We start from the raw sequence: 110,673 nt of genomic DNA, 5'->3' as shown, positions 1-110,673 counted from the left end.
TAACCCGCAATGAGGGCCGAGTTCATGATCGGCATATCCCACGCTCCGTCCCTGATTAATTTGCTTACCCCCCTTGTGGGACCAAGCTCGCTCCCACAAGGGTCGGGCAAGACAGGAACAGATTGGTAAAGGGGAGTTCTGACATGCACAGGACCACCACCATCGCTGGCGGCGCGGTGATTCTCGGGATGGCCTTGATCGGGTTCGGGGTATGGCGGACCGCGCCCCCGACTTTGCTCAGCGACATCACCTTGCCCGACACCTGGAGCGGCCGGACGCCGGAACGTGACGGGATGTCGGTGGCCCTCGATGTAAAGCCCCTGGCCAGGGACGGTGTACTGCGTGAGGCCGGCATTGCCGACGTGCAATTTCCAGTGATGGACAAAGCCTCCGGTCAACCCTTGTCTGGCGTCGCGCCGGGTGTTCGGGCCATTCACGGCGATACCCACTGAGAGGAAGCTGACATGAACCGATTCGCGCATTGCAGCCTGCTGACGTTCGGCCTGTTGGCCTTCGGTATCGGCCAGGCGCTGGCTCACTCGGCAAGCGAGGACACCGGGCACGACATGGCGGCCAAAACGGCAAGCCCGCAGACCGCCCGGATCAAGTTCGCCGACGTGACCCTTCTGGACCAGAACGGCAAGGTCGTCAGCCTGGAAAAAGACCTGGTGAGTAACAAGATCGTGGTCATGGGCTTTATCTACACCAGCTGCACTTCGGTCTGCCCGGTGGTGTCCTCGATCATGGGCAAGGTGCAGAAACAGTTGGGCGCGCGGGTCGGCACCGAAGTACAACTGGTGTCGATCAGCATCGACCCGCAGCGTGATGATCCCCAACGCCTGAACGACTACGCCCGCACTTTCCAGCAGGGGCCGGGCTGGAGCTGGCTGACCGGCCCGCCGCAGTCGGTCACTGCCACCCTCATGGGCCTGGGCGCCTACAGCGATGACATCGAGAACCACTCGCCGCTGATTCTGGTGGGGGACGGCAACAACCGCTTCTGGACCCGCTACTACGGTTTCACCGACCCGACGGAGCTGGCCCGGGCCGTCGAGAAGCTCAGCGGTGAACGCAACACCCACGCCAAGCACACCGCCATCGCCATGGAGCATCAGCCATGAGAGGCATCACCTTGATTTCCCTTGCCAGTGATCCGCTGCGGGACACCCCGGCGGTACTCAAGGCTTACACCTTGAAACAGGGCGTCGATGAGCCCCACTGGTTTTTTCATGCCGGCGACAAGGCGCAAATAGACCTTGTCTTGGGTCGCATCGGCCAGATCGTGCCGCCCCCCGAGCAACACTCCACCCCGTCGATCGTCGGTGACGTGGCGAACGAGCGCTGGAGCAAAATCCGTCTCGATGCTCCGACAGCCGCCATTGCCCGGCGCTTGCAGTGGCTGACAATGTCCGTGGCCGGTCGCTGAGCCACGGCCATGAATACTGCCCTCGTCCTTGGCCTGCTGCTTTTGGGCAGCATCGCGCTCAGTGTCCAGGCGCTGCCGTTGAGTCTCAGCGAAAGTGCCGGCAGGCGGTTGTACCGCGAAGGCGTGTCGGCCAGCGGTGAGCCGGACATGGCCTGGGGCGGCGCATCGAACAGGATGCTGCCGGCCAGGCGCCTGGCCGAAGACCACGATCCGGGCCTGACCCCTGACAGTCTGTACCTGGGCACGTTGTTGCCGGCCACCGGGCCATTGAGCGAGGAGGGCGCCACGGTGGCGGCGGTGCTCAACGGCTGCGTGGCGCGTATCAACGCGGCGGGCGGCATTCATGGCCGGCAGTTGCGCCTGACCATCCTCGACCCCGGCGCCGACCGCGTCAGTGCCGAAAAGGCGCTAGACCGGTTGATCGATGAAGAGCAGGTATTTGCCCTGATTGCACCGCTGGCGCCGGCATTGGACGTGGACCTCGCTGTGCGTCTGGAGCGGGCCGGCATCCCCCTGATCGGGCCGCTGTCCTTGCAGGGCACGCCCCATACCAGCCGGCAGATATTCGAACCGCTGCCGGGGCTTCGCGAGCAATTGATCGCCCTGGCCGAGTACGCCGGTGCCAGTCTGCGGGTGCTAGAGGGGCCGACGCTGATCGCCTATCCGGACGACTCCGGCCAACGGCTGGCGGCGCAGGAACTCAGCCAGTACTTGCAGGGGCACGCCTGGCAAAAGGTGCGTCTGCAAGCCTACGACCCGACCAGGGATGATTTGCCCTTGGGGTCGCGCTCGGTATTTTACCTGGGCAGCGGCAGCGACTTCAGTCGTCTGGCCGAGCGCCTGCAAACGGCAGGGCAGGTGCCTTACCTGTTCGCCGCTTCGAACCAGGTGGCGGGCAATCTGATGCAGGTGCCCGACGGATTTTCCCGGCGGGTGTTCCTGGCCTATCCGTTCGTGCCCAGCGACTGGACCCTGGCCGGGCGCCAGGCGCTGACCCGATTGCGCGAGCACCAGGGCCTGGGCGGCCAGCACGCGGTGCTGCAAGTGGGCGCGTTCAGCTCGATGATGCTGCTCAGCGAAGGCATGAAGCAGGCCGGGCGGGATGCCAGCCGCGAGAAACTGGTCAGTGCCCTGGAAGGCCTGCGTGACTTCGATACCGGGCTGACGCCACTGATCAGCTTTGGTCCCGGCCGGCGCCAGGGCTTGAGCGGTGCCCATATCGTCACGGTGGATTTGCCGGGCCAGCGTTTCTATCTGGTCGCCCCCTATAAACCCATTGCTGCAACGCCCTGACCGGAGGCCGATCATGAAACCCGACACTTTGCAGGTCTCTCTGGCGCAGTGGGTGCCCAGTGCAGACGCTTTCACTGTCGCCGCTGCGCGACTACGCTTAACCGGGACAAATTCATTGGCGCCATTGCGCTTGCGCAATCGGATCGAGCGAGTTGACGATGAATAGGGGGGGTCCCCAATATTGGGGGAAAAACGACAGTACCAATTCGGTCTCTTTCCCCATTTTTGGGGAATGGAATGGCCGTACAAGAGGGCATTGTTTTTAAATTCAAGGACATGAAGACCTGAAAATACCGGTGCCCAGCCTGGCGTGAAGTGTGCATAAGCCTTGTCAAGGCGTGCACTCAGTCAGGTTCAAACCCGGACCTGAAGTTTCAAGGAGTCCACCTTGTTAAACAAAGTACTGGTTGTTGATGACGAACAGTTGTTGGCGGAAAACCTCCAGGGTTACCTGCAGGCGCAAGCGCTGGAAGTCCGGATTGCCCACGACGGGGCGCAAGGAATCGCTGAAGCCGACGATTTCGCACCGGATGTGATGGTGTTCGATTACCGCTTACCCGATATGGAAGGCTTTCAGGTGCTCGATGCCATCCGCCAGAACAGGATTTGTCATTTTGTGCTGATCACAGGGCATCCCACCGCAGAGGTCTGCGAGCGGGCCCGGTTAATGGGAGTCAGCCATATCCTGTTCAAACCCTTTCCATTGGCGGAATTGGCCCGTGCAGTGCTTGATCTTCTGGGCATGCGGCGCGACCCCAAAGCGGGTGTGAGCACTTGCGAAGGATTCGTCGAACGACGCCAGAGCAGGACCGAAAGTTTCCCGCTGCAGTTGTACGACGGTAGTTGGGTGCTTGCAGATCGCCGAAAAAGTGCATCGGCCTCCATGGCACCAGACGACGAACAATTGCTCACCGGGGAGTAGTGGCGCGACAGGACGTTCCGGCCCCCGCCGAAATGGCTCGCCGCGCCGACAGGGCTCAAAGCCCCGGGCGTTGGAGAGCAAGCCATGGACCGTCTATCCCTTGCCGTAGAACCGGCACAACCGGAATGCGTACCGACTCGCTTCACCCGTGAACAACTGGCCCAGGCCCGGGCCCTGGCGACCAGTTCCGGCGAGCGGATGCTCGATGCCCTCGCAGCGTTGAGTGAACTGGCTCCCATGCCCTTCATCCATTGCCTGGGCGTCACCTTGCATTACCCGGTGCTCGACACCGACAGCCTGTTCAAGTCCACGCCGGTGTTCGACCGGGTGACCCTGGCCCAGTGCCTCAAACGCGAATTCATCCTGCTGCGTCACGACGATGCGGTCATCGGTGTGTTCGCCGACCCCTTCGACAGTGCGCGCCTGGCCTGGATCGATGAATGCCTGCAAGGCGCGCCGCTGTACCTGGTGCATGCCGATGACCTGAAGGCCTATCTGGCGCGTCACGAAGAAAGCTTCCATGCGGTGGAGTCGCTCAACGCCCAGAGCGACGCCGGTGTCGAGATCGACAACCTGCAAAGCCTGTCCCTGACCAGCATCAGCGAAGACTCCAGCGTGGTGGTCAAACTGGTCAACTCGACCCTGTACGACGCGCTGAAAATGCACGCCAGCGACATCCACCTCGGCACCACCGGCAGCGGCCTGGTCATCAAATACCGGATCGACGGCGTGCTCAACAACATCAGCAAGATCCAGGGCAGCGAGTTCGCCGAGCAGGTGATTTCCCGGGTCAAGGTCATGGCCGAACTGGACATCGGCGAAAAACGCGTGCCCCAGGATGGTCGCTTCAAGATCGGCATCAGTGGCCGGCAGATTGACTTCCGGGTGTCGATCATGCCGAGCATTTTCGGCGAAGACGCAGTGCTGCGGGTGCTCGACAAACAGGACCTCGCCGACAAGGTCTGCGGCGTACAATTGCAGGCCCTGGGCTTTGAAGAAGAAACCCTGCGCCAGCTGCGCCGGCTGGCCGCTGAACCCTACGGCATGGTGCTGGTGACCGGACCTACCGGTAGCGGCAAGACCACCACCCTGTACGCGATGATCACCGAGATCAACCACGGCGTGGACAAGATCATCACCATCGAAGACCCGGTGGAGTATCAACTGCCGGGCGTGCTGCAAATCCCCGTCAACGAGAAGAAAGGCCTGACATTCGCCCGGGGCCTGCGCTCGATCCTGCGCCATGACCCGGACAAGATCATGGTCGGTGAAATCCGCGACCCTGACACCGCACAGATTGCTGTGCAATCGGCGCTCACCGGTCACCTGGTGTTCACCACCATCCACGCCAACAACGTGTTCGACGTGATCGGCCGTTTCACCCAGATGGAAATCGATCCCTACAGCCTGGTCTCGGCACTCAATGCCGTGCTGGCTCAGCGGCTGATCCGCCTGGTCTGCACCAGTTGCAGCAGTCCTTACAGCCCGACAGAAGAAGAGCTGGAGGTCTCGGGGCTTGATCGACAAAAAGTCGCTCATTACCAGTTCGTCCACGGCAAAGGCTGCGGGCATTGCCGGGGCACCGGTTATCGCGGGCGTAGCGCAATTGCCGAACTGCTGCACCTGGACGACGAACTGCGGCAGATGATCGTCGAGCGCCAACCCATTTCGAAAATCAAGGCCCATGCCTGCAAACGTGGCTTGCGCCTGTTGCGCGAGTCGGCGCTGGAGATGGTGGAACAAGGCCGGACCACTCTCGAGGAGATCAATCGTGTCACTTTTGTCTCGTGAGCGATTCGTCGCCGTGCTCGGCGCCAGCGGTGTTGGCCTGGGGCAACGGCAAGGCAATGCAATCCGTTGGCTGGGCAGCGTCGGTTACATCGACGAAGGCTTCCAGGCCTGGACGGTGGCTCTGGACACCCTCGACCATTTGCTGGCCGATCACACCGTTGCCAGGGCCGAACTGACCGTGGTGATCTCCGGGCACTTCAGCCGCTATTGCCTGGTGCCCTGGAGCGAGCAGATCAGCAGCCCGGCCGAATTGCTCGGCTTCGCCCAACTGTGTTTCGAAGACCTCTACGGTGCCCTGACGCAACCCTGGAGCCTGGTGCTCTCGCCTGAGCCCGCCGGTTACGACCGCATCGCCACCGCGCTGCCCCAGGACTTGCTCGAGCGCCTGCGCACCCTGGTCAGCGCGCGCGGATTGCGTCTGCGTTCGGTGCAGCCGTACCTGATGGCGGCGTTCAACCATTTCGATAAAAGCTTTGAGGCCGGGGACTTCCTGTTCGTGGTCGCCGAGCCGGTACGCAGCGTGTTGCTGCTGGCCCGGGAAGGGCGCTGGACCTCGGTGCGTTCGGTGGGCAGCAGCGACAGCGATGCCGCGCTCACTGCGCTGATCGGCCGTGAAAACCAGTTGCAGGCTTGCTCGAGCGAACGACCGTTGAATGTCTACCTGCATGCACCGGCACGCATCGATTCGCCTCCCGACGTGCCCGGTGTGCATCTGCGCAACCTCGAAGAAGACCGGACAGCCGTACGCGATTGCCTGTACGTCATGTCTCGGGCGGTGGCCTGACATGCGCCCCCTGATGCTCGACTTTCAGCCGCGGCGCCGTTCAAGCCCCTTGGGCTGGAGCCTGCTGGCCGGTGGCGTGGCGCTGACCCTGACGTGCGTTCTGGTGCAACAGCATCTGAGCAATGAGGCCGAACAACAGCAAGGCCACCTGCAAACCACCCAGCGGGTGCTCACCGGTGATACCGGCGGCAAGCTCAGCCTGACCCCGGCGCAAATCCGCGAGCAGGCGCAGAACCTGGCGGAAATGCGCAAGGTCTCCCAACAGTTGCGCCGCCCTTGGGAGCGCCTGTTCGCGACCCTCGAAGCCATGCCGCGGGACAATATTGCCCTGCTGACCCTGACCCCGGACGCCCGCAAAGGCCAGGTGCGGATCAGCGCCGAGGCGCTGGACCTGGACGCCATGCTCGATTTTCACCGCCGTCTCGAAGCCAGCGACGAGTTGTCCGACGTGTCGCTGCTGAGCCACGAAATTGTCGCCAACGTGCCGGAACACCCGGTGCAGTTCAACCTGTTGGCTACCTGGGAGATCGGCGATGCAAATCCATAAATTGATCGTCCACGAATACCTGCAAGGCCTGGGCGCTCCTGGGCTGGCAGGGATGGCCATGCTGGTGCTGGCGCTGAGCTATGGCCTGGTCGGGTTGCTGCCGGACTGGGAGTCGTTGCAAAGCCTCAGCCAGCAGACTCGCGAGGCTACCGAGTATCTGGCCAAGGTCGAAGACGGCACCGTGGCTGCGCCAGTGGTGCCGCAGCGTCAGCTCGACGATTTCCGCAGCAAGTTGCCGTCCCAGCCTCAGGCCACGGTGGCCATCGACAAGATCTACGCCCTGGCTGCCCAGGAACGCATCACCTTGTCCCGGGGTGAATACTCCCTGGGCGTGGACCCCAAGACACACCTGGCCCGTTATCAGATTCTGCTGCCGGTACGTGGCAGCTATCCGCAACTGCGGCGCTTCCTGCACGCCTTGCTCGGCCAGTTGCCGGCGGTGGTACTGGAGGATGTGGAGTTTCAGCGCAAGAAAATCGCCGATACCGAACTGACCGGGCGGATCCGCATGACCCTTTACCTGTCGAGGTCATGATGAATACCAAACGAGTGGTGGGTTGGGTGGCGTTCTTCGCTGTAGCGGCAGCGCTGGCCTGGTTCCCCGAATACTTCAAACAGGCTGACGACAGTGACCCTGTGGTGGCCACCGTGGCCACGCCAGCCAAGGGCAAGGCCCCTGGCGCATCGACGACTGCATCGAGCGCTGCGGCGCAAGTGCCGATCAAGGACCTGAGCCCGGCAGGCGATTTGTTCGCCGCCCGCAGCTGGAAAGCGGAGCCGGCCCCCGGCACCGTCACTGAACAACCGGTCGTCGCGGCGCCGGTGGTGCAAGTCCCCACTGCACCGCCGTTGCCCTTCCAGTTTGTCGGCAGGCTCGATGACCGCTCCGATCTGCAGGTGTTCTTGCAGAACGGCGAAAAAATCTACGTCGTGCGCAAAGGGGATGTGATCGACGAAACCTGGCGGATCGAGCGGATTTCCGATGTGGAACTGAGCCTGGTTTACCTGCCTCTGCATGTATCGCAGACCTTGTCTGTGGGGAGTACGGAATGAACAAATCCCGTTTGCTGATGAGCCTGTGTCTCTGTGCCGGGCTGGCCGCGTGCAGTTCGGCGCAGGTCGCCAGGGACGAAGCTTCTGCCCTGATGGAATCGGGCCAATATGAAGCCGGTCTGGCTCGCATCGAACAGGGGTTGCGTGAAAACCCTCGCGATACCGATCTGCACATGGCTCTTAACAGCGGTCGGGCCCGCGCCGTGACGGCGCTGCTGACCCAGGCAGACATGGACCGGGCCCAGCGTAATTTCGCCGGAGCCCGCATGACTTACAGCCGGGTCTTGAACATTGAACCGAACAACCGCCGAGCCCAGGATTCCCTGCGTCAGCTCGATTACCTGCGCAGCATGGACGAGAAACTCGAACTGGCCCGTGGCGACCTGCGTCGCGGTGACATCTACGGTGCCGACCGCCAGGTCAAACAGATTCTCGAACTGGACCCGAAGAACGACGGCGCCCTGGAACTGCAAGACAACATCCGCCTGGTGCAGAGCCGCAACGTGGTGCAATACCCGCAGCTGCGCACGCGTCTGGACCGGCCGGTGACCCTGGAATTTCGCGACGCCAACCTCAAAACCATTTTCGAAGTGCTGTCACAGGTCGCCGGCCTGAACTTCATCTTCGACAAGGACCTGCGCCCGGACATGAAAGCCACCATCTTCGTGCGTGAGGTACGTATCGAAGACGCCGTGGAGCTGTTGCTGCAACAGAACCAGCTGCATCAGAAAGTGGTGAATGAAAACACCTTGCTGATCTACCCGGACTCGCCACAGAAGATCAAGGATTATCAGGAGCTGGTGATGCGCACCTTCTACCTGACCAGCATCGATGCCAATACGGCGCTGAACATGATCAAGACCATGCTCAAGACCCGCGACGTGTTCGTTGACGAGCGCCTCAATACCCTGACCATGCGCGATACCGGTGACGCGGTGCGCATGGCGGAAAAGCTCCTGCAATCGCAGGACCAGTCCAACCCGGAAGTGGTGCTGGAAGTGGAAGTGATGGAAGTCGCCCGCCAACGCATTCTCGACCTTGGCCTGCAATGGCCCAACACCTTCGGTGTGATCAACACCGACGGCTCGCCAGTGACCATTCTCGATCAACTCAAAGGCATCAACTCCGGCCGGATTACCATCTCGCCATCGCCGCAGGCCCAGATCAACGCCCAGGACAAAGACGTCAACACACTCGCCAGCCCGGTGATCCGGGTGAGTAACCGCGAGCAGGCGCGTATCCACATCGGTCAGCGCGTGCCAATCATCAGCGCCACCTCGGTGCCTTCGACCCAGGGTCCGGTGATCACCGAAAGCGTGACCTACCTCGACGTCGGTCTCAAGCTCGAAGTGCAACCCATCGTGCACCTGAACAACGAAGTGGCGATCAAGATCGCGCTGGAAGTCAGTAACGCCACGCCGCTGACGCCAACCGCTCAGGGCACCATTCCGGTCCAGGTCGATACCCGCAACGCCCAGACCACCTTGCGTCTGCATGACGGCGAAACCCAGATCCTCGCAGGGCTCGTGCGCAACGACCACGGCGCCACCGGCAACAAGATCCCCGGCCTTGGCGACATTCCCGGCCTGGGTCGCCTGTTCGGCAGCAACAAGGACGACGTCAGCAAGTCCGAACTGGTGCTGTCGATCACCCCGCGGATCGTGCGCAACCTGCCGTACCAGAGCCCGTCGGACATGGAGTTCCCGACCGGTACCGAAACCAGCATGCACATCCAGGCACCGGACCGCTCGATGAGCACGGCGGTTCAGGCCGGCCCGATGAGCGCACCGATCGCCACCACCGTTACTGTTGGGAAGCCTTGATCATGAACGTCTCACATCGCGGTTTCAGCCTGATCGAAGTCGTGGTGACACTCGCCCTGGTCGGCCTGCTGGCCGGCATGGCCGCACCACTGACCGAGACGGTGGTGCGCCGGGGCAAAGAGCAGGAATTGCGGACTGCGCTGTATCAGATCCGCGATGGCATCGATGCCTACAAACGCGCCTTCGACGCCGGCTACATCGAGAAGTCGCTCGACAGCAACGGCTACCCGCCGAACCTGAAAGTGCTGGTCGATGGTGTGCGTGACGTGCGCAGCGCCAAGGGTGCCAAGTTCTACTTCCTGCGGCGTATCCCCCGTGACCCGCTGGCAGCCGTCAAGCGTGACGACGAGGGTGGCTGGGGCCTGCGTTCCTATGACAGTTCCGCTGAGAATCCGCAGGAGGGCCAGGACGTCTTTGACGTTTACTCCAAGGCTCGGGGCAAGGGTCTCAACGGTATCGCCTACCGAGAGTGGTGAGCCGATGCGCCGGCAAAAGGGTTTTACCCTCATTGAACTGATGGTGGTCATGGCAATCATCGCGACCCTGATGACGATCGCCCTGCCACGCTACTTCAGCAGCCTGGAGGCCTCCAAAGAGACCACCTTGCACCAGAGCCTGTCGACCATGCGCGAGGCGCTGGATCACTACTATGGAGACACCGGGCATTATCCCGATTCCATCGAACAGCTGGTCGAACTGCGCTACCTGCGAAACCAGCCGGTGGACCCGATTTCCGAGCGCAAGGACACCTGGGTCATCGTCGCGCCACCGGATGGTGTGGCGGGCGGGGTTGCCGATGTCAAGAGTGGGGCCAGCGGGAGGGCGCGAGATGGCAGCCTTTATTCCGAGTGGTAAGCCATCGGGTCAGGATGGTTTTACCTACCTGGGTGTGCTGTTTCTGATTGTCGTGATGGGCCTGGGCCTGGCCAGTGCCGGCGAGTTGTGGGCCACCGCGGCGCGGCGCGATCGCGAAAACCAGCTGCTCTGGGCCGGTACGCAATATGCCCAGGCGCTGCGCAGCTATTACCGCAGTTCGCCCGGTATGGCCCAGTACCCGAAAGAACTGGCGGACCTGTTGCAGGACGAGCGTTTCCCGTCGGCCAGGCACCATATCCGCCGGTTGTATCCGGAGCCGATGACAGGTGGCGAATGGGAGCTGATACGCGGTATCGACGGACGGATCAGCGGTGTGTATTGCCCGTCCACAGAGAAGCCGCTCAAGCAGGTGAACTTTCCCAGCGAGTGGTCGGACTTCAAGGGCATGGCCAGTTACAAGGACTGGCAGTTCGTGGCCGAGAAAGTCTCCCTCGAAGATGCCGGCGGGCCGCCGAAAGACCCGTCCACCTCGCCTCAGGCATTGCAGCCTTGAATCGGAGGAGCGAGCGTGCTCGCGAAGGCGGCCTGACGGCCTAAGATTTGTTGACTGAGTACATATCCATTCCTGTGGTAACGGCCACTTATGGTTCCGCTTTTACAGCGGGTCACTTTTGGCAAACGCCCCAAAAGTAACCAAAAGGTCTCGCCCCTTACGTACGGCCCCTCGCTAAGGCTCGGCGTTCCTTCGCTCCGGCATTCATCCGGGGGCATTGCCCTCCGGTCGGCTTCGCTTCGACCTACATGCAATGAGTTCGACTGCGTCGAACGGCGCTGCGCGCCCATCCCCGGATGAACGCCTCCACTCAGCCTGCCGAGGGGGCGGGTGGATCAAGATCAAAAGCTGCAGGCGAGCTAACGCTCGACCTGATGATTGGTGAGAAGCAACGCGGTGGTGTGTGCTGCTGTGCTTTTGCTTTTCTGTGGGAGCGAGCCTGCTCGCGATGGCGGCCTGACAGCCAACGAATAGTCCTCTGGCTCACACCACCAATGTGGCGAGGGAGCTTGCTCCCGCTCGGCTGCGCAGCAGTCGCAAATCCATTCAACGAGGTCTGTCTGACAAACCGCATTGTCTGATTTTTGGGCCGCTTCGCAGCCCAGCGGGAGCAAGCTCCCTCGCCACAGGAATTTGTGGATGTCAGAGACGGCTGTAGGACCAGGAGTGAAGCTACACCGTCTTGCGTCGTTGCCTACAACTACGCCAGAATCCGCCGGCTTGTGGGCCTTGGACCCTGACTCTATCGTTGCCGGGTCGCTGCAAATTCAGCGACCGGGTTTCGCAGCCCAGGTTAATCAAGGCGCTCAGCGCCACCGTTTCCTTGCAGTTGGCGCTTTTTGTTCGCCCACTGCTTTGTGTTATGGCGGCTGTGCGCGGGAGGCTTTCGGGTCTGCCGGGTTCCTTGATTCCCGGTCTGCGAACCTGCGTATGGCTGCCACCTTCTTCGTTTCGCAGCGAATCGTGGCGGCTCCATCAATCAAGGAGTTTCGTCATGGTCAAACCCACACCCAATCCCCCCGAATCAGAAACCGATACCACTCAACGTGCATCCGGTCTGCACCTCAAACCCGCCATCCTCAAAACCAGCGCACCGCACAATCCCAGCACGATGTTCGTCATCGCACCCGATATCGACACCGAAAGTTTGTTGGCCCACGCCTGCGAATCGCTGGCTTCAGCAAGCGTGATGGCCAGCGATTTCGCGACGTTCCTGGACGGCCCGCAACGCAGCATGTTGTTGGGCATCCAGCAGGTGATCATGTTGGCCGACCTGGCAGTCAACCGCGCACTGGATAACGTCGCCCCACTGGATTAACCGCTGAGCTTTTGTGGCGAGCGGGCAAGTCCCCCTCACCACAGTGTGTGGACCGGTGTGGCTACGCCACCACCCGATAACACGGCACATACGCCGCCCCACCCGGCAGTTTCATGCGGTGCTGGGCGACGAAGGCTTTGAGCAGCAGGTCCAGCGGCTGCATGATCGTGGCGTCGCCGCGGATCTGGTACGGCCCGTGCTCTTCGATCAGGCGGATGCCCTTGTCCTTGACGTTGCCGGCGACGATTCCGGAGAACGCGCGGCGCAGGTTGGCCGCCAGTTCGTGGGGCGGCAGGTCGAGGCTCAGCTTCAGGTTGGCCATGTTTTCGTGGGTCGGGTCGAACGGGCGCTGGAAGCCTTCGTCGATTTTCAACAGCCAGTTGAAGTGAAACGCATCGTTGCGCTCGCGACGGAACTGCTTGACCGCCTTGAGGCCCAGGGTCATCTGGCGTGCCACTTCGGCCGGGTCATCGATGATGATCTGGTAGAGCCGCTTGGCGGCGTCGCCCAAGGTGGCGCCGACGAACGCGTCCAGTTGCTCCAGGTACGGTGCAGCGTGTTTCGGCCCGGTGAGGATGACCGGGAAGGGCAGGCCTTCATTGCCCGGGTGCATCAGGATGCCGAGCAGGTACAGGAACTCTTCGGCCGTACCGGCGCCGCCCGGGAAGATGATGATGCCGTGGCCGACGCGGACGAAGGCTTCCAGGCGTTTTTCGATGTCCGGCAGGATGACCAGTTCGTTGACGATCGGGTTTGGCGCTTCGGCGGCGATGATCCCGGGTTCGGTCAGGCCCAGGTAGCGGCCGCCGTGGATGCGTTGCTTGGCGTGGGCGATGGTCGCGCCTTTCATCGGGCCTTTCATTACGCCGGGGCCGCAACCGGTGCAGATGTCCAGGCTGCGCAGGCCCAGTTCATGGCCGACTTTCTTGGTGTATTTGTATTCTTCGGTGTTGATCGAGTGCCCGCCCCAGCACACCACGATCTTCGGCTCGACGCCGGGACGCAGGGTGCGGGCGTTGCGCAGCAGGTGGAAGACGTAGTCGCTGATGCCCTGGGAGTTGCTCAGGTCGATGCGTTGGCTGTCGAGTTCGTTTTCGGTGTAGACGATGTCACGCAGGGCGCTGAACAGCATTTCCCGGGTGCTGGCGATCATTTCGCCATCAACGAAGGCGTCGGCCGGGGCGTTCAGCAGTTCCAGGCGTACGCCGCGGTCCTGCTGGTGAATGCGGATTTCAAAATCTTTATAGGCTTCAAGTATGGTCTTGGCGTTGTCGACATGGGCGCCAGTGTTGAGGATGGCCAGGGCGCACTGGCGGAAGAGGGTGTAGGTGCTGCCGGAACCGGCTTCGCTCAATTGCTGGACTTCCCGTTGCGAGAGCGTTTCCAGGCTGCCTTTGGGGCTGACGGAGGCGTCGATAACTTGGCGTTGGGTCATTCAATGATCCTTAAAACGATGTCATTCACACAGCAACCACGAATGGCATCCGAATAATGTGTATTCATGAAAGAAGATGGCACGAACTGCATGGTCTCGCCACGTCCCCCCCGCTTGACGATGAAAAGATGAAAAGGAGCCACAGCATAGCTAAATCCCGCGCAGAGGCGATAATGGCCCGCTGACTTTTTGCCTCAGCCCCCTTTTTACCATTGAAGCTCAGGAAACCCGACGCAATGTTCGAAATCCAGCCGATGAACGCCGACACCTACCGGCAACAGACGCGGCGCAGCACGGTCATCCTTGCCCTGACCTTTCTGGCGCTGGCGATGATTCTGTCCACGGCGGCGGTGGCTCTGTTCGGCACGCCGGCGGGCGAAAATCTGCGCTTCAACGTCGGTGGCGTGTTTGTGGCCGTGCTGACGATGGCGGCGCTGATGCGCAAAGTGTTCTGGCGCCAGGCATGGATGGCGCCGGCGGTCTACAGTTGGCAGCTCAAGCGCAGCCTGATGAGCATCACCAATGTCATGCATCATGTTACGGCGGCCGTGGAGCGGGGTGATCCGGCTGCCATGAAGCTGTTGCGTTTCTACCATCTGGGGTTGAACCAGATGCATCAGCTCGATGGCAACTCAAGCGACCATGACCAGTTGATCCGCGAAATGGACCAACATGCGGCGCGGATGCAAGCGCTGGGCATCGATACCGGGCAGACGCGGCTTGATCCGGCGTGGCTGGAGGCGGTAAAACAGGCGACGCGCTAACATCATTGCAAGCCTGTAGCAGGCAGAGTGAGCAAAAGCGGCGATCAGGAAGACTCGCCCTGTCACGGACAATCAGGGAGCACCATGCGATATCCGTCGATCAACGATCATATTGAAATGCCCCGGCCAGCCGTGACCCGACTCAAAGTCCGTTCGGCGGTGATCCTGCTGGCGGCGGTGTGCTTGTCGATGATGGCTATCGTGATCTGGGAGGTCTGGAGTTCACGCCAGTACCTGCTGCATGACAAGGAAGTGGCGATGTCCAACCTTGCGCAGACCCTGGCCTCGCAAGCGCAGGCAACGATCAAGCAGGCCGACACGCTGCTGTTCACCCTGGTCGATCGTCTGGAGCACGACGGTGTGGATCAAGCCCGGCTGCCACAATTGCTCAACGTCCAGCGCCGTGAGTTGAGCCAGCTCCACGGCCTGTTCGTTTACGACGAAAAAGGGCAGTGGATCGCCAACTCCAATGGCGCCGGCCAGACCGGTGTCAACAATTCCGACCGCGAATACTTCATCTTCCATCGCGATAATCCCAGCCGTGGGCCGCACATCGGGCCGTCGATCAGGAGTCGTTCGAGTGGTGAGTGGATCATGACGGTTTCGCGCCGGGTCAATCATCCCGATGGCAGCTTTGCCGGGGTGGCGCTGGCGACGATTTACCTCAGCCATTTCCTGCAGCTCTACGACAGCATCGACATGGGCAGTAACGGCGTGATCAACCTGATCGCCGACAATGCCAGCATTGTCGTCCGCAGACCCTTCAAGGAGACGGATATCGGCACCAGCCTCGCCAAGAGCCCGTTGTTCAGCCAGCTGTTACCCAAGGGCGACGGAGGCACGGCCACGATCAGGTCGGTCGTCGACGGTATCGAACGGGTGGCGGGGTATCGCCGGGTCGAGGGTTATCCGTTGATCGTTTTTACCGCGCTGAACAAGGATGAAGTGCTTGCCAGTTGGCGCCGGGAAACCCTTCTCAGCGTCTGCATCGTCACGCTGTTGCTGAGTTTTCTCGGGGTACTGGGGTTGCGGCTTATCAAACTGATGAAGCAGCAGAATCTGGTACAGGTCGAGTTGCTGGACACCCAGGACAAGCTCCTGGAGGTCAATCGCAACCTCGAGGGCCTGGCCCTCAAGGACGCGCTGACGGGGCTGGCCAATCGGCGTCAGCTCGACGCTTTCATCGATGCCGAAATGGGGCGCGCCCGACGCAGCCAGGCCGAGTTGGCGCTGCTGATGATCGACGTCGATCATTTCAAAGCGTTCAATGACCGCTACGGCCACCTGGCCGGTGATGAGTGTTTGCGCAAGGTCAGCGCGATCATCACGGACAACATCAAGCGCCCCGGTGACCTGGCCGCCCGTTATGGTGGCGAAGAGTTCGCGGTGGTGTTACCTGGCTCTGATTATGTGGGGGCATTTCTGGTGGCGGAGAAAATCCGCCGCGCGGTACTACAGGCCGACATTGCCCACAGTGACAGCCCGCAAGGTACCGTGACCGTCAGCGTCGGCGTGTGCGCCAGCAATGCCGACTCCCAGCTCCGCCCCGAAGACCTGATCGGTGCGGCAGACAAGGCGCTGTACGTGGCCAAGGCCAGTGGGCGGAACATGAGCGTGATTGCCAACTGAGGGTCGGGCGTCAGGCAAACGGTCCGTTCCCTGAACCAGCCACCAGTCCAGGGCGCGACCGTCTGGCTGGTTGAAGATTCAGGCGGCCCGTTGCCGGATCACTCGGAAATAAACCAGTACGTTGAGTACCAGTACCACAGCGCCCAATCCCACCTGAATGCCGGGTGTCAGGCCTGCCGGGTAGATCACCGGCCAAATGTAATGCTCGATGAATCCACCGCCATAACCGCTTTGCCCGGCCCCATGGCGCATGTGGTTTTCCCAGTCGGTCAGCGGGCAGGGCAAGTGGAGGAATTCCACCGCCATACCCCACAGCGCAGCAGGCAGGTGCCACCAGATCAGGTGGCGCCATTTGAGTACCAGCAACCCGCCGAACAACACGAACATAATGAACAGCAAGTGCAACAGCATCAGCCCGTCGGCGGCGATTCGATACAGCATGTCGGTGCCCCTGAAGGCTGAACGAATCGCTGCATGGTACTCGGGCCGGTGGCGGGCGCTCTATCGATTGTCGCGGCCCAATGCGCTGAGCACACCTTTCAAACGCTCGGTCATCGAGTCACTGCTGCGCTGCATCGGTGCGCGCAGTTCGTCACCGATCAAGCCTTGCAGGGCCAGCGCGGTTTTCACCGGGGCCGGGTTGGGCTCCAGGAACAGGCTGTTGATCAGTGGCAGCAACCGGAAAAACGTGGCGCGGCCTTCAGCCAATTGGTTGTCGCGGATCTGCCGGTGCAACTGCACGAACAGTTCGGGATGGATATGCGCCGACGCGGCAATCGCGCCTTTGGCGCCCAGGCACAGGGCGTTGAAGATCTGGTTGTCTTCGCCGCACAGCACGTCGACATGGCCGCTGTTGAGCAAGGCGAGGGTGTTCGAAAAATTACCGCCACAATCCTTGATGGCGACGATGCGCTCGTGGGCGACGATGTTGAGCAGGGTCGCCTGTTCGAAGGCCACGCCGGTCCGGTAAGGGATATCGTAGAGAATCAGCGCAACGCTGGAGGCATCGGCGACCGTGCGGAAAAACGCTTCGAGGCCGGCCTGGGACGGGCGGATGTAATACGGCGCCGGCACCAGCAGGCCAGCCACCGGGCGCTTGAGGATCTCGCTCTGGAACTGCAACAACTCGGTCAGGTTGTTACCGGCCAGGCCCATGACCACCTGTTGCGCCGGCACCAGCTCCAGCACCGCATCGAGCACCGCCAGTTGCTCATGTTTGCCCATTGCCGCCGGTTCGCCTGTGGTGCCGCAAACGATGAGGCCGTCGACACCTTTTTCCAGCAGATGGCTGACCAGCCGGCGCAAGCCGACGAAATCGATGGCGCCGTTGTGGAACGGTGTAACCAGTGGAACCCAGATACCTTGAAACGCAGACATGCATTTTCTCCTGATGGTTGACCGATTTCGTCACCGTCAGGGGCATGGAAGGAGAGTAAGCAAGGGGAGGGTGGTCCGTCGCGCTCAATGTCCTGTCAGCTCATCTGACGGGACAGCGCGCCCCGGTCACATGAGCGACTGTTTCTTCGATTTGAGGGCGCGCGCAACGCAACCTTGCGCCTTGGCAATCAAGCCAATGACGGAAGTGTTGAGGTTGAAGGTTGCGGACATACTTGCTTACACCCTGAGTGAGGCGCCCAGTTTTAAAAGCCGGCGCGCCGTTTGTCAATCACGAAAATCAGCGAACTCGGCGCGCATCCGGCCATTGTGCTTGGCCTTGTAGAGCAACTGATCGACTTGGTCGACGAACTCCAGCGCCGTTGCATGCACTGAAACGCCGGTGGTGCCGACACCAAGGCTGACGCTCAGCAGGTTCGATACCCCGGAAAACTCATGGGCAATCTGCTGCTGGCGAATCAGGTGCAGGCACTTGTGCGCCACCAGCCTGGCGGATTCGGCATCGGTTTCCGGGAGTAGCCAGACGAATTCTTCACCACCGATCCTCGCGATGAAATCCCGTGGCCGATTGGCCGCCAGTGACAGGGTTTGCGCGACACGGCGCAGGCATTCGTCGCCCTTGATGTGGCCGTAATGGTCGTTGTACTGCTTGAAGTAATCGATATCCAGCACGATCACCGACAATGGCAAACCGGTGCGCTGGGCGTGGTTCCACTCGCGCTCCAGCACGGTGTCGAACATGCGCCGGTTGGCGATGCCGGTCAGGCCGTCCTGGAAGGAATACTCTTCGAGCTGCTTTTGCAGGCGGATCAGGTGTTCTTCGGTTTTCTTGCGCTCGCTGATGTCGAACATGAAACCCACCAGCGCCTCGACTTCACCGTTCTTGCGCACCACGTGCACCACATCGCGGATCCACACGTACCCGCCGCTTTCGGTGAGTGCGCGGTAGTCGGCTTCGTGATCGATACCGGCGCGCGATTGCGAGACGCAAAAGTCCATCACGTAGTCGCGATCATCCGGGTGCATGCGCTCGACCCAGTCGTTGACCGAAAGCCAGCTGTCCTGTTTCCAGCCGAGCAATTGCTCTATCTGTGGCCCGATGTAGCTGAAGGTCATGGTTTTCCAGTCGATGCGCCAGGGAATCGCCTGGGTCGACTCAAGCAGGGTTTTATAAACGTCGCTGTCGGTTTCGACTGAACTCATGAAGGGCCTGCCTCGGTGAAAATGCAGCGCCATCATGTTGTTACCACTTTGCTGAATCAAGCGGGCAGCCGATGAATGGCACACCGTCGTATCAGTGAGCAAGATTGTTCAAGCCATCGGCCGCGACTGCTGGCACAGTCCGGGGTCTTTCCCTGTCTGTAGAATGTCATGTCCAACTCACTCATGCCCCGCAGTGCCTTTCTGCGCGGCGCCGCAGCGATCATGCCGCTGTCTCTGGCCACCGCGCCCTGGGGCTTGCTGGCCGGCTCCATGGCCATCGAAGCCAACCTCACGCCCCTGCAAGGCCAGGGCCTGTCGGGCATTGTGTTTGCCGGCGCCGCACAACTGGTGGCCATTGGCATGCTCAAGGGGGGAGCCGGGATTTTTTCGATCTTGCTCACCACGTTGCTGCTGACCTCCCAGCATCTGCTTTACGGGATGAGCATGCGCTCGGTGATTTCGCCATTGCCGGGGCGCTGGCGCGCAGGGCTGGGGTTCTTGCTCACCGATGAGTTGTTCGCCTTGACCAGCCAGCACGACAAACAGCAGTTCAACCGCTGGTACGCCCTGGGCGTGGGCCTGACGTTCTACCTCGCCTGGAACCTGTTCACCCTGGCGGGGATTGTGCTCGGCAGCAGCATTCCGGGCCTGGAACACCTGGGCCTGGACTTCTCCATCGCGGCCACCTTCATTGCCCTGATCACCCCGGTGGTGCGCAATGTGCCGACCGTGGTGTGCGTGGCGGTGTCGCTGTTCTGCTCGGTGCTGTTCAGTTACTGGCAATGGGGCTCGGCGCTGGTGCTGTCAGGGCTGGCGGGCATGACCGCCGGGTTTGTCTGCAATAAATTCTACGGTGGACGCACATGATGGTCTGGGCAGTGATTGTCGCAATGGGCGTGTTGGTGTTCCTCAACCGCTACGTCTTTCTGGAACCGCGACTGCCGGTGCGCTTGAGCAGCAATGCCCGGCAATTCCTCGGGTTTGCCGTGCCGGGCATGTTGACCGCGATCTGTGGGCCGATTGTGTTCATGCCGGAAAAACAGCTGAATCTGCACTGGGACAATCCCTATCTGATCAGCTCTCTGGTGGCGGTCGCTCTGGTGCTTTACACACGCAATACGTTGCTCAGCATGCTGTTGAGCATGGGCTTCTTCTTTTTGTTGCGCTGGTGGCTTTGAGCGGGGCAGGGGAACTGATCTAAACTTGAAATGGATGACCGATCCCTTCAGGAAGCGAGGTGAACATGGCCAACGAACCCAAGCAACCGGACCTGGAAGAAGACGAGGACGAACCCACGGACGAAGAGATTGAACAGCAGAAGCGTTCGGTACCGGACTGGAAGCATCCTGACGACGGTACGGAACTGTCAGAGCCTGACCGCAAGTTCTGACTGGCACGCCAATACGACAAATCCCCACTCAGAAGGCGTAATGCTGATCACTGTAGGAGCGAGCTTGCTCCGGGCGGCGTTCCGACGATGGACTCAAGAGCGCCGCGTTTAGCCAGTAAACACGCGTTATCGTTAACGACCATCGCGAGCAAGCTCGCTCCTACAAAAAAGAATCAGCATTGCGCCTTCTGAGTGGGGCTTTGTCGTGATTGACAGGTTCATGGAATTTCTTTAATCAGCGCGGCGCCCTGGTTCCTGACGTTGCCAACGGCCTTGTCGACTTTGTACCACTCAAATACGTTACTGGCCTCGCCCTGGGATAACGCCATTTCCTCGGCTCGTTCCTTGGGTGTGGCCGGGTCCAGCCATTCCCGCGCCAGTTCGGGGGAGAACACCACCGGTCGCCGGTCATGCACATCGAGCAGGCCGCCTGCGCTGTCGGCCGTCAGGATCACGAAACCGTCGTGCTCCCTGTGCGGGGCTCCGCCGATGGGGTACTGGCCGATCGCCGCACAGAAAACCGGCGCCCGGTTCCGTCGTCGGATCAACCACGGTTGTTTGTTGCCGTCATCGGCCTCGACCCATTCGAACCAGTTATCAATCGGGCAGATCGCCCGATGGGGCCAGATCGCCCGGAAGTACGGGCCATGGGCGACTTTCTCGACCCGGGCATTGACCGGCTCCGTGCGATCCGTCGCCCAGTGCGGTCGCCAACCCCAGCGCACCAGGTCGGCGTGCAGCCGCTCGTTCTCCAGATGCAGCAGGGCGAGTGGCGTGGCAGGCGCGGCGTTGTAGTGCGCCAGGGGTTCGTTACCGACGCGGTTGATCAGCGGGTCGGGGATGCTCAGCACCGCCACGAAGTCGTGGATTCCGCGGTATTGCGACAGTCGTCCGCACATGGCCTGACACTCTGTGTTGAGCATTTTTTTCAGTTTAGTTGGTGGCGACGAAACGGGCCTGGCAAGCACTGGAACCAAACTCTGTGTACCTTATCCAACCTCGGCCCGCCGTCTTGATGCGGGCCAACGACGGATGAACGGGCGAAGGATTGCTGCCAGTTGAAGTATTCACCGTGATGGTCTGGCCCAAGGCAAAAGATGAAACAGTTGTTCAAGTGTTTAACGGTGTGCGCCTTGGCAGTCGGTCTGCTGGGGTGCATTGCGGCGCCCATCGAAATGACCCCGCAGACCGAACAGCGTCTGAGTGCACAACCCCCCATTCGCTTTCTGCTGACCTTCGATGACGGTCCCAGTGCATCGAGCTGGTGGAATCCGACCGTGACGGTGCTCGAGAGCCTGGCGCAAAACCCGCTGCAACCGGGCATCAAAGCCGTGTTCTTCGTGCAAACCCGCGCACCGCGGGCTGGCGGCAGCGAGCTGGGCCGGGACATCATGCGCCGCGAACACGCCGAAGGTCATATCCTGGGCTTCCACACCGCCACGCCCCGGCACACCAATCATCGCTCGCTGGAGCCCCAGGAGCTGGAGCAGTCCCTGACCGATGGCAGCGCCGACATCGCGGCGATCACCGGCGCACCCCCAACCTTGTTGCGCCCGCCATTCTGGAACTACGACAAACGCACCTTCGCTGCTTATCAGCGGCATGGCCTGCATGTGCTGTTGACGGACTTGAGCGCCAATGACGGCAAGATCTGGGGCTTCAACGCCAGCCCCCGGCGCCGGTCGCATATGCTGCGTTCGATGTCCGAAGTCCGCGAACGCATTGCCCGCGGCGAATTGCCGGTGGTCGATGGGGTGATTCCGGTGGTGGTGACCTTCCACGACCTTAACCGTTATACCGCCCGGCATACCCGCGAATACCTGCAGATTCTGCTCGACAGCGCCCGGCAGACCGGGGTGAAAACCGCGGACAAGCCGTTTTACGAGGATCAGGCCGCGTTGCTGCGGGCTGCCATGGCGCGAACCGTGCGTGACGATTCGCAGCCGGTCGAGTTGCCGGGGTTCTGGAACTGGATCTGGAACAGCAATTCCCGGTAGGAGCTGCCGCAGCCTGCGGCCCCTCCTACAGGTAATCAGCGTTTAATCTTGTGGCAATAGCTCATCAATCATCCGCAGACAATGGTTCAACCCCGGCGACACATCGCCCACCCGTCGGCTGAGAATGATTGGCGAGGTGGCGTTGTCTTCCAGCAGCGGGGTGAAGCCGATGTCGTCGCGGTGCAGCAACTGCACCGAGGCCGGCACCAGCGTGACCCCGATGCCTGCCCCCACCAGGCCGATCGCCGTTTGCAGCTCGTTGGTCCATTGCGCGACGTGGATGCGCACGCCATAGGACTCAAACAGGGCAATCACATGGTCGGCGTAACTCGGCCGTGGGTTGCCGGGGTACAGCACAAAGGGTTCCTTTGCCAGCTCCCGCAGGCTGATGGGGCCGGCGAGCAACGGATGCCCGGCGGGCAGGGCGGCGACCAGGCGGTCTTCGGTGAGCACAGTCTGGACGATGGCCGGGTCGTCGATGCGGATCCTGCCGAAACCGATGTCGATGCGCCCGGCCTTGAGCGCCTGCACCTGTTGCAACGTGGTCATTTCCGACAGCCCCAGTTCCAGCTCCAGCGGCTCGCCACTGCGTAACCGCCGGATCAGTTCCGGCAGCACGCCGTACAGCGTCGACGGCGCAAAACCGATGCCCAGCCAGGTCTTCTCACCCAGGCTGATACGCCGCGTGTTGTCGCAGACCTTGTTCAGTTGTTCGAGCAGGGCGGTGGAGTGTTCATGGAAAAACCGTCCGGCGTCGGTCAACTTCAGCGGTCGGCCGCGCTCCAGAAGCATCACCCCCAGTTCGTCTTCCAGTTGCTGGATCTGCCGGCTCAGGGGCGGTTGGGCGATGTGCAACAGCTCTGCGGCGCGGGTGAAGTTGAGGGTTTGAGCCAATACCTGGAAATAACGCAGGTGACGCAGTTCCATGGAGCCTCCAGACGCGAATCGGTTGTATACCTTTAAGGTATCAAGTCAGACCAATTCTATATTGGCATCGCGAAAAAAGCCGTACGAGAATCGATTCCAGAACTCCAAGAACCTGACGGGTATTGAAATGCTAGCAACCGCCATTGAGTCGATCGAGACGATCATCGTCGATCTGCCGACCATCCGCCCGCACAAGCTGGCGATGCACACCATGCAGAACCAGACCCTGGTGATCATTCGTGTGCGTTGCGCCGACGGCATCGAAGGCATCGGCGAATCCACCACCATCGGTGGCCTGGCCTACGGCAATGAAAGCCCGGACAGCATCAAGACCAACATCGACACGCATTTCGCACCGTTGTTGATCGGCCAGGACAGCGGCAACGTGAATGCCGCCATGTTGCGCCTGGAGCGCAGCATCCGTGGCAACACCTTCGCCAAATCCGGTATCGAAACCGCACTGCTCGATGCCCAGGGCAAACGCCTCGGCCTACCGGTCAGCGAACTGCTTGGCGGCCGGGTTCGCGATGCGCTGCCGGTGGCCTGGACCCTGGCCAGCGGCGACACTGCAAAAGACATCGCCGAAGCGGAAAAAATGCTCGACCTGCGCCGCCACCGCATTTTCAAACTGAAGATCGGTGCCGGCGAGGTCAATCGCGACCTGGCCCACGTCATCGCCATCAAAAAAGCCCTGGGTGACCGCGCCAGTGTGCGGGTCGACGTCAACCAGGCGTGGGATGAAGCCGTGGCAATACGAGCCTGCCGAATCCTCGGTACCAACGGCATCGACCTGATCGAACAGCCGATCTCGCGCAACAACCGCGCCGGCATGGCCCGCCTGAATGCCATGAGCCCGGCGCCGATCATGGCCGACGAGTCCATCGAATGCGTGGAAGATGCGTTCAACCTGGCCCGCGAAGGCGCGGCCTCGGTGTTTGCCCTGAAAATCGCCAAGAACGGTGGTCCACGTGCCGTATTGCGTACCGCCGCCATCGCCGAAGCGGCCGGTATCGCCCTGTACGGCGGCACCATGCTTGAAGGTGGCTTGGGCACCATGGCCTCGGCCCATGCCTTCGTCACCCTGAACAAACTGGCGTGGGACACCGAGCTGTTCGGCCCGTTGCTGCTGACTGAAGACATTCTCAGCGAACCGCTGGTGTATCGCGATTTTGAACTGCACGTACCGAATACACCGGGTCTGGGCCTGAGCCTGGATGAAGAGCGCCTGGCGTTCTTCCGCCGCGACAAGACATCGACTGCCATTCATCAAGCCTGAGGAGAGCATTATGCTGTTCCACGTAAAAATGACCGTGAACCTGCCGGTCGACATGAACCCGGAGGCGGCCGCCAAACTCAAGGCTGACGAAAAAGCCCTGGCCCAGCGCCTGCAGGAGCAGGGCAAGTGGCGCCACCTGTGGCGCATCGCCGGGCACTACGCCAATTACAGCGTGTTTGATGTCGACAGCGTTCAGGAGCTGCATGACCTGCTGATGCAGTTGCCACTGTTTCCGTACATGGCCATCGAAATCGACGCGATGTGCCGTCATCCTTCTTCCATCCGTGACGATGACCGCTGAGCCCAGCCTGTTCAGCGCACTACGCTAATAATTACAAGATGAGGAACCCTTCCAAATGAACGTCAAGATTTCCCACACTGCCGAAGTCCAGAAATTTCTCGAAGAAGCCAGCGGCCTGTTCAACGACGCCGGTAACCCACGGACCAAGGCGCTGGTGTACCGCATCCTGCGTGATTCGGTGAACATCATCGAAGACCTGGCCGTGACCCCGGAAGAATTCTGGAAAGCCGTCAACTACCTCAACGTGCTGGGTGCGCGCCAGGAAGCCGGGCTGCTGGTGGCCGGTATCGGTCTGGAGCATTACCTCGACCTGTTGATGGACGCCGAAGACGAACAGGCCGGCAAGTCCGGCGGCACGCCGCGCACCATCGAAGGCCCGTTGTACGTGGCCGGTGCGCCACTGTCGCAAGGCGAAGCGCGACTGGACGACGGCGTCGATCCGGGCGTGACCCTGTTCATGCAAGGCCGCGTGTTCAACACCGCTGGCGAACCTTTGGCCGGCGCCGTGGTGGATGTCTGGCACGCCAATACCGGCGGCACCTACTCGTACTTCGATACCACGCAGTCGGAATTCAACCTGCGTCGGCGCATCGTGACCGACGCCGAAGGTCGCTATCGTTTGCGTAGCATCGTGCCCTCGGGCTACGGCTGCCCACCGGACGGTCCGACCCAGCAACTGCTCGATCAACTGGGTCGTCATGGCCAGCGCCCGGCGCACATTCACTTCTTCATTTCCGCACCGGATCATCGCCACCTGACCACCCAGATCAACCTTGATGGCGATCAGTACCTGCATGACGATTTCGCTTACGCCACCCGCGACGAACTGATCGCCAAAATCACCTTCAGTGACGATCAGCAGCGCGCGGCGGCCCATGGTGTGAGCGGTCGCTTTGCCGAAATCGAGTTCGACTTCACCTTGCAGTCGTCTGCACAGCCTGAAGAGCAGCAGCGCCACGAACGGGTTCGCGCACTCGAGGACTGATCGCAAAATCCTGTGGGATCACACACCCTGTGGGAGCGAGCTTGCTCGCGATAGCGGTTTTACATTCAACATCCATGTTGACTGGCATTCCGTCATCGCGAGCAAGCTCGCTCCCACAAGGTCTTGCGATAACACATCGATGCGAGCACTGTTCTGGAATGATCCGACGCAACCTATAACAACAATCAGAGTGACCCGATGATGCAAGCTCAACTGTTGAGTCAGCGCAGCAGAGTATTCGACCATGCCGACCCTTATGCGGTGTCGGGCTACGTCAATCAGCACGTCGGTAACCACTGCATTCTCATGCCCCGCGCCGGCAGTCCGCTGGCCAGTCTCGATCATCGCAAGTTCGCCAGCCTCGACCTGTGCCGCATCAGCTACGGTGCCAGTGTGCGCGTGACGTCCGGTGCACTGGACAGCATTTATCATCTGCAAGTGCTGCTGCGCGGCAATTGCCTGTGGCGTGGCCACGGCCAGGAACATTACTTCGCCCCCGGCGAACTGCTGTTGATCAATCCCGACGATCCGGTGGACCTGACGTATTCCGCCGATTGCGAAAAATTCATCCTCAAAGTCCCGACCCGCTTGTTTGAATCGGTCTGTGATGAGCAGCGCTGGCGCTATCCGGGGCAGGGCGTGCGGTTTCTGGAAAACCGTTATCAGCTCAATGAACTGGAAGGTTTCGTCAACCTGTTGGCGATGATCTGCCAGGAAGCCGAATCCACCGAGCAGATCCCCAGGGTGCAGGAGCATTACACGCAGATCATCGTCAGCAAGATGCTCAGCCTGATGAAAACCAATGTCTGCCGCCTCGAACTCGGCTCCCAGACCGCCACGTTCGAGGCGATTGCCGATTACATCGCCAATAACCTCAAACAGGACGTCGACAGCGAAGCACTGGCGCGCCAGGCGCACATGAGCCTGCGTTCGTTGTACGGACTGTTCGAGCGCAATGCCGGCGTCACGCCAAAAAACTACCAGCGCCAGAAACGCCTGGAGCGCATCAACGCCTGTTTGCGCGACCCGACCTGCAACGTGCGCAACGTCACCGAAGTGGCCATGGACTACGGCTTCCTGCACCTGGGCCGGTTTTCCGACAGCTACCGCAAGCAATTCGGCGAATTGCCGTCCGATACCCTCAAGCGCCGCCACTGACCGAATAGCCCCCGTAGGAGCGGGCTTGCCAGCGAAGTGGGAGTGTCAGTCGCCATTTATCTTGCTGACCCACCGCTTTCGCTGCGATGCGGCGACCCGACAAGCCAGCTCCTACAAGGGATCGGTGTCCATCCCAGACCCTGCACAAAACGGATAGAGGTCTGCACCCCGCGGATATTCCAGCCTGCCCCCCCGTCCTAGCATGACCCCTGCCTGAACAATAACAATGGAGGCGGTGGCCATGACCCTGCGACCTGAATATTTGCATTCCCTGCTTGAAGACGATCCCGATCAGGGCCTCTATCGCTGCAAGCGTGAGATGTTCACCGATCCCCGGTTGTTCGACCTTGAGATGCAGCACATCTTCGAAGGCAACTGGCTCTACCTGGCACACGAAAGCCAGATCCCCAATATCAACGATTTCTACACCACCACCATGGGGCGCCAGTCGGTCTTCATCGCGCGCAACAAGGACGGTGTACTCAACGCCTTCATCAATGCCTGCAGCCACCGCGGCGCGACCCTGTGCCGGCACAAGTCCGGCAACAAGAGCTCCTACACCTGCCCGTTCCACGGCTGGACCTTCAACAACTCCGGCAAGCTGCTCAAGGTCAAGGATCCGGCCAACGCCGGCTACCCGGCGAGCTTCAACTGCGAAGGCTCCCACGACCTGACCCGCGTCGCGCGTTTCGAGTCCTATCGCGGCTTCCTGTTCGGCAGCCTCAAGGCCGATGTGTTGCCACTGGTCGAGCACCTGGGCGAGTCGGCGAAGATCATCGACATGATCGTCGACCAGTCCGCCGATGGCCTGGAAGTGCTGCGCGGCTCCTCCAGCTACATCTACGAAGGCAACTGGAAACTCACCGCCGAAAACGGCGCCGACGGCTACCACGTCAGCTCCGTGCACTGGAACTACGCGGCCACCCAGAACCAGCGCAAGCAGCGCGAAGCCGGCGATAGCAATCCGACCATGAGCGCCGGCAACTGGGCCAAGCAAGGCGGTGGTTTCTATTCCTTCGACAAGGGCCACATGCTGCTCTGGACCCGTTGGGCCAACCCCGAGGACCGTCCGCTGTACGAGCGCCGCGATGAGCTGGCACAAGACTTCGGCCAGGCCCGCGCCGACTGGATGATCGAGAATTCGCGCAACCTGTGCCTGTACCCCAACGTGTACCTGATGGACCAGTTCAGCTCGCAGATCCGCATTGCCCGGCCGATCTCGGTCAACCGCACGGAAATCACCATCTACTGCATCGCCCCCAAGGGCGAGAGCGACCACGCCCGCTCCAGCCGGATTCGTCAGTACGAAGACTTTTTCAACGTCAGCGGCATGGCCACGCCGGACGACCTGGAGGAATTTCGCTCCTGCCAGACCAGCTACCAGGGCAGCGTCACCACCTGGAACGACATGTCCCGGGGCGCCGAGCACTGGATCGAAGGTGCAGACGAAGCCGCCAAAGAGATCGATCTGCACCCGCTGCTCAGCGGCATACGCACCGAAGACGAAGGCCTGTTTGTGCTGCAGCACAAGTATTGGCAGCAGACCATGCTCAAGGCCCTGGCCGATGAGCAGTCGAAACTGATCGCCGTGGAGGACGTGTTATGACCATCACCTACGACAGCGTGCGCGATTTCCTTTACCGCGAAGCGCGCTACCTCGACGACCGGCAGTGGGACGAATGGCTGGAACTGTACGCCCCGGACGCGACGTACTGGATGCCGTCCTGGGACGACAATGACGAATTGACCGAGGACCCGCAGCGGGAAATCTCGCTGATCTGGTACGGCAACCGCACCGGCCTGGAAGACCGCATCTTCCGCATCAAGACCGAGCGCTCCAGCGCCAGCGTGCCGGACACCCGCACTTCCCACAACATCAGCAACATCGAGCTGCTCGAACAGGCCGACGGACTGTGCATGGTGCGCTTTAACTGGCACACCCTGAGTTTTCGCTACAAGACCGTCGACAGCTATTTCGGCAGCAGTTTCTACACCCTCGACGTGCGCGGTGAAAACCCGCTCATCAAGGCCAAGAAAGTGATCCTGAAGAACGACTACGTTCGCCAGGTCATCGATGTTTACCACCTGTGAGACTGCCGTCATGACCCATTCCATTGCGTTCAATTTCGAAGACGGCGTCACCCGGTTCATCGACGCCAACGTCGGCGAGACCGTGGCCGATGCCGCGTACCGCCAGGGCATCAATATTCCGCTGGACTGCCGCGACGGCGCCTGCGGCACCTGCAAGTGTTTTGCTGAAGCCGGCACCTACGATTTGGGTGAGGAGTACATCGAAGACGCCCTCAGTCCTGAAGAGGCCGCGCAGGGTTTTGTCCTGACCTGCCAGATGCGCGCCCAAAGCGATTGCGTGGTACGGGTGCCGACCTCCTCCGAGGTCTGCCGCACCCGTCAGGCCAGCTTTGAGGCCACCATCAGCGCCGTGCGCCAGTTGTCCGACAGCACCATCGCGCTGTCGATCAAGGGCGAGGCCTTGAGCAAGCTGGCGTTCCTGCCGGGGCAGTACGTGAACCTGGGGATCCCCGGCAGCGAGCAGACCCGCGCCTATTCCTTCAGTTCGTTGCAACGCGATGGCGAGGTCAGTTTCCTGATCCGCAACGTGCCCGGCGGCCTGATGAGCAGTTTCCTGACCGGCATGGCCAAGGCCGGCGACTGCATGAGCCTGGCAGGTCCCTTGGGCAGTTTCTATTTGCGTGACATCCGTCGGCCGTTGTTGCTGCTGGCCGGTGGCACCGGGCTGGCGCCGTTCACCGCGATGCTGGAGAAGATCGCCGAGCAGGGCAGCGATCATCCGCTGCATCTGATCTACGGCGTGACCCACGATTTCGACCTGGTGGAAATCGACCGCCTCGAAGCCTTCGCCGCGCGCATCCCCAACTTCACCTTCAGCGCCTGCGTCGCCAGCCCCGAGAGCCGACACCCGCTCAAGGGCTACGTGACCCAGCACATCGAGCCAAAGCATTTGAACGATGGCGACGTCGACGTCTACCTGTGCGGCCCGCCGCCGATGGTCGAGGCCGTCAGCCAGTTCATTCGCGAACAGGGCATCGCGCCGGCGAATTTCTACTACGAAAAATTTGCCGCCAGCGCGGCGTAAATCGCCCCTGAATACCACGCACGACACAGACCCCATGTGGGAGCGAGCTTGCTCGCGATGAGGCCGGAACATTCAACATTGATGTCGCCTGTGAGGCAGCTATCGCGAGCAAGCTCGCTCCCACAGGGGTTGTTGGCATCCTTCGAGGTACACATGAACAGATTTCACGAAAAAGTCGCGCTGATCACCGGCGCTGCCCAAGGCATCGGGCGGCGAGTGGCCGAGCGCATGGCCGCCGAAGGGGCGAAGCTGATCCTGGTGGACCGCTCCGACCTGGTGTTCGAAGTCCAGCAACAACTGGCTTCGACCTGTCAGGTGTTGGCCCTGACCGCCGATCTTGAACAATACGAGGAATGCTGTCGGGTGATGCAAACCGCCGTCGAGCGCTTCGATCGCCTCGACGTGCTGGTCAATAACGTCGGCGGGACAATCTGGGCCAAGCCGTTCGAGCACTATGAAGCGTCGCAGATCGAGGCCGAGGTTCGCCGTTCGCTGTTCCCGACCTTGTGGTGTTGCCATGCGGCGCTGCCGTTCATGCTGGAGCAGGGCAGCGGGGCGATCGTCAACGTATCCTCCATCGCCACCCGCAGCCTCAACCGCGTGCCCTACGGAGCGGCAAAGGGTGGGGTCAATGCCTTGACCGCCTGTCTGGCATTCGAAACCGCCGGTCGTGGCGTGCGGGTCAACGCCACTGCACCTGGCGGCACCGAAGCACCGCCGCGACGCATACCCCGCAACGGTGCCGAGCAGAGTGAGCAGGAAAAGCTCTGGTACCAGCAGATCGTCGACCAGACCCTCGACAGCAGTTTGATGAAACGCTACGGCACCCTGGATGAGCAGGCGGGGGCTATTCTGTTTCTGGCCAGCGACGAAGCGTCCTATATCACCGGCATGGTCATGCCCGTGGGCGGCGGCGATCAGGGCTGAGGCGAGCGACAGACAACCCCATCGGCAAACAACGGAGTCATGGTGATGAGTGACAAACCCACGATCGTGCTGGTCCATGGTTTCTGGGGCGGCGCTGCCCACTGGAACAAGGTCATCGTCAAATTGCTCGGCCGGGGTGACACGAACATTCGTGCCGTTGAATTACCGCTGACTTCGCTGGCTGATGATGCCGAGCGTACGCGCAAGATGGTCGCCCAGGTGCCGGGGCCGGTGTTGCTGGTGGGACATTCCTATGGCGGTGCGGTGATCACTGAAGCGGGTGATTTGCCGAATGTGGTTGGCCTGGTGTATATCGCCGCGTTCGCGCCGGACGCCGGTGAAAGCCCCGCTGGCATCACGCAACGGCATCTGCCCGCGGCGGCGGCCAACCTGGCGCCCGATAGCGACGGTTACCTGTGGGTCAAGCCAGAGCTCTATCACGAAAGCTTCTGCCAGGACCTGCCGGCGACCGAAGGGTTGGTGATGGGCCTCACCCAGAAAGCGCCGCTGGCGAGTACCTTCGCTGACACCGTTGGCACGGTGGCCTGGAAGAAAAAACCATCGTGGTATCAGATTTCGACCGGGGACCGGATGATCGCTCCACAAAACCAGCAATGGATGGCCGAGCGGCTGAACCCCCGGGAGATTCTGACCTTGACTGCCAGCCATGCGTCCCTGGCGTCGATGCCCGCCGAAGTTGCGGCATTGATCGACAGGGCGGCGACGGCGTTGGCCAAGGGTTAGGATCCAGGTTCAACCGGATTCGGGAATCTTCATGGCGATATCTGGTCGGTATTTTGGAGAAGGGCGGGTGTAAGGTAAGCAAGCCAACCTGATATCACTGCCCAGGAGGAGGTGACTATGAGCGTTCCGATTCTGAATAAAATGCACATGAACGGCTATGACGTACTCAGAGTGAGCAATGGGCCCTGGCGGGTATGTACCCAGGGTGACCGACTGGGTTCATTTGACACTCGGGAAGAAGCACTGGCATTTGCCGCGTCGCTGCCCGGCTACAAGGCTCGTGCCGGCAGGCCTGCGAAAAGCCATCAAGCAAAGTGAAGTCCGGCCCGAAGCCACGGTGCTCCGGTAATCTCCTGTAGGAGCGAGCTCGCTCGCGATGGACTCAAGCGCGCCGAGTTTAGCCAGGAAACACGCGTTATCGTTAGCGACCATCGTCGGAACGCCGCGCGGAGCAAGCTCGCTCCTACAAAGTCCGTATAAGGGCGCTAATAGCCACCGCCTCCGCTGGGGCGGGAGGGTTCTCGGGCCTTTTGTTGCACGTGGCTCCATTCCGCGCACGTCATAAAGCTTTTGTGATCGACCTTGCCCCGGCCGTCAAAGCTGATGTTGTAAGCTTGTTGATGGCCGGACTGAGTCAGTTTGTAGTCAAAGCACGTACCGGGTTCGACGGTACGATCAGTGACCGACAAGGGCTGGCCACCGATTTGCCGGACTTGCTCCTGGCTCATGCCGGTGTCGACTTTCGCAACCAGCGGCTGGTCCTGGTAGATCGAGTTGGTGCTGCAGCCTGCCAACGCGGTCAGTGCGACAACCAGCGTGAATAGAGGCCTGTTCATGGCAGCGCTCCCGCTATTGAGTCTTGTTGCGGCTAATGACCTTGGCTTTCACTTCCTCGGCATAGCCGGACAGTTTTTCTTCATCACCCTGAAATAAAGAACACAGTCTTTGGACGGCTTGCGCGTCGGCTTCGCTTCCGAGCAGGCGCAATTGCTCCTCGATGCGCAACAGTTCCACTGCCGACCAGCGCAAATCTGACGCAAGCCCTTGCAGATCACGCCGAAGTTCCTGTTCCGATTCGTTAAGCCACATGATGACCTCCTGAACTCTGCACACCAGAATTTTAGACCTGTTTGCCGGGACGGATGTTGTGTTTGTCTGAATCAGCGGGGTTTCCTTTGGTCGGGAAAACCACAGCGAACGAGAAAATAAGCTGTCTTAATCAAGAGTCGGTTTTTCCTGCGGGGTGAAGTCAAATGACCGCGACTGATGATTTCAGGGCTCGGGCCCAGGAGTTGATCGCTGACCTGGAGGCGGCGACCAATGAGATGATGCAATTGGTATCGGCCCGTCAACTCAGTGGGCCGCAATGGGAGCAAGTCAAACAACGCCAGCATGAAGCCTACGAAAGATGGATCGATTATCTGAATTCAAGGAACTAACCGGGGCAAGCGATATCAATGACAGTCGCTGAATCGTTGGGGATGGCTGTAGGGACGACGGCAAGCTACATTTTCTTATTTAGCATTAAAGGAAGCAGCATGCGGATGTTGATGGGGGGAGTCGCGCTGGCATTGCTGGCCGGGTGTTCATTGCCGGCGTCGCTGGTGCCGGGCGAGCCGAATGTCAGCAAGCACAGCGCGAAGACGCCAAAAGTGTATGCGGCGTGCGTGTTGCCTGCCTGGCAAAAGGAAGTATCGAATACCACCCAGGTTTCGATATCCAATGGATTCAGGATCACCGCGCCCAGTGTGATCACGGCCGACGAAGTGCTGGATATCGTGAAGTACAAGGATGGCAGCCGGATTTCGCTGTATCAGGGGCCACCCTGGGCCAAATCCGGCGACCTGCGCAAAATCGTCCACGACTGTTTGTAAGCGCGGATGAGTGAAAATCGGTCACCGACCGTATTTTCGCCCGAATCGAGAAAAACCGGATGCCTGGTGTGCATCCGGTTTTTTTTGTGTGGATCAGTCTGTAAGGTTAGTGGTCGGGATGATGTGTTCGTCTGCCAGGGGGGCAATTTTGCGTTCCCGACGCTCGTTCATCCAGCTTTCCACTTTGACGCCGAATTCTGGCGGGGCCTTGCGCCCGAGTTTCCTGGCGATGTCGAGGATGGTCTGTTGGGCCAGGGCCTCTTCCATGCGTTTTTGCGCCACCATCATCGCGCCATTGATCGCGCACAGTCCGTCCAATGCCCACTCAGGCGGGGCACCTTCAAACACGGCGCAACGGCCCCGGATCTCCCGGCAATCGAAGATCGACTTGCGGCCGTCGATGGCATTGACGATGTCCAGCAACGTTATTTCATCAGCGGGCCGGGCCAGCTTGAAGCCACCGCGCACGCCTTCGGTGGCGACCACCAGTTTGGCCTTGGCCAGTTTGGTGAAGATTTTCGCCAGATAGTCCAGGGGTACGCCTTGCAATTCGGCAAGGTCGCGCACGCTCGCCTCGCGCGAGTCGCCGCCATTGCCTACGAGAAAAAGCAGGCAGTGGATGCCGTATTCGACACCCGCGCTGTAAAGAGACATGCAAATCTCCGACTGAATTAGTCGCAAATTCTAGCAGCCGAAAGCTAGTCAGGCAATAAATCCCTCCTCGTTCAATCTTTTTTCGTGGCAGCTAACGCATCTTCTGATGCCCTGAATACAAGCTGTTCAGCTCAGGGAACGCGTTTTTCGATGGCGACCCTCGGTAAAAACCTGTTGCAGGCTTTAACTAGGATCAATACAGTCGTAGTTGTTCGGTCGCAGTGGCAGGCGTTTATCCGTGTACAACCCGGCGGCGATCCTTGCACCCCTCAACGATTTTCAACACTTGATCATTCCCCGCAGGAGTCAAAAATGAAGCAGCACATTCTGGTAATCGGCGCAGGTTTCGGTGGCATGTGGACCGCTTTGAGTGCCACCCGCCTGTTCGACATTCACGGCCACAGCGACGTTGAAGTGACTGTGCTGGCTCCCCAGGCCGAGCTGCGTGTGCGTCCGCGCTTCTACGAGCCGAACGCCCATCAACTGGCCGCGCCGATTGGCGACCTGTTCGATGCCGTAGGGGTCAAGTTCATCAAGGGCGCGGCGCAGACCATCGATGCCGGGCAAAAACAGGTCGGCTACATCGATGCCTCAGGTGCCCGACAAATCTGCAGCTACGACAAACTCGTTCTGGCCACCGGCAGCCGCCTGGCTTCGCCGAACACCCCGGGCGTGGCCGAACATGCCTTCGACGTCGATCAGATCGAACACGCCGTGCGTCTGGAAAACCACCTCAAGGCGCTGGCCAATCAGCCTGAAAGCAAGGCGCGCAACACCGTGGTGGTGGCCGGTGGCGGTTTCACCGGGATCGAAACGGCGACTGAAATGCCGACCCGCCTGCGGGCCATCTTCGGCGACCGTGCCGACATCAATGTGATCATCGTTGACCGTGGCGATAAAATTGGCGGCTCGATGGGTGAGCAAATCGCCGAATCGATCGTCGAGGCCAGCGTGGCGACCGGCGTGAAATGGCACTTGAAGGCCTCGGTGGTGTCGGTCGATGCCACTGGCGTGACCCTGTCCGACGGTGTTCGCATCGACGCAAACACCGTGGTCTGGACCACCGGCGTTCGCGCCAGCTCCCTGACCGAGCAGATTCGCGCCGAGCGCGATCACCTGGGCCGTCTGCATGTCGACGCTCACCTGAAAGTCATCGGCCAGGACGACATCTTCGCCACCGGCGACGTTGCCTACGCGGCCAGTGACGAGATCGGCAACTACGCCTTGATGACCTGTCAGCACGCCATTTCGCTGGGCCGCCATGCCGGCAACAACGTCGCCGCGCAGATTCTCGGCGTGGACCCGACGCCGTACAGCCAGCCGAAATACGTGACCTGCCTGGACCTGGGGGCCTGGGGCGCGGTGTACACCGAGGGTTGGGATCGTCAGGTCAAGTTGGTCAAGGAGGAGGCCAAGGCGCTGAAGACTCAGATCAATACCCAGTGGATCTACCCGCCAGCGGCTGATCGCGCCTCGGCGCTGGCGTCGGCGGATCCGATGATTCCTGCGGCCTGATTGATTCGAACATCGCGTCCGAACAAGAAATCCCGCTTGGGTTCTCCTGAGCGGGATTTTTTTACGCCTTGATTGCCTGTATGAAATTTACCGTGTATTTTTTCATGAAATTAAAAATACAAAATTTCACGAGGCCGTATGTTTCAGCAATCCACCCGGCATGTCGCCAGTTACTACGCCCACACCTGCGCTGATCGTCTGCTCGATCGAGCCGCACTGGAAGGTGAGCACGACACCGAAGTGCTGATCATCGGGGCCGGTTTCAGTGGATTGCACACCGCTTTGCGCCTGGCGCTGGCCGGCAAGCGCGTGACCGTGCTCGAAGCCAGCCGGGTGGCCTGGGCCGCGTCCGGGCGCAATGGCGGGCAGGCGATTCTCGGTTGGTCGTGCGACATGCCACCGCTGGAAGCGGCGCTGGGTTACGAACGGGCGCGGCGACTGTGGGACGGCATGCGCTGGGCTGCGCGCGAGCTGCGTGACTTGCCCGGTCGCCATGGGTTCGATTGCGACTACCGCGCTGGCCATCTCTGGACCTCGGTGATGCCGCGTCGGGTAAGCCTGCTGACCGAGTGGCAACACGAGGCCAGCCACAAGTGGGGTCACGACAAACTGCAATTCATTCCACGGCAACAATTGCCGGAATGGGTGGCCAGCGAGCGTTATCAGGCCGGCCTGTTCGACCCCGAGGGCGGGCATTTGAACCCGCTGAAACTGGCTCTCGGCCTTGCGGATGCGATCGAGCGGGCCGGTGGCCGCATCCACGAGCAAAGCAAGGCGCTGAGTTATGGCGAGGAGGGCGACGGGTTTGTGGTGACGACCGAACGCGGGCGTATTCGCACCGATGTGCTGGTGCTGGCGTGCAACGCCTACCTCGACCGGCTCGACCCGCAACTGGCCAGTTGCGTATTGCCGGTCGGGACCTATCAGGTCGCGACTGCGCCGCTCACCAGGGAGCAAGCCATCGCGCTGCTGCCGAGCAACGTGTGCGTAACCGACAACCAGTTCGTGCTCGATTATTTCCGGCGCACCCCGGACAACCGCCTGCTGTTCGGCGGCGGTTGCACTTACCTGGGCGGGATGCCCAAGGACATCGCCGCGGCGACCCGGCCGTTCCTGGAGCGGGTGTTCCCGCAACTCACGGGCGTGGAGCTGGAGTTTGCCTGGGGCGGCCACATCGACCTGACCCTCAAGCGCACGCCGGATATCGGCCGCCGTGGCGATCTGTACTGGATGCAGGGGTATTCCGGGCATGGCGTGCTGCCGACACTGGCCGCGGCACGGGCGGTGTCCGACGCGATACTCGGTCAGCCCGACGAGCTGTCCCTGTATCAAGGCCTGAACAATGGCAGTTTTCCCGGCGGAAAATACCTGGCCGCGCCGCTGGAAGCCATCGGCAAGGCCTGGTATCGACTGCGTGACAGTATTTGAAGCAACACTTTCTGGAAGCCTCTGGATGGACATGCAAGAAGAAATCTCGGCGCTGGCGATCCTGATCCAGGACCTGCGCAAACACAAAAAGTACACCCTCAAGGAACTGGCGGACAAAATCGGTCGCTCCGTCGGCTTTTTGTCTCAGGTCGAGCGCGGCCTGTCGCGCCCGACAGTAGCGGACCTGACCGCCATCAGCGAAACCCTGGGGGTGCCGACTACCTATTTCTACAGCTTGCCCAAACCCATGGCCTTGCCCTGGGTCACCCGTCCGGACGAGCGCCGCACGCTGTACTACGCCGACGGCATCACCGACATCCTCGTTTCGCCAAAAATGCGCGCCTCGTTCTCGATGCTCGAAAGCCTGCTCGAGCCCGGCGCCAGCAGCGGCGACCGGCACATGAAGGACAGCTCGGAGCAGGGCGGTTACGTCCTCGAAGGGGAGCTGACCCTGTGGCTCGACGACAACGAACCGGTGACCTTGCGCCAAGGCGACAGCTTTCAACTGGCCAGCCATGCGCACTGCCGCTACGGCAACCTGTCCGATCAACTGACCCGTGTGCTTTGGGTTTACACCTGATAACAACAAGGAATATATCGATGGATGCTGTGTGCTCTGATCTGCTGGCCGAGGTTCGCAACTTCCGCCACTGCAACCCCGAAGTGCGATACGTCGACCTGATCTCCCTGGACATTCCGGGGCATTTCTACGGCAAGCGCTACCCGATCGAGATGCTGGAAAAAGTCGCTGCCGGCAGCGCACTGAAGCTGCCACAGAACTGCGTACTGCTCGGCACCCAGGGCGGGCTGTTCAAGATCGGCGATTACTGCTTCAGCGATGGTGACCCGGATGCGCTGCGCCGTTTGGTGCCCGGTACCTTGAAGCGGGTGACCTGGGAAAAGCAGCCCTTGGGCCAGATGCTGATCACCTCCGACGGTACGGAAAAACCCATCGAATTCGAACCCCGTGAAGTGCTGGCGCGGGTGCTGGACCGACTCAAGCGCAAGGGCATTTTCCCGGTGGTGGCCTTCGAGCTGGAGTTTTACCTGTTCGACAGCCGCTTGAAGGACGGCTTGCCGCAGTTCCCCCGTGATGAGCTGACCGGCGATGCCGATGATCAACCGAACATGCACATCGAGCGCTTGTCGCGCTTTGCCCCGGTGCTCGATGACATGGTCGAGACCGCGCGAGCCCAGGGCATCGATGCCACGGTGATCACCGCCGAACTCGGCCCGGGCCAGTTCGAAATCAACTTCGGCCATTGCGATGACGGCCTGCGCGCCGCTGACTGGGCCGCACTGTTCTGCCGCAGCACCCGGGGCGTGGCGCTCAAGCACAACTATCGCGCCAGCTTCATGGCCAAACCCTACCTGCAGCACCCCGGTAGCGGCATGCACGTGCATGTCAGCCTGTATGATCAGGCCGGCAATAACCTGCTGGCAGCGAACGGCCAGCGAGCGCTACGTCATGCGGTGGCCGGTTGCCTGGAAGTATTGCCGCACTGCATGCCGATCTTTGCCCCGAACCACAATGCCATGCGCCGCTTGAGCGCCACGGTGAACGTCGCGTCCCGCGCCAGTTGGGGCTTCGAGGATCGCGATGCGTGCTTGCGCATACCGGAGTCGGACATCAAGAACCTGCGCATCGAACATCGCCTGGCGGGCGCCGATGCCAACCCGTATCTGGCGTTGGCAGCGATTCTGGTGGGCCTGGAGCAAGGCCTGGAAGGGGAGCACGAGCCGATTGCACCACTCAACGAAGACCGTAGCAGTGGCATCGATTTTCCGTTGGAAATGCTCGAAGCGGTGCAGTCCATGCAAAGTCATTCACCACTGCGCGAAGGCTTGGGGGCGGAGTTTGTGGACGTCTATTGCGAAAACAAGCGTCAGGATCATCTGGCATTTCTGCATGACATCAGTGCGCGGGAGTATCGCTGGTTTCTCTAGTCGTCCTTAAAAAATATGTGGATATTGAAGGGGTTAGAAGGATTAGTAACTGGATAGTGAATAAAAATATCTTGTTACAGGCGGAAATATTCCGTAATATCCGCGCCGCGTTCACCACCACGGTTTATGCATTTTTAAATCCCGGGCGTCCATCAGCTGCCTGGGATTTTTTTTGCCTGAAATTCCGTAGGCGGGGGCGAAGGCTGTAGGAGCCGGCTTGCTGGCGAACCGGACGACGCGGTGTGTCAGACAAGCCGCTTTCGCTGGCAAGCCAGCTCCTACAGGTGTTTCGGTGTCAGGCGGGCCCTGGTACTGACACGCGGGCGGAGCGACTCATCAGCCAGTAATAACTCAACGCCGGCACCAGCAACCCGACGATCCACGCCAGGTCCACCCCGTCCAGCGCCGTGGCCACCGGGCCGGCATACAGCGTGGTGTTCATGAACGGAATTTCCAGGGCAATCGCCAGCAGGAAGCTGCCGCAGGCAATCCGGTTGATGCGCCCGTAGATCCCGTTCAGGTCGAAGATGTCGTCAATCCGGTACTGGCCTTTGCGCAGGCAGTAGTAGTCCACCAGATTGATCGCCGTCCACGGGATCAGGAAGTAGCTCATGAAGAAGATGAAGTTGAGGAAGAAGTTGATGAAGTCGTCCTGACTGATGGTGCACAGGGCCGTGGCCAGCAGGCTGATCAGCAGCATGAACACTCCGCGTACCTGTGGCGTCACCTTGAGCCGGGCAAAAGGCTCGATCACGGTAATGGTCGACATGAACGCGCCGTACAGATTGAACACGTTGATCGACACCTGGCCGTAGACGATGAAGGCGAACAGCAGCACCGCGCCAGTGCCGAACAGACCGGCGACATGCCCACCGACGTTGCTGGAAAAGTCGCCGATGCCGACGCTCAGGATCGCCCCGAGAATCATCATCCACGCACCGCCGCTGACCGTGCCGGCGTAGCTGTACCAGAACACCTGGGCGCTCGGCGTGTTGCTCGGCAGGTAGCGCGAGTAGTCGGCGACGTAAGGCGCGTAGGACAGTTGCCAGGTCACGGCAATGCTCACCGCCACCAGGAACTTCGACAACGAGAAGCCGGTTGGCAGCCATTGTTCGGCCGGGATCGGCAACTGCAAGGCGAGTACCGTGGCGGCGGCGAACACCAGCAGCGACAGAATCGACAGCAGCTTCTGCAGGCGGTGAATCAACCGATAGCCATAGAGCGCGACGACGAAGCACAACGCGCCGATCAGGTAGATATTGCCGGACGTCGGCAGTGGGCTGACCGACTCCAGCGCCTGGGCCGCGAGCAAGGTGTTGCTGACGAAGAAGCCCAGGTAGATCAGCATCACGAACAGCAGCGGCAACACCGCCCCCAACACACCGAATTGCGCCCGGCTCTGGATCATTTGCGGAATGCCCAGCTTCGGTCCCTGGGCCGAGTGGGAGGCCATGAAAATCGCCCCCAGCAACGAGCCGATGATGATCGCCAGCGCACTCCAGAACAGGTTGAGCCCCATCACCACCGGCAGTACGCCGGAGGCGATGGTGGTGATGTTCATGTTGGCGCCGAACCAGATATGGAACAGCGCACCCGGCTTGCCGTGGCGTTCGGTTTCGGGGATGAAATCGATGCTTCTTTTTTCGACTTGCATGGCGATCACTCCTGAGTCCGGACGAGACGGGATTGCAGACGGGCGATGGTGCTTGGCAGCTCATGGGGCTGGTGGGCAAACAGGTCCGGACGCTCGGGGATCAGGCTGACGTAATCGAGTTGTTGCAGGGCGCGCTGGCACTCGGTCGCGGTGAGGATTTCCAGCGCGTAGACCCAGTTGACCATGATCAGCAGGGCCGAGTAGTGCCCGGCCCAAGTGGTCGTGGTGCAGGCATCGCTGACCAGGCGCACGCGATAACCCAGGGCGAAGGCATCGAAGACACTGGTGAGCACGCAGACGTCGGTCAGCACGCCGCAGACGATCAGCGTGTCGACCTCCATTGCCTTGAGTCGGGCATTGAGGTCGGTGCGGTGAAAGGCACTGTAACGCCCCTTGTCGATGATCAATTCGCCGGGCTGCGGCGCCAGCGATTCGATGATTTCCACTTGCCGGGTGCCGGCGCGGTAGCTGCCGGGGCCTCCGTCGGCGGCCAGGGGTTCGCCGTGGGGCAGGTCACTGCCGTTGGCCTGATTGATGTGGCGGGTATAGATGACAGGTATCCGCTGATGGCGGGCGGTATCGAGCAGGGCGGCGGTATGGGCGACCACCGGGTCGAGGTTTTCCAGGACGAAGCCGTCCTCCTGCTGCATGTCGATGATCAACAGCGCGTTGTTATTGTTCATTGGGCAAACCTGATCAAGGCGAAACACGATGCACCGTACGCGCCATGCCATGGCGGGACGCGAGGTGCGTGATTGGCTGTTCGGGTGGACTCAATGAACTATTTGCCAGAAGCCGTTCTGCTTGGCCGAAACGCTGGCGCGCAGGCGCTTGAAATGCAGGTGCGATGCGGTCCATTCACCGCGCAGGTAAGCCCGCGCGGCGCCGCAGGGAAGGGCGAGTGATGGGAGACGACCAGTCATCATTGGAATCGACCCCTGTAGGAGCGAGCTCGCTCGCGAAAAACTTCGGAACAACGCGGTCATTCAGATGGCGCGCGTTATCGTTGGCGTCCATCGCGAGCAAGCTCGCTCCTACAGTTGATGTCGCAGGGCGGCACAATCAGCGGAACGCTGGCACCACATGCTTGATGAACAGCTCCAGGGATTTTTTCTTTTCCGCGTGGGGCAGGCTGTTATCGCACCAGAAGCTGAACTCGTCGACCCCCAATTCCTGGTAGTACTTGATGCGCGGAATGATTTCTTCCGGGGTGCCGATCATGGCGGTCTTGTGCAGGCTCTCGAGTTCGAACTCGGGGCGACCGGCGAATTTCTCTTCCGGGCTCGGCGCCAGGAAACCGTTGACCGGGGTGGTCTTGTTGCCGAACCAGGCATCGAAGGTGCGGTAGAACTTCGAAATTGCCTTGGCCCCGACTTGCCAGCCCTCTGGATCGTCAGCGGTGTGCACGTGGGTATGTCGCAGCACCATCAGTTGCGGGCGCGGCACGCCAGGGTTGTTGTCCAGCGCGGCCTGGAATTTGTTCTTCAGGTCGAGGACTTCTTCGTCGCCTTTCATCAGCGGCGTGACCATGACGTTGCAGCCGTTGGCCACGGCGAAGTTGTGCGAGTCCGGATCGCGGGCGGCGATCCACATCGGCGGGTTCGGCTGCTGGATCGGCTTGGGCACGCTGGTGGAGGTCGGGAATTTCCAGATGTCGCCGTCATGGGCGTAATCGCCTTGCCACAGGGCACGCACCACCGGAACCATCTCCCGTAGCGCCTGACCGCCGGAGGACGCCGGCATGCCGCCGGCCATGCGATCGAATTCGATCTGGTAGGCACCACGGGCCAGACCGACTTCCATGCGCCCGTTGCTGATCACGTCGAGCAACGCGCATTCACCGGCCACCCGCAGCGGATGCCAGAACGGCGCAATGATGGTGCCGGCACCGAGGTGAATGGTGGTGGTCTTGCCCGCCAGGTAAGCCAGCAGCGGCATCGGGCTTGGCGAGATGGTGTATTCCATGGAGTGGTGTTCGCCGATCCATACGGTGCTGAAACCACCGGCTTCGGCCATCAGGGTCAGTTCGGTCAGGTCTTCGAACAACTGGCGGTGGCTGACGCTTTCGTCCCAACGTTCCATGTGTACGAACAGGGAAAACTTCATGACGCTTACCTCGGATCTATTGTTGTCGGCCGGTCGATCGCGGGCCTGTTGATTGTTGGTATACCATAATACGTGATGAGGGGCAAAAGATCAGGCCAGAACGGGCAGGGCGCCCATCTTGCCGTGGCAATACACCAGCGGCCCGCTGCTCTGCCGGGGCACGATCAGGTTTTTCACGGCGCCGACCATGATCGCGTGGTCACCGCCTTCATATTCGCGCCACAGCTCACATTCGATGACCGCCGTGGCGTTGGCCAGAATCGGGTTGCCCAGCTGACTCAGCGTCCACTCGATCCCCTGGGCCTTGTCCTTGCCTTTGCGCGCGAAAGCATAGGCTTCGTTCTGCTGGCCGCCGGACAGCACGTGGATGGCAAAACGTTTGTTCTTGATCAGTACCGGGTAGGAATCGGAACTGTAGTTGGGGCAGAACAGCACCAGGGCCGGGTCCATCGACAGCGAGCTGAAGGCGCTGGCGGTCAGGCCGACGATTTGCCCGTCGTCGTCCAGGGTGGTGATCACGGTCACTCCGGACGGGAACGAACCCATGACTTGTTTGTAGATGGCGGCATCGATCATTGGACGGTCCTCGGATGGTGTGACGCGTTTTTATGTGTTTATAGGTCTGATGGTATACCGTAATACATCGATTGCAAGGTCTTTTTGGGTGAACCGATAAACGTAAGGCTTTCGTCGGAAACCCAATGATTACTGGGCTTTCAGCTAGCCAGTGCTGGTGTGAATCGGACAGGATGGCGGCTCAGATGCTTGTTCAAAGACCGGATCAGTCTTGTTTAAAGTTTGGAATACCATAATATGGTTCGCATCTGAGGGGCGGCCAGAGAGTCCCCCCGGTTTGGCTTCATACAAAGATAAGAACAGACAAACTCGAGTTCATGCACATGTCCCAGATGTCCCGGCAAGATCCGTTGATCGAGAACCACACGGTCGACTATGTTCCACTCGCAGAGCGCCACGGGAAGGCCCGCGATCTTTTCACCCTGTGGTTCAGCACCAACATTGCGCCACTGCCCATCGTCACCGGCGCCATGGTGGTCCAGGTGTTTCACCTCAACCTGTTCTGGGGCTTGCTGGCGATTGCCCTCGGGCACATGGTCGGTGGCGTGGTGATTGCGCTGGCGTCGGCCCAGGGGCCGTGCATGGGCATTCCGCAGATGGTGCAGAGCCGTGGTCAGTTCGGCCGCTATGGCGCGCTGCTGATCGTGTTCTTCGCGGCGCTGATCTACATCGGCTTCTTCATTTCCAACATCGTGCTGGCAGGCAAATCGATAGTCGGCATTGCGCCATCGGTTCCGGTGTCGGCCAGCATTCTCATCGGTGCCCTCAGTGCCACGGCCATCGGGGTGATCGGTTATCGCTTCATCCATACCCTCAACCGCATCGGCACCTGGGTGATGGGCAGCGCGTTGCTCGCCGGCTTCCTCTACATCTTTGCCCATGACTTGCCGGCGGACTTCTTCACCCGCGGCGGCTTCAACCTGTCCGGCTGGCTGGCCACGGTCTCACTGGGCATCATCTGGCAAATCAGCTTCTCGCCGTACGTGTCGGACTACTCGCGTTACCTGCCGGCGGACATCGGCATCGCCCGGCCGTTCTTCGCCACCTACCTGGGGGCGACGCTGGGCACGATCCTGTCGTTCACCTTCGGCGCCGTGGCGGTACTGGCAACCCCGGAAGGCACCGAGGCGATGGCGGCGGTCAAGCAGTCCACCGGTTGGCTGGGGCCAATCCTGATGGTGTTGTTCCTGCTCAACATCATCAGCCACAACGCCTTGAATCTGTATGGCGCGGTGCTGTCGATCATCACTTCGATCCAGACCTTCGCCAGCCAGTGGACGCCCAGCATCAAGGTGCGCGTGGTGTTGTCGGGCATCGTGCTGGCGGGTTGCTGCGTGGTGGCGCTGGGCGCTTCGGCGAACTTCATTTCGCAGTTCATCGGCCTGATTCTCGCGCTGTTGCTGGTGCTGGTGCCGTGGGCCTCGATCAACCTGATCGACTTCTACCTGATCAAGCGTCGTCGCTATGACATCGCTTCGATCTTCCGCGCTGACGGCGGCGTCTACGGTCGATTCAACCTGCACGCGATCATCGCTTACTTCATCGGCATCATCGTGCAGCTGCCATTTGCCAACACGTCGTTGTATGTCGGACCTTACGCCAATCTGGTCGACGGCGCGGACCTGTCGTGGCTGGTAGGGCTGGTGGTGACGTGTCCGTTGTATTACTGCCTCGCTACGCGAAGCCAGGCGCAGGAAAGCGGTTCGGTGAAATTCGGTTACACCGACTGAGGCAAAATCGTTTGGTGTTCGTCCGAAAAATGCCCGGCACGTCGCCGGGCATTTTTGTTTTCGCTGACCGCTCAGGTTTGCTTGAACGCATTCAGGCCGCGTTGTACCGCCGGCCTGGCTTCGACGGTATCGAACCAGCGTGCAAGTTGCGCCAGCTCTTTCCATTCCAGTCGATCACGGAACGCTGTGGCGATGGTGAATGCCGAAATGTCGGCCATGGAGAACTGCGCTCCGGCCATGAATTCGTCCGTCAAAAAACTTTCCGCGTAGGTCAGTTGCTCGATCACCCGCAGATCGATCATCGCCGCCGCTTTGTCCTGCCCCGCCTGGTGCAGAAAAAACGCGGCATGGCTGGGGGCGATGACATCGGTCACGAAAAAGAAATAGCGGTCAATCACCCGGATACGCTCAGGTCCGGGCTGCGCCGGTGCCAGCCGTCCCGGTGCCTTGGCATCGGCGTACTGGATGATGGCGTTGGACTGATTGATGACCAGCGCCGGCGTGGTCCCGTGGTCGATCAGGGTCGGGACTTTCCCGGCCGGGTTCAGCGCCAGGAAGGCCGGGCCATGGTGTTCCTTCGCATACAGGTCGAGCCTGCGTGCGGTGTAGGCGATGCCGGATTCTTCCAGGGCAATCGCGGCCCGCAGACTGTTGCCGGTGTTCGCGCCGTACAGATCGATTTGATCGTTCATGGGTCATTGCTCTTGTCGGGACACAGGCAGCCACCGAACACTGCCAACGATGTCAATCTGATGAAAATCCGCCGCACCGATATGCAAAAACAGTGATCGTCCATACCCCCAGCGCGACAAGCCTTATCCCCCCCACGAAAACTACTTTCACTGCGTTTGATAATAGCCTGTCGAAATGCTTCAAGCGTTTCACAAGCCATTCATCGAAGCCTCGCGATCTTGTTATTGGTGTAATGCGTAATAGGCAGTAAACAGGCTGCGCAGGCATCGGCAGTCTGGACTTACCGGGGACTGATTGCCTCACTGCACCGATCAAAGTGGACACGTATTTTGGCCGCATCGATCTCCTTTTGGCCTGCCTCACGCTGTGAACCGGTCACGTCGTCAGCAAGAATCAGACGCGGGTTGCCGAGTCGGCAGCCCAAGGTCAAATCACAACCATAAGCTTCACTTCCTTGCCCTTGGCTATTTTCAAGGCCGCTGCCGTGTTCAGAACATAAAAACCATCGAACTCACGCCACACTTGGGGAAATGATCCATGGACTCAATGAAACGCCTACTGGGCGCCACCGTTTGCGGACTGTCGCTGCTGGCCAGCGCGGTGCACGCCGAACAGCAGGAATTGCGGGTGTACAACTGGGCGGACTACATCCTGCCGTCCGTGCCCAAGGACTTTGCCAGGGACACCGGGATCAAGGTGACCTGGGACACCTTCGACACCAACGAGTCCCTGGAAGCCAAGCTGCTGACCGGCAACTCGGGCTACGACCTGGTGGTGCCATCGAACCAGTTCATCGAAACCCAGATCAAGGCGGGCGTGTTCCAGAAACTCGACAAGTCCAGGCTGCCGAACTGGTCGCACCAGGATCCGGCACTGCTCAAGCTGCTGGACAAAAACGACCCCGGCAACCAGTACGGCGTGCCCTACATGTACGGCACCGTGCTGATCGGCTTCAACCCGGCCAAGGTCAAGGCGGCGCTGGGCGAAAATGCGCCGGTGGACAGCTGGGACCTGGTGTTCAAGCCCGAGAACATGGAAAAGCTCAAGGCCTGTGGCGTCGCCATGCTCGACTCGCCGTCGGAGATTCTGCCGCTGGCCCTGCATTACCTGGGGCTGGACCCGAACAGCCAGAATCCGGATGACTACGAAAAAGCCAAGGCGCTGATGCTCAAGGTCCGCCCTTACGTCACCTACTTCAACTCCGCCAAGTACATGACCGACATCGCCAACGGCGATATCTGCGTGGCCATCGGTTACTCCGGCAGCTTCTATCAATTCGGCAATCGCGCCAAAGAGGCGGGCAACGGCGTGGTCGTCGACTGGCGCCTGCCGAAAGAAGGCGCGCCGATCTGGTTCGACACCTTCGCCATCCCGAAAAGCGCGAAGAACGTCGCCGAGGCTCACGAATTCCTCAACAACCTGCTGGACCCGAAAGTCATCGCGCCGATCAGCGACTTCCTCGGTTACCCGAATGCGAACAAGGACTCGCTGGCGCTGATCAATAAAGACATCACCGGCAACCCGAACCTGACACCGACCAGCGAGGCATTGAAGACGCTGTACGTCGTGCAGCCGTTGCCGCAGAAGCTCGAGCGGGTGCGTACGCGGGTGTGGACCAGCATCAAGTCCGATCAGTAACCCCGGGATGTTTTTGTGAGATCCCTGTAGGAGCGAGCTTGCTCGCGAATGCGAAGTGTCAGTCGGTACAGGTGTCGACTGATCCACCGCCATCGCGAGCAAGCTCGCTCCCACAGGGGGATGGGTGTACACAAAACCTGTGCTCGACACAAAAAACTGTGGGAGCGAGCTTGCTCGCGATGGCGGGCTGACAGGCAACAGAGATGTACGGTGCAAGTCTCAGCGAAAAAATTCCCCCGGTGTTTCGCCGAACTGCTGGCGGAAGGCCGCGATAAACGCCGACGTCGAGTCGTAGCCGCAGGCCAGCGCGACGTCGGTCACTCGTTCGCCCTGTTCCAGTGGCGTCAGGGCGCCGAGCAGGCGCAAGCGCTGACGCCAGGCGCGAAACGTCAGGCCCGTGTCGCGCAGGAACAGGCGACTGAGGGTTTTTTCGGTAACGCCGAATTTGTCGCTCCAGTGACTGAGCGTGGTCTGTTGCTCCGGGTGCGACTCCAGGCTTTGAGCGATCTGCCGCAATCGGCTGTCCTGGGGCAGGGGCAGCATCAAATCGATCTGTGGCGCCTCAGCCAATTGATCCAGAATCACCTGGGCCAACCGTCCATGCGGGCCGTTCTGATCGTATTCCACAGGAATCTGGCTGAAGGCACGGATCAACTCACGCAACAAGTCACTGACCCCCAACACATGACAGCCCGGCGGCGCCCATGCCGAGACGCTGCAATCGATGTACAGGCTGCGCATTTCCGTGCGCGGCGAGCTGAACACCCGGTGCGGCATGCCCGCCGGAATCCACACCGCTCGCTCCGGCGGGGCCACGAAGCGCCCGACGCCGGTCTGTATTTCGAGCACGCCCGCGATCGCATAGGACAGCTGCACCCACGGGTGGCTGTGGCGCCGGGTCAGGGCGCGATCGGGCAGCGATTCGGTACGGCCGTAGAGCGGTCGTGGCAGGCTGGACAGCCCGGGAATACTGCGCCGGATACTTTTGTCATGTCCTTTAGGCGGCATCTGCTGGCTCATCGGCGTTAGTCGGTAATACCCAGTCACGTTAGAGTCGCTTCCACGTACTGGCAACCCCTGGATGATCAATCCCCATGACTCGCCCCCGTCTGTTACCCGACAACTTCACCCTGACCCTGATCGGCGTAGTGACGCTCGCCAGCCTGCTGCCCGCCAGCGGCCAGGTCGCGATCGGTTTTGGCTGGTTGACCAATATCGCCATCGCGCTGCTGTTTTTCCTGCATGGCGCCAAGCTGTCTCGTGAATCGATCCTTGCCGGTGCCGGGCACTGGCGCCTGCATTTGCTGGTGTTCAGCCTGACCTTCGTGCTGTTCCCGTTGCTCGGCCTGGCGCTCAAGCCGCTGTTGTCGCCACTGATCGGCAACGACCTGTACATGGGCATGCTTTACCTGTGTGCGCTGCCCGCCACGGTGCAATCGGCGATTGCCTTTACTTCGCTGGCACGGGGCAATATCCCGGCGGCGATTTGCAGCGCGGCAGCGTCCAGCCTGTTCGGGATTTTCCTCACGCCATTGCTGGTGACCCTGCTGCTCAATGTGCACGGCGAAGGCTCCTCGACCCTGGACGCCATCCTCAAGATCAGCGTGCAGTTGCTGCTGCCGTTCATTGCCGGGCAAATCGCGCGGCGCTGGATCGGCAACTGGGTGGCGCGCAACAAGAGTTGGTTGAAGTTCGTCGATCAGGGCTCGATCCTGCTGGTGGTCTACGGCGCGTTCAGCGAGGCGGTGATCGAGGGGCTCTGGCAGCAGATTCCAATGCTGGATCTGGTCGGGCTGGCGGTGGTCTGCTGCATCGTTCTGGGGCTGGTGTTGCTGGCATCGACGGTGCTCGGCAAAGCCTTCGGTTTCAACCGGGAAGACCGCATCACCATTCTGTTTTGCGGCTCGAAGAAAAGCCTGGCGACCGGCGTGCCGATGGCCCAGGTGTTGTTTGCCGGCAGCACCATTGGCGTGCTGATCCTGCCGTTGATGTTGTTCCACCAGATTCAACTGATGGTCTGTGCGGTGCTGGCGCAGCGTTATGCCAAGCGGCCGGAATCGATTCCGGAACTGATGGCCCAGGTAGATCCCTGATTGACCAGCCGTGGCGGCTCGAGTGAGCCGCCACGGTTTTACGGGTCAGCGCTTTTCAGCCGCCAATGGCGGGGTGCGCGGCGGGATCATGCGTTTGTTCCCGGTCGATTCGAACGCCGATGCCAGGTGCAGCAGCGACGAGTCGTCATACGCGCGCCCGGCAAACGTCAGGCCGACCGGCATGCCGATGTCCGGCATCACGCCCATCGGCACGGTGACCGTCGGCACGCCGAGGTGGCGGATGGCGAGGTTGCCGTTGGCGACCCATACGCCGTTGCTCCAGGCGATGTCCGCCGATTGCGGATCGACATCGGCATTCGCCGGGCCCACGTCGGCGACGGTCGGGAATAGCACCGCATCCAGGCCCAGGCGATCCATCCAGTCTTCCAGATCGATCTTGCGGGTCTTTTCCAGCCCGCGCAGGCCGTCCGGTACCGTGCTGATCTGGTCCCACGGGGTGATGCCGCGTTCGGCCATGCGCACGTATTCGTCCATGCCGGCGGCCAGGTCGCCCTCGCGGTTGGGCAAGGTGCCCGGATCGTGAGGGAAGATCTGCGGACCGTCGACATCGACCAGGCGGTTGAGTTTCGGGTCGCCGTTGGCCTGCAGGAAATCATCGAACGCCCAGGCGGTCAGGTCCCACAGTTCATGGTGTAAAAATTCCTTGGAGACGATGCCGCGATTGAACACGGTCGGCGCACCAGGACGATCGCCCTCGCAATTGGAAACCAGCGGGAAATCCACGTCGATCACTTCGGCACCCGCGTCTTCGAGGGCCTTGCGTGCCTGTTCCCAGAGGCCGATCACCGAAGGACGGGTGTGGATGCGTTGGCCGGTCGGGCCACCGATGCCCGGCGCTTCGCTGGTGCCCGCTTCAGGGTCGGCGTTGATGTACATGCGTGGGATGCCGAACTTCTTGCCTTTGAGCGCCTCGCTGTTGGCGGCCAGCGCCGCGTAGGATGTGGGGCGCACCAGGGACGAACTCGGGATCGGCACCCAGGGTTGCAGGCGCCACAGATCGCCACGGGTGTCCGGGTCGTCGGCCACCACCACGTCGAGCACTTCGAGCAGGTCGGCCATGGTCCGGGCAAACGGCACGACCACGTCCATGGTCGGGGTCAACGGCCAGTTGCCGCGCACCGAGATCACCCCGCGCGAAGGGGTGTAGGCGCACAAGCCATTGTTCGAGGCCGGTCCACGGCCGCTCGACCAGGTTTCTTCCGCCAGGCCGAAGGCCGCGAAACTCGCGGCAGTGGCGGTACCCGCGCCGTTCGATGAGCCGGAGGCGAATGGGGCGGTGAGGTAGTCAGCGTTGTACGGGCTCTCGGCACGGCCGTAGACGCCGCGCTGCATCCCGCCGTTGGCCATCGGCGGCATGTTGGTCTTGCCCAGGCAGATCGCTCCGCCAGCGCGCAGGCGCTCGATGGTGAACGCGTCGCGATAGGCAACCAGGTCCTTGAAGGCCGGGCTGCCGGATGCGGCGGTGAGGCCCTTGACCAGATAGCTGTCCTTGGCGGTGTAAGGGATGCCGTCCAGCGGGCCCAGCGTCTGGCCCTTGGCGCGACGGGCGTCGGACGCCCGGGCTTCGGCGAGCGCTTCGGGGTTGCGCACCACGACCGCATTCAGCGCCGTTGGCGTTTCGGGGCCGTCATAGGCGTCGATCCGCGCGTGATAGGCCTGGACCAGCTCAACCGAGGTGGTCTGGCCGGATTCGAGCGCGGCGCGCAGCTCGGCAATGGAAACTTCGGTGACCTCGATCATGCTGCCACCGCCAATTGCAGGTGGAGGGTCCCAAACACTTCAGTTTTCTCGAAATGGACTTTCATATCGTTATTCTCGTTGCACTGTGTGGCACGACAGGGTCGGGTGTTAAAAATACTGAGCACTATTTAGCATTAAACCGGGATTATAGGAATCCGTTGTCCAATTTATCTTACAGGCGACAGAAAAAAGGCCACCACAACCCGACGTTGTGGTGGCCCGAGGGTGACTCATTATAGTGGCCTGCGCGCGCAGGCCAATGGATCAGTGAGCGCCGGCGGCCTTGTTCAGGTCGCTTTCGGCCCATTCGGTGTAGACGCAGGCGTCGGCAGTGGCCCAGCGCACCCGCACCGGGTCGCCGGCCTTGAGCGGCATGCCGGCGGCGGACAGTGCCTTGACCGTCATCGAGGTGCCGCCCGCGGTGACCACGCTGCAAGTCTGGCTTTCGCCGAGAAACAGCACTTCCACAACCTTGGCCGAGACTTCGTTCCAGCCGGCGGCCAGCGGTTCGGCAAGGGCTTGTTCAGTGCTCAGGGCCAGGGCTTTTTCCGGACGCACCATCAGCAGCACGTCCTGATCGGTTTGCAGGCCGGCGGTGAGGCGGATCGACAGCGCCTGGTCTTCGAAGGTCGCCACCGCATTGCCCTGGGCCTTGAGCTTGAGGAAGTTCGAGTTGCCGAGGAACGAGGCGACAAAGGCGTTCGGCGGATTCTGGTACAGGTCATAACCGCTGCCCAGGCCAACGATCTTGCCGTGGCTAAAGATCGCGATGCGCTGGGACAGGCGCATGGCTTCTTCCTGGTCGTGGGTCACGTAGACGATGGTGATGCCCAGGCGCCGATGCAGCTGGCGCAGTTCATCCTGCAAGTCTTCACGCAGTTTCTTGTCCAGCGCACCGAGGGGTTCGTCCATCAGCAGGATGCGTGGCTCATAGACCAGCGCCCGGGCGATGGCGACGCGTTGCTGCTGGCCACCGGAGAGTTGCGAAGGGCGGCGATGGGCAAATTGCTCAAGCTGCACCAGCTTGAGCATCGCATCGACCCGGCGCTCGCGTTCGGCGGCAGCCAGTTTGCGAATGGCCAACGGGAACGCAATGTTGTCGCGCACGGACAGGTGCGGGAACAGCGAATAACGCTGGAACACCATGCCGATGTCGCGTTTGTGCGGCGGCACGTTGACCAGCGACTGGCCGTTGACCAGGATCTCGCCGCTGCTCGGGGTTTCGAAGCCGGCGAGCATCGACAGCGTGGTGCTTTTGCCCGAGCCGCTGGAGCCGAGGAAGGTGAGGAATTCACCGTCCTTGATGTCCAGCGAGATGTTGTCCACGGCGGCGAAGTCGCCGTAGTGCTTGTTCAGGTTACGCAGGCTGACCAGAGGCTTGTCATTTTGCTGCGCGGAATCTTTGATCACTGCACTCATGTCGTACTCCTGGCGCTCAAGCGCTGATTTCGTTGCGCCGACGCAGGGCAGCGGCGATGACCATGACCAACACCGAGAGACCGATCAGCAGCGTCGAGGCGACGGCGATCACGGGCGTCAGGTCCTGGCGCAGGGTGGTCCACATTTTCACGGGAAGGGTTTGCAGGGTCGGGCTGGCCATCATCACGCTCAGCACCACTTCATCCCACGAGACGAGAAAGGCGAAGAGGGCGCCGGCCACCATGCCCGGACGGATTGCCGGGAAGGTCACCTTGAACACCGCTTGCAGGCGCGAGGCACCGCAGATCACCGCCGCATCCTCGATCGACTGATCGAACAGCTTCAGTGAGTTGATGATCGAGATGATGGTGAACGGCAATGCGACGATGACGTGGCTGACCACGAACGCGAACATGGTCCCGGTGTAACCCAGTTTCAGGAACAGCGCGTAGACCGCCACGGCGATGATCACCAGCGGCACGATCATCGGCAGGGTGAACAGGCCATAGAGCATTTCCCGGCCGGGGAAGCGGCCACGCACCAGGGCGAACGCGGTGGGCAGACCCAGGGCGACGGCGAAGAAGGTGGTCAGCACCGCGACTTTCAGGCTGGCCATGGCGGCGTTCATCCAGTCGGCGTTAGAGAAGAACTGGCCGTACCATTTCAACGTCCAGCCCGGTGGCGGAAACACCAGCCATTGCGACGAGCCGAACGACAGCAGCACGATGAACACGATCGGCAGCAGCAGGAACAGCCCGATCAGCCCGGTGGTGGCATACAGGCCGAAGCGCATGCGCCGGCTCATGGCATTGGGGGTCAGGAGCATGACGGCTTACCTCGCGTTGCTGGCGCCAACCGGGGATTCCGGCTGGAGCTTCAGGTAGAAGTAGAACAGCACCAGCGTGATCACGATCAACAACGCGGCGCCGGCACTGGCCAGACCCCAGTTGAGGAACGACTGCACCTGCTGAATGATGAACTCGGGCAGCATCATGTTCTGCGCACCACCCAGCAGCGCCGGGGTCACGTAGTAACCCAGGGACATCACGAACACCATCAAACCACCGGAGAACAGCCCCGGCCGGCACAGCGGCAGGAACACCCGGAAGAAGTTGGTCCAGGGGCTGGCGCCGCAGATGGAACCTGCCTGCAGGATCATCGGGTCGATGGCCTGCATGGTCGCCTGCAACGGCAGCACGATGAACGGGATCATGATGTAGCTCATGCCGATCACCACGCCGGTGAGGTTGTGTACCATCTCCAGCGGTTGATCGATGATGCCCATGGCCATCAACGCTTTGTTGATCACCCCGGAGGCTTGCAGCAACACCAGCCAGGAATAAGTGCGGGCGAGCAGGCTGGTCCACATCGACAACAGCACGATGTTGAGGATCCAGCGGCCCCAGCCACGGGGCACCAGGGTGATCGCCCAGGCCAGCGGGAAACCCAACAACAGGCTGAACAGCGTCACCAGACCGGCCACCGAGAAGGTGTTGAGCAACACCCGGGCATAGGCCGAGTTGGCGAACAGTTGCTCGTAGTTGCCCAGGCCCGGCACCGGTTCCAGCACGCCGCGCAACAGCAGGCCAATCAACGGCGCGAGGAAGAACAGGCCGAGGAACAGCAGGGCGGGGATCAGGTTGCCCGATCCACGCCAGCGCTGGGCCAGGCTCGGCGATTGCGTCATTGCAACCGCCTTGCCGGCAGCGCCAGGGGCGCTCCCGACTGGCGTGGATGGACGGGATGCGGTTGCCGTCATTTTCATTTGACCAGCCATTCGTTCCACCGTGTCGCGATGGCCGGACCGTTCTTGGCCCAGTACGCGAAATCAAGAGTGATCTGATCCTTGGCGTAAGCGGTCGGCAGATTCGGGGCCAGCACCGAGTCCAGGCGCTGCACGCTGTCGACGTTGACCGGGGCGTAGGCGGTCAGGTTGGAGAAATCCGCCTGGCCTTTGGCACTGCTGGCGTTGGCCAGGAACTTCATCGCCGCGTCCTTGTTTTTCGAACCCTTGGGAATGACCAGAATGTCGGCCATGACCAGGTTCTGCTTCCAGCTTACGCCAACCGGAGCGCCGTCTTCCTGCAGGGCGTGAATCCGGCCGTTCCAGAACTGGCCCATGCTCGCTTCACCGGAGGCCAGCAGCTGCTGCGACTGCGCACCGCCGCCCCACCAGACGATGTCTTTCTTGATGGTGTCGAGCTTTTTGAACGCGCGGTCCAGGTCCAGCGGGTAGAGCTTGTCGGCAGGCACGCCGTCGGCCAGCAGCGCCAGTTCGAGCACGCCAGGGCTTGGCCATTTGTAGAGGGCGCGTTTGCCGGGGTAGGTCTTGGTGTCGAACAGCGCGGACCAGTCCTGGGGTTTGCTGGCGCCGAGCTTGCCTTCGTTGTAGCCGAGAACGAAGGAGAAGAAGAACGAACCGACGCCGTGATCCGAGACAAACCGCGGGTCGATCTTGTCGCGCTGAATGACTTTGAAGTCGAGGGGTTCGAGCAAGCCTTCGGAGGCAGCGCGCAGGGCGAAGTCGGCTTCGACGTCGACCACATCCCACTGCACGTTGCCGCTTTCGACCATGGCCTTGAGTTTGCCGTAGTCGGTCGGGCCATCCTGCACCACGGTGATGCCGCTGGCCTTGCTGAACGGGTCGGCCCAGGCCTGCTTCTGCGCATCCTGGGTGCTGCCGCCCCAACTCACGAAGTTGACGCTTTCAGCCGCCAGCAATGCCTGGCTGGTCACGCTCAGCAGTCCCGCAAAAAGAACCGCGGTCGCACGTTTGTTCAACACCATTTTCACGCCCTCATTGTTGTGTTTATGAGCGGGGCTTTCGAGTGCCCGCCTATCGGGAGCATCAGTCCGTCGAGTCAGTGCTGACTGTCCGGTCTATGGAATATCATATTATGGTATTCCAAACTTTGTGCAAGCATTTTGCCGTACCGGCTATCAGCCGAAAGTGGAATTTCATGCTCTTTGTAGGAGCTGGCTTGCCAGCGAAAGCGGCCGTTCAGCCAATGTTGAAGTCGACTGACACACCGCTTTCGCTGGCAAGCCAGCTCCTACAGGTTTCTCTGTGGGTCAGCCGGTGAATGGAATACTTTCCACCACCTCCAGGTCATACCCGGTCAACCCCGCATATTTCAGCGGCGGCCCAAGGTGGCGCAGCTTGCCGACACCGAGGTTCTGCAGGATCTGCGCTCCAGTGCCCACTTCAGAATAGATCCGCGACTGCGAACGGCTGAACTGTCGGGGTGGCTGGGTCAGTTGCGGTACGCGTTCGAGCAGTGCTTGCGAGGATTCGTGATTGGCCAGCACCACCACCACGCCGTGGCCTTCGGCGGCGACACGCTGCAAGGCGGCCCACAACGTCCAGTTGGTCGGCCCGCTGTATTCGGCACCGACCAGGTCGCGCAACGGATCGATCACATGCACGCGCACCAGCGTCGGCTCATCGCGACGCAAATCGCCCATGACCATGGCCATGTGGACACCGCCTTCGATGCGATCCTCAAAGGTGATCAGACGAAAGGTGCCGTGCACGGTCGGCAGGTCACGTTCACCGATGCGCACGATGGTGTGTTCGGTGCTCAGGCGATAGTGGATCAGGTCGGCGATGGTGCCGATCCTGATCCCGTGCTTGCGCGCGAACACTTCCAGGTCCGGACGGCGAGCCATGGTGCCGTCGTCGTTCATCACTTCGACGATCACCGAGGCGGGCGCATGGCCCGCCAGGCGGGCCAGGTCGCAGCCGGCTTCGGTATGGCCGGCACGGGTCAGCACGCCGCCTTCCCGGGCGCGCAACGGGAAGATATGGCCGGGTTGCACGATGTCGGCGGGGCCGGCATGGGCAGCGACGGCAGCGGCCACGGTGCAGGCACGATCGGCAGCGGAGATGCCGGTGGTCACCCCGACGGCGGCCTCGATGGACACGGTGAAGGCGGTGCTGAATACGCTGCCGTTGCTCGGCACCATCTGCTCCAGGCCCAGGCGTTTGCAGTGCTCGTCGGTCAGGGTCAGGCAGATCAGGCCCCGGGCTTCACGGGCCATGAAGCTGATCGCCTCGGGTGTGCAGCAATCGGCGGCCAGCAACAGGTCGCCTTCGTTTTCCCGGTCTTCATCGTCCACCAGCAGGACCATTTTGCCGAGGCGGTAATCTTCGATGATTTCTTCGATGCTGTTGAAGGCCATGCTGGAGTCTCGGTATTTGTTGGGTTGGTAATGTGGTATACCATAATACAAAATAAACCGAGAGGTCACTATGAAGGCGTACTGGATTGCTCACGTGGATGTCACCGACCCCGATCAATACAGCCAATACACCCAGCGGGCGCCGCAGGCGTTTGCCCTGTATGGCGGTCGGATTCTGGCGCGGGGTGGGCGTAGCGAGGCGATGGAAGGCCGCTCTACGCCGCAACGCAGTGTGGTGATCGAGTTTGATTCCTATGAGCAGGCGGTGGCTTGCTATCACTCGGCGTTGTATCAGGAGGCCAGGGTGCACCGTGAAGGGGTGGCCGTGGCAGAGGTCATCATCGTCGAAGGCGTGGCACCGGCATAACGAACACCACATCACCCTGTAGGAGCTGGCTTGCCAGCGAAGGTCTGTCAGTCGACGCGACTTTTGCAGGTGTACATATCCATTCCTGCAGAAGCGGATATGTACTCAATCAACAAAAGACAGGCCGGCTGTCAGGCCGTCTTCGCTGGCAAGCCAGCTCCTACAGGAGAGCGCGTCCGGCCGTGAAAGCGAAATCGCAAGCGGCCGTGACCGCAGAAATGGATATGCACACCTGGAAAACAGGTCAGCGAATAAAGTGAATCTTCCCGCTGTCGTCATTGCCCATGTAAATGCCATACACCCCAGCCTGACGCTCCTCGATATAGCGCTCAAGGATCTGCCGGATCGCCGGGTAGTAGATGCTGTCCCAGGGAATGTCCTCAGGCGCGAAGAACTTGTAGTCGAGGGTTTCCGGGCCGTACTGCCCGGTAATCTCCAGCGCGATGGCGCGGAAGATGATGTACACCTCGCTGATCCTGGGCACGCTGAAGATCGAATAGGGCGAGACGATTTCCGCACGCACGCCGCTTTCTTCCCAGACTTCCCGCAGCGCGGCCTGCTCGGTGGTCTCGCCGCTTTCCATGAAGCCCGCCGGCAGGGTCCAGGTGCCGGGGCGCGGAGGAATCGCGCGCTGACACAACAGGTACTTGCCATCCTGCTCGATGATGCAACCGGCAATGATCTTCGGATTGACGTAATGGATGTAGCCGCAGCCGCGGCACATCAGGCGCTCGTGCGTATCGCCCGGCGGCAACTGTGAGCCAAGGTCTGCGCTGCCGCACTTGGGGCAAAAGCTCGGGCTGAACATTTCAGCGACCTATGCGCGGTTCTTTCAGCGCGATGGGCAGGGTGATCTGCGGCGTGGCGCCGGTTTCTTCCTGTTTGCGCTTGAGGTAGTCCAGGGCCACGGCAGCGGCCGCACGCACGTGGTCGACGCACGCCTGGTGGGCGGCCAGCGGGTCACCGCTCTTGATCGCTTCGACCATGCGTTCCATTTCCTGGTTACTGGCGCTGCGACGGTTTTCCTGGGACACCGAGGTCGCGCGCAGGTAGCTGATGCGTGCCTGTAACTGGCGCAGTTGAGTGGCCGCGACATGGTTGCCCGAACCTTCGAGCAACACATCGTAGAAACCCTGGACCGAGTCGATGACCTGTTGCAGTTCGCCGTCCCTCAGTGCCTTGCGGTTTTCTTCCAGGGCTTTTTCCAGGGCCTTGATGTCCTTGGCCTTGGCGCGCAGGGTGAACAGTTGCACGATCAGCCCTTCGAGTACGCAGCGCAGCTCGTAGATGTCGACGGCATCGGCCAGGGTAATGATCGCGACCCGCGGGCCCTTGGCGTCGGCGAATTCCACCAGGCCTTCGGATTCCAGGTGACGCAAGGCTTCGCGCACGGAAGTACGGCTGACGCCCAGGCGATCGCACAGATCGCGTTCGACCAGACGGTCTCCCGGCAGGAGCTGGAAGTTCATGATGGCGCTTCGCAGTTTATCCAGCACGATTTCGCGCAGGGTAACGGGGTTGCGATTGACCTTGAAGCTGTCGTCGAGTGGCAGGCGTTTCATGGGGTCCGCTCTGATTGTGGCTGTCCATGCAAAAAGGAGCACTTCGATTACGGGAATCCATGTGCTCGCTCGGATCAAACAGCCAAGGGTTAACTGGAGGCCTCGGCATCGGCTTCGGCGAAGGCTTCACGGGCGAGCCGGAAACTGTCTACGGCAGCGGGGACGCCGCAATAAATGCCGACCTGAAGCAATATTTCGCGTATTTGCTCACGACTCAGGCCGTTACGCAAGGCGCCGCGCACATGCAGCTTGAGTTCGTGGGGCCGGTTGAGGGCCGAGATCATCGCCAGGTTGATCATGCTGCGCTCCTTGAGCGACAAACCCTCACGACCCCAGACATGCCCCCAACAATACTCGGTGACCATTTCCTGCAATGGCCGGGTGAAGTCGTCGGCATTTTCGATGGAGCGGTTGACGTAGGCTTCGCCCAGCACCTGGGTGCGGATCTTCAGGCCTTTTTCATATTTTTCGTTGTTCATTTGCGTAGCTCCCGTGGGCTCAGAGGCCGCCCATCAAGGTGTATTTGAGTTCCAGGTAATCCTCGATGCCGTACTTCGACCCTTCACGGCCCAGCCCCGAGGACTTGATGCCGCCAAACGGCGCGACTTCGGTGGAAATCAGCCCTTCGTTGATCCCGACCATGCCGTACTCCAATGCTTCGCTCATGCGCCAGGCGCGGCCCAGGTCGCGGGTGTAGCAGTAGGCAGCCAGGCCGAATTCGGTGTCGTTGGCCATCTCGACGGCCTGGGCCTCGGTGTCGAAACGGAACACCGCTGCCAGTGGGCCGAAGGTTTCATCCCGGGCGACTTTCATCTGCGTGGTGACGCCGATCAGTACGGTCGGCTGGAAGAAGCCGTTGCCCAATGCATGGCGCTCACCGCCGCACATTAGTTGTGCGCCGTGGGCCAGCGCGTCTTGCACATGGTCTTCGACCTTGGTCACGGCGCGCTCGTTGATCAGCGGGCCTTGGGTGACGCCATCATCGAAACCGCTGCCGACCTTGAGTTGCGAAACCCGCTCGGCCAGGCGCGCCACAAAGGCGTCATGGATGCCGTCCTGCACCAGGAAACGGTTGACGCAGACGCAGGTCTGCCCGGCGTTGCGGAATTTGGCGATCAGCGCACCGTCGACGGCGCGCTCCAGATCGGCGTCGTCGAAGACAATGAACGGCGCGTTGCCGCCCAGTTCCAGCGAGACTTTTTTCAGGGTCGGCGCGCACTGGGCCATCAGCAATTTGCCGATGGCAGTGGAACCGGTGAACGACAGTTTGCGCACGAGTGGGCTTGAGGTCAGCTCACCACCGATGGCAATGGCGTCGCCCGTGATGACGTTGAAAATGCCTGGGGGAATCCCGGCCTGTTCCGCCAGCGCCGCCATGGCCAGCGCCGAGAATGGCGTTTCCGGGGCCGGTTTGACAATGCACGGGCATCCGGCCGCCAGTGCCGGGCCGGCCTTGCGGGTGATCATCGCCGCCGGGAAGTTCCACGGCGTGATGGCCGCGACCACGCCAATCGGCTCTTTGCTGACCACGATGCGCGCATCGCCCTTGTGGCTGGGAATGGTGTCGCCATAGATCCGTTTGGCTTCCTCGGCGAACCACTCGATGAAGCTTGCGGCGTAGAGGATTTCACCCTTGGCCTCAGTCAGTGGCTTGCCCTGTTCGAGGGTGAGGATGTGTGCCAGGGCGTCGGCGTTTTCCAGCATCAGCGCATGCCAGCGCTTGAGGGTATTGCTGCGCTCCCTGGCGGTCAGCGCGCGCCAGGCCGGCCAGGCTTTGTTGGCGGCATCGATGGCCAGGCGCGCGTGTTCGGCGCCAAGGTTCGGCACCTTGCCGATGAGTTCACCGGTGGCCGGGTTGAAAATGTCCTGACAGGCGCCATCCGGCGCGTCCAGCCATTGGCCATTGATGTAGGCTTGCTGACGGAACAAAAACGAGGTTGCTGGGTTCATGCCGGCTCCTGAGAAAAGTGGGCGGTCTCTGTAGGAGCGAGCTTGCTCGCGAAAAACCCGAGAACGCCAAGGGCTGTCAGGCAGCACGCGTTATCGTTCACGACCATCGCGGGCAAGCCCGCTCCTACAGGGGATTGTGTAGATCTATCAGGCCAGGGTGGGCAACGGCCCCAGCTTGCCTTTGTGGTAGATCATCGGTGTCACCGGTTGCGTGGGCAGGATCAGGTTCTTCACCGCGCCAACGATGATCGCGTGATCGCCGCCGTCGTATTCGCGCCACAGCTCGCACTCGATGATCGCCGTCGCCTTGGCAAGGATCGGGTTGCCCAGTTCGCTCAAGTGCCACTCGATGCCTTTGGCCTTGTCTTTGCCTTTACCGGCGAAGGCATAGGCTTCGGCGGTCTGGTCGGCGGACAGCAGGTGAATCGCGAACTGCTTGCTGTCGCGCAGCACCGGGTAGGTGTCGGAGCCGTAGTTGGGGCAGAACAGCACCAGTGCCGGGTCGATCGACAGCGCACTGAAGGCGCTGGCGGTGATGCCGACGATGCCGCCGTCCGGGTCCAGGGTGGTGACCACCGTGACCCCGGACGGGAACGAGCTCATCACTTCTTTGTAAATGCCGGGTTCGATCATTTTCCAGGACTCCTAGCGCATCACGAAGGGATCAGGCATCGGTGCCTGGGACAGGTTGATCCACACCGTTTTCAGCTCGGTATAGGCCAGCACCGAATCGATGCCGCTTTCGCGTCCATAGCCGCTGTTCTTGAAGCCGCCGATCGGCGCCATGGCCGAGACCGCGCGGTAGGTGTTGACCCAGATGATCCCCGAACGCACGTCCCGGGCCAGGCGATGGGCACGACCCAGGTCGCGGGTCCAGATGCCGGCGGCGAGGCCGAACTGCGAGTCGTTGGCAATCGCCAGGGCTTCGGCTTCGTCCTTGAAGCGGATGACCGAAGCCACCGGACCAAAGACTTCTTCCTGCATGATCTTCATCGAATTGCGGTCGCACTCGAACAGCGTCGGCTCGTAGAACCAGCCGTCGGCCAGATTGGCCGGACGCTTGCCGCCCAGACGCAAACGCGCGCCTTCGGCAATCGCATCGGCCACCAGGCCTTCGACCACGGCCAGTTGCTGCGCGGTGGCCATCGGGCCCATTTCGCTGCTGTCGTCCTGCGGGTTACCGATGCGGATGCGCTGGGCGCGTTCCACCAGACGACCGACGAATTCGTCGTAGATCTCGTCCTGCACCAGCAAGCGCGAACCGGAGACGCAGCTCTGCCCGGAGGCGGCATAGATCCCGGCGATGGCGCCGTTGATCGCGCTGTCGAGGTCGGCGTCGGCGAAGATGATGTTCGGCGATTTGCCGCCCAGTTCCAGCGACAGCTTGGCGAAGTTCTCGGCGCTGCTGCGCACCACATGCCGGGCCGTGGCCGCGCCGCCGGTGAAGGCGATCTTGCGCACCAGCGGATGGCGGGTGAGGGCGGCGCCGGTGCTCGGGCCGTAACCGGTGACCACGTTGACCACCCCCGGCGGAATCCCGGCTTCCAGCGCCAGGCGCGCCAGTTCGAGGATGGTCGCCGAGGCGTGTTCCGACGGCTTGATCACGATGGTGTTGCCGGCGGCGAGGGCCGGCGCCAGTTTGATCGCTGTCAGGTACAGCGGGCTGTTCCACGGAATGATCGCCGCAACCACACCCATGGCTTCGTGCACGGTGTAGGCAAACAGGTCCGGCTTGTCCAGCGGCAGGGTGCCGCCTTCGAGCTTGTCCGCCAGGCCTGCGGTGTAGTGGAAGAACTCCGGCAGATAGCCGACCTGGCCACGGGTTTCGCGGATCAGCTTGCCGTTGTCGCGGCTTTCCAGCTGCGCCAGTTGTTCCTTGTTCTCGGCGATCAGATCGCCCAGGCGGCGCAGCAATTTGCCGCGAGCGGTGGCGGTCAAGCCGCGCCATGCCGGGCTGTCGAAAGCCGCCTGCGCTGCCTGCACGGCGCGCTCGACGTCGGCTTCGTCGGCATCGGGCAGTTCGGCCCACGGCTCGGCCAGCGCCGGGTTGAGGCTTTCGAAGGTCTTGCCGGACAGGGCATCGACCCATTCACCGCCGATGCACATCTGGAAGCGTGCGAGTGTCATGCAACGATCCCCTTGATCTGGTTTTGTTGGGAGTGCGCGGTCTGCAGAAACTCCAGCAACAGCTGGTTGACCAGGCGCGGCGACTCTACGGGCATCATATGCCGTTGCTCGGCGAGCACGGCAACGGTCGCACCGGGAATGCGTTCGGCCAGTTGCCGGGCCATTTCCGGGGTCGAACCGGGGTCCAGCTCGCCGGTGGCGATCAGCGTCGGCACCTGGATGCTGGCCAGGTCGTCGGCGCGGTACATGTCCTGGGTGGCGAACAGTTCATAAGTGGTCAGGTAACCCTGCGGGTCATTGCCGGCCAGGGTCTGGCGAATCGCGGCGATCTGCGCCGGGTTCGCGGCCTGGTATTCGCGGCTGAACCAGCGCGACAGCGCCGCTTCGGCATTCGCGTCCGGCCCGTGTTCGGCGGCCTGACTGGTGCGGGCGATGACCCCGGCGCGCTGTTCGGCACTGCGGTTGAACACGCTGTTGAGCACCACCAGGCCTTCCAGGCGTTGCGGGTAGTGCAAGGCAAACGCCCGTGCCACCAGCCCGCCCATGGAAAAACCGATCACCGTTGCCTTGGGCAATTGCAGGTGGTCGAGCAGCTCCAGTAACTGGTCGGCATAGCCGAGCAGCGGCGTGCCGCTCGCAGGGCGCGGGCTGGCGCCATGGCCGAGCATGTCGTAAGCGATGACGCGGTACTGCGTGGCCAGGCCAACGATCTGGCCACCCCACATTTCTTTGTTCAGGCCCACGCCGTGGATCAAGACCACGGGCTGGCCTTGGCCGGTCGCCAGGTAACTGGTGCCAGCCGGGGTGAGTTCAGCGGTGAGCCGAATCATGGAGCGCTCCTGCAATGCCTTCTTGTTGTGGTTCTGCGGCCGGTTACTGGGCTTTTTCGGCGGCCAGTTCTTCCAGGTCGATGTAGCGGTTGCCGATGCGCGGGTGCAGGCGGCCGCCATCGGCGCAACCCAGGACCACAACGATTTCGTCGGCACGCGGTGCATCTTCGATCTGCATTTCCAGGGTGATGTAGTGCGAACGCAGGCCTTCGTCGTCCTTGTGCATCATCGGGATCTGGATTGAAGTGCCCGGACCGCCGCGCTTGTTGGTGAAGCTCAGGTAGCTTTTGGCTTTCACTGCTTCGCGATAATGGTTGCCGAAGCGCAGGGTGTGGATCACCGCCGAAGCGTGTTCGATTTCGCCGTCGGCGCCGACCACCGCCGCCTTGCCATACGCCTCGATTTTCTCGGCACCGCCAATGATGCCCACCAGGCGCTCGACCATCAGCGCACCGAGGTCGGAGCAGTTGGCGCGGATCTGTGGTTTGAGGTCTTCGACGAAACCGTTGCCCACCCAGGGGTTCTTCATCACCACGGCCAGACCGACCATGGTCACGGGCTTATCGGTGGCTTTGCCGCCTTCGATAAAGGTTTCTTCGACATAGCTGACGATCTTGCGGATTTCGAAACTCATGAGCTGCTCCGTAGAGGTTTGGGTGTCTGTGCGTCTGATGGTATACCATAATACCGATGACGCAAGTCCCTTGAGTGAGTTTCTCGTCGGGTGGTGGAAGGTAAGTAAGAAACTTCAGACACAACGAATCTGTAGGAGCGGGCTTGCTCGCGATGGTCGTTAACGAAAACGCGTGCCTGCTGGATAAACGCGGTGTTCCGGAGTCCATCGCGAGCAAGCTCGCTCCTACGGGGAGCCGTGGTGTCTGGAGGGGTTAGCGGGAAATGAGTCCGTGATCCAGGGCGTATTTGACCAGTGCCGCCGGCTTGTCGATGTTGAGCTTGCGCCGAATGCTCAGTCGGTGGGTTTCCACCGTGCGCACGCTGATGTCCAGTTCCCGGGCCATTTCCTTGTTGTTCAACCCTTGCGCCATCTTCGACAGCACCTGGCTTTCCCTCGGGGTCAGTTCGTTGTCGGTGTTCCTGTCGGCGATCAGCCGCTGGGCGATTTCGGCGCTGTAGAAGGTGCCGCCGCTGCTGATGGCCTCGATGGCGGCGATGATTTCCCGTGACGGGGCATTCTTCAGCACGTAGCCGCTGGCGCCGGAGCGCACCGATTCACTGACATATTCGTAATTGTCGTACATGCTCAGCACCAGCACCTTGAGCGACGGGTATTGGCTGCGCAGCACGCGGGTCAGTTCCAGGCCGTTCATGTCCGGCAGGCTGATGTCGACCAGCAGCAGGTCCGGCTGGCAACGTCCGACCATCTCGATGGCGTCGGCGCCGTTTTCCGCTTCGCCGACCATTTCCAGGGGCGACATCACGGCCAGCAGCGCCTTGATGCCGTCGCGGACCAGGGAGTGATCGTCGACCAGGGCGACGCGGATCGGGGAGGGCAGGTTCATCGAAGTATTCACTCTTGTAGTTTTGCGCCGGCTCAGTGTTTGGCGGCAGGTTTCATCGGCAGCCGCACATCCAGCTCGCTTCTGCCTGGCATCGAGATCAAATCGAAGCGTCCGCCAAAATGCTCGACACGTTCGCGGATGTTACGCAAACCAATGCCGGCGTGACGACGTTCGACCTGGGCGACGTTGAAACCGATGCCGTCATCGACCACCGTCAGCCGCACCGATTGTTCACAACCGCGCAGACTGATGGACACGTTCTTCGCCTGCGCATGGCGTTCAATATTGGTCAGGCCTTCCTGGACGATGCGAAACAGTGCAACAGCGGCGCCGTCGACCAGTTGGCAGTCGAATTCATTTTCGTCATAGGTCACGCAGAGCCCGCTGCGCTGCTCGAATTCGGCGGCCAATTGGCCGATGGCCGCCGGCAGGCCAAGGGTGTCGAGCAAGGATGAACGCAGGTCATGGGAGAGACTGCGGACTTCGCCGATGGCATCGCCCAGGCGCTCGGTGGCTTCTTTCAGTGTGTTCAAGCCCTTGTCGTGGGTTTGTCCGCGTTCCAGCAGATGGCTGGCCAGTTCGAACTGAAACTTGATCGAAACCAGCACCTGGCTGATGCCGTCGTGCAGTTCACGGGATACCCGGGATCGTTCCTCCTCCTGCAGGCTGACAATGCGCTGGGTCAGGCGTTGCAGTTTCTTGTCCGCCAGCCGATGTTCGCTGACGTTGAGGGTCATGCCGGTGGCGAACACGAACAGCACCGCGACCAGGGCGACCACGGCGATGGCCATCATGGTCTTGCGGATACCCATGGCCACTTCGGCACGGGCCTGCTGGGTGGCGCGCTCGACGTCTTCGAGGTAGATGCCGGTGCCGAGCATCCAGCCCCAGCGATCGAGCATCACCACATAGGCGAGCTTGTCGGTCACCTGGCCGGAGGAGGGTTTGTTCCAGGCGTAGCGTTGAAAGCCTTCGCCTGATTGCGCGCTTTTGAGCAGCGCCTGGATCACCGGCAGGCCGTGGGGGTCTCTCATGTCCCATAGGTATTGGCCCACCAGCTCCGACTGGCGTGCGTGCATGAGGCTGCGGCCTTCATGGTCGTAGACGAAGAAGTAGCCGTTGATGCCGAAGCTGAGCTTGCGCAGTTCTTCCAGCACTTGTTGCTGAGCGTGGGCGTCGCCGTGGCCGTCGTCGTACAGCGGCTCGATCAGGCTTTTCGCCATTTCCACGTAGTTTTTCAGCTCCGCGCGCTTGCTCGCCAGAATGCTGTCTTCGATCAGTTGCGCCTGTTGGTCGCCCAATTGGCGGTTGAGGGATATCACCAGCGCGCAGATGACGGCAATGGCCAGCACCAGCGGCAGAATCCCGAGGGCGACGATCTTGTGTTTGAGCTGCATGTTGACTCCTGCCCGCGCGAAGGCTCGGGATCATATGCCAAAGCGGCACTCGGCCTGTAGCGTTGCTGGACGGAATGACTGACGGCCATGATGCCCTTAGTTGAAATGCAGAACCTGTGGGAGCGAGCTTGCTCGCGATGAGGGCGGCACATTCAGGAGTGATGTGACAGACAGTCCGCTTTCGCGAGCAAGCTCGCTCCCACAGTTGATATGTGTCGGATGTGAAGTCTGTGTACACCCTCGCTCCCACAGGAGATCGGCGTGTTCTACGTAGAACTACGTAGGCGGCACGTACGTAGTAACGCGGATTTATTTGTGGACGGCATGCGCAGATATTGGGCCAGCTCCGCACCGCGGACACAATTATAAAAATTACCGCCGCAGTCACTGGCTGTCGGCAGGAGACACGCTATGCCCCGTCTGGCTAAACACCTCGCCTGGTTTGCCGTGGCTGTCCTGGGAGCGATTGCGCTGAGTGTCGTGGCCCTGCGCCGCGGCGAAGCGATCAACGCCCTGTGGATCGTAGTCGCAGCCGTCGCCATCTACCTTGTTGCCTACCGCTACTACAGCCTGTTCATCGCCAATAAAGTGATGCAACTCGACCCCAATCGGGCCACTCCGGCTGTGCTCAACAACGATGGTCTGGACTACGTGCCGACCAACAAACACGTGCTGTTCGGTCACCACTTCGCAGCCATCGCCGGCGCCGGTCCGCTGGTCGGTCCGGTATTGGCGGCGCAGATGGGCTACCTGCCCGGCACGCTGTGGCTGATCGCCGGCGTGGTGCTGGCCGGTGCCGTTCAGGACTTCATGGTCCTGTTCATGTCCACCCGCCGCAACGGCCGCTCCCTGGGCGACATGGTCCGCGAAGAAATGGGCCGTATCCCCGGCACCATCGCGTTGTTCGGCTGCTTCCTGATCATGATCATCATCCTCGCGGTGCTGGCGCTGATCGTGGTCAAAGCCCTGGCCGAAAGCCCGTGGGGTATTTTCACGGTGATGGCGACCATCCCGATCGCGATGTTCATGGGCATCTACATGCGCTACATCCGCCCCGGTCGCATCGGTGAGATCTCGGTGATCGGCGTGCTGTTGCTGCTCGGTTCGATCTGGCTCGGCGGGCAGATTGCCGCGGATCCGGTGTGGGCCAAGGCCTTTACCTTTACCGGTCTGCAGATCACCTGGATGCTGATCGGCTACGGTTTTGTCGCGGCGGTGTTGCCAGTGTGGCTGATCCTGGCGCCCCGTGACTACCTGTCGACCTTCCTGAAAATCGGCACCATCGTGGCCCTGGCCATCGGCATCCTGGTGACCATGCCCGAGCTGAAAATGCCGGCCCTGACCCAGTTCATCGACGGCACCGGCCCGGTGTGGAAGGGCGGGTTGTTCCCGTTCCTGTTCATCACCATCGCCTGTGGCGCGGTCTCCGGTTTCCACGCGCTGATCGCCTCCGGCACCACGCCGAAGCTGCTTGCCAGTGAGGGGCATGCCCGTTACATCGGTTACGGCGGCATGCTGATGGAATCGTTCGTGGCCATCATGGCCATGGTCGCGGCGTCGGTGATCGATCCTGGCGTGTATTTCGCCATGAACAGCCCGGCGGCCGTGGTTGGCGCCGATGCGGTTGCCGTTGCGCAAACCGTCAGCAGCTGGGGTTTTGCCATCACCCCGGAAGCCCTGCAAGCCGTGGCCCATGACATTGGTGAAACCACCATTCTGGCCCGTGCCGGCGGCGCGCCGACCCTGGCGGTCGGTATCGCGCAGATCCTGCACCACGTGTTGCCGGGCGAGAACACCATGTCGTTCTGGTACCACTTCGCGATTCTGTTCGAAGCGCTGTTCATCCTGACCGCGGTCGACGCCGGCACCCGTGCCGGGCGTTTCATGCTCCAGGACTTGCTCGGTTCGTTCGTGCCGGCCCTGCGCCGCACCGAATCCTGGACCGCCAACCTGATCGCCACCGCCGGTTGCGTGGCCATGTGGGGTTACCTGCTGTACCAGGGCGTGATCGACCCGTTGGGCGGCATCAACACCTTGTGGCCGCTGTTCGGCATCTCCAACCAGATGCTGGCCGGTATTGCGCTGATGCTCGGCACCGTGGTGCTGATCAAGATGAAGCGCCAGCGTTATGTCTGGGTCACCTTGCTGCCGGCAGTCTGGTTGCTGATCTGCACCACCACCGCAGGCTTCATCAAGCTGTTCGATGCCAACCCGGCGATCGGCTTCCTCGCCTTGGCGAAGAAGTACAGCGATGCCCTGGCCAACGGTCAGGTGCTGGCCCCGGCCAAGAGCATCGACCAGATGCAGCACGTGATCTTCAACGCCTACACCAACGCAACGTTGACCGCGCTGTTCCTGTTCGTGGTGTTCAGCATCCTGTTCTTCGCGCTCAAGGTCGGTATTGCCGCCTGGGGCACCAAGGAGCGTACGGATAAAGAAGCGCCATTCCACGCGCTGCCGGATGCCTGATCATGTTCAATGACCTGAGTCGTCTCGGCAAATACCTCGGCCAGGCCGCGCGCCTGATGGTCGGCATGCCCGACTACGACAACTACGTCGAGCATATGCAGACCAAGCACCCGGACAAACCGGTGATGGACTACGAGGCGTTCTTCCGCGAACGCCAGGAGGCCCGTTACGGCAGTAAAGCCGGACCGAAGTGCTGTTGAGTGACCTGAAAAAACCGGCTGAACAGCCGGTTTTTTATTGAGTGCAGGAACGCCCTGAATGGCTCAGGCCGGGTGGCCATCCGAATCGTCGCCGCCATTTTTGTCCCGGGTCATGCAAGCATCGTCAACGTTTCGTTCATGAGTCTCATGATCCGGTGTGTCGATCTTGAGCGCTCGGTCGGCGACCTTGGCGTTATGCATCAGGCGACAGAACACGGCGGCGACGATGATCGACAGCAATGACCAGATCACAATGGCTTTGAGGAGCATGGCGAAACCTCTCGCGGCAAACAATTCTTACGATCGCCCGCATCCTTGCAGTAAAGGCTACCTATCCATTGTGGCAGGTGTTCATGATCTTGCATTTGCTTGCAGATTTGAACTGTTTATCAGCTATCTCCCCAGATGAAGCGACAGTTTCCCGGACCGGTACTTTAATGGATGTTCTGGAGCGACTGATCACTGGGCCGTCATAGCCTTAAGGCTATGGATCCCATACCGAAAAGCTATTTCTTCAATCGGTGATCCGGATCCACGCTTAATGATGGTTAGCTGAAAACAAAATCAAGAGGAGATGCCATGTCAACTGAATCGAAATGCCCGTTCAATCACGCCGCTGCTGGCGGTGGCACGACGAACCGCGACTGGTGGCCGAACCAACTGAACCTGAAGATCTTGAGTCAACACTCGCCCAAATCTGACCCAATGGGTGGCGACTTCAACTACGCCGAAGCCTTCAAGAGCCTGGACTTCCAGGCGTTGAAAAAAGACCTGACTGCGCTGATGACCGATTCCCAGGACTGGTGGCCGGCGGACTTCGGTCACTATGGGCCTTTCTTTATCCGCATGTCCTGGCACGCTGCAGGCACCTATCGCACCGGTGACGGCCGGGGCGGCGCCGGCTCCGGCCAGCAGCGCTTTGCACCGCTCAACAGCTGGCCGGACAACGTGAGCCTCGACAAGGCCCGTCGGCTGCTCTGGCCAATCAAGCAAAAGTACGGCAACAAAATCTCCTGGGCCGACCTGATCGTCCTCGCCGGCAACGTTGCACTGGAGGACATGGGCTTCAAGACCTTTGGTTTTTCCGGTGGCCGCCCGGATGTCTGGGAGCCGGACGAAGACGTCTACTGGGGCTCGGAAAAAACGTGGCTGGGTGGCGACGTGCGGTATGGCAAAGATGCCGGGCAAAATCCCGCAGAACGCAATCTGGAAGCCCCCCTCGCAGCCGTGCAGATGGGCCTGATTTACGTAAACCCCGAAGGCCCGGAAGGCAACTCTGATCCGGTCGCCGCTGGGCAGGATATCCGCGAGACCTTTGCGCGCATGGCCATGAACGACGAGGAAACCGTCGCGCTGATCGCCGGCGGTCACGCCTTCGGCAAAACCCACGGCGCAGGTCCCGTCGAGCATGTCGGGCCGGAGCCCGAAGCCGCCGGCCTAGAAATGCAGGGCCTGGGCTGGAAGAGCACGTTCGGTTCCGGTAAAGGTGGCGACACCATCTCCAGCGGCCTGGAAGTGACCTGGACGACCACGCCAACCCGGTGGAGCAACAATTACCTGGAGAACCTGTTCGGTTACGAATGGGAACTGACCAAGAGCCCGGCGGGGGCAAACCAGTGGAAGCCGAAAAACGGCGCTGGCGCCGGCACCATTCCGGATGCCCATGACCCGTCCAGACGGCGTGATCCGACCATGCTGACCACGGACCTGTCGCTACGCTTCGACCCGATCTATGAGCCGATTTCGCGGCGCTTCCTGGCCAATCCAGACCAGTTGGCCGACGCCTTCGCCCGTGCCTGGTACAAGCTGATTCACCGTGACATGGGGCCGCTTTCACGCTACCTCGGCCCGGAAATGCCGAACGAAGAGCTGCTGTGGCAAGACCCGATCCCTGCCGTCGACCATCCGCTGGTCAATGACAGCGATGTGGCGGGCCTGAAAAGCAAGGTGCTGGCTTGCGGCCTGTCGGTCTCGCAACTGGTATCGACGGCGTGGGCGGCGGCTTCCTGCTTCCGTGGCTCCGATAAACGCGGCGGTGCCAACGGTGGGCGTTTGCGTCTGGAGCCGCAAAAGTCCTGGCAGGCGAACCAGCCAGAACAACTGGCCAGCGTGCTGGCAAAACTCGAAAGCATTCAGAAGGAGTTCAATAGCGCACAATCGGGCGGCAAGAAAATCTCCCTGGCTGACCTGATCGTGCTCGCCGGTGGCGCGGGTGTCGAACAGGCGGCGAAAAACGCCGGCCACAGTGTGACAGTGCCGTTCAGCCCAGGACGTATGGACGCCAGCCAGGAACAGACCGATGTCGAATCCTTCGGTTACCTTGAGCCGATTGCCGACGGTTTCCGTAATTACCTGAAGCAACAGTACCGTGTACCGGCCGAAAAATTGCTGATCGACAAGGCGCAACTGCTGACGCTCACCGCGCCGGAAATGACGGTGTTGCTGGGCGGCTTGCGCGTGTTGAACACCAATGTCGGCCAGAGCAGGCACGGTGTGTTCACCACACGTCCGGAAGCCTTGACCAACGACTTCTTCACCAACCTGCTGGACATGGGCGTGGAGTGGAAGCCGGTATCGGATGCCCAGCAAGAGTATGAAGGGCGCGATCGCAAGACCGGCGCGCTGAAGTGGACGGGCACTCGAGTCGACCTGGTCTTCGGTTCCAATGCGCAGTTGCGCGCGTTGGCCGAATTCTATGCCTGCGCTGATGCGCAGCAGAAGTTCGTCAAGGACTTCGTCGCTGCGTGGACCAAAGTGATGAACCTGGATCGCTTCGACTTAACCCGCACTGCCTAGAGGAGAGGTTGTCATAGCGCCGACATTACCGGCAAAAAGTGCCTCGGCTCGCCCTCCGGCTTTTACATCAGCGGAGGGCACCCGGCGACCATGAACCTTGGCGATCAGGGTCCAGCCTTTGTGGCCGAACTGCTTGATTACCCACATTGGATTTTCGCCAGCTGATAGCATCATGGAGGCGCAGTTATGGCCACGCTTCACCCCTGGCAGCTGTCAATATCGCCAGTTGCTGTTCGCGAGTGAAAGGGGCAACGTCATCTTCTTCCTGATCTCGGAATCCGGGATCAGTCGTCATGCTTGTGTTTATGTTTGTTCTTGTACTTGTTTTTATGCTTGTGGTCGTAGTGGTCGTTATCGTTATCGTTATCGCTGTCCTTGGCCAGATTGTTGCCGATAGCACCACCTGCCGCGCCGCCCAGTCCAGCGCCGATCAGGCCACCGGTGGAACCACCAACACTGTTGCCGATTACCTGGCCACCCGCTGCACCGAGCCCCCCGCCAATGGCTGATTCGGTCTTGTTGCCACTCTTCGCAGATATTGCGCCCCCAGCTGCGCCACCTACGCCGGCTCCGATCGCAGCGCCAGTGCTACCTCCCATAGCCTGACCGACCACGCTTCCAAGGGCGCCACCGACACCGCCACCGATAGCTGTGTTAGTGGCTTCGCCGGCGAGGGAGTACTGCGATACAAGAAGGCTTAGTGCAACGACAGTGAATGATTTACGCATCAGACAAACCTTTAGAAATACACAATAAAAGAAAAGTTTGTTGGTACGAATCAGTCAGGTCAACAGATATTCGACGGTGCATGAATTTGGATCAACCAATCTGTGATTAGCACAGCCGCTTGTTGATCAATTATGACCGGTGGGCACATACAAACCCCAAAGAGGGACTTTTGAGGGCCTGAGTGGGATCGGGTCGCGGTCACTTGATCTTCGCCATTGACCACGATGCTGTTGCTCATGATGGCGTACCCGCCGATACGGGTTTGTATCAGCAGGTATCCGCAACGCTCACCGTTACCCGGGCATACAAAACCGGCGTTTCCCGACACCCGGGCGATACACGACGACCTTCAAATGGAACCACCGGCATCGCGCCACTTTCGGCGCGGCCTGGTGTGGTTCAACTGGAGGAAAGACAATGTCGCGTATCACCCCCCGTCACACCCTCGGCAAGCTTGGTCTGGTTCTGGCCGCCGCAGGGCTCGCCACTTTAGCGGGCCTTGCTCAAGCCCAGGAAGCACAACCGGCCCCGGCGATGAAAAGCTGGCAGCAGGGCCTGCACCGTACCGACCTGGTCCGCGAAGACCTGGGCACCGCCGATCGCGAGGTCCTCCAGGTGCTCGTGGACTTCGATCCGGGCGTGACCTCGCCCAAACATGCTCACCCGGGTGTGGAGGTGGCGCACGTGATCAGCGGCACCTTTGAATATCAGTTGCAAGGGCGGGCACCGGTGACGCTCAAGGCCGGTGATTCGTTGTACATCCCCGAAGGTGTCGCCCATGTGGCGAAGAACGTGGGGCAGGGCAAGGCCTCGGAACTGGCGACCTACATCGTGAAGAAAGGCGAAGCGCTGCTGATCCTGAAGGAGTAGGCGAGGGTCATTGCCGGCTGCAAACCTCCCACACGCAACCGCGCAGCCAGCGATGCGCAGGGTCGGCGTCCATGCGCGGATGCCACAGCATCGAAACCGTGATCGGCGGCGTGGGGAACGGCAGGGCAAAGCAGTGCATTCCCTGGCACAGGTTGCCGACGTGCCGCTGCGGTACGCTGGCGACCAGCTCTGAAGCCCGCGCCAGTGCAAGCGCCGAAGAGAAACCGGCGACGATGGTGATGATGTCGCGCTTGAGCCCCAGCTCATTCAAGGCGTCGTCCATGACACCTTTTTCGTGGCCCCGACGTGAGACCAGGATGTGCCGGGCGGCGGCATAACGCTCGGGTGTCATTTCACCTTGGGTCAGTGGATGCCCCTCACGTACGACGCCAACGAACCGATCGCGAAACAGCATCCGGGTCCGCACTTCCGGGCTGGTGGATTCGCCGATCACGCCGGTTTCCAGATCCACCGAGCCGTCGCGCAGCAGGGTGCTGTCCTTGTTCAGCTTCTGCACGAAATTCAAGCGCACGCCGGGGGCTTCTTCGTTAATGCGGGCGATCAGTGGCGGTCCGAAATTTTCCACGAAGCCGTCGCTGGTGCGCAGGGTGAAGGTGCGCACCAGTTGCTTGAGGTCCAGTGCCTCGGCGGGGCGCAGGACAGCTTCGGCGTCCTGCACGAGCGCGCCGACACGTTCACGCAGTTCCAGCGCCCGGGGCGTGGGCACCAGTCCGCGCCCGGCCCGCACCAGCAGCGGATCGCCCGTGGTTTCGCGCAATCGCGCCAACGCCCGGCTCATGGCGGACGGGCTCAGGCGCAAACGCTGCGCGGCGCGGGCCACGCTGCCTTCCTCCAGTAACACGTTCAGGGTGATCAACAAGTTCAGATCGGGCATGGAGTGAATCCTTGTGGGCGCGAGCTCGCTCCCACATTTTTGAGTGTGGCGTCTTATGCACGTATAAAGTGCAAATACTGCGTCTTCCGCCATGTTATGGCTGGGCTTAGGCTCGGGGCAATCTATTTGCGGAGTCGCGTGAAAATGAAGTCCATATCGATTCGGGGTGCCCTGGCCAGCCTGTCGTTATCCATGCTGCTGTCGTCCCTGGGCACCAGCATTGCCAACGTTGGATTGCCGACACTGGCCGAGGCGTTCTCGGCCTCCTTTGAGCAAGTGCAATGGGTGGTGCTCGCTTACCTGCTGGCGATCACGGCGCTGATCGTCAGTGTCGGAAGACTTGGCGACATGATTGGCCGCCGACGTTTGTTGTTGATCGGGATTTGTGTGTTTACCGTCGCTTCGATCCTGTGCGCGCTGGCCCCTCATCTCTGGTTATTGATTGCCGCTCGGGCGCTGCAAGGCGTCGGTGCGGCCATCATGATGGCGCTGACCATGGCGCTGGTGGGCGGGGCCGTTCCCAAAGAAAAAACGGGCAGTGCGATGGGCGTGCTCGGCACGATGTCGGCGATTGGCACCTCACTCGGCCCGACCCTTGGAGGTTTTTTGATTGCCAATCCGGGGTGGCAGGCCATTTTTCTGATCAATGTGCCGTTGGGTGTTTTGGCGGTTGGGCTTGTGTATCGCTTTTTACCCGATGATCGCCATGAGAGAAGGGCTGATCGAGCGGGCTTCGATGTGCTCGGCACCCTGGTGTTGGTCCTGACGCTGCTGGCCTATGCGCTGGCGATGACCCTGGGGCGTGGCGGTCCTGGTTCGCTGAATGCGGCGCTGTTGCTGGTGGCCGTGGTAGGGATGGGCGTGTTTGTGTTTGTCGAGCACACAACCGAGTCGCCTCTGGTTCGATTGACGATGTTCCGTAACTGGCAGATGAGCGCAGGATTCATCATGAGCATGCTGGTGACCACCGTGGTCATGGCGACCATGGTGGTAGGGCCGTTTTACCTCACTGGTGCACTGGCATTGAATGCGGCAAGCGTTGGGTTGGCGATGTCGACGGGTCCGCTGGTGGCCGCACTGGCAGGCGTACCGGCGGGCCGATGGGTCGATCGTTTGGGCACTTATCGAGCCGGTAAGACCGGATTGATCGCCATGTTGACCGGCGCTTGCATCCTGCCGGCCTTGCCGATGGCCTTCGGTGTGCCCGGCTACATCGTGCCGCTGGCTGTCATGACCGCCGGTTATGCGCTGTTCCAGGCGGCCAACAATACCGCCGTCATGCTGGAAGTCGAGGCGCCGCAACGTGGCATGGTTTCCGGTTTACTCGGGTTATCGCGCAATCTCGGGTTGATCACGGGCGCCTCGGTCATGGGCGCTGTGTTCGCCTTCGGTACGGCCAGCGACGATATTTTGCAGGCGCAACCTGAGGCCATCGCACAGGGAATGCGGTTGACGTTTGCGGTGGCTGCGGGGCTGATTCTTGCGGCTCTGGTGCTGGGAGCGGTCAGCAAAATCGTTTCACGTCGCTTGATCGCGCCGTGCTGAAAAACGGCGCGACTATCGTGAAAACGACCTGTTTGCGCTGAACGCGAAGCCTTGTGAATTTTCTATTGAACGAGTGTTCAGCCTGGACTATGTTGGGGGCCACCTTTCCCCGGCTGGTTGCGGGCTTGCGTTTCTTCAATTCGAACGAGGCACTGGCATGCGGTTTTCACCCTTTGTTGAACGGATCAGTGGCCAAGGCGTTGCCGCCTGGGATATTCACTACGCAGCCAACGCGGCGCAGCGCAATGGGGAGGACGTCATCATCCTCAGTGTCGGCGACCCGGATTTTCCCACCCCCGATTTCATTACCGACGCCGCCATCCACGCCTTGCGTGAAGGGGATACCCACTACACCGAAATCGCCGGCCGCCAGGCCCTGCGCGAGGCCATCGCCGGCCGCTACAGCCAACTGATCGACCGCGAACTGCAGGCGTCGAACGTCATTCTCACGGCAGGTGCGCAGAACGCCTTGTTCGCCACCTCGATGTGCCTGCTCGGTGCCGGCGACGAAGTGATCGCGTTCGATCCGATGTACGTCACCTACGAAGCCACGCTCAAGGCTTCCGGCGCCACGCTGGTGCGGGTGCCTTGCGCTGCGGACTCGGGTTTTCGCCTCGATGCCGCCGTGTTGGCCAAGGCCATTACCCCGCGCACCCGGGCGATCTTCTTCTCCAACCCGAACAACCCCACCGGCGTGGTGCTGGGCCGCGAAGAACTGCAAGCCATCGCCGAACTCGCCATCGCCCATGACCTGTGGGTGGTGGTGGACGAGGTCTACGAGAGCCTGGCCTACGAGCGCGAACACCTGAGCCTGGCGGCGTTGCCGGGCATGGCCGAGCGCTGCGTGGTGATCGGCAGCCTGTCCAAATCCCATGCCATGACCGGTTGGCGCATCGGCTGGGTCGTGGCCCATGAAGCCCTGGTCAATCATGTCGAAACCCTGGTGCTGAGCATGCTGTACGGCTTGCCCGGGTTTGTCATGGAAGCGGCGCTCAAGGCCGTGCAGTCACACGACGAAGTCACCCACGGCATGCGTGAGATCTATCGTCGGCGTCGCGATCTGGTGGTCTGCGGCCTGGCCGGTTGCCCGGGCATCAGCGTGCTCAACCCCGATGCCGGCATGTTCGTGCTGGTGGACGTGCGTGGCACCGGCCTGACCTCACTGGAGTTCGCCTGGCGTCTGCTGCGCGAAGCCGGTGTCTCGGTGCTGGATGCGGCGGCATTCGGTGAGCCGGCCCAGGGGTTTGTACGGCTTTCGTTCACCCTGAGCGACGAGCGCCTGGCCCAGGCCTGTCAGCGTATTCGCGATTTTGTCGGGGTGCTCATGGGCGAAGCGCCGAGGCCGGTGATCGGCACGGTGACCTGTACCGCAGCCGCGGAACCGGTCGCCGCCAAGACCATGATCGAGGTCGATGGCCTGCACAAACGCTTCGGCAATATCGAAGTGCTCAAGGGCGTCTCCCTGACCGCCCGCGAGGGCGATGTGATCTCTCTGATCGGTGCCAGCGGCTCGGGCAAAAGTACCTTGCTGCGCTGCATCAACATGCTCGAAGTGCCGGACCAGGGACGCATCCTGGTCGATGGCGAAAGCATTCACCTTAACCAGAATCGTCCCGGCGCACCGCTGGTGTCGGACGCCAGGCAACTGGTGCGCATCAGGTCGAGCCTGGGCATGGTGTTCCAGAATTTCAACCTCTGGCCCCATCGCACGGTGCTGGAAAACCTCATCGAAGCGCCGACCCAGGTCCTGCGTGAAAGCCGGGCGGAGGCCACGGAACGGGCCGAAGCCCTGCTCGAACGCGTCGGGCTTGCGGCCAAGCGCAACGAGTACCCGGCGTTTCTCTCCGGGGGACAGCAACAACGGGTGGCCATCGCCCGGGCCCTGGCCATGCGGCCCAAGGTCATGCTGTTCGATGAACCCACCTCGGCACTCGACCCGGAACTGGTCGGGGAAGTGCTGCGGGTGATCCGCTCCCTCGCCGAAGAAGGCCGGACCATGATCCTGGTGACTCATGAAATGGCGTTCGCACGCGATGTCTCCTCCAAAGTCGCCTTTTTGCATCAAGGGCTGATCGAGGAAACCGGTTCGCCGGACGAAGTGTTCGTACACCCACGCAGCGAGCGTTGCCGACAGTTCGTCAACGCTCATCAGACTCGCTAACTCATCATAAAAAGACGGGAAAACAACATGGGAAATCGACGTTTTGCAAACTGGTTGACCGGGGCAGCCTGCGTATTGCTGGCCGGCATGAGTGCCGCCCAGGCGCAACCGATCAGGTTCGCGGTGGCAGCGGAGCCCTATCCGCCGTACACCGAAAAGCAGGCCAACGGTGAGTGGAAGGGCTTCGAAGTCGACCTGATCCACAAGCTGTGCAGCGAAATGAAAGCCGATTGCGAGATCAAGGAAGTGGCGTGGGACGGCATCATTCCATCGCTGCTGGCGAAGAAGATCGACGTGATCTTCTCCTCGATGTCGGTGACCGAAGAACGGGAAAAGCAGATCGCCTTCAGCAAGGCCTACTACGATTCGGTGATTGCCGTCGTCGGCCCGAAAGAGGCGTCGATCAAGAAGTACCCGGATGACCTCAAGGGCAAGATCATCGGCGTGCAGAACTCGACCGTGAGCGCCAGTTACCTGAAGACCTACTACGAAAAAATTGCCGACGTTAAGTACTACGACACCCAGGACTCGGCCAACGCCGACCTGATTGCCGGGCGCATCGACCTGATGATGGCCGACGGCACCGCCATGGCCGCCTTCATCAAGACCCCGGATGCCAAGGACCTGGCCTACCTCGGCACCGTGCCTTACGACCCGATCTTCGGCAAAGGCGTGGGGGCCGGCCTGCGCAAGGACGACACCGAACTCAAGGCCAGACTGGACAAGGCCATCCAGCAATTGCTGGCGAGCAAGGACTACGACGAGCTGTCCCAGAGCTACTTCGGCACCAGCGTGAAGCCGGCGTTCTGACCACCAGGCCGAAACGCAAATCCAACGGTAAACACCCATCCCCGTAGGAGCCGGCTTGCCGGCGAAGGGGCCCTTGAGGCCGCCAAAAGCTTCGCTGGCAAGCCAGCTCCTACAAGGGTTTTTGCAGTGTTTTCATGGTCGTTACTGGGGGTTGAAATGCCGGCAATGTTCGATCTGATCAATTTCACCGAGCAAGGATGGGGCAGTGCGCTGTTGAAGGGGCTCTGGATGACCCTGCAGATTTCCGCCGGAGCCTTTGTGCTCGGGCTGGCCATCGGGCTGGTGGTGGCGTGCCTCAAGCTGGGCGCGCCGAAGCCGATTGCAGCGCTGATGCGCGGCTACACCACCTTGTTCCGCGCGGTTCCGGAGTTGCTGCTGATTCTGTTGCTGTACTACGTGGGCTCCATGCTCCTCAATTCACTGATGACCCAACTGGGCTACGGCGTGGTGGATGTCAGCGGTCCGCTGGCGGCCATCGTGGTGCTGGGGCTGGTGCAGGGCGCGTACGCCTCGGAGATTTTCCGCGCGGCGATCCAGGCGATTCCCTTCGGCCAGATCGAAGCGGCCAAGGCGTTCGGCCTCAACGGTTTCGGTCTGTTCCGCCGGGTCACGCTGCCGATCATGGCGCCTTACGCCATGGCCGGGATGGCCAACCTGTGGATCAACCTGATCAAGGACAGTGCGCTGATCAGCGTGGTCGGCACCAACGAGCTGCTGTACACCGCCAAGCAAGGCGCGGGGTCGACGCGCCATTATCTGTTGTTCTACCTCACGGCTGCGGCGTTGTATTACGCGGTGACGTTGGTGTCGAACTATGTGTCGGGTCGGCTTGAGCGACGTATTCGTCGCTGGATGCCTCTTGTTGACTGAACCGGCAGAGAGAATGAAATGATTCCAGTGTGGATAGTTGAATACGCGGCACTGTTGGGCCGGGGGCTGCAAACCACCCTCACAATCCTGTTGATCGCCAGTGTGTTCGGATTTGTCCTGGCGGTGTTGGTGGCGCTGGCGCGGATCTCGAAAAACAAGGTGATCGCCAAGGTCAGCCTGTTCTACACCAGCGTCACCCGCGGGACGCCGTTGCTGATCCAGATCTACATTTTCTACTACGGCCTGGGCAGCCTGTTTGCCCAGTTCCCGCTGATTCGCGGCAGTTTCCTCTGGCCGTACCTGCGCGATGGTTACTGGTACATCGTGTTTGCCCTGGTGGTGTCGGTGGGGGCTTATGTCGGCGAAGTGATTCGCGGTGGCCTGCTGGCGGTGCCCAAGGGTGAAATGGAAGCGGCGTCGGCTTTCGGCATGACCGCGCGCCAGTCCTTGCTGCGGGTGCGTTTGCCCCGGGCAATGCGCCTGTTGCTGCCGACCCTGGCCGGGGAAACCGTGATGCTGCTCAAGTCCACGGCATTGGCCTCGACCATCGCCGTGATCGATCTGCTCGGTGCCGCCAACGTGGTCCGCGCGCAAACCCTGCAAGTCTACGAACCGTTGCTGTTGGTGGCCGGCGTGTATGTCTGCCTGACGTTCCTGATCGAAGCGCTGTTTGCCTTTGCCGAGCGGCGCGGGACGCCGGTACGCAGGTCGGCCTGATGAGTTCGACAAGGGGTGGCCGCCGTCAGCGGCACCCTGGCGATGATTTTCGGCCGGCTCGCGTCACAGGACGTCGTCGGTGCTGAATGCTCCGTGACGCAGCCCCTTTATCCAGCAACGGCAGATATGCAGCCCGTTGGCGGCGCTGAAGGTCTCAGGGTTCAGGCACCACTCGAGCCAGAGACCGTCGAGCATCGCCGATAAGCCGATGGCCGCCAGGCGGGTGTCGTGAATCACGAAGCCTTCGCTGGCGGCCAGCCCGTCGAGCAACTGGTGGATCAGATCAAGGTAGGCGCGGTAGCTTTTTTCGTGGGACTGGCTGACGTGTTCGGAGTGACGGATCAGGCTCCAGAACACCACCCAAACGCCGAGCAGTTGCGGGTCCATGACCCTGGGCGAGAACGAGCCTTCCAGGAAGGCATCGATCTTTTGCGCGGGTGTCCGGGCCTGTTCGATTTCCTGGAGCAGGGCTGTGGTCAGTTCGCTCGCAAGCCGCTGGTAGGTGTCGGCGATCAGTGCCTCGATGCTGCCGAAGTGGTGGTTGAGCAACCCCACGGACACTCCGGCTTCAGTGGCAATGCGGCGCACGGAAATCCCGGCGTGACCGTCGCGGCCCAGGCAGCGCAGGGTGGCGGCCACCAGCATTTCGCGACGGTCATCGGGTTCGACGCGGCGGTTTTTCGGGGCATCGGTTGTCACAAGGCTGTCCTTGGGTGAGGTTCTACGATGCCGAGCTTAGTTGAACGTCTGTTCAATCACCAGCCTCGGCAGCAGCGATACAACGTTTTTCAAGGTTCATGACGGGAGGGAAAGCCAATGCCGCAGGATATTTCATTCAGTGTTCGCAACAACAACGGCGATACCGTGCGGGTCGGTGCCTGGCGTTATGCAGGCGACGGCAGTGGGCCAAACGTGCACTTGCAGGCCGGCGTCCATGCCGATGAAATCGCCGGGATGCTGGTGCTGCACCTATTGATGCAACGACTGCAAACCGCCGAATCCCAGGGCCGGCTCAAGGGCAACATCACCGTGGTGCCGCAGGCCAATCCGCTGGGCATCGGGCAGTTTCGCCAGGGGCGGATTCTCGGCCGTTATCACGACGCCACCGGGCATAACTTCAATCGCGCGTTCGACCAGTCGGCGGCCATGGAGCGACCTTCGACCTGCGTTCAGCAATGGCAAAAGAAGCTGGTGCAGCTGGCCGCCCCAGCCGATGTGATGCTTGATCTGCACACCGATGACGAGGCCCTGCCATACCTCTACGTGCACCGCAGTTTCTGGCCCCGTGGCCGCGAACTGGCGGCGGCGATGAAGATGGACGTGGCGATCATCTGGGATGACGGCGGCGATGGTTCTTTCGAGGAAACCATCATAGCCCCGTGGTTGCGTGAAGGCGTCACCGACCACCGCATGGCCGCGACCCTGGAGCTGCGCGGGCAGGGCGATGTCAGCGACCGCTTTGCCGAGTCGGATGCCGAAGGCTTGTACAACTGGCTGTGCGGTTGCGGTGTCATCGATGAGTCAGTGACGCCCGCGGACTGGCCCGTCGAAGCCGTGGAAATGGGCCACATGGAAACCATCATCGCCCCGCAACCCGGTGTGCTGATCTTCGAAAAAGAGCTGGGGGATTTCGTCGAAGAAGGCCAGCGTTTTGCACGGATTCTCGGACGGCCGGGCGACCCGTCCTCTGAAGTGGTGCTCCATGCCGAGCAAGCGGGGCGCCTGGTGACGCGCTATCGCGATCGCCTGATACCCCAGGGCATGGGGGTGGCGAAATTTACCGGCAGCCGGGTGTCGCGTAACTGGAGTGGCGGGTTGCTGGATCCGAACTAGTGATAGCCCAGCAAACATCAAACACACAACAACTGTGGCGAGGGAGCTTGCTCCCGTTGGGCAGCGAAGCGGCCCCCGCTTTTCTTCAGTCCAATCGTGCAGGCAGGTTTTGCGACGGCTTCGCCGCCGAACGGGAGCAAGCTCCCTCGCCACAGGGTCAGTGTTAGCCACAGGGTCAGTGTTAGCCGCAGATTCAGTGTTTATTCGGGTGGATCGATTTGGTCCAGCACCCGATTCGCCGTGATCTCCGCCAACATCACGCTGTTGGAAATCCCCAGCAGGGCATTGCGCGATCCGCCGTCCAGATGATCCACCAACTGGTGCACCATCACATCGACCGAGGCCAGCGTCTCGACCAGATACACCATCAGGGTTTCGGTATCGACCTTGGGGTCGACGGTAAACAGGGTGCTGGGTGTGCGTGGTGTGGCTTTGATGTCGGCGGTCGATGGGGAGTGCAAGGCGAGGGCGGGTTCGGCGGCCTCGTCGAGCTTGTTTGGATCGGGTTCGTATGGGGATGTCGGATCGGTGTCCGGCGGGTTGGGGGTGACCTTGAACATATGCTTGCTTCCCTGATTGGGTGCCAACCCTCTTGCTGCTAAACGAGAAGGAGGCAGCTGTGCGCAGGTTAGCAGACCGGGGAAGCTAGCAAAGCCGGCGCGCCCGAAGGCGCCCTGCGCACAGCCACCATCAAATGCAGGTATGGGAATACCTGACTGACAGGAGCTTGTGCACCTTGCTTACAACCCCGGGCTGCTAAACCCGACCACTGATGGGCAGTGGCGTGGAAACGATAGAGACCAGGAGCAGGGCGCACAAGCCGGCGGATTCTGGCGTAACCGTAGGCAACGACGCAAGGTGTTGTAGCCCTCGGGAAATAACCTACAACCTTTTTAAACAAGCGCTCCAGCGGACATGAGCAACTGAGTATCGGCTTTCGTGTATCGCTGTGTATCAGGGCGCGGCATCCGCATACAGCCATACAAAACCAGCACTTTACGGATACAGCGGGGATACACCACCGGGGCCAAATAGACCTGCCAAAGCGAGAGGCACAACGCACCTCGCCACCAGGTTCATCAACCCTTGTGGTACGACCAATAACGGTCCAGCCGCGCAAATGATCCGGAGTATCAACATGTCTCGTATCCAGTCGAACAAAACCCGTATTGGCCTGATCGCTGTTGCACTGGTCGGCGGTATCAACTTCGCGTCCTCGGCGTTTTCCGCTGAGGCCTTGCCTCAGGGCTATCAACTGGCCTCTGCGGAAAAGACCAGTGAAGGCAAGTGTGGCGAAGGCAAGTGCGGTGCCGAAGCCAGCGCGCAAAAGACCCAGGCTGAGGGCAAGTGCGGTGAAGGCAAGTGCGGGGATGCGTCTTTCGCACGCACCGACACCGATGATGACGGCCGCGTGTCGCTCAAGGAGCTGTTGGCCGTAGCACCCAAGGGCGCAGAGGAATTCAAGGCGATGGACACCAACGGCGACGGTTTCCTGTCCGAGGGGGAGGTTTACAAGTACCGCACCAACCAGTTCACCTCCAACGGCAAGAAAGTACCGACCGAGCTGTTCACCAAGTTGAGCCAGGCTAAAGACTGATCGGCTGCAACGAAAAAACCTTCCTGCGTTGACGACCAGGAAGGTTTTTTGGCGTGGGCAGTACTGGTTTGGTCGTCAGGCGCGAATGCACTGCACTTGACCGCCGAATGCCTGCGCTAAAAGTAAAGATATCAATCCTCTCCATAAATGGGGGCATTACACCCACGAGCGGGTGTTTTCCACCTAATTAGAGGGGTATTCCCCACTCGCTCTTCTCTCGTTTGAAACACTCAAAAATAGTTTGTTAATTTTCCTGGACTTTTTGTCATAGTGTGCTGGTACGTTAATTGCAGTCATCCTATGCCCGCATAGCTGTGTCCCAGACCTTCTGGCGACGGCGGGTTTCGCCAGACTCGATATGTCGCGAGGGGTGAAAAATGAAACGCACGACATCACTACGCAACGCCATCTTCTTTCTGCGCAGGTCAAGCCTGCCCTGTGCAATGCTCCTGACCCTGACCACCAGTGCAAACGCCGTGCCGCTGGATGATTTCGGCCCGCCACCCCCAACGGACCCCTCGGCGTTTAGCAACCCTCCGGCCGACCTCAACGCCGCGGCGGCTGCCATACGGGCCACGGCACCCGCCAACCAGGGCGCCATCGCCCTGCCCAATGGCCTATTCGGTGACCGGAACACGCCACGGGCCGAAAACGTGCTGCCGCCAGCCCTGCAGACACCCTTCAATATCCCCACCAATGGCAAGCCCAGTCCATTGTTCGGAGCCCAGCCGTACACGCAGTAACTGCTGCTGTTCGAAGAATTCGGCACGGAAAAACTCGATCCTGCACTGCCGGCACCGGCCTTGACCTTCCCGGTTCCGCTCGTCGGCCCGGCGCCCACGCAGGACCCGAGCAACATCGCCCGCAGCGGCCCTTCGCCCGCGGCGCTGGAAGCCTTCATGCGCCAGCCGGGGCTGTTCCCGTTTCCGTCGCAGTTTTCCAACGTGCTGGACCGCAACCCCTGGCAAGCACAGATTGAAGCCTACCTCAATCGCCATCCGGTCGGCTCGCCAGCCGAAGGCCGGCCGCCAGGAAAAGGCTGGTCGCACCAGCGCTGGAACGAGTTCTTCCCGCAGGTCGGCTTCAAGACCGTGCAAGCGGGCGCCCAGATCAACAGCGGCATGCGCGACAGCCGACAGTTGCACCACTACGCCGTCGGTGAGTTCGGGCCTGGCGGGCTGTACAACCAGACCTTCAGCAACCCGGTCATTGCGGGCACCACCCAAGGCATCAATGTTCGTTTTCACCCCAACATGCCGATTCAGGACCACAAGGCGCTCTGGACCTTCGACGGCACCTTTCCGCCAAAACTGTTGATGGTGCGTTACGGTCAAGCCGCGCTGATGCGCCACTACAACGCCCTGCCGATCGATCCGTCGGCCAACATGGGGTTTGGCCTGCACACCATTACCACCCACGAACACAACGGCCACACCCCGGCCGAAAGCGATGGTTTTGCCGGTGCGTTTTTCTTTCCGGGGCAGTACTACGACTATCGCTGGCCGATCCAGTTGGCCGGTTACGACACCATCAACACCACCGCTCAGGATCCGCGCGCGGCGTTCCCCTGCGCCCCGGGCGAAACCCTGTTCGTCAACGATGCCACGCCGGGCCTGAAGACGTGCAACAACGGCAGCATCAAGATCCGCGGCGACTGGCACGAAACCATGAGCACCCACTGGTTTCATGACCACATGCTCGATTTCACCGCGCAGAACGTCTACAAGGGCAACGCGGTGATGATGAATTACTACAGCGCCCTGGATCGCGGTAACGAAGCCTTCGAAGATGGCGTCAACCTGCGCCTGCCCAGCGGTTCGGCGCTGCCCTGGGGCAACCGCGACTACGATGTGAACCTGCTGGTGGCCGACAAGGCCTGGGATCAGAACGGCCAGCTGTGGTTCAACCCGTTCAACACCGACGGTTTTCTCGGCGATCAGATCCTGGTCAACTGGCAGTACCAGCCGCGCCTGAATGTGCGGGCGCGCAGCTATCGCTTCCGCATCCTCAATGGCTCGGTGTCGCGCTACCTCAGGATTGCACTGGTGCGTGAAGTCGCCGGCACCGGCGGCGAAATCCCTGGCCCGGCAGGTTCCGGCCTGTCTTATAGCCGCGTGCCGTTCCACTTGATCGCCAACGACGGCAATCTGATGGAACACTCCGTGCCGTTCGACGGCACCATGGACCTGGAAGGTGACGGCGACCTGCAGAACCACAACGCCGTCCTGCCCACCCAGGGCATCGCCGAGCGCTTCGACATCATCGTCAACTTCGCGAAAAACGGGATCAACACCGGCGACAAGCTGTACTTCGTCAACCTGATGGAGCACCAGAACGGCAAGAGGCCGACAGCTAATCTGCTGAGCCTGGCCGACGTGCTGTCCGGGACGTACAAGGCGGTGCTCAGGCAGGGCAGCAAAGGGCCGGAATGGGTCGGCGGCGACCCGGCGGTGGGCAAGTTCCTGCAGTTGGTGGTCCAGCCTTATGCCGGCCAGGACGTGAGCATGAACCCCGCCGACTACGAACCCGCCAAACCGGGCAAGCCAGCCGGCAAGACCATGATCCCGCTGACCCTCAACCGTGACGATCCGGCGGTGCAGGCCAGGCTCCTGGTGGCGCGGCATCGCGAGTTCAGCTTCGGCCGCTCCGACGGCACCGACGAAACACCCTGGACGATCAAGACCGACGGTGGTGAATTCGGCTTCCCCATGGACCCTCGAGTCATCAGCGCCGCTCCGCAACTGGCCAACGGCCCGACCTCGGCCGGGTTCTCCGGCGACGGCACCCTGGAAGTGTGGAAAATCAAGAGCGGCGGCAACGGCTGGAACCACCCGGTGCACGTGCACTTCGAAGAGGGGATCATCCTCAGCCGCGACGGCAACCCACCACCGGAATGGGAAAAATGGGCGCGCAAGGACGTCTATCGCGTCGGTGATGGCATCGACAGCTCGGTGGACGTGGAAATGGCGATCCACTTCCGGGAATTCGCCGGGACCTACATGGAGCACTGCCACAACACCCAGCACGAGGACACGTCCATGCTGCTGCGTTGGGATGTCGAGCACCCCGGGCAGTTCCAGTTGATGCCAGCACCCATACCTGGCTGGGACGGCGTCACCTACGTCAACTCCGCCGCGCTGCCGACCTTCCGCACTGGCGATACCCGTGCCAATAACGACGGCAATAACCAAATACCGATCGCCAACCCCGACAGCGCCATCAGCAACACCGGCCAACCGGTGCCCATCAACGTCCTGGCCAACGACACCGACCCGGACGGTAACGTGCCACTCAAAGTGGTGGGGCTGGAGCAACCGGACTCCGGCAAGGGCGTGGTCAGCACCGATGGTGTGCGCGTGACCTACACACCACCGGCCACGGTCGCTGCGCCGTTCACTGCGACCTTTATCTATAAAGCCGCCGATGCCAAGAGCGCGGAGTCGGCACCGGCGACGGTGTCCGTGGCGGTCTCGGCAGCGGTCACGGTCACCGCGAGCCAGTAGTGGCGCACTGAGTACAACTACGCTTTAGCGATGAGGGCCTCATTGAGGCCCTCTTGCTACAAGCGAATTAACAACTACGTGGTTGTCAAATCTCCAGAAGACTCACAATCACGCCTTGACCCACCGCTGGCGACTCCAGCTGCTCAACCCATCAACGGCAAACACCAGCACCAACATCGCCAAAATCACCGTACTAGCCTGGGCCTCCTGGAACAGGCTGAGGCTGACATAGAGCATCTGCCCCAAACCGCCGGCACCGACAAAACCGAGCACGCTGGCCATACGGATGTTGTTTTCCCAGCGGTACAGGATGTACGCCAACAGCTGGGGGAACAGGTTGGGCAGGGTGCCGAAGCAGAAGGCCCAGACGACGTTGCCGCCTTGCAAGCGGATGGCTTCGGCCGGTTGCGGCGGGGTGTTTTCCAGTGCTTCGGCGAAGAGTCGACCCAGCACCCCGGCGGTGTGCATGGCCAGGGCCAGGGTGCCGGCGTTCGGGCCGAGACCCGCCGCCAGCACCATCAATGCCGCCCACACCAGTTCGGGAATGGCGCGCAGGCCATTGAGAACAAGGCGCGACGCGCTCTGCAACGGCCAACCGAAACGCCCGGCCGCAGGCAGCGCCAGCACCAGGCCGAAGACCGCCGCGAGCAGGGTGCCCAGGGCCGACATGGCCAGGGTTTCCACGGCGCCACGGCCGATGGCTTGCAGATGGCCGGCGCTCAGGTCCGGGCTGAGAAAACGCAGCACGTAGGCGCCCATCTGCGCGAGGTTAGCGCTGCCCGTCAGTTCGCCGAGATCGATGCCCAGATAACGGAACGAGACGACGACTGCCGCGACGATGCACAGGATCAGCAGCAGGTTGATCAGGCGATTCATGCGAACCTCCAGCGCAACAGGCGGCTGATCTGATCGGCGAACAGCACCAGGACGAAAAAGGTCAGCAACATGCTCGCCACTTCACCGCCGGCGAACATGCGCAACGACAAGTCGATCTGCTGGCCCAGCCCGCCGGCGCCGACGAAGCCCATCACCACCGACGCGCGGATGGCGCACTCCCAGCGGTACACCGTGTACGACAGCAACTCCGCCCCGACATTGGGCAGGATGCCGTAGCAGAACGCCGCCAACCGGCTGCTGCCGGCTTGCAGCAGTGAGTGGGCGGGACGCTGGTCGACCGATTCGAAAATCTCCGCGTAGACCTTGCCCAGCATGCCGCTGTAGGTGATGGCAATCGCCAGCACCCCGGCCGTCGGGCCAAGACCGACGGCGCGCACGAACAGCAGGGCCCAGACGATTTCCGGCACGCTGCGCAGGAAGATCAGCAACCCGCGCACCGGCCAGCGCAACAGCCGGCCCAGGGCGCTCGGGCGACCGCTGCGCGAAGCCGCCGACAGTGACAGTGCGCGGCTGGCCAACAGGCTGGCGGGCACGGCCAACAGCAAGGCCAGGGCCATGCCGGCGGTGGCGATGGCGAGTGTCTGCAGGGTGGCTTGCCACAGCAACTGGAGGAACTCTTCGCCATGGGCCGGTGGCCAGAAGGCTGAGACAAACCGGCCCATCTCACTCTGGCTGTCGGCCTTGAGCAGCACACCCAGGTCCAGCTCGCTGAAATGAATGCCGGGCCACAGCAGGGCCAGCGCCAACAGACTGAGCAGCAGGCGGGGCAGGGTGGCCGGGTCTCGTGTATCGCGCGTCAGCATCGGGGAATCTGCAGGATCAAGGGCGCCACTGGCGTTGGCGGCGATAGCAGTTGCTCGTTGGCATAGAGCTTGTCGAGCAACTCCTGGTCGACGTCGCTGGCGGGAAGGTCGAACAGGACCTGACCTTCACGCAAACCGATGATGCGTGAAAAGTGCGTCAGGGCCAGCTCTACCGCATGCAGGCTGGCGACCAGGGTCACCTTGTGTTCCCGGGCGTGGCGGCAGAGGATCGACAGGGTGTGCCCGGCCAGTACCGGGTCCATCGCCGACACCGGCTCATCGGCCAGCAGCACTTCGGGTGCCTGGTACAGCACCCGGGCAATGCCCACGCGCTGCAACTGGCCGCCGGACAGTTGCTGGCACTGGGCGAACAGCTTGTCACCCAGGTCCAGCTTGAGCAGTGCCGCCCGCGCGCCCGGAACATCCACCGGATGCAGCAGGCTCAGCAGGCTTTTGGCAAAACTCCATTGCCCCAGCTTTCCGGCCAGCACCGCCGTGACCACCCGCTGCCGCGGAGGTAGTGGCGGCGCCTGATGCACCAGGCCGATGCGTGCGCGTAATCGCTGGCGCTGTCGGGCGCCGAGCTGCCAGGCTTGCTCGCCGAGCACCTCGACCGTACCGCTGCCGGGGCGCAGGGCGGTAGCCAGCACGTTGAGCAAGCTCGACTTGCCGGCGCCGGACGGACCGATGATTGCCACCTGCTCACCGGCAGTGATGTGCAGGTCGACCTCATGCAGCGCACGCACGCCATTGCCGTGGGTGAGGCTGACCCGGTTCAGATGCAGTGTCATTTCAGCAGATCGGCAGCGCGCGCGGCTTCCTCGATGCCCTTGTAGTTCTCAGGCTGGGTCTCGATGAAGCGGCTGGCGGCTTGCAGGTCCAGAATCGCTTTTTGCTCCGGGTTGGCCGGGTCGAGCGCGAGGAAGGCCACCTTGATTTTGTTGGCAAGGGCCGGGTCGAGGGTGCCGCGCACGGTCCAGTTGTAGTCGAAGTAGGCCGGCGTGGTAGCGAAGACCTTGACCTTGTCGGTGTCGACCTTGCCGGCCGCGACCAGTTTTGCCCAGACGCTGGCATTGAGCACGCCGGCGTCCACTTTGCCAGCCTGAACCCAGGCGACGGTGGCGTCGTGGGCGCCGGAGTAACCGACGCGGCTGAAGTAAGTTTCCGGCTTGATGCCGTCCTGCAGCATGAAATAGCGCGGCATCAAGCTGCCGGACGTGGAAGACACCGAACCGAAGGCAAAGGATTTGCCCTTGAGGTCGGCCAGCGACTTGACGGCCGGGTCGGCGCTGATGAATTTGCTGGTGAACTGGGCGTCCTGCTCACGCTGTACCAATGGAATGGCATTGCCGGTTTTCAGCCGTGCCTGCACGAAGGTGAAACCGCCCAGCCAGGCCATGTCGATGCGGTCAGTGGCCAGCGCCTCGACCACCGCCGGGTAGTCGGACACCGGTACGAACTCGACTTTCATGCCCAGTTGCTTCTCCAGGTACTCGCCCAGTGGCTGGAACTTGCGCAGCAGTTCGGTGGGTGCTTCATCAGGAATGGCGCTGACCTTGAGGGTCTCGGCAGCCTGTGCCAGCAGGGTGGAAAGGGACAGGGTCAGGCCAATGGCCGTTGCCAGGGTACGTTTGAGCATGGAAGTTCTCCGGTTCAATAGCGGAAAAATGTCGATGCGCCCCGCACAAGCTGTTTGCTGCACGACGCTTCGTGAGGGTAGACGAAAACGCCGCGATTATAGGGACTCCTGTTTGCTTGACCAGCCTTGCAACAAGACTTAGGGCCAAAAAGATCTGTGGGAGCGGGCTTGCTCGCGAAAGCGGAGTGTCAGTCAGCGTCAGTATCGACTGATCCACCGCCATCGCGAGCAAGCTCGCTCCCACAAGGGATCTCTGGTGAACAGCCAATTTTTGTACGACAGACATGCAAGTGTGGGAGCGAGCTTGCTCGCGATGACGGCGTATCAGTCAGCATCAGTATCGACTGATCCACCGCTATCGCGAGCAAGCTCGCTCCCACAGGGGATCTCTGGTGAGCCCCCAATTTTTGTACGACAGACATTCAAGTGTGGGAGCGGGCTTGCTCGCGAAAGCGGAGTGTCAGCCAGCATAGTATCGACTGATCCACCGCGATCACGAGCAAGCGCTCCCACAGGGGATCTCTGGTGAGCCCCCAATTTTTGTACGATAGACATTCAAGTGTGGGAGCGAGCTTGCTCGCGATGACGGCGTATCAGTCAGCGTCAGTATTGACTGATCCACCGCTATCGCGAGCAAGCTCGCTCCTACAGAGGGTGCTTACATCCGCGCCAGCGCCTGCGCCAGATCGGCCCGTAAGTCTTCGACGTCCTCTACGCCGACGGACAACCGCACCAACCCGTCGCCGATCCCCAGCTCTGCGCGGGTAGCCGGTGGAATGGTGGCGTGGGTCATGATCGCCGGGTGTTCGATCAGGCTTTCCACGCCGCCGAGGCTCTCGGCCAGGGCGAAGATCTGTACGCTCTCGAGGAAGCGTTTGGCGCCGGCCAGGTCACTGTTGAGGTCCAGGGCAATCATCCCGCCGAAACCGCGCATTTGCCGTTGGGCCAGTTCGTGTTGCGGGTGCGACGGCAGGCCGGGGTAGTAGACCCGTGCGACTTGCGGTTGGCGCTCCAGCCACTGCGCCAGCTCCAGGGCGTTGCTGCAATGGCGCTCCATGCGCAGCGCCAGGGTCTTCACCCCGCGCAGGGTGAGGAAGGCGTCGAACGGGCCGGCGATGGCGCCGACGGCGTTTTGCAGGAAGCCCAGGCGCTCGGCCAGTTCGGCGTTCTGCCCGACCACGGCGATGCCGCCGATCACGTCGGAGTGGCCGTTGAGGTATTTGGTGGTCGAGTGCAGCACGATGTCGAAACCCAGTTCCAGCGGGCGCTGGATCCACGGGCTGGCGAAGGTGTTGTCGGCCACGCAGATGATGCCGCGCGCGCGGCAGGTGCGGGCGATGGCGGCCAGGTCCGTGAGGCGCAGCAGCGGATTGCTTGGGGTCTCGACCATGACCATCCGGGTGTCGTCTTGCAGGGACGCCTCGAAGGCCGCCAGGTCGGTCAGGTCGACGAAGCTGAAGCGGTGCCCGGCGCTGCGCTGGCGCACCTTGTCGAACAGGCGGAAGGTGCCGCCGTACAGATCGTTACCCGAGACGATGTGCGAGCCGGCGTCGAGCAGCTCCAGCACCGTGGAAATGGTCGCCAGCCCCGAGGCGAAGGCAAACGCCCGGGTGCCGCCTTCGAGGTCGGCCACGCAGCGCTCCAGCGCCCAGCGCGTCGGGTTGTGCGAGCGCCCGTAGTCCAGGCCCTTGTGCACCCCGGGGCTCGTTTGCAGATAGGTGGAGTTGGCATAGATCGGCGGCATCAACGCCCCGGTCGAAGGGTCCGGCGCTTGCCCGGCGTGGATCACCCGGGTGGCGAAGCCCTGTGGCGGGGCGTTTTTGTCCTGTTGACTCATGGCAGGGATCTCCGCAAATGGTTGAGCATGTCGGTTCGGGTAATCAGGCCGTGAAACCCCGAGGCATCCTGAATGATCGCCACCAGCCCCCGGCCAAGCTCTGCCTCCAGTTCCGCCAGAGAGGCATCGGGGGACAGGGTTTGCAGTTTGTCGGTCATGGCGCTGGATACGGCCTTGCGAAAGTGCGCAACGTCTTCATGCACGCCCAGCAGGATGTCGGACTCGTCGATCACGCCGACCAGTTGTTTGCCGTTCACCAGCACCGGCAGTTGCGAGACATCCGCCAGGCGCATGCGTTGAAACGCCGTCAGTAGCGTGTCATCCGGGCCGACGCTGATCACCCGGCCATCCTCGAAGCGCCGCGCGATCAGGTCGCGCAGGTTGCCGTAGTGCTTGCGTTGCAACAGACCCTGATCGTTCATCCACTGGTCGTTGTAGACCTTCGACAAATAACGCGTACCGGTATCGCAGACGAAGCTGACCACCCGTTTCGGCTGGGTCTGTTCGCGGCAGTAACGCAGGGCGGCGGCCAGCAAGGTGCCGGTCGACGAGCCGCCGAGAATGCCTTCGACGCGCAGCAACTGGCGGGCGTGGTCAAAGCTTTCTTCGTCGCTGATCGAGTAGGCGTGGCGCACGCTGGACAGGTCGGCAATCGAGGGAATGAAGTCTTCGCCGATGCCTTCCACCGCCCAGGAACCAGGGGTGGGGAGGGTGCCATTGCGGCTGTATTCGGCCATCACCGAGCCGACCGGGTCGGCCAGGACCATTTCCAGGTCCGGCTGCACGCGTTTGAAGAAACGGGTCAGGCCGGTGAGGGTGCCGGCCGAGCCGACCCCGACCACGATGGCGTCCACATCGTGCTGGGTCTGCGCCCAGATCTCCGGCGCGGTGCTGCATTCGTGGGCCAGCGGGTTGGCGGGGTTGTTGAACTGGTCGGCGAAGAACGCATCGGGAATGTCCGCGGCCAGCCGCGCGGCGACGTCCTGGTAGTACTCGGGATGGCCCTTGCCGACATCGGAACGGGTGATGTGCACCTCGGCGCCCATGGCCTTGAGGTGCAGGACCTTCTCGGTGGACATCTTGTCTGGCACCACCAGCACCACCCGGTAACCCTTGGCGCGGCCGACCAGGGCCAGGCCCAGCCCGGTGTTGCCGGCGGTGGCTTCGACGATGGTGCCGCCGGGGCGCAAGCGACCATCGCGTTCGGCGACATCGATCATCGCCAGACCGATGCGGTCCTTGATCGAACCGCCGGGGTTCTGGGATTCGAGCTTGAGAAACAGCGTGCACGGGCCGGTATCGAAACGGCTGACGCGCACCAGGGGGGTATTGCCAATCAGTTCGAGCACGGCAGGACGGGAATTGTCGGGCATGTCATCACTCCTTGCGTAAATCCGCACTGGATGGACAGCAATCCGCGCCGGGTCTTTGCGCCGGTCGCGGGCAATGCATCGCTTGGACCATAGGCCGGGATCGGGTCGGCCGCAACCTTGCACAGCCAACCGGTCGCCTCGACGCTTTTTCCTCGCCAGCGACCACAAAAAACATAATTTCGCTATTTCCCGGCTCCGAACAGAATGCGGCCAACACCCTGACACCGATAGCCGCAGCAGAAGAACAACAGTGATCAGTATCGAGGCGGCAGCCATGACCGACCTGAATCAAACCACCTTTCAGAAGTGCACAGCCATGACAGTTGACAAGACCGAAATTGATACGCTTGTAGTTGGCGCCGGCCAGGCCGGCGTGGCCATGAGTGAACACCTGAGCAAGCTCGGTGTGCCTCACCTCGTGCTGGAGCGCAATCGTATCGCCGAAGCCTGGCGCACCGGCCGCTGGGATTCGCTGGTGGCCAACGGTCCGGCCTGGCACGACCGTTTTCCGGGTATGGAATTCGACGGTCTGGACCCGGATGCCTTCGCCGGAAAAGAGCAGGTGGCCGAGTACTTCGAAGCCTATGCCAAGAAGTTCAATGCGCCGATCCGCACCGGCGTTGAAGTCAAGCAAGTCGAACGCAATGCCGACCGTCCGGGCTTCACTGTTGAAACCTCTGATGGCGTGATCGAGGCCCGCCACGTAGTGGTCGCCACCGGCCCGTTCCAGCGCCCGGCCATACCGCCGATTGCTCCGCAAATCGCCGGCATCAGCCAGATTCACTCCGCCCAATACTTCAATCCGCAGCAACTGGCCGAAGGCGCGGTGCTGGTGGTGGGCGCAGGTTCTTCGGGGGTGCAGATCGCCGATGAGCTGCAACGCTGCGGCAAACAGGTCTACCTGTCGGTCGGCGCCCACGACCGTCCGCCACGTGCCTATCGCAACCGAGATTTCTGCTGGTGGCTGGGAGTGCTCGGCGAGTGGGATGCCGAAGCCATGCAGCCGGGCAAGGAGCACGTGACCATCGCCGTGAGCGGTGCCCGTGGTGGCCACACCGTGGACTTCCGCCGGCTGGCACATCAGGGCATGACGCTGGTCGGCCTGACCCAATCGTTCAACGGCGCTGTGGTGAGTTTCGAAGACAACCTGGCCGACAACATCCGGCGCGGTGATGAAAATTACCTGGCGCTGCTCGACAAGGCCGACGCCTATATCGAACGCAATGGCCTGGACCTGCCGCTGGAGCCCGAAGCCCGGGCCATGCTGGCCGATCCGGATTGCGTGACCCATCCAATCCTTGAGCTGGACCTGCTCAAGGCCGGCGTGACCACGATCATCTGGGCTACCGGTTACTCCACCGACTACAGCTGGCTGAAGGTCGATGCCTTCAAGGAAAACGGCAAACCCCGGCACCAGCGCGGTGTGTCGGCCGAGCCAGGGGTGTATTTCGTCGGTTTGCCGTGGCAGTCCCGTCGCGGCTCCGCGTTCATCTGGGGCGTTTGGCACGACGCCAAGCACATCGCCGATCACATCGTTAAACAGCACACCTATCTCAACTATCGGGATGCGACCCAGCGTCAAACCGACGCCGCCCGTGCACCTGTTCAGAAAGCCAGCCTCATGGGAGTTCGTTAATGCCTACTCATACCCGCATCCGCATGTTCAACACCAAGGACACCTACCCGAACCAGACGCTGGACAACGATTTGTGCCAGGCCGTGCGCGCCGGCAACACCGTGTATGTGCGCGGTCAGGTCGGCACCGATTTCAACGGTCAACTGGTAGGCCTCGGTGATCCGCGTGCCCAGGCCGAGCAGGCCATGCGCAACGTCAAGCAATTGCTGGAAGAGGCGGGCAGCGACCTGAGCCATATCGTCAAGACCACCACCTACCTGATCGACCCGCGCTACCGCGAACCGGTGTACCAGGAAGTCGGCAAATGGCTCAAGGGCGTGTTCCCGATTTCCACTGGCCTGGTGGTCAGCGCCCTCGGCCAGCCGCAGTGGCTGATGGAAATCGATGTGATCGCTGTCATCCCTGAATAAGGAATTCACCATGACTTTTTCCATCGTGGGTCGCTGCGCCGAGACCGGTCAGTTGGGCATTGCCATCAGCTCTTCAAGCATTGCCGTCGGTGCGCGCTGCCCGTGGCTGCGGGCCGGGGTCGGCGCGGTGTCGAGCCAGAACATCACGCTGCCGGCCCTTGGCCCGCAGATACTCGATGAACTGGCGGGCGGCTCGGCGCCACCCCAGGCGCTCGACCACTCATTGACCCGCAATGGCTACAGCCAATACCGCCAGGTGGCGGTGGTCGATGCCCACGGGCGCACGGCGGTGTTCAGCGGCAACCACGCCCTGGGCATCAATAACGCGGTGGCCGGTGAGCAATGTGTGGCGGCCGGCAACCTGCTGGCCAACAGTGGGGTGATCGAGGCGATGGTCGCGGCATTCGAAAACAGCGAAGGCTGCCTCGCCACCCGGCTGATGAAGGCTTTGCAAGCCGGGCAGGATGCGGGGGGCGAAGCTGGCGCGGTGCACTCGGCGGCGTTGTCGGTGGTCGGTGACCTGACCTGGCCGATTGTCGACCTGCGGGTAGATTGGGCCGATGAAAACCCGATCGGCGAGCTGGGCAAGCTGTGGATTGCCTACGAGCCGCAATTGCAGGACTACCTGACCCGCGCCCTCAATCCGACTCTGGCCCCCGCGTATGGAGTGCCCGGCGATGAGTGAGTTGCGCAGCCGCGCCCTGCTCGCGCGATTGATCGGGTTCGCCACGGTCAGCCGCGATTCGAACCTTGCGCTGATCGAGTTCGTGCGCGACTACCTGCACGAACTGGGCGTGGATTGCGAACTGATCTACAACGCCGAGCGCACCAAGGCCAATCTATTGGCCACGGTCGGCCCGCGTGTGGCCGGCGGCATTGTGCTGTCCGGGCACACCGACGTGGTGCCGGTGGACGGCCAGGCCTGGACAGTCGAGCCGTTCTGCCTGAGCGAGGCGGGCGGCAAGCTTTATGGGCGTGGTACGGCGGACATGAAAGGTTATCTGGCGTCGGTGCTGGCGGCGGTGCCGATGTTTCTGGCCAGCGCTTTAAAGCGCCCGGTGCATTTGGCGTTTTCTTATGACGAAGAGGTCGGTTGCCTCGGTGTGCGCAGGTTGCTGGAAGTGCTGCCCCAACGCATCCCGGCCCCGGCGTTGTGTTTGATCGGCGAGCCGACCGAGCTCAAGCCGGTGCTCGGCCACAAGGGCAAACTGGCGATGCGCTGTCACGTGCGCGGCGCCGCCTGCCATTCGGCGTACGCGCCTTATGGGGTCAATGCCATCGAGCAGGCCGCGCGCCTGATCGGTCGGCTGGGCGACATCGGCGCCACCCTGGCCCGGCCGTCATTGCACGACAAACGCTTCGATCCGGCGTTCTCGACCGTCCAGGTCGGGGTGATCCAGGGCGGTACGGCGCTGAACATCGTGCCAGCGGACTGCCGTTTCGATTTCGAGATCCGCGCCTTGCCGGACTTCGCTCCGCAAGTGGTCGTCGATGAACTGCAGGACTACGCCGAGCAGACGTTGCTGCCGGCCATGCAGGCCGTGGACACCGATACCGGTATCCGCTTTGAAAAAATCTCGGCCTATCCGGGCCTTGCGACACCCACCGACAGCGCGGCAGCCCGGCTGATTGCCCGGCTGTGCGGCAGCGATGAGTTCAGCACCGTGGCCTTTGGCACCGAAGGCGGGCTGTTCGATCAGGCCGGTATTGCTTCGGTGGTCTGCGGTCCCGGCAGCATGGACCAGGGACACAAGCCCGATGAATTTGTCAGCGTCGAACAGATGGCAGCCTGCGACCGCCTGATGGATCGCCTGGCGGCGTACTTGAGTGAATCCGAACACCCATGACAACAAAGGGTCGACAAGGCCCGAGGAAGCGATCCATGTCCAGATCCTTGCGTTGCAGTGTTCCGTTTGCCCTGGCGGTATTGAGTGCCAGTGTGTGGGCGGCCCCCCAGGACCTCACCGTGATTTCCTTCGGTGGTGCTACCAAACAGGCCCAGGATAAGGCCTATTTCCAGCCCTTCAACGCCAGCGGCGCGGGCAACATCATCGCCGGTGAGTACAACGGCGAGCTGTCGAAGATCAAGGCCATGGTCTCGGCCGGTCACACCAGTTGGGACGTGGTCGAAGTCGAAAGCCCCGAGCTGTTGCGTGGCTGCGAGGAGGGCCTGTTCGAGAAGCTCGATGCAGGGCGCTTCGGTGATTCGGCGAACTTCGTGCCGGGTGCACTGACCGAGTGCGGGGTGGCCACTTATGTCTGGTCGATGGTCATGGCCTATGACCAGAGCAAGCAAGCCAAGGCACCGCAATCCTGGGCGGACTTCTGGAATGTCGCCGACTTCCCGGGCAAGCGCGGCCTGCGCAAGAGTGCCAAGTACACCCTGGAAATCGCGCTGCTAGCCGACGGCGTCAAGGCGGACGACGTGTACAAGGTCTTGAACACCCCGCAAGGCGTGACCCGCGCCTTCGCCAAGCTCGATCAGATCAAGCCGAATATCCAGTGGTGGGAGGCGGGCGCACAGCCGGCGCAATGGCTGGTGGCCGGCGACGTGGTGATGAGCGCGGCCTACAACGGCCGGATCGCCTCGGCGCAAAAGGAAGGCATGAAACTGAGCATCGTCTGGCCGCAGAGCCTGTACGACCCGGAATACTGGGCGGTGGTCAAAGGCACGCCGAACAAGGCGCTGGCGGAAAACTTCATCGCGTTTGCCAGCCAGCCGCAGACGCAAAAAGTCTTCTCGGAAACCATCCCCTACGGACCGGTGCATCGCCAGACCCTGCCATTGCTGCCCAAGGACGTGCAGGAGCAACTGCCGACCGCCGAGGCCAACCTGGCCGGCGCCCGGGCCGTGGATGCGGAGTTCTGGGTCGACCATGGCGAGGAGCTTGAACAGCGCTTCAATGCCTGGGCCGCGCGCTGATACAACGGTCGTGTAGCAACGCGGGACCCTGTGGGAGTGAACTTGCCCGCGATGAGGCCATCAGCTTCAACATCCTCGTTGGCTGGTTCACCGCCACCGCCAGCAGGCTGGCTCCCACAGGTTCTGTGTTCTAACTGACGGAGCAATCAATTCATCTTGCTGTGATCATGCATCATCGAGCTGTGATCCATGGTGCCGATCGCCTTGGCAACGGCTTCGACCTGAACCGACGTTTTCTCGCCTTTGGCGTCTTCCACGATCAGGGTCAGCGGCACCTTGTCGCCTTCCTTGATCTGGCCCGTCAGGTTCATGAGCATGATGTGGTAGCCGTGGGGATCGAAGCTCACCGCTTTACCGGCCGGCAATGCGACAGGCTGCACTTGCTGCATTTTCATCACATCGTCTTTCATGCTCATTTCATGGATCTGCACAAGCCCGGCAACCGGCGTTTGCACGCTCAGAAGTTTGCTGTCGCTGCTCGCGGTGACGGTCATGAAGGCACCACTCGACGGCTGACCGGCTACGGTGGCGCGGACCCAGGCATCTTTGACCTCGGTTTGTGCCGACACGTGAAAAGCCAGGCCAACCAGAGACAATCCCAATGCCATTTTCCTGCAGCGTTGTGCGAAACGGTTTTTAGCCTGCGGGGCATTCATTTCAGCAAACCTCCATCACGGTGAGCAGGTCTTCTGCGCACTCTTGGGCCGTCAGGGACGTGGACAGTCCCAGGCGCAGAGTGCCCCGGGAGTCGAAGACATAGCTGGTCGCGGTATGGGAGAGGGTATAGGTATCGCCGCTCGGGACCTTTTCAAAGAACACGCCGAATTCCTTGGCGGTGGCGGCGGTTTCTTCCAGGGTGCCGTACAGCGCCTCGAAGCTCGGGTCGAAGGCTTTGACGTATTTATCGATCATCTCTGGCGTGTCGCGCTCAGGGTCCAGGGTGATGAAGACCACCTGCAGCCTTTCGCCATCGCGCCCCATCAGTTTCTTGGCCTGTGCCGCACGGGCCAGCGTGGTGGGGCACACAGCCGGGCACTGGGTGAAACCGAAGAACACCATTGGCATCAGCCCGCGATAGCTGCCCAGCATCCGGGTTTCGCCTTCAGCGTTCTTGAGCTTGAAGTTACGCCCCATGATCTTGTCGCTGAGGTCTTTGCCGTACTTGAACGACAGCTTGCTGCTGTCGTCGCAACCGGCGAGCAGGCCCAGGCTCAACAGGCCCATGCCTTGCAGGACCGTTCGGCGGGTATACACAGTACTCATGAAAAAAAGCATCCTGTTGAACAGGCTGAAATGACAGCGTGATGACTGTACAGACGAAAAAATCGTGGGGATGTTAACAAACTGTGTCGGTGCCGGAGGGGCGGATACGACCATTGGACCGGTGCACAGGCGTGACATAGTGTCGCGCCGGAGCGAGGCCGACCGAGGGCGAGAGCGCTCTTGTGGCGAGGGAGCTTGCTCCCGCTGGGTTGCGAAGCGACCCCCCCTTACCTCTTGAGAGCAGGGGCCTGCTGCGCAGTCCAGCGGGAGCAAGCTCCCTCGCCACAGGTTCAGCGACGCAGTTGCGCGCAGTGATCCTCTTCCGGTTGCGCGGCGGTGTACCACACGTAATCCGCACTCCCGGCAGTCACGGTCTTGCCCGCTTCGGCCAGGATCAGCACCGCATTGCCTTCACCGGCACCCAGGTCCTTGAGGTGCAGTGGCACCCCCAGATCCTTGCGCACGTGGAAGGCTCCGGCCAGCAGCAACGCAGGAAGAGGCGCGGCCATCAGGCGCTGCGCCATGTGCCGGTCACGCTGTTGCTGCACCGCGAGCATCGCCGGCATCTGTGCTTCGGGCAGCAGGCCGCAATGGGATTCGCGAATGTCTTGGAGCAAGGTCGCCTGCACCTGTTGGGTGGTGGAGGCTGCCCCCGTGAGTACCGGGCGCTGTTTGTAGATCTGCATGATCTGCGCGCGGTCCAGATTCGCCGCCAGCAGTGGATACGGTTGCCTTAGCGCGTAGGTGACCAGTGCGCCATAAACGCTCCAGTCCCAATTGGCCTGCCAGGCCAGCGCCGTGAACGCATCGGCCGGTGGCTGGCCGGCGCGGGTCGCGGCTTGGGCGGCATCGACCCTGGCCTGTTGATCGGCATTGAGCATTTCCATCAGCAGGCTGCCCTGGGCCCGTTGTGCCGCCAGTTCGCGCAGCAGCCACAATTGCAGGGCGTGGTGGTCCGGGTTGTCGTGCTGTTCACCGACCAGAACGCGCGGGGCTGCGGCCAGGCGTTCGACCAGTTCTTGCGGGGTCAGCGTACGGCCCGTGGCGAGTTCACGGATGACCCCGACGTCAGAGTGATCACGACCTTGCGGGGCGATCGGCGCCGGCAGTGGTGTGGCCTGATGGGTTTGGCAGGCAGCCAACAGGCTGAATGCACAGAGCAACACAAAGCGCATCGGTTTTCCTTTTTTCACAGGTGCCCCCTCGATGACAGAGGAGGTGGCGGTATCAGCGCGCGATGATCAACGGGTGGCCGCGTTCCGGGTGTTGCTGAATCAGCACTTCCAGACCATACACCGCCGCCAGCGCTTCGGCGGTCAACACCTCTGCCGGTGGACCGCAGGCATGGGGCAGGCCCTGTTGCAACAACAGCAGTTGATCGCAGTAGCGTGCGGCCAGGTTGAGGTCATGCAGGATCACCAGCACGGCGGCCCCGCGCTCGGCGAAGTCACGCACGGCTTGCAAAATGGTGTGCTGGTGCAGCGGATCGAGCATCGACGTCGGTTCATCAAGCAGCAGGATTTGCCCTGCCGCACCCGGCCACAGTTGAGCGAGCACCCGCGCCAGATGCACGCGCTGGCGTTCACCGCCGGACAGGGCCAGGTAACTGCGTCCAGCCAGATGCAGGGCATCGGCCGCTTTAAGCGCTTCGGCGACGATTTCGGCGTCGCGCACGCGCCCGCTGGCGTGAGGCAAGCGACCCATGCCGACGACTTGATTGACCGAGAACGCAAAGTTCAGGCTCGAACTCTGCGGCAGCACCGCCAGGCGTTTGGCTCGCTCCTGGCCCGGCCAGTCGGCGAGTGGACGCTCGTCAAGGCTGACCGTGCCTTCGCTGCTCGCCAATTCGCCACACAAGGCAGCGAGCAGGGTACTTTTGCCGGCGCCATTGGGTCCCAGCACGCCGAGCACTTCACCGGGGCGCAACTCGATATCGATGTTCGCCAGTACCGTGCGCTTGCCACGACGTACCAGCAAGTTGTTTGCCCGCAGCATCAGGAACGCCCTCGCACCAACAGATATAGAAAGAACGGAGCGCCAATCAGTGCAGTCACGATGCCGATGGGCAATTCGGCCGGCGCCAATAACAGGCGCGCCGCCAGGTCGGCCAGCAACAGCAGGCTGGCACCGGCCAGCAACGACGCGGGCAGCAACACCCGGTGATCCGGACCCACCAGCAGACGCATCAGATGCGGTACCACCAGGCCGATAAAACCGATCAGGCCGGCCGCCGCGACGGCCGCGCCGACGCCGAGTGCCGTGCACAACACCAGCTCAAGCTTGATCCGTTCGATGTCGAAGCCCAGGTGACGGGCCTCCGACTCACCCAGCAGCATGGCATTGAGCGCCGCCGCCCGCCGTGGCAACCACAACGCCACGCCCAGGGTAACGATCAGCAACGGCCACAAGCGCGAGTAGCTGGCACCATTGAGGCTGCCCAGGTTCCAGAAGGTCAGGGTGCGCAAGGTCGCGTCATCGGCCAGGTAGGTGAACAGCCCCACGCCGGCACCGGCCATGGCCGTCATCGCCACACCTGCCAAGAGCAGGGTGGCAACGTCGGTTTGCCCGTCGCGGCGGCCGAAGCGATACACCACTGCCGTGACAATCGAACCACCGGCGAAGGCGCTGACCGACAGCAGATAAGGTTCGATGGCCGCTGGCATGCCACCGAGCAGGCTGCCGCCGACGATGGCGAGGGCGGCACCGAGTGCCGCGCCACCAGAAACACCGACCAGACCTGGGTCTGCCAAGGGGTTGCGGAACAACCCCTGCATCGCCACACCGGACAACGCCAGTACCGAACCCACGGCGATGCCGAGCAGGCTGCGCGGCAGGCGAATCTGCCCGAGGATCAGCTCCGCCTGCTGCGTGTCGCCACCGTCAAACGGCAACCCCAGCAGACGCATCCCGGCCAGCAGGGTATCGCCCAGCGGCAGGCTGACCGGTCCGAGGGCCAGGGACAGCCAGAACACCAGCACCAGTAACAGCAGCAAAAAGATCAACGTCGGACGCGGCCGGAAAATGGCCGTCATGGGTTGATCCCGGCGGTCTGCGCTGGGGTGTTCGGGTAGAACGCCGTGGCACGGGCCGATTGTGTCTTGATACGCATCGGGACTATTCCTTGGCCGATCAGAGGGGGTGGCGATCATCGAAATATTCGTAGCGGGTGATGATGCCATCGACGCCCGGCTTACGCACACGCCACGGTTCGGTCACGCCAGTGGTTTCAGATGCAGGTTGAAGGTTGGGGCGAGCATGCTGAACCATGTGTCCATCCAGTGCAGGCTGTGCAGCGTCGTTGAACATGAGAATAACTTGTGATCATCGCGATTAAAATGAGTTTGTCTCACTCGTTGGCACTGTCGACAATGGCTCCATTGAACGCATTGGAGTTATTTGACATGGCTGTGGCCCATTCCCTTGGATTTCCGCGCATTGGTCGCGACCGTGAACTGAAAAAGGCTCAAGAGGCCTTCTGGAAAGGTGAGCTCGACGAAGCCGGCCTGCGCGCCGTGGGCCGTGACCTGCGCAAGACCCACTGGGACTTGCAGAAGAAAGCCGGGATCGAGCTGTTGCCGGTCGGCGACTTCGCCTGGTACGACCAGGTTCTGACCCACTCGTTGATGTTCGGTGTGATCCCCGAGCGCTTCCGCCCGCACGATGGCAAGGCCAGCCTGCAAACCCTGTTCGGCATGGCTCGCGGTGTGAGCGACAGTTGCTGCGGCGGCGCGCACGCCCAGGAAATGACCAAGTGGTTCGACACCAACTATCACTACCTGGTGCCTGAATTCAGCGCCGATCAGCAGTTCCAGCTCGGTTGGGATCAGTTGTTCGAAGAAGTCGAAGAAGCCCACGCACTGGGGCACAACGTCAAGCCGGTGATCATCGGTCCGCTGACTTACCTGTGGCTGGGCAAGGCCAAGGGCGCCGAGTTCGACAAGCTCGAACTGCTCGATCGCCTGCTGCCACTGTACGGTCAAATCTTCCAGCGCCTGGCGGCACAAGGCGTTGAATGGGTACAAATCGACGAGCCGATCCTGGTCCTCGATTTGCCGCAGGAATGGAAAAACGCCTTTGAGCGCGCCTACAACCTGATTCAGCGCGATCCATTGAAGAAGCTGGTCGCCACGTACTTCGGCGGTCTGGAAGAGAACCTGGGCCTGGCCGCCAACCTGCCGGTGGACGGTCTGCACATCGACCTGGTGCGCGCACCTGAGCAGTTCCCGACCATCCTCGACCGCCTGCCGGCCTACAAAGTGTTGTCGCTGGGTGTGGTCAACGGCCGTAACGTCTGGCGCTGCGACCTGGAAAATGCCCTGGCCACCTTGCAGTATGCCCACGAGCGTCTGGGCGATCGCCTGTGGGTTGCGCCATCCTGCTCGCTGCTGCACAGCCCGGTTGACCTGGGGCGTGAAGACAAGCTCGATGCCGAACTGCAAAGCTGGCTGGCGTTTGCCGTGCAGAAGTGTGAAGAAGTCGCGGTGCTGGCTCAGGCGGTCAACCAGCCGGAGGCGCCGAAGGTGCTTGAAGCGCTGAATCGAAGCCGCGCCGTGCAGGCCAGCCGTGCTGCGTCGCCGCGCATTCACAAACCGGCCGTGCAGGCGCGGGTTGCCGCGATCACCGCCCAGGACAGCCAGCGTCGTTCGCCGTTTGCCCAGCGTATCGCCAAACAACGCGCCGGCCTGAACCTGCCACTGTTCCCGACCACCACCATCGGTTCGTTCCCGCAAACCCCGTCGATCCGTCTGGCTCGCCAGTCGTTCAAGCAAGGCAAGCTGACCGAAGCCGAATACACCGAAGCGATGCACAGCGAGATCCGTCACGCCGTGCAAGTGCAGGAGCACCTGGGTCTGGACGTGCTGGTGCACGGTGAAGCCGAGCGTAACGACATGGTCGAGTACTTTGCCGAGCTACTCGACGGCTACGTGTTCACCCGTTTCGGCTGGGTCCAGAGCTACGGTTCGCGCTGCGTGAAACCGGCGGTGATCGTCGGCGACCTGAGCCGTCCGAACGCCATGACCGTGGAGTGGATCCGCTACGCTCAGGGCCTTACCGACAAAGTCATGAAGGGCATGCTGACAGGTCCCGTGACCATGCTGATGTGGTCGTTCCCCCGCGAAGACGTGAGCCGCGAAGTGCAGGCCCGTCAACTGGCCCTGGCGATTCGCGACGAAGTGGTCGACCTGGAAGCCGCCGGGATCAAGATCGTGCAGATCGACGAAGCCGCATTCCGCGAAGGTTTGCCGTTGCGCCGGGCGCAGTGGCAGCACTACCTGGACTGGGCGACGGAAGTGTTCCGCCTGTGCGCCGGCGGCGTGCGCGACGAAACCCAGATCCATACCCATATGTGCTACAGCGAATTCAACGATGTGATCGAGTCCATCGCGGCGATGGATGCCGACGTGATCACCATCGAAACCTCACGCTCGGACATGGAGCTGCTGGAGGCGTTCGAAGCCTTCGCTTACCCGAACGAAATCGGCCCGGGCGTGTATGACATCCACTCGCCACGGGTGCCGGACTCCGCGGAAATGGCCAACCTGCTGCGCAAGGCTGCCAAGCGCATTCCCGCCGACCGCCTGTGGGTCAACCCGGACTGCGGCCTGAAAACCCGCGGCTGGCCGGAAACCGAAGCGGCGCTGGTGCACATGGTCAACGCGGCGCGCCAGCTGCGTAAAGAATGGGCCTGACGCTGTATCGGGTGCACCACTGAACCCTGGAGCGGGCTTGCCCGCGAAGGCGGGGTGTCAGGCGACATCGATGTCGAATGTGCCGGCCTCTTCGCGGGCAGATTGGGGTGGTTCGCAGATTTTGCGTACAGCCACTGAACCTGTGGGAGCGAGCTTGCTCGCGATGACGGGGTGTCAGGCGACATCGATGTCGACTGTGCCGGCCTCTTCGCGGGCAAGCCCGCTCCTACAGTGATTGGGGTGGTTCGCAGATTTTGCGTACAGCCACTGAACCTGTGGGAGCGAGCTTGCCCGCGATGACGGAGTGTCAGGCGACATCGATGTCGACTGTGCCGGCCTCTTCGCGGGCCCGCTCCTACAGTGATTGGGGTGGTTCGCAGATTTTGCGTACAGCCACTAAACCTGTGGGAGCGAGCTTGCTCGCGATGACGGAGTGTCAGGCGACATCGATGTCGACTGTGCCGGCCTCTTCGCGGGCAAGCCCGCTCCTACAGTGATTGGGGTGGTTCGCAGATATTGCGTACAGCCGCTGAACCTGTGGGAGCGAGCTTGCTCGCGATGACGGCATGACAGTCGCCGATGAAGTGACTGCCAGACCGCTATCGTGAGTAAGCTTCCAACGGATTTGCATCAATCACCGCCGCGGTTCGGCCACCAACAGCAACGACTGCGGCACAGGGCTTTGCGGGTGCTGCGGTTCCTGCAAGCCGATCAGCGTAAACCCGGCCATGTCCAGTGCATTAAACCAACTGGACAGGGTTCGGAAATACCACGGCATGGGTTGCCACTGCCCCTTGAAGCCGGCGAAGGTCTCTTCCCGCCAGCCATCCTGATAGTCGCCCGCCGCAGCCGCCCACGGATGCAACGTCTGGATCACCAGCGCGCCACCCGGGGCGAGCAGGGCGTTCATGGCGGCGAGCAGGGGGATGATGTCCTGATGCAGCAGGGCGAAGTTGGCGCAGATCAGATTGTAGTCCCGGCCAATGTCGACTGTCGCTTCGGCCAACGCCTCATAACTCGCCACATGCACCGTCGACGACCCCGCCGCTCGCGCCGCCTCCACCAGCGTCACGTCGCCATCCACACCCACCGCGTCAATGGCCCGATCAGCCAGCGCGCGCAACAACCAGCCTTCGCCGCAACCCAGATCGAGCACACGCTCGGGCTGGCGGCCGAGCACAGCCAGCAGGATGGCCTGGTCGGTGACCTTGAGGCGGCTTTCGATGGAGCCTGTACGGATGGCGTCGATCCAGGCCCGGGCGTTGTGGTGCCAGCTGTCGAGGAGGGTGGATTCGGGGGCTGACATGGTCGATGTCCGGCGTGATGGCTGGGATGAAAGGATAGGGCAACAGAAGGTTAACGGTGGAGCCGGTTTTTACCCGGCACCACCGACTGCGCCTGGTCAGGCGCTTTTGGTGGCTGCCAAATGATAGGCAACCAACGCGTTGGCGTGGCCATGGCCCATGCCGTGTTCGGTTTTGAGCCAGGCCACCATCTCCATGTGTTTCTTGTCGCCGACGGTTTTAAGCAGATCCAGCCAATGGGTGATCGGCTGACCGTACTTTTTTTCGATTGACGGGAAGTACGAAGCCGGTCCTTTGGTTTTTGTCTCTTCGGTCACGATGCAAACTCCCTTTTCGATTTTTCCAGGTTCGAAAGCAGCGCCGGTTACGTTACTTATTTGCCGTCAACGAGTCTATCGTCCGGGCGGTCGACGTTGAAGGTTTGCCTGGGCGACCAAGATCGAAGGACAGACCTTCGACGTGTCGATCCCGCTGTCACGTGCGGTTGAGCATCACACGACCGGCAATTTCGCCAGTTCAATCCCCGCGGCACCCAGCCGCTTGAGAATCTCGAGCAGCAGCTCGCTTTTGATCGCGCCGACGGTGCGTGGGCTGCCGACATAGCCGGTGATGGTCAAGGTGATGCCTTCAGGTTTCAGCTGACTGAAACGCAAGAATGGCACCGGTTTATCGAGAATGGATTCGTGTTCGGTGAAGGTGTCGTGCAGCAGGTTTTGCACTTGTTCAGGGTCGATGTCCAACGGGAACATCAGTTCGAGCATCACCACGCCCTGGGCGCTGCCGCCGAGGGTGACGTTGCGCAGGTTCTGCGAAATCAGGTGGGAGTTGGGCACAATCATGATCGAGCGGTCGGCCAGTTGAATTTCCGTGGCCCGCACGTTGATTCGGCGAATGTCGCCTTCCACGCCGCTGATGCTGATCAGGTCACCGACTTTCACCGGGCGCTCGGTCAGCAGGATCAGGCCGGAGATGAAGTTCTTCACGATCTCCTGAAGCCCGAAGCCGATACCCACTGACAGGGCACTGACGATCCAGGCCAGGTTGGTCCACTTGATCCCCAGCGACGCCAGTGTGAGCAGAACGACGGACACGTAGCCGATGTTGGCGAACAGGGTGCTCAATGAGGCGCACATGCCCGGGTCCATCTCGGTTTTCGGCAGGAACTCGGTATCCAGCCAGCGGCGCAGCGTGCGTATCAGGTAGACACCGATCATCAGTGTCAGGAGGGCATGCATCAGATTGTCCGGGACGATGTTCAGCTTGCGCAGCCCTTCACCGCCGAGTATGGCCACAGTGCCGGTGACCAGTTGGCCTAGCGTCGTCCCCACGCCGCCAACAAACAACGCGATGACGCCGATCAGTATCAGGATGGCGCGGCCTGCGCCGCAAAACACGGTACAGATCTGCTCCAGGCGCGGGTTGCCGATGCCCAGCAGCTGTTTGATGGCCTTGCCGGCGGGTTGCCGGGGCGAAAAAACGTAGTCGCAGGTGTCCTGGTAAACCTGTGTGAGCAGGTAGAAACCGGCGAAGATGATGAATATCCAGACCAATTCATAGGTGATGAACCGGGCCATCGTCACGTAGCCGATCATCAGGGCGAACAGGGACACCACCACGGCAAAGCCGGTAAACGTATAAATCAGGCCGGCGAAGGTGGTGACGCCTTCGGGAGTCTCTCCGGCCACTATCAGGTCCCGGCGCGTCTTGCTGACGCGCAATAACAACGCGCCGATCACCAGTGCCGCGACCAACGCTACGATGCCGCGACCGAACAGCACCACTTCGGCACTCATGCCGGTGACATTGCTCATCTGCACCAGGGTCACCAGCACCAGCAGCAGGCTTGCCAGCAACCTTGGATAGGGTTCCATCGCCAGCGCCACCGGATCGGCGATATCGGGCAGGCGCCAAGAAGGATGTTTGGTCGATAGCAATGCGCGACTCAACCCGGTGATCAGCACGCAGGTATAGGCCAGCTTTTCCAGATACTGCGCCAGATCGGCCAGCAGTGGGGTGTAGGGCAGTTGGCGGGTCCCGGCAACATGCAGCAGTTGCAGGGCGATGTAGGCGGTCAGCAGCGTCGCCACTACCGATGCCAGTGCAAGGGAGCTGCGCCGCAACCGGCCTTCAGGCATTCGATGGAGGCACAACCATGCCAGAGCCCGGCCGGCGAGCTTTCGCCCCACGGTCCAGATGGCCAGGGCCAGGATCAGCAGGGCGGCGGTGATGCCGCGTTTTCCGGGTTGCCAGGCGGCCCGGTGCGTGGCCTCGAGTTGCTCGATGAGGGCGCTGAAACGCTGGCGGTCCTCGATCGGAAGAGCGAACAATGGCGACCAGAATCCCGGGTTCAGGATACTGCTGGTTTGCTGGGTCACTTCCGCCTCGATCAGGCTGCGCCGGATACTGCCAATCTGGGTGATCAGTTCGGCGGCACTTATTTTCAGGGCGGCCAGGGTTTTGAGCTGGCTATCGAGCTTGTTTTTTTGCTCGCCGAGGGCGTCTCGTTGGGTGGTAATGGCAGACGTCACCAATGCGTTTTCTTCGAGCGGCACCGGCCCCAACACGTTGAGTTGCGCCTGCAACTGGGCCTGTCCGGGCAGCAGCGATGTGGACAGGCGCTCAATCTCCTGAATCAGTACTTGCACCTGGTCCTGTGAGCTTTCCAGCTGGGTGTAATTGCTGGCCTGGGAAACCTGCTGCTTGAGGCTGTTGAGCTCATTCTGCACCCCCAGCAATTCGCTGTCGGCGATGCTGATGATCGGGGCTGCGGGAGCGGGGGCAAGGGTGTCGGCCATGGGCGCCGCCAACAGCCAGCCCGGGCTGGCCGCCAGGAGCGCGAAGACGACGCAGATCATTGACTTCAAGACATTGCACATCGGCGAGCTCGACGGGTTGTTAGTCACTTAGCCAATGAGGTTAGGCCAAGGCACGCACTCTAGAGCATTGTTTTGTCGCAAGCGCCTCGGCGGGTTTTTGCCTGGGCGTGACTCTTGTAGCCGGTGACTGGCCTGACAGAGTTCAGGTTAACGAGGTGATCCGGACAGCCGACCAACAGCTTGATGCCAAAGCTGTAATCAAACGCCGGTCGGAACACCGCGACCCTTGTGGGAGCGAGCTTGCTCGCGATGACGGAGTGTCAGTCGATATTTTAGGTGTCAGACACACCGCTATCGCGAGCAAGCTGAACTGGCCTAATGATTTTGGACACTTCAATCGGGCGCTATGATGGCGCCCAAATCTGAGGTGTTTGGATATGCGTAAATCTTATTCCAGTGAGTTCAAGCTCAAAGCTGCCAGCATGGTGCTGG

At 61.5% G+C, this 110,673-nt stretch carries 107 protein-coding genes and 4 pseudogenes; 59 read left to right on the top strand and 52 right to left on the bottom strand.

Annotation, left to right across the window (positions count from 1 at the left end; all coding sequences use genetic code 11):
• Positions 1 to 143: 143 nt before the first annotated feature.
• From KGA81_RS11510 to KGA81_RS11440, 15 genes and pseudogenes are all read left to right on the top strand, one after another.
• Positions 144 to 422: pseudogene (locus tag KGA81_RS11510) on the top strand (hypothetical protein); the annotation flags it as partial.
• Between the two features lie 42 nt (positions 423 to 464).
• Positions 465 to 1,121 carry an SCO family protein gene (locus KGA81_RS11505; RefSeq protein ID WP_223545913.1) on the top strand — a complete coding sequence of 219 codons (657 nt, stop codon included), beginning with the start codon at positions 465 to 467 and terminating at the stop codon, positions 1,119 to 1,121.
• A 2-nt stretch (positions 1,122 to 1,123) separates the two neighbouring features.
• Positions 1,124 to 1,426: pseudogene (locus KGA81_RS11500) on the top strand (SCO family protein); the annotation flags it as partial.
• A gap of 9 nt (positions 1,427 to 1,435) precedes the next feature.
• A complete protein-coding gene (locus KGA81_RS11495) occupies positions 1,436 to 2,719 on the top strand; it encodes an ABC transporter substrate-binding protein (RefSeq protein ID WP_223545912.1) in 1,284 nt (427 codons plus the stop codon).
• Positions 2,720 to 3,107: 388 nt separating this feature from the next.
• Positions 3,108 to 3,641 (top strand): response regulator, encoded by a 534-nt coding sequence (locus KGA81_RS11490; RefSeq protein WP_223545911.1) that lies wholly within the window; start codon positions 3,108 to 3,110, stop codon positions 3,639 to 3,641.
• An 84-nt stretch (positions 3,642 to 3,725) separates the two neighbouring features.
• Positions 3,726 to 5,432 carry a GspE/PulE family protein gene (locus tag KGA81_RS11485; RefSeq protein ID WP_223545910.1) on the top strand — a complete coding sequence of 569 codons (1,707 nt, stop codon included), beginning with the start codon at positions 3,726 to 3,728 and terminating at the stop codon, positions 5,430 to 5,432.
• Positions 5,413 to 6,216 (top strand): hypothetical protein, encoded by an 804-nt coding sequence (locus KGA81_RS11480; RefSeq protein WP_223545909.1) that lies wholly within the window; start codon positions 5,413 to 5,415, stop codon positions 6,214 to 6,216. Before KGA81_RS11485 ends, KGA81_RS11480 begins: the two co-directional genes overlap by 20 nt.
• Before the next feature lies 1 nt (position 6,217).
• The gene (locus tag KGA81_RS11475) at positions 6,218 to 6,763 is read left to right on the top strand and encodes a PilN domain-containing protein (protein WP_223545908.1); all 546 of its coding nucleotides are present in this window, start codon (positions 6,218 to 6,220) and stop codon (positions 6,761 to 6,763) included.
• Positions 6,750 to 7,298, top strand: coding sequence for a type II secretion system protein M (locus KGA81_RS11470; protein WP_223545907.1), 549 nt, complete (start codon positions 6,750 to 6,752; stop codon positions 7,296 to 7,298). Before KGA81_RS11475 ends, KGA81_RS11470 begins: the two co-directional genes overlap by 14 nt.
• Positions 7,298 to 7,816: a hypothetical protein gene (locus tag KGA81_RS11465; RefSeq protein WP_223545906.1), complete on the top strand. Its 519-nt coding sequence runs from the start codon at positions 7,298 to 7,300 to the stop codon at positions 7,814 to 7,816. Before KGA81_RS11470 ends, KGA81_RS11465 begins: the two co-directional genes overlap by 1 nt.
• Complete coding sequence (locus KGA81_RS11460; RefSeq protein ID WP_223545905.1) at positions 7,813 to 9,639, top strand: type II secretion system protein GspD; 1,827 nt, start codon at positions 7,813 to 7,815, stop codon at positions 9,637 to 9,639. The genes KGA81_RS11465 and KGA81_RS11460 overlap by 4 nt, the downstream gene beginning before the upstream one ends.
• A 2-nt stretch (positions 9,640 to 9,641) precedes the next feature.
• A complete protein-coding gene (locus KGA81_RS11455) occupies positions 9,642 to 10,115 on the top strand; it encodes a type II secretion system protein (RefSeq protein ID WP_223545904.1) in 474 nt (157 codons plus the stop codon).
• A gap of 4 nt (positions 10,116 to 10,119) precedes the next feature.
• Positions 10,120 to 10,494, top strand: coding sequence for a type II secretion system protein (locus KGA81_RS11450; protein ID WP_223545903.1), 375 nt, complete (start codon positions 10,120 to 10,122; stop codon positions 10,492 to 10,494).
• A complete protein-coding gene (locus tag KGA81_RS11445; protein ID WP_223545902.1) occupies positions 10,469 to 11,008 on the top strand; it encodes a type II secretion system GspH family protein in 540 nt (179 codons plus the stop codon). The genes KGA81_RS11450 and KGA81_RS11445 overlap by 26 nt, the downstream gene beginning before the upstream one ends.
• 994 nt (positions 11,009 to 12,002) lie before the next feature.
• The gene (locus tag KGA81_RS11440) at positions 12,003 to 12,326 is read left to right on the top strand and encodes a DUF6124 family protein (RefSeq protein WP_223545901.1); all 324 of its coding nucleotides are present in this window, start codon (positions 12,003 to 12,005) and stop codon (positions 12,324 to 12,326) included.
• A gap of 61 nt (positions 12,327 to 12,387) precedes the next feature.
• Here the strand turns inward: KGA81_RS11440 and ppnN are convergent, their stop codons facing one another.
• Entirely contained in the window at positions 12,388 to 13,761 is a 1,374-nt protein-coding gene (ppnN, locus tag KGA81_RS11435; protein WP_223545900.1) for a nucleotide 5'-monophosphate nucleosidase PpnN, read from the bottom strand.
• Positions 13,762 to 13,997: 236 nt separating this feature from the next.
• On the opposite strand from ppnN, the gene KGA81_RS11430 reads away from it, so the two are divergent.
• Together KGA81_RS11430 and KGA81_RS11425 are read left to right on the top strand one after the other, a co-directional pair.
• Positions 13,998 to 14,525, top strand: a complete 528-nt coding sequence (locus KGA81_RS11430) for a DUF3087 family protein (RefSeq protein WP_223545899.1) — start codon at positions 13,998 to 14,000, stop codon at positions 14,523 to 14,525.
• Between the two features lie 84 nt (positions 14,526 to 14,609).
• Positions 14,610 to 16,154 (top strand): sensor domain-containing diguanylate cyclase, encoded by a 1,545-nt coding sequence (locus KGA81_RS11425; RefSeq protein ID WP_223545898.1) that lies wholly within the window; start codon positions 14,610 to 14,612, stop codon positions 16,152 to 16,154.
• 78 nt (positions 16,155 to 16,232) lie between these two features.
• Here the strand turns inward: KGA81_RS11425 and KGA81_RS11420 are convergent, their stop codons facing one another.
• From KGA81_RS11420 to KGA81_RS11410, 3 genes are all read right to left on the bottom strand, one after another.
• Positions 16,233 to 16,595 carry a DUF2784 domain-containing protein gene (locus KGA81_RS11420; protein ID WP_223545897.1) on the bottom strand — a complete coding sequence of 121 codons (363 nt, stop codon included), beginning with the start codon at positions 16,593 to 16,595 and terminating at the stop codon, positions 16,233 to 16,235.
• Positions 16,596 to 16,655: 60 nt separating this feature from the next.
• On the bottom strand, positions 16,656 to 17,531 hold the full coding sequence (dapA, locus tag KGA81_RS11415) for a 4-hydroxy-tetrahydrodipicolinate synthase (protein WP_223545896.1): 876 nt from the start codon (positions 17,529 to 17,531) through the stop codon (positions 16,656 to 16,658).
• Between the two features lie 285 nt (positions 17,532 to 17,816).
• Positions 17,817 to 18,752 carry a sensor domain-containing diguanylate cyclase gene (locus KGA81_RS11410; protein ID WP_223545895.1) on the bottom strand — a complete coding sequence of 312 codons (936 nt, stop codon included), beginning with the start codon at positions 18,750 to 18,752 and terminating at the stop codon, positions 17,817 to 17,819.
• 168 nt (positions 18,753 to 18,920) lie between these two features.
• Here KGA81_RS11410 and KGA81_RS11405 point away from each other — a divergent pair, with 168 nt between their 5' ends.
• The 3 genes from KGA81_RS11405 to KGA81_RS11395 all read left to right on the top strand — a co-directional run bounded on the left by KGA81_RS11405 (position 18,921) and on the right by KGA81_RS11395 (position 20,142).
• Positions 18,921 to 19,619: an AzlC family ABC transporter permease gene (locus tag KGA81_RS11405; RefSeq protein ID WP_223545894.1), complete on the top strand. Its 699-nt coding sequence runs from the start codon at positions 18,921 to 18,923 to the stop codon at positions 19,617 to 19,619.
• Positions 19,619 to 19,930 carry an AzlD domain-containing protein gene (locus tag KGA81_RS11400; RefSeq protein WP_223546049.1) on the top strand — a complete coding sequence of 104 codons (312 nt, stop codon included), beginning with the start codon at positions 19,619 to 19,621 and terminating at the stop codon, positions 19,928 to 19,930. Before KGA81_RS11405 ends, KGA81_RS11400 begins: the two co-directional genes overlap by 1 nt.
• Positions 19,931 to 19,995: 65 nt before the next feature.
• Positions 19,996 to 20,142 (top strand): hypothetical protein, encoded by a 147-nt coding sequence (locus tag KGA81_RS11395; protein WP_223545893.1) that lies wholly within the window; start codon positions 19,996 to 19,998, stop codon positions 20,140 to 20,142.
• Between the two features lie 218 nt (positions 20,143 to 20,360).
• Here the strand turns inward: KGA81_RS11395 and KGA81_RS11390 are convergent, their stop codons facing one another.
• On the bottom strand, positions 20,361 to 21,041 hold the full coding sequence (locus KGA81_RS11390) for an SOS response-associated peptidase family protein (protein WP_223545892.1): 681 nt from the start codon (positions 21,039 to 21,041) through the stop codon (positions 20,361 to 20,363).
• 198 nt (positions 21,042 to 21,239) lie between these two features.
• Here KGA81_RS11390 and KGA81_RS11385 point away from each other — a divergent pair, with 198 nt between their 5' ends.
• Positions 21,240 to 22,139: a polysaccharide deacetylase family protein gene (locus KGA81_RS11385; RefSeq protein ID WP_223545891.1), complete on the top strand. Its 900-nt coding sequence runs from the start codon at positions 21,240 to 21,242 to the stop codon at positions 22,137 to 22,139.
• Between the two features lie 42 nt (positions 22,140 to 22,181).
• On the opposite strand, the gene KGA81_RS11380 is transcribed toward KGA81_RS11385, so the two are convergent.
• Complete coding sequence (locus KGA81_RS11380; RefSeq protein WP_223545890.1) at positions 22,182 to 23,066, bottom strand: LysR family transcriptional regulator; 885 nt, start codon at positions 23,064 to 23,066, stop codon at positions 22,182 to 22,184.
• 127 nt (positions 23,067 to 23,193) lie between these two features.
• Here KGA81_RS11380 and KGA81_RS11375 point away from each other — a divergent pair, with 127 nt between their 5' ends.
• The 10 genes from KGA81_RS11375 (at position 23,194) to KGA81_RS11330 (ending at position 31,890) form a co-directional block, all read left to right on the top strand.
• The gene (locus KGA81_RS11375) at positions 23,194 to 24,342 is read left to right on the top strand and encodes a muconate cycloisomerase family protein (RefSeq protein ID WP_223545889.1); all 1,149 of its coding nucleotides are present in this window, start codon (positions 23,194 to 23,196) and stop codon (positions 24,340 to 24,342) included.
• Between the two features lie 10 nt (positions 24,343 to 24,352).
• Positions 24,353 to 24,643: a muconolactone Delta-isomerase gene (catC, locus tag KGA81_RS11370; protein ID WP_008053771.1), complete on the top strand. Its 291-nt coding sequence runs from the start codon at positions 24,353 to 24,355 to the stop codon at positions 24,641 to 24,643.
• Between the two features lie 55 nt (positions 24,644 to 24,698).
• Positions 24,699 to 25,628, top strand: a complete 930-nt coding sequence (gene catA, locus KGA81_RS11365; RefSeq protein WP_223545888.1) for a catechol 1,2-dioxygenase — start codon at positions 24,699 to 24,701, stop codon at positions 25,626 to 25,628.
• Between the two features lie 198 nt (positions 25,629 to 25,826).
• Entirely contained in the window at positions 25,827 to 26,786 is a 960-nt protein-coding gene (locus tag KGA81_RS11360) for an AraC family transcriptional regulator (RefSeq protein ID WP_317850786.1), read from the top strand.
• Positions 26,787 to 27,027: 241 nt separating this feature from the next.
• On the top strand, positions 27,028 to 28,392 hold the full coding sequence (gene benA, locus KGA81_RS11355) for a benzoate 1,2-dioxygenase large subunit (RefSeq protein ID WP_223545887.1): 1,365 nt from the start codon (positions 27,028 to 27,030) through the stop codon (positions 28,390 to 28,392).
• A complete protein-coding gene (gene benB, locus KGA81_RS11350; RefSeq protein WP_223545886.1) occupies positions 28,389 to 28,877 on the top strand; it encodes a benzoate 1,2-dioxygenase small subunit in 489 nt (162 codons plus the stop codon). Before benA ends, benB begins: the two co-directional genes overlap by 4 nt.
• Positions 28,878 to 28,887: 10 nt before the next feature.
• Positions 28,888 to 29,901, top strand: a complete 1,014-nt coding sequence (benC, locus tag KGA81_RS11345; RefSeq protein WP_223545885.1) for a benzoate 1,2-dioxygenase electron transfer component BenC — start codon at positions 28,888 to 28,890, stop codon at positions 29,899 to 29,901.
• A gap of 153 nt (positions 29,902 to 30,054) precedes the next feature.
• On the top strand, positions 30,055 to 30,828 hold the full coding sequence (locus KGA81_RS11340) for a 1,6-dihydroxycyclohexa-2,4-diene-1-carboxylate dehydrogenase (RefSeq protein ID WP_223545884.1): 774 nt from the start codon (positions 30,055 to 30,057) through the stop codon (positions 30,826 to 30,828).
• Positions 30,829 to 30,873: 45 nt separating this feature from the next.
• Positions 30,874 to 31,572, top strand: a complete 699-nt coding sequence (locus KGA81_RS11335) for an alpha/beta hydrolase (protein ID WP_223545883.1) — start codon at positions 30,874 to 30,876, stop codon at positions 31,570 to 31,572.
• A gap of 117 nt (positions 31,573 to 31,689) precedes the next feature.
• Positions 31,690 to 31,890 (top strand): DUF2188 domain-containing protein, encoded by a 201-nt coding sequence (locus tag KGA81_RS11330; protein WP_223545882.1) that lies wholly within the window; start codon positions 31,690 to 31,692, stop codon positions 31,888 to 31,890.
• Positions 31,891 to 32,057: 167 nt separating this feature from the next.
• Here KGA81_RS11330 and osmE read toward each other — a convergent pair whose 3' ends face one another.
• Together osmE and KGA81_RS11320 are read right to left on the bottom strand one after the other, a co-directional pair.
• On the bottom strand, positions 32,058 to 32,408 hold the full coding sequence (gene osmE, locus KGA81_RS11325) for an osmotically-inducible lipoprotein OsmE (protein WP_223545881.1): 351 nt from the start codon (positions 32,406 to 32,408) through the stop codon (positions 32,058 to 32,060).
• Positions 32,409 to 32,421: 13 nt separating this feature from the next.
• Entirely contained in the window at positions 32,422 to 32,661 is a 240-nt protein-coding gene (locus KGA81_RS11320) for a hypothetical protein (RefSeq protein WP_223545880.1), read from the bottom strand.
• Positions 32,662 to 32,825: 164 nt separating this feature from the next.
• Between KGA81_RS11320 and KGA81_RS11315 the strand changes: the two genes are divergently transcribed.
• Together KGA81_RS11315 and KGA81_RS11310 are read left to right on the top strand one after the other, a co-directional pair.
• Complete coding sequence (locus KGA81_RS11315) at positions 32,826 to 33,011, top strand: hypothetical protein (RefSeq protein WP_223545879.1); 186 nt, start codon at positions 32,826 to 32,828, stop codon at positions 33,009 to 33,011.
• A 99-nt stretch (positions 33,012 to 33,110) separates the two neighbouring features.
• Complete coding sequence (locus tag KGA81_RS11310; protein WP_223546045.1) at positions 33,111 to 33,446, top strand: hypothetical protein; 336 nt, start codon at positions 33,111 to 33,113, stop codon at positions 33,444 to 33,446.
• A 93-nt stretch (positions 33,447 to 33,539) separates the two neighbouring features.
• Here the strand turns inward: KGA81_RS11310 and KGA81_RS11305 are convergent, their stop codons facing one another.
• Complete coding sequence (locus KGA81_RS11305; RefSeq protein WP_223545878.1) at positions 33,540 to 34,100, bottom strand: RrF2 family transcriptional regulator; 561 nt, start codon at positions 34,098 to 34,100, stop codon at positions 33,540 to 33,542.
• A gap of 312 nt (positions 34,101 to 34,412) precedes the next feature.
• Between KGA81_RS11305 and KGA81_RS11300 the strand changes: the two genes are divergently transcribed.
• From KGA81_RS11300 to KGA81_RS11285, 4 genes are all read left to right on the top strand, one after another.
• A complete protein-coding gene (locus KGA81_RS11300; RefSeq protein WP_223545877.1) occupies positions 34,413 to 35,615 on the top strand; it encodes an NAD(P)/FAD-dependent oxidoreductase in 1,203 nt (400 codons plus the stop codon).
• A gap of 138 nt (positions 35,616 to 35,753) precedes the next feature.
• Positions 35,754 to 37,043, top strand: coding sequence for an NAD(P)/FAD-dependent oxidoreductase (locus KGA81_RS11295; RefSeq protein ID WP_223545876.1), 1,290 nt, complete (start codon positions 35,754 to 35,756; stop codon positions 37,041 to 37,043).
• Positions 37,044 to 37,068: 25 nt separating this feature from the next.
• Complete coding sequence (locus KGA81_RS11290; RefSeq protein WP_223545875.1) at positions 37,069 to 37,623, top strand: helix-turn-helix domain-containing protein; 555 nt, start codon at positions 37,069 to 37,071, stop codon at positions 37,621 to 37,623.
• Positions 37,624 to 37,643: 20 nt separating this feature from the next.
• Complete coding sequence (locus KGA81_RS11285; RefSeq protein ID WP_223545874.1) at positions 37,644 to 38,990, top strand: glutamine synthetase family protein; 1,347 nt, start codon at positions 37,644 to 37,646, stop codon at positions 38,988 to 38,990.
• Between the two features lie 295 nt (positions 38,991 to 39,285).
• On the opposite strand, the gene KGA81_RS11280 is transcribed toward KGA81_RS11285, so the two are convergent.
• The 5 genes from KGA81_RS11280 to KGA81_RS11260 form a co-directional block, all read right to left on the bottom strand.
• Positions 39,286 to 40,644 (bottom strand): purine-cytosine permease family protein, encoded by a 1,359-nt coding sequence (locus KGA81_RS11280; RefSeq protein ID WP_223545873.1) that lies wholly within the window; start codon positions 40,642 to 40,644, stop codon positions 39,286 to 39,288.
• 5 nt (positions 40,645 to 40,649) lie between these two features.
• Entirely contained in the window at positions 40,650 to 41,327 is a 678-nt protein-coding gene (locus KGA81_RS11275; RefSeq protein WP_223545872.1) for a cysteine hydrolase family protein, read from the bottom strand.
• Between the two features lie 90 nt (positions 41,328 to 41,417).
• The gene (locus tag KGA81_RS11270; RefSeq protein WP_165798752.1) at positions 41,418 to 41,567 is read right to left on the bottom strand and encodes a hypothetical protein; all 150 of its coding nucleotides are present in this window, start codon (positions 41,565 to 41,567) and stop codon (positions 41,418 to 41,420) included.
• Between the two features lie 139 nt (positions 41,568 to 41,706).
• Complete coding sequence (locus KGA81_RS11265) at positions 41,707 to 42,750, bottom strand: LLM class flavin-dependent oxidoreductase (RefSeq protein WP_223545871.1); 1,044 nt, start codon at positions 42,748 to 42,750, stop codon at positions 41,707 to 41,709.
• A 90-nt stretch (positions 42,751 to 42,840) separates the two neighbouring features.
• Complete coding sequence (locus KGA81_RS11260) at positions 42,841 to 43,326, bottom strand: flavin reductase family protein (RefSeq protein WP_223545870.1); 486 nt, start codon at positions 43,324 to 43,326, stop codon at positions 42,841 to 42,843.
• A 323-nt stretch (positions 43,327 to 43,649) separates the two neighbouring features.
• Between KGA81_RS11260 and KGA81_RS11255 the strand changes: the two genes are divergently transcribed.
• On the top strand, positions 43,650 to 45,056 hold the full coding sequence (locus tag KGA81_RS11255; protein ID WP_223545869.1) for a purine-cytosine permease family protein: 1,407 nt from the start codon (positions 43,650 to 43,652) through the stop codon (positions 45,054 to 45,056).
• A 71-nt stretch (positions 45,057 to 45,127) separates the two neighbouring features.
• On the opposite strand, the gene KGA81_RS11250 is transcribed toward KGA81_RS11255, so the two are convergent.
• On the bottom strand, positions 45,128 to 45,748 hold the full coding sequence (locus tag KGA81_RS11250) for a glutathione S-transferase family protein (RefSeq protein ID WP_223545868.1): 621 nt from the start codon (positions 45,746 to 45,748) through the stop codon (positions 45,128 to 45,130).
• Between the two features lie 538 nt (positions 45,749 to 46,286).
• Between KGA81_RS11250 and KGA81_RS11245 the strand changes: the two genes are divergently transcribed.
• Complete coding sequence (locus KGA81_RS11245) at positions 46,287 to 47,387, top strand: polyamine ABC transporter substrate-binding protein (protein ID WP_223545867.1); 1,101 nt, start codon at positions 46,287 to 46,289, stop codon at positions 47,385 to 47,387.
• A gap of 219 nt (positions 47,388 to 47,606) precedes the next feature.
• Here the strand turns inward: KGA81_RS11245 and KGA81_RS11240 are convergent, their stop codons facing one another.
• Positions 47,607 to 48,395, bottom strand: a complete 789-nt coding sequence (locus tag KGA81_RS11240; protein WP_223545866.1) for an AraC family transcriptional regulator — start codon at positions 48,393 to 48,395, stop codon at positions 47,607 to 47,609.
• A gap of 86 nt (positions 48,396 to 48,481) precedes the next feature.
• On the opposite strand from KGA81_RS11240, the gene KGA81_RS11235 reads away from it, so the two are divergent.
• Complete coding sequence (locus KGA81_RS11235; protein ID WP_223545865.1) at positions 48,482 to 49,480, top strand: bile acid:sodium symporter family protein; 999 nt, start codon at positions 48,482 to 48,484, stop codon at positions 49,478 to 49,480.
• A 45-nt stretch (positions 49,481 to 49,525) separates the two neighbouring features.
• Here the strand turns inward: KGA81_RS11235 and KGA81_RS11230 are convergent, their stop codons facing one another.
• The 6 genes from KGA81_RS11230 to ribBA all read right to left on the bottom strand — a co-directional run bounded on the left by KGA81_RS11230 (position 49,526) and on the right by ribBA (position 56,842).
• Positions 49,526 to 51,241 (bottom strand): amidase, encoded by a 1,716-nt coding sequence (locus tag KGA81_RS11230; RefSeq protein ID WP_223545864.1) that lies wholly within the window; start codon positions 51,239 to 51,241, stop codon positions 49,526 to 49,528.
• 264 nt (positions 51,242 to 51,505) lie between these two features.
• Positions 51,506 to 52,660, bottom strand: a complete 1,155-nt coding sequence (locus KGA81_RS11225; protein ID WP_223545863.1) for an ABC transporter ATP-binding protein — start codon at positions 52,658 to 52,660, stop codon at positions 51,506 to 51,508.
• Positions 52,661 to 52,676: 16 nt separating this feature from the next.
• Entirely contained in the window at positions 52,677 to 53,486 is an 810-nt protein-coding gene (locus KGA81_RS11220) for an ABC transporter permease (protein ID WP_007976227.1), read from the bottom strand.
• A gap of 6 nt (positions 53,487 to 53,492) precedes the next feature.
• Positions 53,493 to 54,425, bottom strand: coding sequence for an ABC transporter permease (locus tag KGA81_RS11215; RefSeq protein ID WP_223545862.1), 933 nt, complete (start codon positions 54,423 to 54,425; stop codon positions 53,493 to 53,495).
• Positions 54,422 to 55,447, bottom strand: a complete 1,026-nt coding sequence (locus tag KGA81_RS11210; RefSeq protein WP_223463130.1) for an ABC transporter substrate-binding protein — start codon at positions 55,445 to 55,447, stop codon at positions 54,422 to 54,424. Before KGA81_RS11210 ends, KGA81_RS11215 begins: the two co-directional genes overlap by 4 nt.
• Positions 55,448 to 55,732: 285 nt before the next feature.
• Positions 55,733 to 56,842 carry a bifunctional 3,4-dihydroxy-2-butanone-4-phosphate synthase/GTP cyclohydrolase II gene (ribBA, locus tag KGA81_RS11205; protein WP_223545861.1) on the bottom strand — a complete coding sequence of 370 codons (1,110 nt, stop codon included), beginning with the start codon at positions 56,840 to 56,842 and terminating at the stop codon, positions 55,733 to 55,735.
• Between the two features lie 70 nt (positions 56,843 to 56,912).
• Between ribBA and KGA81_RS11200 the strand changes: the two genes are divergently transcribed.
• Positions 56,913 to 57,209, top strand: a complete 297-nt coding sequence (locus KGA81_RS11200) for a DUF1330 domain-containing protein (protein ID WP_223545860.1) — start codon at positions 56,913 to 56,915, stop codon at positions 57,207 to 57,209.
• Between the two features lie 244 nt (positions 57,210 to 57,453).
• On the opposite strand, the gene KGA81_RS11195 is transcribed toward KGA81_RS11200, so the two are convergent.
• From KGA81_RS11195 to KGA81_RS11150, 10 genes are all read right to left on the bottom strand, one after another.
• Positions 57,454 to 58,017 (bottom strand): NUDIX hydrolase, encoded by a 564-nt coding sequence (locus KGA81_RS11195; RefSeq protein ID WP_223545859.1) that lies wholly within the window; start codon positions 58,015 to 58,017, stop codon positions 57,454 to 57,456.
• A gap of 1 nt (position 58,018) precedes the next feature.
• The gene (locus KGA81_RS11190; protein ID WP_223545858.1) at positions 58,019 to 58,771 is read right to left on the bottom strand and encodes a GntR family transcriptional regulator; all 753 of its coding nucleotides are present in this window, start codon (positions 58,769 to 58,771) and stop codon (positions 58,019 to 58,021) included.
• Between the two features lie 89 nt (positions 58,772 to 58,860).
• Positions 58,861 to 59,250: a carboxymuconolactone decarboxylase family protein gene (locus KGA81_RS11185; protein WP_007991919.1), complete on the bottom strand. Its 390-nt coding sequence runs from the start codon at positions 59,248 to 59,250 to the stop codon at positions 58,861 to 58,863.
• Between the two features lie 19 nt (positions 59,251 to 59,269).
• The gene (locus KGA81_RS11180) at positions 59,270 to 60,721 is read right to left on the bottom strand and encodes an NAD-dependent succinate-semialdehyde dehydrogenase (protein WP_223545857.1); all 1,452 of its coding nucleotides are present in this window, start codon (positions 60,719 to 60,721) and stop codon (positions 59,270 to 59,272) included.
• Between the two features lie 147 nt (positions 60,722 to 60,868).
• Positions 60,869 to 61,354 carry a flavin reductase family protein gene (locus KGA81_RS11175; RefSeq protein WP_223545856.1) on the bottom strand — a complete coding sequence of 162 codons (486 nt, stop codon included), beginning with the start codon at positions 61,352 to 61,354 and terminating at the stop codon, positions 60,869 to 60,871.
• Between the two features lie 12 nt (positions 61,355 to 61,366).
• Entirely contained in the window at positions 61,367 to 62,848 is a 1,482-nt protein-coding gene (locus KGA81_RS11170; protein WP_223545855.1) for an aldehyde dehydrogenase, read from the bottom strand.
• Positions 62,845 to 63,678, bottom strand: coding sequence for an alpha/beta fold hydrolase (locus KGA81_RS11165; protein WP_223545854.1), 834 nt, complete (start codon positions 63,676 to 63,678; stop codon positions 62,845 to 62,847). Before KGA81_RS11165 ends, KGA81_RS11170 begins: the two co-directional genes overlap by 4 nt.
• Positions 63,679 to 63,721: 43 nt before the next feature.
• Positions 63,722 to 64,312 (bottom strand): amino acid synthesis family protein, encoded by a 591-nt coding sequence (locus tag KGA81_RS11160; protein ID WP_003225712.1) that lies wholly within the window; start codon positions 64,310 to 64,312, stop codon positions 63,722 to 63,724.
• 253 nt (positions 64,313 to 64,565) lie between these two features.
• On the bottom strand, positions 64,566 to 65,198 hold the full coding sequence (locus KGA81_RS11155; RefSeq protein WP_218432028.1) for a response regulator: 633 nt from the start codon (positions 65,196 to 65,198) through the stop codon (positions 64,566 to 64,568).
• A 32-nt stretch (positions 65,199 to 65,230) separates the two neighbouring features.
• Positions 65,231 to 66,595: a cache domain-containing protein gene (locus KGA81_RS11150; RefSeq protein WP_223545853.1), complete on the bottom strand. Its 1,365-nt coding sequence runs from the start codon at positions 66,593 to 66,595 to the stop codon at positions 65,231 to 65,233.
• Positions 66,596 to 67,006: 411 nt separating this feature from the next.
• On the opposite strand from KGA81_RS11150, the gene KGA81_RS11145 reads away from it, so the two are divergent.
• Positions 67,007 to 69,064 (top strand): carbon starvation CstA family protein, encoded by a 2,058-nt coding sequence (locus tag KGA81_RS11145; RefSeq protein ID WP_223545852.1) that lies wholly within the window; start codon positions 67,007 to 67,009, stop codon positions 69,062 to 69,064.
• A 2-nt stretch (positions 69,065 to 69,066) separates the two neighbouring features.
• Positions 69,067 to 69,264 (top strand): YbdD/YjiX family protein, encoded by a 198-nt coding sequence (locus tag KGA81_RS11140; protein ID WP_007976534.1) that lies wholly within the window; start codon positions 69,067 to 69,069, stop codon positions 69,262 to 69,264.
• 63 nt (positions 69,265 to 69,327) lie between these two features.
• On the opposite strand, the gene KGA81_RS11135 is transcribed toward KGA81_RS11140, so the two are convergent.
• Positions 69,328 to 69,534 (bottom strand): hypothetical protein, encoded by a 207-nt coding sequence (locus tag KGA81_RS11135; RefSeq protein ID WP_223545851.1) that lies wholly within the window; start codon positions 69,532 to 69,534, stop codon positions 69,328 to 69,330.
• 309 nt (positions 69,535 to 69,843) lie between these two features.
• Here KGA81_RS11135 and katG point away from each other — a divergent pair, with 309 nt between their 5' ends.
• Positions 69,844 to 72,060: a catalase/peroxidase HPI gene (gene katG / locus KGA81_RS11130; RefSeq protein WP_223545850.1), complete on the top strand. Its 2,217-nt coding sequence runs from the start codon at positions 69,844 to 69,846 to the stop codon at positions 72,058 to 72,060.
• Positions 72,061 to 72,344: 284 nt separating this feature from the next.
• On the opposite strand, the gene KGA81_RS11125 is transcribed toward katG, so the two are convergent.
• The gene (locus KGA81_RS11125) at positions 72,345 to 72,788 is read right to left on the bottom strand and encodes a glycine zipper domain-containing protein (protein WP_223545849.1); all 444 of its coding nucleotides are present in this window, start codon (positions 72,786 to 72,788) and stop codon (positions 72,345 to 72,347) included.
• A gap of 418 nt (positions 72,789 to 73,206) precedes the next feature.
• On the opposite strand from KGA81_RS11125, the gene KGA81_RS11120 reads away from it, so the two are divergent.
• Positions 73,207 to 73,659, top strand: coding sequence for a cupin domain-containing protein (locus tag KGA81_RS11120; RefSeq protein ID WP_223545848.1), 453 nt, complete (start codon positions 73,207 to 73,209; stop codon positions 73,657 to 73,659).
• 7 nt (positions 73,660 to 73,666) lie between these two features.
• On the opposite strand, the gene KGA81_RS11115 is transcribed toward KGA81_RS11120, so the two are convergent.
• Positions 73,667 to 74,554, bottom strand: a complete 888-nt coding sequence (locus tag KGA81_RS11115) for a LysR family transcriptional regulator (RefSeq protein WP_223545847.1) — start codon at positions 74,552 to 74,554, stop codon at positions 73,667 to 73,669.
• Between the two features lie 144 nt (positions 74,555 to 74,698).
• Here KGA81_RS11115 and KGA81_RS11110 point away from each other — a divergent pair, with 144 nt between their 5' ends.
• From KGA81_RS11110 to KGA81_RS11085, 5 genes are all read left to right on the top strand, one after another.
• On the top strand, positions 74,699 to 76,099 hold the full coding sequence (locus KGA81_RS11110; protein ID WP_223545846.1) for an MFS transporter: 1,401 nt from the start codon (positions 74,699 to 74,701) through the stop codon (positions 76,097 to 76,099).
• A gap of 157 nt (positions 76,100 to 76,256) precedes the next feature.
• Entirely contained in the window at positions 76,257 to 78,260 is a 2,004-nt protein-coding gene (locus KGA81_RS30070; protein WP_317850785.1) for an aminotransferase class I/II-fold pyridoxal phosphate-dependent enzyme, read from the top strand.
• A 27-nt stretch (positions 78,261 to 78,287) separates the two neighbouring features.
• Entirely contained in the window at positions 78,288 to 79,070 is a 783-nt protein-coding gene (locus tag KGA81_RS11095; protein WP_223545845.1) for a transporter substrate-binding domain-containing protein, read from the top strand.
• Between the two features lie 156 nt (positions 79,071 to 79,226).
• On the top strand, positions 79,227 to 79,940 hold the full coding sequence (locus KGA81_RS11090) for an ABC transporter permease (protein ID WP_223545844.1): 714 nt from the start codon (positions 79,227 to 79,229) through the stop codon (positions 79,938 to 79,940).
• A gap of 18 nt (positions 79,941 to 79,958) precedes the next feature.
• The gene (locus tag KGA81_RS11085; RefSeq protein WP_223545843.1) at positions 79,959 to 80,657 is read left to right on the top strand and encodes an ABC transporter permease; all 699 of its coding nucleotides are present in this window, start codon (positions 79,959 to 79,961) and stop codon (positions 80,655 to 80,657) included.
• Positions 80,658 to 80,720: 63 nt separating this feature from the next.
• Here KGA81_RS11085 and KGA81_RS11080 read toward each other — a convergent pair whose 3' ends face one another.
• Entirely contained in the window at positions 80,721 to 81,356 is a 636-nt protein-coding gene (locus KGA81_RS11080) for a TetR family transcriptional regulator C-terminal domain-containing protein (protein ID WP_223545842.1), read from the bottom strand.
• 117 nt (positions 81,357 to 81,473) lie between these two features.
• On the opposite strand from KGA81_RS11080, the gene KGA81_RS11075 reads away from it, so the two are divergent.
• A complete protein-coding gene (locus KGA81_RS11075) occupies positions 81,474 to 82,490 on the top strand; it encodes a succinylglutamate desuccinylase/aspartoacylase family protein (RefSeq protein WP_223545841.1) in 1,017 nt (338 codons plus the stop codon).
• Between the two features lie 200 nt (positions 82,491 to 82,690).
• Here KGA81_RS11075 and KGA81_RS11070 read toward each other — a convergent pair whose 3' ends face one another.
• On the bottom strand, positions 82,691 to 83,050 hold the full coding sequence (locus tag KGA81_RS11070) for a DUF6124 family protein (protein WP_223545840.1): 360 nt from the start codon (positions 83,048 to 83,050) through the stop codon (positions 82,691 to 82,693).
• A gap of 578 nt (positions 83,051 to 83,628) precedes the next feature.
• On the opposite strand from KGA81_RS11070, the gene KGA81_RS11065 reads away from it, so the two are divergent.
• Positions 83,629 to 84,087 (top strand): hypothetical protein, encoded by a 459-nt coding sequence (locus tag KGA81_RS11065; RefSeq protein ID WP_223545839.1) that lies wholly within the window; start codon positions 83,629 to 83,631, stop codon positions 84,085 to 84,087.
• Positions 84,088 to 84,530: 443 nt separating this feature from the next.
• A pseudogene (locus KGA81_RS11060) lies at positions 84,531 to 87,569 on the top strand (Ig-like domain-containing protein); the annotation flags it as partial.
• Positions 87,570 to 87,698: 129 nt separating this feature from the next.
• Here the strand turns inward: KGA81_RS11060 and phnE are convergent.
• From phnE to KGA81_RS11030, 6 genes are all read right to left on the bottom strand, one after another.
• Positions 87,699 to 88,466: a phosphonate ABC transporter, permease protein PhnE gene (gene phnE, locus KGA81_RS11055; RefSeq protein WP_223545838.1), complete on the bottom strand. Its 768-nt coding sequence runs from the start codon at positions 88,464 to 88,466 to the stop codon at positions 87,699 to 87,701.
• On the bottom strand, positions 88,463 to 89,290 hold the full coding sequence (locus tag KGA81_RS11050; protein ID WP_223545837.1) for a PhnE/PtxC family ABC transporter permease: 828 nt from the start codon (positions 89,288 to 89,290) through the stop codon (positions 88,463 to 88,465). The genes phnE and KGA81_RS11050 overlap by 4 nt, the downstream gene beginning before the upstream one ends.
• Positions 89,284 to 90,081, bottom strand: a complete 798-nt coding sequence (locus tag KGA81_RS11045; RefSeq protein WP_223545836.1) for a phosphonate ABC transporter ATP-binding protein — start codon at positions 90,079 to 90,081, stop codon at positions 89,284 to 89,286. The genes KGA81_RS11050 and KGA81_RS11045 overlap by 7 nt, the downstream gene beginning before the upstream one ends.
• Positions 90,078 to 90,929 (bottom strand): putative selenate ABC transporter substrate-binding protein, encoded by an 852-nt coding sequence (locus KGA81_RS11040; protein WP_223545835.1) that lies wholly within the window; start codon positions 90,927 to 90,929, stop codon positions 90,078 to 90,080. Before KGA81_RS11040 ends, KGA81_RS11045 begins: the two co-directional genes overlap by 4 nt.
• A gap of 658 nt (positions 90,930 to 91,587) precedes the next feature.
• The gene (locus tag KGA81_RS11035; protein ID WP_223545834.1) at positions 91,588 to 92,766 is read right to left on the bottom strand and encodes a trans-sulfuration enzyme family protein; all 1,179 of its coding nucleotides are present in this window, start codon (positions 92,764 to 92,766) and stop codon (positions 91,588 to 91,590) included.
• The gene (locus KGA81_RS11030) at positions 92,763 to 94,139 is read right to left on the bottom strand and encodes a pyridoxal-phosphate dependent enzyme (protein WP_108216054.1); all 1,377 of its coding nucleotides are present in this window, start codon (positions 94,137 to 94,139) and stop codon (positions 92,763 to 92,765) included. Before KGA81_RS11030 ends, KGA81_RS11035 begins: the two co-directional genes overlap by 4 nt.
• Before the next feature lie 274 nt (positions 94,140 to 94,413).
• On the opposite strand from KGA81_RS11030, the gene KGA81_RS11025 reads away from it, so the two are divergent.
• Genes KGA81_RS11025 through KGA81_RS11005 form a run of 5 tightly spaced genes read left to right on the top strand, consistent with a single transcriptional unit; the run spans position 94,414 to position 99,108 of the window.
• Entirely contained in the window at positions 94,414 to 95,775 is a 1,362-nt protein-coding gene (locus tag KGA81_RS11025; protein WP_223545833.1) for a flavin-containing monooxygenase, read from the top strand.
• Complete coding sequence (locus tag KGA81_RS11020) at positions 95,775 to 96,185, top strand: RidA family protein (RefSeq protein WP_003201555.1); 411 nt, start codon at positions 95,775 to 95,777, stop codon at positions 96,183 to 96,185. Before KGA81_RS11025 ends, KGA81_RS11020 begins: the two co-directional genes overlap by 1 nt.
• A gap of 10 nt (positions 96,186 to 96,195) precedes the next feature.
• Positions 96,196 to 96,870, top strand: coding sequence for a DUF1028 domain-containing protein (locus tag KGA81_RS11015; protein WP_223545832.1), 675 nt, complete (start codon positions 96,196 to 96,198; stop codon positions 96,868 to 96,870).
• Complete coding sequence (gene argE / locus KGA81_RS11010; protein WP_223545831.1) at positions 96,863 to 98,032, top strand: acetylornithine deacetylase; 1,170 nt, start codon at positions 96,863 to 96,865, stop codon at positions 98,030 to 98,032. The genes KGA81_RS11015 and argE overlap by 8 nt, the downstream gene beginning before the upstream one ends.
• A gap of 35 nt (positions 98,033 to 98,067) precedes the next feature.
• Complete coding sequence (locus KGA81_RS11005; protein WP_223545830.1) at positions 98,068 to 99,108, top strand: ABC transporter substrate-binding protein; 1,041 nt, start codon at positions 98,068 to 98,070, stop codon at positions 99,106 to 99,108.
• A gap of 146 nt (positions 99,109 to 99,254) precedes the next feature.
• Here KGA81_RS11005 and KGA81_RS11000 read toward each other — a convergent pair whose 3' ends face one another.
• The 6 genes and pseudogenes from KGA81_RS11000 to KGA81_RS10975 form a co-directional block, all read right to left on the bottom strand.
• Positions 99,255 to 99,764, bottom strand: a complete 510-nt coding sequence (locus KGA81_RS11000; protein ID WP_223545829.1) for a copper chaperone PCu(A)C — start codon at positions 99,762 to 99,764, stop codon at positions 99,255 to 99,257.
• Between the two features lies 1 nt (position 99,765).
• Positions 99,766 to 100,371, bottom strand: coding sequence for an SCO family protein (locus KGA81_RS10995; protein WP_223545828.1), 606 nt, complete (start codon positions 100,369 to 100,371; stop codon positions 99,766 to 99,768).
• 290 nt (positions 100,372 to 100,661) lie between these two features.
• A complete protein-coding gene (locus tag KGA81_RS10990) occupies positions 100,662 to 101,546 on the bottom strand; it encodes a ChaN family lipoprotein (protein ID WP_223545827.1) in 885 nt (294 codons plus the stop codon).
• A gap of 52 nt (positions 101,547 to 101,598) precedes the next feature.
• Positions 101,599 to 102,366, bottom strand: a complete 768-nt coding sequence (locus KGA81_RS10985) for a heme ABC transporter ATP-binding protein (RefSeq protein WP_223545826.1) — start codon at positions 102,364 to 102,366, stop codon at positions 101,599 to 101,601.
• On the bottom strand, positions 102,366 to 103,349 hold the full coding sequence (locus KGA81_RS10980) for a FecCD family ABC transporter permease (RefSeq protein WP_223546040.1): 984 nt from the start codon (positions 103,347 to 103,349) through the stop codon (positions 102,366 to 102,368). The genes KGA81_RS10985 and KGA81_RS10980 overlap by 1 nt, the downstream gene beginning before the upstream one ends.
• A 169-nt stretch (positions 103,350 to 103,518) precedes the next feature.
• Positions 103,519 to 103,658: pseudogene (locus KGA81_RS10975) on the bottom strand (hemin-degrading factor); the annotation flags it as partial.
• A gap of 114 nt (positions 103,659 to 103,772) precedes the next feature.
• Between KGA81_RS10975 and metE the strand changes: the two are divergent.
• On the top strand, positions 103,773 to 106,061 hold the full coding sequence (gene metE, locus KGA81_RS10970) for a 5-methyltetrahydropteroyltriglutamate--homocysteine S-methyltransferase (RefSeq protein ID WP_223545824.1): 2,289 nt from the start codon (positions 103,773 to 103,775) through the stop codon (positions 106,059 to 106,061).
• Between the two features lie 634 nt (positions 106,062 to 106,695).
• On the opposite strand, the gene KGA81_RS10965 is transcribed toward metE, so the two are convergent.
• The 3 genes from KGA81_RS10965 to KGA81_RS10955 all read right to left on the bottom strand — a co-directional run bounded on the left by KGA81_RS10965 (position 106,696) and on the right by KGA81_RS10955 (position 110,160).
• Positions 106,696 to 107,367 carry a class I SAM-dependent methyltransferase gene (locus KGA81_RS10965; RefSeq protein ID WP_223545823.1) on the bottom strand — a complete coding sequence of 224 codons (672 nt, stop codon included), beginning with the start codon at positions 107,365 to 107,367 and terminating at the stop codon, positions 106,696 to 106,698.
• 96 nt (positions 107,368 to 107,463) lie between these two features.
• On the bottom strand, positions 107,464 to 107,682 hold the full coding sequence (locus KGA81_RS10960) for a DUF4287 domain-containing protein (protein ID WP_223545822.1): 219 nt from the start codon (positions 107,680 to 107,682) through the stop codon (positions 107,464 to 107,466).
• 174 nt (positions 107,683 to 107,856) lie between these two features.
• On the bottom strand, positions 107,857 to 110,160 hold the full coding sequence (locus KGA81_RS10955; RefSeq protein WP_223545821.1) for a DUF3772 domain-containing protein: 2,304 nt from the start codon (positions 110,158 to 110,160) through the stop codon (positions 107,857 to 107,859).
• Positions 110,161 to 110,673: the final 513 nt, after the last annotated feature.

It is taken from the genome of Pseudomonas sp. A-B-19, assembly GCF_019947515.1.
Classification (GTDB): Bacteria; Pseudomonadota; Gammaproteobacteria; order Pseudomonadales; family Pseudomonadaceae; genus Aquipseudomonas.
Note: the sequence above shows the minus strand (reverse complement) of the source record. Positions and strands in the feature narration are given on the sequence as shown.

Excerpts from the sequence above, each read along its gene's own strand:
- KGA81_RS11275 (WP_223545872.1), bottom strand. The coding sequence starts at position 41,327 with ATGAACAATAACAACGCGCTGTTGATCATCGACATGCAGCAGGAGGAC.
- KGA81_RS10990 (WP_223545827.1), bottom strand. The coding sequence starts at position 101,546 with ATGCGCTTTGTGTTGCTCTGTGCATTCAGCCTGTTGGCTGCCTGCCAA.
- KGA81_RS11470 (WP_223545907.1), top strand. The coding sequence starts at position 6,750 with ATGCAAATCCATAAATTGATCGTCCACGAATACCTGCAAGGCCTGGGC.
- KGA81_RS11260 (WP_223545870.1), bottom strand. The coding sequence starts at position 43,326 with ATGATCGATGCCGCCATCTACAAACAAGTCATGGGTTCGTTCCCGTCC.
- KGA81_RS11285 (WP_223545874.1), top strand. The coding sequence starts at position 37,644 with ATGGATGCTGTGTGCTCTGATCTGCTGGCCGAGGTTCGCAACTTCCGC.
- KGA81_RS11385 (WP_223545891.1), top strand. The coding sequence starts at position 21,240 with ATGAAACAGTTGTTCAAGTGTTTAACGGTGTGCGCCTTGGCAGTCGGT.
- KGA81_RS11170 (WP_223545855.1), bottom strand. The coding sequence starts at position 62,848 with ATGACACTCGCACGCTTCCAGATGTGCATCGGCGGTGAATGGGTCGAT.
- phnE (WP_223545838.1), bottom strand. The coding sequence starts at position 88,466 with ATGAATCGCCTGATCAACCTGCTGCTGATCCTGTGCATCGTCGCGGCA.
- KGA81_RS11135 (WP_223545851.1), bottom strand. The coding sequence starts at position 69,534 with ATGCTCCTCAAAGCCATTGTGATCTGGTCATTGCTGTCGATCATCGTC.
- KGA81_RS11410 (WP_223545895.1), bottom strand. The coding sequence starts at position 18,752 with ATGAGTTCAGTCGAAACCGACAGCGACGTTTATAAAACCCTGCTTGAG.
- KGA81_RS30070 (WP_317850785.1), top strand. The coding sequence starts at position 76,257 with ATGCGGTTTTCACCCTTTGTTGAACGGATCAGTGGCCAAGGCGTTGCC.
- KGA81_RS11335 (WP_223545883.1), top strand. The coding sequence starts at position 30,874 with ATGAGTGACAAACCCACGATCGTGCTGGTCCATGGTTTCTGGGGCGGC.
- KGA81_RS11165 (WP_223545854.1), bottom strand. The coding sequence starts at position 63,678 with ATGATTCGGCTCACCGCTGAACTCACCCCGGCTGGCACCAGTTACCTG.
- KGA81_RS11085 (WP_223545843.1), top strand. The coding sequence starts at position 79,959 with ATGATTCCAGTGTGGATAGTTGAATACGCGGCACTGTTGGGCCGGGGG.
- KGA81_RS11405 (WP_223545894.1), top strand. The coding sequence starts at position 18,921 with ATGTCCAACTCACTCATGCCCCGCAGTGCCTTTCTGCGCGGCGCCGCA.
- KGA81_RS11120 (WP_223545848.1), top strand. The coding sequence starts at position 73,207 with ATGTCGCGTATCACCCCCCGTCACACCCTCGGCAAGCTTGGTCTGGTT.
- KGA81_RS11150 (WP_223545853.1), bottom strand. The coding sequence starts at position 66,595 with ATGCAGCTCAAACACAAGATCGTCGCCCTCGGGATTCTGCCGCTGGTG.
- KGA81_RS11215 (WP_223545862.1), bottom strand. The coding sequence starts at position 54,425 with ATGAAAATGACGGCAACCGCATCCCGTCCATCCACGCCAGTCGGGAGC.
- KGA81_RS10965 (WP_223545823.1), bottom strand. The coding sequence starts at position 107,367 with ATGTCAGCCCCCGAATCCACCCTCCTCGACAGCTGGCACCACAACGCC.
- KGA81_RS11020 (WP_003201555.1), top strand. The coding sequence starts at position 95,775 with ATGCCTACTCATACCCGCATCCGCATGTTCAACACCAAGGACACCTAC.
- KGA81_RS11340 (WP_223545884.1), top strand. The coding sequence starts at position 30,055 with ATGAACAGATTTCACGAAAAAGTCGCGCTGATCACCGGCGCTGCCCAA.
- KGA81_RS11375 (WP_223545889.1), top strand. The coding sequence starts at position 23,194 with ATGCTAGCAACCGCCATTGAGTCGATCGAGACGATCATCGTCGATCTG.
- KGA81_RS11465 (WP_223545906.1), top strand. The coding sequence starts at position 7,298 with ATGAATACCAAACGAGTGGTGGGTTGGGTGGCGTTCTTCGCTGTAGCG.
- KGA81_RS11240 (WP_223545866.1), bottom strand. The coding sequence starts at position 48,395 with ATGCCGCCTAAAGGACATGACAAAAGTATCCGGCGCAGTATTCCCGGG.
- KGA81_RS11505 (WP_223545913.1), top strand. The coding sequence starts at position 465 with ATGAACCGATTCGCGCATTGCAGCCTGCTGACGTTCGGCCTGTTGGCC.
- argE (WP_223545831.1), top strand. The coding sequence starts at position 96,863 with ATGAGTGAGTTGCGCAGCCGCGCCCTGCTCGCGCGATTGATCGGGTTC.
- KGA81_RS11440 (WP_223545901.1), top strand. The coding sequence starts at position 12,003 with ATGGTCAAACCCACACCCAATCCCCCCGAATCAGAAACCGATACCACT.
- KGA81_RS11280 (WP_223545873.1), bottom strand. The coding sequence starts at position 40,644 with ATGCAAGTCGAAAAAAGAAGCATCGATTTCATCCCCGAAACCGAACGC.
- ppnN (WP_223545900.1), bottom strand. The coding sequence starts at position 13,761 with ATGACCCAACGCCAAGTTATCGACGCCTCCGTCAGCCCCAAAGGCAGC.
- KGA81_RS11040 (WP_223545835.1), bottom strand. The coding sequence starts at position 90,929 with ATGCTCAAACGTACCCTGGCAACGGCCATTGGCCTGACCCTGTCCCTT.
- dapA (WP_223545896.1), bottom strand. The coding sequence starts at position 17,531 with ATGTCTGCGTTTCAAGGTATCTGGGTTCCACTGGTTACACCGTTCCAC.
- KGA81_RS11195 (WP_223545859.1), bottom strand. The coding sequence starts at position 58,017 with ATGTTCAGCCCGAGCTTTTGCCCCAAGTGCGGCAGCGCAGACCTTGGC.
- KGA81_RS11025 (WP_223545833.1), top strand. The coding sequence starts at position 94,414 with ATGACCGACCTGAATCAAACCACCTTTCAGAAGTGCACAGCCATGACA.
- KGA81_RS10985 (WP_223545826.1), bottom strand. The coding sequence starts at position 102,366 with ATGCTGCGGGCAAACAACTTGCTGGTACGTCGTGGCAAGCGCACGGTA.
- KGA81_RS11070 (WP_223545840.1), bottom strand. The coding sequence starts at position 83,050 with ATGTTCAAGGTCACCCCCAACCCGCCGGACACCGATCCGACATCCCCA.
- KGA81_RS11295 (WP_223545876.1), top strand. The coding sequence starts at position 35,754 with ATGTTTCAGCAATCCACCCGGCATGTCGCCAGTTACTACGCCCACACC.
- KGA81_RS11015 (WP_223545832.1), top strand. The coding sequence starts at position 96,196 with ATGACTTTTTCCATCGTGGGTCGCTGCGCCGAGACCGGTCAGTTGGGC.
- catC (WP_008053771.1), top strand. The coding sequence starts at position 24,353 with ATGCTGTTCCACGTAAAAATGACCGTGAACCTGCCGGTCGACATGAAC.
- KGA81_RS11145 (WP_223545852.1), top strand. The coding sequence starts at position 67,007 with ATGCCCCGTCTGGCTAAACACCTCGCCTGGTTTGCCGTGGCTGTCCTG.
- KGA81_RS11300 (WP_223545877.1), top strand. The coding sequence starts at position 34,413 with ATGAAGCAGCACATTCTGGTAATCGGCGCAGGTTTCGGTGGCATGTGG.
- KGA81_RS11095 (WP_223545845.1), top strand. The coding sequence starts at position 78,288 with ATGGGAAATCGACGTTTTGCAAACTGGTTGACCGGGGCAGCCTGCGTA.
- KGA81_RS11075 (WP_223545841.1), top strand. The coding sequence starts at position 81,474 with ATGCCGCAGGATATTTCATTCAGTGTTCGCAACAACAACGGCGATACC.
- KGA81_RS11270 (WP_165798752.1), bottom strand. The coding sequence starts at position 41,567 with ATGACTGGTCGTCTCCCATCACTCGCCCTTCCCTGCGGCGCCGCGCGG.
- KGA81_RS10995 (WP_223545828.1), bottom strand. The coding sequence starts at position 100,371 with ATGAGTACTGTGTATACCCGCCGAACGGTCCTGCAAGGCATGGGCCTG.
- KGA81_RS11230 (WP_223545864.1), bottom strand. The coding sequence starts at position 51,241 with ATGATCGAGGTCACCGAAGTTTCCATTGCCGAGCTGCGCGCCGCGCTC.
- metE (WP_223545824.1), top strand. The coding sequence starts at position 103,773 with ATGGCTGTGGCCCATTCCCTTGGATTTCCGCGCATTGGTCGCGACCGT.
- KGA81_RS11390 (WP_223545892.1), bottom strand. The coding sequence starts at position 21,041 with ATGTGCGGACGACTGTCGCAATACCGCGGAATCCACGACTTCGTGGCG.
- ribBA (WP_223545861.1), bottom strand. The coding sequence starts at position 56,842 with ATGGCCTTCAACAGCATCGAAGAAATCATCGAAGATTACCGCCTCGGC.
- KGA81_RS10955 (WP_223545821.1), bottom strand. The coding sequence starts at position 110,160 with ATGGCCGACACCCTTGCCCCCGCTCCCGCAGCCCCGATCATCAGCATC.
- KGA81_RS11315 (WP_223545879.1), top strand. The coding sequence starts at position 32,826 with ATGACCGCGACTGATGATTTCAGGGCTCGGGCCCAGGAGTTGATCGCT.
- KGA81_RS11000 (WP_223545829.1), bottom strand. The coding sequence starts at position 99,764 with ATGAATGCCCCGCAGGCTAAAAACCGTTTCGCACAACGCTGCAGGAAA.
- benA (WP_223545887.1), top strand. The coding sequence starts at position 27,028 with ATGACCCTGCGACCTGAATATTTGCATTCCCTGCTTGAAGACGATCCC.
- KGA81_RS11090 (WP_223545844.1), top strand. The coding sequence starts at position 79,227 with ATGCCGGCAATGTTCGATCTGATCAATTTCACCGAGCAAGGATGGGGC.
- KGA81_RS11310 (WP_223546045.1), top strand. The coding sequence starts at position 33,111 with ATGCGGATGTTGATGGGGGGAGTCGCGCTGGCATTGCTGGCCGGGTGT.
- KGA81_RS11255 (WP_223545869.1), top strand. The coding sequence starts at position 43,650 with ATGTCCCAGATGTCCCGGCAAGATCCGTTGATCGAGAACCACACGGTC.
- KGA81_RS11305 (WP_223545878.1), bottom strand. The coding sequence starts at position 34,100 with ATGTCTCTTTACAGCGCGGGTGTCGAATACGGCATCCACTGCCTGCTT.
- KGA81_RS11210 (WP_223463130.1), bottom strand. The coding sequence starts at position 55,447 with ATGGTGTTGAACAAACGTGCGACCGCGGTTCTTTTTGCGGGACTGCTG.
- KGA81_RS11185 (WP_007991919.1), bottom strand. The coding sequence starts at position 59,250 with ATGAACAACGAAAAATATGAAAAAGGCCTGAAGATCCGCACCCAGGTG.
- KGA81_RS11250 (WP_223545868.1), bottom strand. The coding sequence starts at position 45,748 with ATGAACGATCAAATCGATCTGTACGGCGCGAACACCGGCAACAGTCTG.
- KGA81_RS11495 (WP_223545912.1), top strand. The coding sequence starts at position 1,436 with ATGAATACTGCCCTCGTCCTTGGCCTGCTGCTTTTGGGCAGCATCGCG.
- KGA81_RS11425 (WP_223545898.1), top strand. The coding sequence starts at position 14,610 with ATGCGATATCCGTCGATCAACGATCATATTGAAATGCCCCGGCCAGCC.
- KGA81_RS11395 (WP_223545893.1), top strand. The coding sequence starts at position 19,996 with ATGGCCAACGAACCCAAGCAACCGGACCTGGAAGAAGACGAGGACGAA.
- KGA81_RS11420 (WP_223545897.1), bottom strand. The coding sequence starts at position 16,595 with ATGCTGTATCGAATCGCCGCCGACGGGCTGATGCTGTTGCACTTGCTG.
- KGA81_RS11190 (WP_223545858.1), bottom strand. The coding sequence starts at position 58,771 with ATGAAACGCCTGCCACTCGACGACAGCTTCAAGGTCAATCGCAACCCC.
- KGA81_RS11245 (WP_223545867.1), top strand. The coding sequence starts at position 46,287 with ATGGACTCAATGAAACGCCTACTGGGCGCCACCGTTTGCGGACTGTCG.
- KGA81_RS11330 (WP_223545882.1), top strand. The coding sequence starts at position 31,690 with ATGAGCGTTCCGATTCTGAATAAAATGCACATGAACGGCTATGACGTA.
- KGA81_RS11220 (WP_007976227.1), bottom strand. The coding sequence starts at position 53,486 with ATGCTCCTGACCCCCAATGCCATGAGCCGGCGCATGCGCTTCGGCCTG.
- KGA81_RS11265 (WP_223545871.1), bottom strand. The coding sequence starts at position 42,750 with ATGAAGTTTTCCCTGTTCGTACACATGGAACGTTGGGACGAAAGCGTC.
- KGA81_RS11140 (WP_007976534.1), top strand. The coding sequence starts at position 69,067 with ATGTTCAATGACCTGAGTCGTCTCGGCAAATACCTCGGCCAGGCCGCG.
- KGA81_RS11110 (WP_223545846.1), top strand. The coding sequence starts at position 74,699 with ATGAAGTCCATATCGATTCGGGGTGCCCTGGCCAGCCTGTCGTTATCC.
- KGA81_RS11200 (WP_223545860.1), top strand. The coding sequence starts at position 56,913 with ATGAAGGCGTACTGGATTGCTCACGTGGATGTCACCGACCCCGATCAA.
- katG (WP_223545850.1), top strand. The coding sequence starts at position 69,844 with ATGTCAACTGAATCGAAATGCCCGTTCAATCACGCCGCTGCTGGCGGT.
- KGA81_RS11005 (WP_223545830.1), top strand. The coding sequence starts at position 98,068 with ATGTCCAGATCCTTGCGTTGCAGTGTTCCGTTTGCCCTGGCGGTATTG.
- KGA81_RS11175 (WP_223545856.1), bottom strand. The coding sequence starts at position 61,354 with ATGATCGAACCCGGCATTTACAAAGAAGTGATGAGCTCGTTCCCGTCC.
- KGA81_RS11225 (WP_223545863.1), bottom strand. The coding sequence starts at position 52,660 with ATGAGTGCAGTGATCAAAGATTCCGCGCAGCAAAATGACAAGCCTCTG.
- KGA81_RS11400 (WP_223546049.1), top strand. The coding sequence starts at position 19,619 with ATGGTCTGGGCAGTGATTGTCGCAATGGGCGTGTTGGTGTTCCTCAAC.
- KGA81_RS11455 (WP_223545904.1), top strand. The coding sequence starts at position 9,642 with ATGAACGTCTCACATCGCGGTTTCAGCCTGATCGAAGTCGTGGTGACA.
- KGA81_RS11155 (WP_218432028.1), bottom strand. The coding sequence starts at position 65,198 with ATGAACCTGCCCTCCCCGATCCGCGTCGCCCTGGTCGACGATCACTCC.
- KGA81_RS11160 (WP_003225712.1), bottom strand. The coding sequence starts at position 64,312 with ATGAGTTTCGAAATCCGCAAGATCGTCAGCTATGTCGAAGAAACCTTT.
- KGA81_RS11125 (WP_223545849.1), bottom strand. The coding sequence starts at position 72,788 with ATGCGTAAATCATTCACTGTCGTTGCACTAAGCCTTCTTGTATCGCAG.
- KGA81_RS11430 (WP_223545899.1), top strand. The coding sequence starts at position 13,998 with ATGTTCGAAATCCAGCCGATGAACGCCGACACCTACCGGCAACAGACG.
- benB (WP_223545886.1), top strand. The coding sequence starts at position 28,389 with ATGACCATCACCTACGACAGCGTGCGCGATTTCCTTTACCGCGAAGCG.
- catA (WP_223545888.1), top strand. The coding sequence starts at position 24,699 with ATGAACGTCAAGATTTCCCACACTGCCGAAGTCCAGAAATTTCTCGAA.
- KGA81_RS11180 (WP_223545857.1), bottom strand. The coding sequence starts at position 60,721 with ATGAACCCAGCAACCTCGTTTTTGTTCCGTCAGCAAGCCTACATCAAT.
- KGA81_RS11320 (WP_223545880.1), bottom strand. The coding sequence starts at position 32,661 with ATGTGGCTTAACGAATCGGAACAGGAACTTCGGCGTGATCTGCAAGGG.
- KGA81_RS11445 (WP_223545902.1), top strand. The coding sequence starts at position 10,469 with ATGGCAGCCTTTATTCCGAGTGGTAAGCCATCGGGTCAGGATGGTTTT.
- KGA81_RS11360 (WP_317850786.1), top strand. The coding sequence starts at position 25,827 with ATGATGCAAGCTCAACTGTTGAGTCAGCGCAGCAGAGTATTCGACCAT.
- benC (WP_223545885.1), top strand. The coding sequence starts at position 28,888 with ATGACCCATTCCATTGCGTTCAATTTCGAAGACGGCGTCACCCGGTTC.
- KGA81_RS11485 (WP_223545910.1), top strand. The coding sequence starts at position 3,726 with ATGGACCGTCTATCCCTTGCCGTAGAACCGGCACAACCGGAATGCGTA.
- KGA81_RS11045 (WP_223545836.1), bottom strand. The coding sequence starts at position 90,081 with ATGACACTGCATCTGAACCGGGTCAGCCTCACCCACGGCAATGGCGTG.
- KGA81_RS11450 (WP_223545903.1), top strand. The coding sequence starts at position 10,120 with ATGCGCCGGCAAAAGGGTTTTACCCTCATTGAACTGATGGTGGTCATG.
- KGA81_RS11290 (WP_223545875.1), top strand. The coding sequence starts at position 37,069 with ATGGACATGCAAGAAGAAATCTCGGCGCTGGCGATCCTGATCCAGGAC.
- KGA81_RS11475 (WP_223545908.1), top strand. The coding sequence starts at position 6,218 with ATGCGCCCCCTGATGCTCGACTTTCAGCCGCGGCGCCGTTCAAGCCCC.
- KGA81_RS11035 (WP_223545834.1), bottom strand. The coding sequence starts at position 92,766 with ATGAGTCAACAGGACAAAAACGCCCCGCCACAGGGCTTCGCCACCCGG.
- KGA81_RS11050 (WP_223545837.1), bottom strand. The coding sequence starts at position 89,290 with ATGCTGACGCGCGATACACGAGACCCGGCCACCCTGCCCCGCCTGCTG.
- KGA81_RS11235 (WP_223545865.1), top strand. The coding sequence starts at position 48,482 with ATGACTCGCCCCCGTCTGTTACCCGACAACTTCACCCTGACCCTGATC.
- KGA81_RS11030 (WP_108216054.1), bottom strand. The coding sequence starts at position 94,139 with ATGCCCGACAATTCCCGTCCTGCCGTGCTCGAACTGATTGGCAATACC.
- KGA81_RS11460 (WP_223545905.1), top strand. The coding sequence starts at position 7,813 with ATGAACAAATCCCGTTTGCTGATGAGCCTGTGTCTCTGTGCCGGGCTG.
- KGA81_RS11065 (WP_223545839.1), top strand. The coding sequence starts at position 83,629 with ATGTCTCGTATCCAGTCGAACAAAACCCGTATTGGCCTGATCGCTGTT.
- osmE (WP_223545881.1), bottom strand. The coding sequence starts at position 32,408 with ATGAACAGGCCTCTATTCACGCTGGTTGTCGCACTGACCGCGTTGGCA.
- KGA81_RS11380 (WP_223545890.1), bottom strand. The coding sequence starts at position 23,066 with ATGGAACTGCGTCACCTGCGTTATTTCCAGGTATTGGCTCAAACCCTC.
- KGA81_RS11115 (WP_223545847.1), bottom strand. The coding sequence starts at position 74,554 with ATGCCCGATCTGAACTTGTTGATCACCCTGAACGTGTTACTGGAGGAA.